The 108,091-nt window shown below is 48.6% G+C and carries 86 protein-coding genes and 4 pseudogenes; 41 read left to right on the top strand and 49 right to left on the bottom strand.

Annotation, left to right across the window (positions count from 1 at the left end):
- The 24 genes and pseudogenes from BZG72_RS10335 to tssB form a co-directional block, all read right to left on the bottom strand.
- Nucleotides 1-641 (bottom strand): annotated as a pseudogene (locus tag BZG72_RS10335) (sel1 repeat family protein); the annotation flags it as partial.
- Nucleotides 642-1,035: 394 nt separating this feature from the next.
- Nucleotides 1,036-2,073 carry a hypothetical protein gene (locus BZG72_RS10330; RefSeq protein ID WP_077666738.1) on the bottom strand — a complete coding sequence of 346 codons (1,038 nt, stop codon included), beginning with the start codon at nucleotides 2,071-2,073 and terminating at the stop codon, nucleotides 1,036-1,038.
- Between the two features lies 1 nt (nucleotide 2,074).
- Complete coding sequence (locus BZG72_RS10325) at nucleotides 2,075-3,985, bottom strand: hypothetical protein (RefSeq protein ID WP_077666737.1); 1,911 nt, start codon at nucleotides 3,983-3,985, stop codon at nucleotides 2,075-2,077.
- An 80-nt stretch (nucleotides 3,986-4,065) separates the two neighbouring features.
- Entirely contained in the window at nucleotides 4,066-4,308 is a 243-nt protein-coding gene (locus BZG72_RS10320; protein WP_077666736.1) for a hypothetical protein, read from the bottom strand.
- A gap of 183 nt (nucleotides 4,309-4,491) precedes the next feature.
- Nucleotides 4,492-5,616, bottom strand: a complete 1,125-nt coding sequence (locus tag BZG72_RS10315) for a hypothetical protein (protein ID WP_077666735.1) — start codon at nucleotides 5,614-5,616, stop codon at nucleotides 4,492-4,494.
- Nucleotides 5,603-9,277 (bottom strand): LysM peptidoglycan-binding domain-containing protein, encoded by a 3,675-nt coding sequence (locus BZG72_RS10310; RefSeq protein ID WP_158075467.1) that lies wholly within the window; start codon nucleotides 9,275-9,277, stop codon nucleotides 5,603-5,605. The genes BZG72_RS10315 and BZG72_RS10310 overlap by 14 nt, the downstream gene beginning before the upstream one ends.
- A 1-nt stretch (nucleotide 9,278) precedes the next feature.
- Nucleotides 9,279-9,788, bottom strand: coding sequence for a DUF4123 domain-containing protein (locus BZG72_RS10305; RefSeq protein ID WP_158010050.1), 510 nt, complete (start codon nucleotides 9,786-9,788; stop codon nucleotides 9,279-9,281).
- A gap of 4 nt (nucleotides 9,789-9,792) precedes the next feature.
- Nucleotides 9,793-11,892, bottom strand: a complete 2,100-nt coding sequence (gene tssI / locus BZG72_RS10300) for a type VI secretion system Vgr family protein (protein ID WP_077666733.1) — start codon at nucleotides 11,890-11,892, stop codon at nucleotides 9,793-9,795.
- 123 nt (nucleotides 11,893-12,015) lie between these two features.
- Complete coding sequence (locus BZG72_RS10295; RefSeq protein WP_077458860.1) at nucleotides 12,016-12,534, bottom strand: Hcp family type VI secretion system effector; 519 nt, start codon at nucleotides 12,532-12,534, stop codon at nucleotides 12,016-12,018.
- Nucleotides 12,535-12,720: 186 nt separating this feature from the next.
- Nucleotides 12,721-14,007, bottom strand: a complete 1,287-nt coding sequence (locus tag BZG72_RS10290; protein ID WP_077666732.1) for a type VI secretion system ImpA family N-terminal domain-containing protein — start codon at nucleotides 14,005-14,007, stop codon at nucleotides 12,721-12,723.
- Between the two features lie 51 nt (nucleotides 14,008-14,058).
- Entirely contained in the window at nucleotides 14,059-17,559 is a 3,501-nt protein-coding gene (tssM, locus tag BZG72_RS10285; RefSeq protein ID WP_198531497.1) for a type VI secretion system membrane subunit TssM, read from the bottom strand.
- A 61-nt stretch (nucleotides 17,560-17,620) separates the two neighbouring features.
- Nucleotides 17,621-19,036, bottom strand: coding sequence for a type VI secretion system protein TssA (tssA, locus tag BZG72_RS10280; RefSeq protein WP_077666731.1), 1,416 nt, complete (start codon nucleotides 19,034-19,036; stop codon nucleotides 17,621-17,623).
- A 2-nt stretch (nucleotides 19,037-19,038) separates the two neighbouring features.
- Nucleotides 19,039-19,713 carry a type VI secretion system-associated protein VasI gene (gene vasI, locus BZG72_RS10275; RefSeq protein WP_241832542.1) on the bottom strand — a complete coding sequence of 225 codons (675 nt, stop codon included), beginning with the start codon at nucleotides 19,711-19,713 and terminating at the stop codon, nucleotides 19,039-19,041.
- A complete protein-coding gene (locus tag BZG72_RS10270; protein WP_077666730.1) occupies nucleotides 19,710-21,281 on the bottom strand; it encodes a sigma-54 interaction domain-containing protein in 1,572 nt (523 codons plus the stop codon). The genes vasI and BZG72_RS10270 overlap by 4 nt, the downstream gene beginning before the upstream one ends.
- 2 nt (nucleotides 21,282-21,283) lie before the next feature.
- On the bottom strand, nucleotides 21,284-23,923 hold the full coding sequence (gene tssH / locus BZG72_RS10265) for a type VI secretion system ATPase TssH (protein WP_077666729.1): 2,640 nt from the start codon (nucleotides 23,921-23,923) through the stop codon (nucleotides 21,284-21,286).
- 38 nt (nucleotides 23,924-23,961) lie between these two features.
- Complete coding sequence (gene icmH, locus BZG72_RS10260; protein ID WP_077579349.1) at nucleotides 23,962-24,729, bottom strand: type IVB secretion system protein IcmH/DotU; 768 nt, start codon at nucleotides 24,727-24,729, stop codon at nucleotides 23,962-23,964.
- A gap of 2 nt (nucleotides 24,730-24,731) precedes the next feature.
- Entirely contained in the window at nucleotides 24,732-26,066 is a 1,335-nt protein-coding gene (tssK, locus tag BZG72_RS10255; RefSeq protein ID WP_077607262.1) for a type VI secretion system baseplate subunit TssK, read from the bottom strand.
- 5 nt (nucleotides 26,067-26,071) lie between these two features.
- Nucleotides 26,072-26,548: a type VI secretion system lipoprotein TssJ gene (gene tssJ, locus BZG72_RS10250; RefSeq protein WP_077666728.1), complete on the bottom strand. Its 477-nt coding sequence runs from the start codon at nucleotides 26,546-26,548 to the stop codon at nucleotides 26,072-26,074.
- A gap of 2 nt (nucleotides 26,549-26,550) precedes the next feature.
- Nucleotides 26,551-28,017: a type VI secretion system-associated FHA domain protein TagH gene (tagH, locus tag BZG72_RS10245; protein WP_077666727.1), complete on the bottom strand. Its 1,467-nt coding sequence runs from the start codon at nucleotides 28,015-28,017 to the stop codon at nucleotides 26,551-26,553.
- Nucleotides 28,018-28,019: 2 nt separating this feature from the next.
- Nucleotides 28,020-29,021, bottom strand: coding sequence for a type VI secretion system baseplate subunit TssG (gene tssG, locus BZG72_RS10240; protein WP_077579345.1), 1,002 nt, complete (start codon nucleotides 29,019-29,021; stop codon nucleotides 28,020-28,022).
- Nucleotides 28,985-30,754: a type VI secretion system baseplate subunit TssF gene (gene tssF, locus BZG72_RS10235; RefSeq protein WP_074214291.1), complete on the bottom strand. Its 1,770-nt coding sequence runs from the start codon at nucleotides 30,752-30,754 to the stop codon at nucleotides 28,985-28,987. Before tssF ends, tssG begins: the two co-directional genes overlap by 37 nt.
- A 5-nt stretch (nucleotides 30,755-30,759) precedes the next feature.
- Nucleotides 30,760-31,197, bottom strand: a complete 438-nt coding sequence (gene tssE / locus BZG72_RS10230) for a type VI secretion system baseplate subunit TssE (protein ID WP_077579343.1) — start codon at nucleotides 31,195-31,197, stop codon at nucleotides 30,760-30,762.
- Between the two features lie 2 nt (nucleotides 31,198-31,199).
- Nucleotides 31,200-32,672: a type VI secretion system contractile sheath large subunit gene (gene tssC / locus BZG72_RS10225; RefSeq protein ID WP_077457793.1), complete on the bottom strand. Its 1,473-nt coding sequence runs from the start codon at nucleotides 32,670-32,672 to the stop codon at nucleotides 31,200-31,202.
- A gap of 43 nt (nucleotides 32,673-32,715) precedes the next feature.
- Nucleotides 32,716-33,225: a type VI secretion system contractile sheath small subunit gene (gene tssB, locus BZG72_RS10220; RefSeq protein WP_077579342.1), complete on the bottom strand. Its 510-nt coding sequence runs from the start codon at nucleotides 33,223-33,225 to the stop codon at nucleotides 32,716-32,718.
- 928 nt (nucleotides 33,226-34,153) lie between these two features.
- On the opposite strand from tssB, the gene BZG72_RS10215 reads away from it, so the two are divergent.
- On the top strand, nucleotides 34,154-36,115 hold the full coding sequence (locus tag BZG72_RS10215; RefSeq protein ID WP_158075466.1) for a methyl-accepting chemotaxis protein: 1,962 nt from the start codon (nucleotides 34,154-34,156) through the stop codon (nucleotides 36,113-36,115).
- 100 nt (nucleotides 36,116-36,215) lie between these two features.
- Here the strand turns inward: BZG72_RS10215 and BZG72_RS10210 are convergent, their stop codons facing one another.
- Together BZG72_RS10210 and lamB are read right to left on the bottom strand one after the other, a co-directional pair.
- Nucleotides 36,216-37,052, bottom strand: coding sequence for a MalM family protein (locus BZG72_RS10210; RefSeq protein ID WP_077666725.1), 837 nt, complete (start codon nucleotides 37,050-37,052; stop codon nucleotides 36,216-36,218).
- Nucleotides 37,053-37,116: 64 nt separating this feature from the next.
- Nucleotides 37,117-38,292, bottom strand: coding sequence for a maltoporin LamB (gene lamB / locus BZG72_RS10205; RefSeq protein ID WP_046075897.1), 1,176 nt, complete (start codon nucleotides 38,290-38,292; stop codon nucleotides 37,117-37,119).
- 412 nt (nucleotides 38,293-38,704) lie between these two features.
- On the opposite strand from lamB, the gene BZG72_RS10200 reads away from it, so the two are divergent.
- Complete coding sequence (locus BZG72_RS10200) at nucleotides 38,705-40,669, top strand: glycogen debranching protein (protein WP_077666724.1); 1,965 nt, start codon at nucleotides 38,705-38,707, stop codon at nucleotides 40,667-40,669.
- Between the two features lie 83 nt (nucleotides 40,670-40,752).
- Here the strand turns inward: BZG72_RS10200 and malG are convergent, their stop codons facing one another.
- From malG to malE, 3 genes are all read right to left on the bottom strand, one after another.
- Nucleotides 40,753-41,643, bottom strand: a complete 891-nt coding sequence (gene malG / locus BZG72_RS10195) for a maltose ABC transporter permease MalG (RefSeq protein WP_046075898.1) — start codon at nucleotides 41,641-41,643, stop codon at nucleotides 40,753-40,755.
- Nucleotides 41,644-41,654: 11 nt separating this feature from the next.
- A complete protein-coding gene (gene malF / locus BZG72_RS10190; protein ID WP_077666723.1) occupies nucleotides 41,655-43,229 on the bottom strand; it encodes a maltose ABC transporter permease MalF in 1,575 nt (524 codons plus the stop codon).
- Nucleotides 43,230-43,292: 63 nt separating this feature from the next.
- Nucleotides 43,293-44,474 carry a maltose/maltodextrin ABC transporter substrate-binding protein MalE gene (gene malE, locus BZG72_RS10185; protein ID WP_077579336.1) on the bottom strand — a complete coding sequence of 394 codons (1,182 nt, stop codon included), beginning with the start codon at nucleotides 44,472-44,474 and terminating at the stop codon, nucleotides 43,293-43,295.
- A gap of 499 nt (nucleotides 44,475-44,973) precedes the next feature.
- Here malE and malK point away from each other — a divergent pair, with 499 nt between their 5' ends.
- Nucleotides 44,974-46,113, top strand: a complete 1,140-nt coding sequence (gene malK / locus BZG72_RS10180) for a maltose/maltodextrin ABC transporter ATP-binding protein MalK (protein ID WP_046075901.1) — start codon at nucleotides 44,974-44,976, stop codon at nucleotides 46,111-46,113.
- Nucleotides 46,114-46,243: 130 nt separating this feature from the next.
- Here malK and glgB read toward each other — a convergent pair whose 3' ends face one another.
- From glgB to BZG72_RS10165, 3 genes are all read right to left on the bottom strand, one after another.
- Nucleotides 46,244-48,169 (bottom strand): 1,4-alpha-glucan branching protein GlgB, encoded by a 1,926-nt coding sequence (gene glgB, locus BZG72_RS10175; RefSeq protein ID WP_077666722.1) that lies wholly within the window; start codon nucleotides 48,167-48,169, stop codon nucleotides 46,244-46,246.
- 84 nt (nucleotides 48,170-48,253) lie between these two features.
- Complete coding sequence (gene malQ, locus BZG72_RS10170) at nucleotides 48,254-50,440, bottom strand: 4-alpha-glucanotransferase (protein ID WP_077666721.1); 2,187 nt, start codon at nucleotides 50,438-50,440, stop codon at nucleotides 48,254-48,256.
- A gap of 115 nt (nucleotides 50,441-50,555) precedes the next feature.
- Nucleotides 50,556-53,006, bottom strand: a complete 2,451-nt coding sequence (locus tag BZG72_RS10165) for a glycogen/starch/alpha-glucan phosphorylase (RefSeq protein WP_077666720.1) — start codon at nucleotides 53,004-53,006, stop codon at nucleotides 50,556-50,558.
- A 505-nt stretch (nucleotides 53,007-53,511) separates the two neighbouring features.
- Between BZG72_RS10165 and malT the strand changes: the two genes are divergently transcribed.
- The 8 genes and pseudogenes from malT to BZG72_RS10125 all read left to right on the top strand — a co-directional run bounded on the left by malT (nucleotide 53,512) and on the right by BZG72_RS10125 (nucleotide 64,362).
- Nucleotides 53,512-56,220 (top strand): HTH-type transcriptional regulator MalT, encoded by a 2,709-nt coding sequence (gene malT / locus BZG72_RS10160; RefSeq protein WP_077666719.1) that lies wholly within the window; start codon nucleotides 53,512-53,514, stop codon nucleotides 56,218-56,220.
- 190 nt (nucleotides 56,221-56,410) lie between these two features.
- On the top strand, nucleotides 56,411-59,287 hold the full coding sequence (gene pulA, locus BZG72_RS10155) for a pullulanase-type alpha-1,6-glucosidase (protein ID WP_241832541.1): 2,877 nt from the start codon (nucleotides 56,411-56,413) through the stop codon (nucleotides 59,285-59,287).
- A 369-nt stretch (nucleotides 59,288-59,656) separates the two neighbouring features.
- A pseudogene (locus tag BZG72_RS16535) lies at nucleotides 59,657-61,297 on the top strand (PAS domain S-box protein); the annotation flags it as partial.
- Between the two features lie 168 nt (nucleotides 61,298-61,465).
- Entirely contained in the window at nucleotides 61,466-62,395 is a 930-nt protein-coding gene (locus BZG72_RS10145; RefSeq protein WP_077666740.1) for a DUF368 domain-containing protein, read from the top strand.
- Nucleotides 62,396-62,878 (top strand): hypothetical protein, encoded by a 483-nt coding sequence (locus tag BZG72_RS10140; protein ID WP_077666716.1) that lies wholly within the window; start codon nucleotides 62,396-62,398, stop codon nucleotides 62,876-62,878.
- A complete protein-coding gene (locus BZG72_RS10135; protein ID WP_077666715.1) occupies nucleotides 62,875-63,462 on the top strand; it encodes an SCO family protein in 588 nt (195 codons plus the stop codon). Before BZG72_RS10140 ends, BZG72_RS10135 begins: the two co-directional genes overlap by 4 nt.
- Nucleotides 63,463-63,464: 2 nt before the next feature.
- Complete coding sequence (locus BZG72_RS10130) at nucleotides 63,465-63,941, top strand: copper chaperone PCu(A)C (protein ID WP_052708145.1); 477 nt, start codon at nucleotides 63,465-63,467, stop codon at nucleotides 63,939-63,941.
- A gap of 175 nt (nucleotides 63,942-64,116) precedes the next feature.
- Complete coding sequence (locus BZG72_RS10125) at nucleotides 64,117-64,362, top strand: Lpp/OprI family alanine-zipper lipoprotein (RefSeq protein WP_046075907.1); 246 nt, start codon at nucleotides 64,117-64,119, stop codon at nucleotides 64,360-64,362.
- 102 nt (nucleotides 64,363-64,464) lie between these two features.
- Here the strand turns inward: BZG72_RS10125 and BZG72_RS10120 are convergent, their stop codons facing one another.
- Together BZG72_RS10120 and BZG72_RS10115 are read right to left on the bottom strand one after the other, a co-directional pair.
- The gene (locus BZG72_RS10120; RefSeq protein ID WP_077666739.1) at nucleotides 64,465-65,505 is read right to left on the bottom strand and encodes a L,D-transpeptidase family protein; all 1,041 of its coding nucleotides are present in this window, start codon (nucleotides 65,503-65,505) and stop codon (nucleotides 64,465-64,467) included.
- Between the two features lie 13 nt (nucleotides 65,506-65,518).
- A complete protein-coding gene (locus tag BZG72_RS10115; RefSeq protein WP_046075908.1) occupies nucleotides 65,519-65,947 on the bottom strand; it encodes a hypothetical protein in 429 nt (142 codons plus the stop codon).
- A 418-nt stretch (nucleotides 65,948-66,365) separates the two neighbouring features.
- Between BZG72_RS10115 and BZG72_RS10110 the strand changes: the two genes are divergently transcribed.
- Nucleotides 66,366-67,019, top strand: a complete 654-nt coding sequence (locus tag BZG72_RS10110) for a hypothetical protein (protein ID WP_046075909.1) — start codon at nucleotides 66,366-66,368, stop codon at nucleotides 67,017-67,019.
- Here BZG72_RS10110 and BZG72_RS10105 read toward each other — a convergent pair.
- Nucleotides 67,016-68,713 carry an SgrR family transcriptional regulator gene (locus BZG72_RS10105; protein WP_077666714.1) on the bottom strand — a complete coding sequence of 566 codons (1,698 nt, stop codon included), beginning with the start codon at nucleotides 68,711-68,713 and terminating at the stop codon, nucleotides 67,016-67,018. The genes BZG72_RS10110 and BZG72_RS10105 overlap by 4 nt on opposite strands.
- A 208-nt stretch (nucleotides 68,714-68,921) precedes the next feature.
- On the opposite strand from BZG72_RS10105, the gene BZG72_RS10100 reads away from it, so the two are divergent.
- Complete coding sequence (locus tag BZG72_RS10100; protein WP_077666713.1) at nucleotides 68,922-69,437, top strand: hypothetical protein; 516 nt, start codon at nucleotides 68,922-68,924, stop codon at nucleotides 69,435-69,437.
- A 559-nt stretch (nucleotides 69,438-69,996) separates the two neighbouring features.
- Here the strand turns inward: BZG72_RS10100 and BZG72_RS10095 are convergent.
- The 3 genes from BZG72_RS10095 to BZG72_RS10085 all read right to left on the bottom strand — a co-directional run bounded on the left by BZG72_RS10095 (nucleotide 69,997) and on the right by BZG72_RS10085 (nucleotide 71,819).
- On the bottom strand, nucleotides 69,997-70,812 hold the full coding sequence (locus tag BZG72_RS10095; RefSeq protein WP_077666712.1) for a hypothetical protein: 816 nt from the start codon (nucleotides 70,810-70,812) through the stop codon (nucleotides 69,997-69,999).
- 237 nt (nucleotides 70,813-71,049) lie between these two features.
- Nucleotides 71,050-71,268 carry a DUF3820 family protein gene (locus BZG72_RS10090; protein ID WP_158075465.1) on the bottom strand — a complete coding sequence of 73 codons (219 nt, stop codon included), beginning with the start codon at nucleotides 71,266-71,268 and terminating at the stop codon, nucleotides 71,050-71,052.
- An 11-nt stretch (nucleotides 71,269-71,279) separates the two neighbouring features.
- Nucleotides 71,280-71,819, bottom strand: coding sequence for an NUDIX hydrolase (locus BZG72_RS10085; protein WP_077666710.1), 540 nt, complete (start codon nucleotides 71,817-71,819; stop codon nucleotides 71,280-71,282).
- A gap of 172 nt (nucleotides 71,820-71,991) precedes the next feature.
- Here BZG72_RS10085 and BZG72_RS10080 point away from each other — a divergent pair, with 172 nt between their 5' ends.
- The 3 genes from BZG72_RS10080 (at nucleotide 71,992) to BZG72_RS10070 (ending at nucleotide 74,218) form a co-directional block, all read left to right on the top strand.
- Complete coding sequence (locus BZG72_RS10080) at nucleotides 71,992-73,143, top strand: HD-GYP domain-containing protein (protein ID WP_077666709.1); 1,152 nt, start codon at nucleotides 71,992-71,994, stop codon at nucleotides 73,141-73,143.
- Nucleotides 73,144-73,219: 76 nt separating this feature from the next.
- Complete coding sequence (locus BZG72_RS10075) at nucleotides 73,220-73,651, top strand: DUF3010 family protein (protein WP_046075914.1); 432 nt, start codon at nucleotides 73,220-73,222, stop codon at nucleotides 73,649-73,651.
- 42 nt (nucleotides 73,652-73,693) lie between these two features.
- Nucleotides 73,694-74,218, top strand: coding sequence for a methylated-DNA--[protein]-cysteine S-methyltransferase (locus BZG72_RS10070; protein ID WP_077666708.1), 525 nt, complete (start codon nucleotides 73,694-73,696; stop codon nucleotides 74,216-74,218).
- A gap of 7 nt (nucleotides 74,219-74,225) precedes the next feature.
- Here BZG72_RS10070 and BZG72_RS10065 read toward each other — a convergent pair whose 3' ends face one another.
- A complete protein-coding gene (locus BZG72_RS10065; RefSeq protein WP_077579319.1) occupies nucleotides 74,226-74,654 on the bottom strand; it encodes a GNAT family N-acetyltransferase in 429 nt (142 codons plus the stop codon).
- A gap of 102 nt (nucleotides 74,655-74,756) precedes the next feature.
- Nucleotides 74,757-75,473: a sortase-associated OmpA-like protein PdsO gene (pdsO, locus tag BZG72_RS10060; protein WP_052708148.1), complete on the bottom strand. Its 717-nt coding sequence runs from the start codon at nucleotides 75,471-75,473 to the stop codon at nucleotides 74,757-74,759.
- 201 nt (nucleotides 75,474-75,674) lie between these two features.
- On the opposite strand from pdsO, the gene pdsR reads away from it, so the two are divergent.
- The 4 genes from pdsR to BZG72_RS10040 all read left to right on the top strand — a co-directional run bounded on the left by pdsR (nucleotide 75,675) and on the right by BZG72_RS10040 (nucleotide 79,673).
- A complete protein-coding gene (pdsR, locus tag BZG72_RS10055) occupies nucleotides 75,675-76,373 on the top strand; it encodes a proteobacterial dedicated sortase system response regulator (RefSeq protein ID WP_077607234.1) in 699 nt (232 codons plus the stop codon).
- The gene (gene pdsS / locus BZG72_RS10050; RefSeq protein ID WP_077666707.1) at nucleotides 76,370-78,595 is read left to right on the top strand and encodes a proteobacterial dedicated sortase system histidine kinase; all 2,226 of its coding nucleotides are present in this window, start codon (nucleotides 76,370-76,372) and stop codon (nucleotides 78,593-78,595) included. Before pdsR ends, pdsS begins: the two co-directional genes overlap by 4 nt.
- 111 nt (nucleotides 78,596-78,706) lie before the next feature.
- Nucleotides 78,707-79,375 carry a glutathione S-transferase family protein gene (locus BZG72_RS10045; RefSeq protein WP_077666706.1) on the top strand — a complete coding sequence of 223 codons (669 nt, stop codon included), beginning with the start codon at nucleotides 78,707-78,709 and terminating at the stop codon, nucleotides 79,373-79,375.
- A gap of 91 nt (nucleotides 79,376-79,466) precedes the next feature.
- On the top strand, nucleotides 79,467-79,673 hold the full coding sequence (locus BZG72_RS10040; RefSeq protein WP_046075919.1) for a DUF1289 domain-containing protein: 207 nt from the start codon (nucleotides 79,467-79,469) through the stop codon (nucleotides 79,671-79,673).
- Here the strand turns inward: BZG72_RS10040 and BZG72_RS10035 are convergent.
- Nucleotides 79,641-79,973, bottom strand: a complete 333-nt coding sequence (locus tag BZG72_RS10035; protein ID WP_227986256.1) for an XRE family transcriptional regulator — start codon at nucleotides 79,971-79,973, stop codon at nucleotides 79,641-79,643. The genes BZG72_RS10040 and BZG72_RS10035 overlap by 33 nt on opposite strands.
- Before the next feature lie 194 nt (nucleotides 79,974-80,167).
- Between BZG72_RS10035 and BZG72_RS10030 the strand changes: the two genes are divergently transcribed.
- The 3 genes from BZG72_RS10030 to BZG72_RS10020 all read left to right on the top strand — a co-directional run bounded on the left by BZG72_RS10030 (nucleotide 80,168) and on the right by BZG72_RS10020 (nucleotide 84,581).
- Nucleotides 80,168-80,401 (top strand): DUF3283 family protein, encoded by a 234-nt coding sequence (locus BZG72_RS10030; protein WP_046075920.1) that lies wholly within the window; start codon nucleotides 80,168-80,170, stop codon nucleotides 80,399-80,401.
- Nucleotides 80,402-80,904: 503 nt separating this feature from the next.
- Entirely contained in the window at nucleotides 80,905-82,815 is a 1,911-nt protein-coding gene (locus BZG72_RS10025) for a methyl-accepting chemotaxis protein (protein ID WP_077666705.1), read from the top strand.
- 98 nt (nucleotides 82,816-82,913) lie between these two features.
- Nucleotides 82,914-84,581, top strand: coding sequence for a pyridoxal phosphate-dependent decarboxylase family protein (locus BZG72_RS10020; RefSeq protein ID WP_077666704.1), 1,668 nt, complete (start codon nucleotides 82,914-82,916; stop codon nucleotides 84,579-84,581).
- On the opposite strand, the gene BZG72_RS10015 is transcribed toward BZG72_RS10020, so the two are convergent.
- Nucleotides 84,582-86,042 carry a TrkH family potassium uptake protein gene (locus tag BZG72_RS10015; protein ID WP_077666703.1) on the bottom strand — a complete coding sequence of 487 codons (1,461 nt, stop codon included), beginning with the start codon at nucleotides 86,040-86,042 and terminating at the stop codon, nucleotides 84,582-84,584.
- A 235-nt stretch (nucleotides 86,043-86,277) separates the two neighbouring features.
- On the bottom strand, nucleotides 86,278-88,080 hold the full coding sequence (locus BZG72_RS10010) for a DEAD/DEAH box helicase (RefSeq protein ID WP_046075924.1): 1,803 nt from the start codon (nucleotides 88,078-88,080) through the stop codon (nucleotides 86,278-86,280).
- Nucleotides 88,081-88,431: 351 nt separating this feature from the next.
- Here BZG72_RS10010 and BZG72_RS10005 point away from each other — a divergent pair, with 351 nt between their 5' ends.
- From BZG72_RS10005 to BZG72_RS09995, 3 genes are all read left to right on the top strand, one after another.
- Nucleotides 88,432-90,414: an exoribonuclease II gene (locus BZG72_RS10005; RefSeq protein WP_077666702.1), complete on the top strand. Its 1,983-nt coding sequence runs from the start codon at nucleotides 88,432-88,434 to the stop codon at nucleotides 90,412-90,414.
- Nucleotides 90,415-90,630: 216 nt separating this feature from the next.
- A complete protein-coding gene (locus BZG72_RS10000) occupies nucleotides 90,631-91,860 on the top strand; it encodes a GGDEF domain-containing protein (RefSeq protein WP_077607227.1) in 1,230 nt (409 codons plus the stop codon).
- Nucleotides 91,857-92,339 (top strand): C40 family peptidase, encoded by a 483-nt coding sequence (locus BZG72_RS09995; protein ID WP_077579311.1) that lies wholly within the window; start codon nucleotides 91,857-91,859, stop codon nucleotides 92,337-92,339. Before BZG72_RS10000 ends, BZG72_RS09995 begins: the two co-directional genes overlap by 4 nt.
- Here the strand turns inward: BZG72_RS09995 and BZG72_RS09990 are convergent.
- The gene (locus BZG72_RS09990) at nucleotides 92,330-92,926 is read right to left on the bottom strand and encodes a DNA-3-methyladenine glycosylase I (RefSeq protein WP_077638887.1); all 597 of its coding nucleotides are present in this window, start codon (nucleotides 92,924-92,926) and stop codon (nucleotides 92,330-92,332) included. The genes BZG72_RS09995 and BZG72_RS09990 overlap by 10 nt on opposite strands.
- Nucleotides 92,927-93,120: 194 nt before the next feature.
- Here BZG72_RS09990 and folM point away from each other — a divergent pair, with 194 nt between their 5' ends.
- The 13 genes from folM to BZG72_RS09925 all read left to right on the top strand — a co-directional run bounded on the left by folM (nucleotide 93,121) and on the right by BZG72_RS09925 (nucleotide 102,958).
- Complete coding sequence (folM, locus tag BZG72_RS09985; RefSeq protein WP_046075929.1) at nucleotides 93,121-93,819, top strand: dihydromonapterin reductase; 699 nt, start codon at nucleotides 93,121-93,123, stop codon at nucleotides 93,817-93,819.
- A gap of 21 nt (nucleotides 93,820-93,840) precedes the next feature.
- Nucleotides 93,841-94,206, top strand: coding sequence for a dihydroneopterin triphosphate 2'-epimerase (folX, locus tag BZG72_RS09980; RefSeq protein ID WP_046075930.1), 366 nt, complete (start codon nucleotides 93,841-93,843; stop codon nucleotides 94,204-94,206).
- A 111-nt stretch (nucleotides 94,207-94,317) separates the two neighbouring features.
- A complete protein-coding gene (locus BZG72_RS09975; protein WP_046075931.1) occupies nucleotides 94,318-94,857 on the top strand; it encodes a cytochrome b in 540 nt (179 codons plus the stop codon).
- Nucleotides 94,854-95,423: a YceI family protein gene (locus BZG72_RS09970; protein WP_046075932.1), complete on the top strand. Its 570-nt coding sequence runs from the start codon at nucleotides 94,854-94,856 to the stop codon at nucleotides 95,421-95,423. Before BZG72_RS09975 ends, BZG72_RS09970 begins: the two co-directional genes overlap by 4 nt.
- A gap of 102 nt (nucleotides 95,424-95,525) precedes the next feature.
- Entirely contained in the window at nucleotides 95,526-96,233 is a 708-nt protein-coding gene (locus BZG72_RS09965; RefSeq protein ID WP_158075464.1) for an HAD family hydrolase, read from the top strand.
- A 172-nt stretch (nucleotides 96,234-96,405) separates the two neighbouring features.
- Entirely contained in the window at nucleotides 96,406-97,308 is a 903-nt protein-coding gene (locus tag BZG72_RS09960) for a metal ABC transporter substrate-binding protein (protein WP_077666700.1), read from the top strand.
- Nucleotides 97,295-98,176 carry an ATP-binding cassette domain-containing protein gene (locus BZG72_RS09955; RefSeq protein ID WP_077666699.1) on the top strand — a complete coding sequence of 294 codons (882 nt, stop codon included), beginning with the start codon at nucleotides 97,295-97,297 and terminating at the stop codon, nucleotides 98,174-98,176. Before BZG72_RS09960 ends, BZG72_RS09955 begins: the two co-directional genes overlap by 14 nt.
- The gene (locus BZG72_RS09950; protein ID WP_077480460.1) at nucleotides 98,173-99,018 is read left to right on the top strand and encodes a metal ABC transporter permease; all 846 of its coding nucleotides are present in this window, start codon (nucleotides 98,173-98,175) and stop codon (nucleotides 99,016-99,018) included. Before BZG72_RS09955 ends, BZG72_RS09950 begins: the two co-directional genes overlap by 4 nt.
- Complete coding sequence (locus BZG72_RS09945) at nucleotides 99,015-99,896, top strand: metal ABC transporter permease (protein WP_077666698.1); 882 nt, start codon at nucleotides 99,015-99,017, stop codon at nucleotides 99,894-99,896. The genes BZG72_RS09950 and BZG72_RS09945 overlap by 4 nt, the downstream gene beginning before the upstream one ends.
- Before the next feature lie 163 nt (nucleotides 99,897-100,059).
- Nucleotides 100,060-100,302, top strand: coding sequence for a type II toxin-antitoxin system ParD family antitoxin (locus BZG72_RS09940; RefSeq protein WP_077461389.1), 243 nt, complete (start codon nucleotides 100,060-100,062; stop codon nucleotides 100,300-100,302).
- On the top strand, nucleotides 100,299-100,598 hold the full coding sequence (locus BZG72_RS09935) for a type II toxin-antitoxin system RelE/ParE family toxin (RefSeq protein WP_077666697.1): 300 nt from the start codon (nucleotides 100,299-100,301) through the stop codon (nucleotides 100,596-100,598). Before BZG72_RS09940 ends, BZG72_RS09935 begins: the two co-directional genes overlap by 4 nt.
- Before the next feature lie 597 nt (nucleotides 100,599-101,195).
- On the top strand, nucleotides 101,196-101,912 hold the full coding sequence (locus BZG72_RS09930) for an SDR family NAD(P)-dependent oxidoreductase (protein WP_077666696.1): 717 nt from the start codon (nucleotides 101,196-101,198) through the stop codon (nucleotides 101,910-101,912).
- A gap of 71 nt (nucleotides 101,913-101,983) precedes the next feature.
- The gene (locus BZG72_RS09925) at nucleotides 101,984-102,958 is read left to right on the top strand and encodes a hypothetical protein (protein WP_077666695.1); all 975 of its coding nucleotides are present in this window, start codon (nucleotides 101,984-101,986) and stop codon (nucleotides 102,956-102,958) included.
- 455 nt (nucleotides 102,959-103,413) lie between these two features.
- On the opposite strand, the pseudogene BZG72_RS09920 reads toward BZG72_RS09925, so the two are convergent.
- Both BZG72_RS09920 and BZG72_RS16110 read right to left on the bottom strand, forming a co-directional pair.
- A pseudogene (locus BZG72_RS09920) lies at nucleotides 103,414-103,707 on the bottom strand (transposase); the annotation flags it as partial.
- Between the two features lie 299 nt (nucleotides 103,708-104,006).
- Nucleotides 104,007-104,129: pseudogene (locus tag BZG72_RS16110) on the bottom strand (ISAs1 family transposase); the annotation flags it as partial.
- Between the two features lie 603 nt (nucleotides 104,130-104,732).
- Between BZG72_RS16110 and BZG72_RS09915 the strand changes: the two are divergent.
- Both BZG72_RS09915 and BZG72_RS09910 read left to right on the top strand, forming a co-directional pair.
- Nucleotides 104,733-105,014: a type II toxin-antitoxin system Phd/YefM family antitoxin gene (locus tag BZG72_RS09915; RefSeq protein WP_021024253.1), complete on the top strand. Its 282-nt coding sequence runs from the start codon at nucleotides 104,733-104,735 to the stop codon at nucleotides 105,012-105,014.
- Complete coding sequence (locus BZG72_RS09910) at nucleotides 105,011-105,298, top strand: type II toxin-antitoxin system RelE/ParE family toxin (RefSeq protein ID WP_077666694.1); 288 nt, start codon at nucleotides 105,011-105,013, stop codon at nucleotides 105,296-105,298. Before BZG72_RS09915 ends, BZG72_RS09910 begins: the two co-directional genes overlap by 4 nt.
- Nucleotides 105,299-105,437: 139 nt before the next feature.
- Here the strand turns inward: BZG72_RS09910 and BZG72_RS09905 are convergent, their stop codons facing one another.
- The 3 genes from BZG72_RS09905 to BZG72_RS09895 all read right to left on the bottom strand — a co-directional run bounded on the left by BZG72_RS09905 (nucleotide 105,438) and on the right by BZG72_RS09895 (nucleotide 107,959).
- The gene (locus tag BZG72_RS09905; RefSeq protein WP_077666693.1) at nucleotides 105,438-106,337 is read right to left on the bottom strand and encodes a LysR family transcriptional regulator; all 900 of its coding nucleotides are present in this window, start codon (nucleotides 106,335-106,337) and stop codon (nucleotides 105,438-105,440) included.
- Nucleotides 106,338-106,435: 98 nt separating this feature from the next.
- Complete coding sequence (locus BZG72_RS09900; RefSeq protein WP_077666692.1) at nucleotides 106,436-107,683, bottom strand: type II toxin-antitoxin system HipA family toxin; 1,248 nt, start codon at nucleotides 107,681-107,683, stop codon at nucleotides 106,436-106,438.
- A gap of 12 nt (nucleotides 107,684-107,695) precedes the next feature.
- Entirely contained in the window at nucleotides 107,696-107,959 is a 264-nt protein-coding gene (locus BZG72_RS09895; RefSeq protein WP_051503382.1) for a helix-turn-helix domain-containing protein, read from the bottom strand.
- Nucleotides 107,960-108,091 lie beyond the last annotated feature (132 nt).

The following is a 108,091-nucleotide window of genomic DNA, read 5'->3' as shown; positions in this document are numbered from 1 at the left end:
TCTTTAATGTATTCCTCACGCTTTTCTACGGACTTATCAAGGCCTTGATCTTTTAACAAGAAGTACTGAGCATGAAGATCGCCTTCCGCAGCAAGTTTTTTAAACCCCTCAACGGCTTTTTGGTAAATTTCCTCTGTGCAGTATTTATTTTCATAAGAGGTATCTAAACCGAGATCGTTCGCTACTTTATTACCAAGACTACGCGAACTTAAGTGTGCTCGGCAACGATAGCTTCTATTAGAAAGCCAATAAGCTGCATAAGGATTTCCCTCGCTCATTAGCTTCGCTAGTCGAGACACTGCGACACTTTTTTCTGAGATATCATTCAATGTTAATCGCGAATATAGAATAGTTGCATGAGCATTCCCTTTCTTTATAAGGCGATTAAATCGATCTTCTTCTTCTTTTCTCCAAGGCGTTCCTCGTTGTAGGTCAAGCAACACATCATACATTTCATTTTCAGGACGAACTGTGCTGGATATATAAGGATCATCGGCTACTTTATCAATATTCTTTTCAATGAAGTCCTTGAATAAAGGAATATCACCTTCAGGGTTTATCGCCTTTTCTTTGCAACCGGTGAGGATACTCATCGATAAGCTTAAAAGTATAACTTGGATAATCGTTTTATGACGCATCATAAGGCAGTGTCCAGCAGATAGTGATTTTAGACCGACAGATAGCATAACGTTTTAAAGCTAAGGAGTGCTACCGCCCAGCGGGTGTTGCGTCACTCACTGGGTGGTAAATATTTAGAGTACACACTCAACACTTGGACGAAAGCTTTAAATGTTAAAACGAAATATTGGTCTTAGCCAAACAGAAGTCGTCCTCGGGCGTAAGTACTATGAACACCCTCGAACCTGACGCTATCGCAGCTGACCATTCACTTAAAAGGCCGAATAGATAATTACATAGACCTATGAAAAATTGGCTAACACAGAATATTGAACACGCTCACAGTTGACTTCCTCTCGCCAGTTTAACCATGAGCGTTGTACTTATTATCTGAATTCAGGATTATATAAGAACACTCTATATATTCTTTCTAAACCCTTTGAAGAACTCTACTGTTGTTTCATCTAAATAGAGATTTGCTTTATAACCTTTAGCTTTTTCTCTAGCCTTAACTTTTATATTTTCAATTTCCTCTTGTTTAACAAGTTCACCACTATACTTATCAAAGTATTTCAACTCATCTCTTTCTTCATTATACTCTTCATCAAAATATGTTATTAAATCGCAGTCATAATGGCTATTCATAGAGTTCGCAACCATACAGTAGAAGAATGATAGTTTTGAAGATACGCTATCTTTACCTCCTATACCACTATCTCGTATCAATGGAAGAAACAATACACTTTTAAACACAAATGCATAATAGTCACCCCTTTCTATCCCATACTCTATCCACTTTAATGCTTCACGAACACGGCCTCTTCTTTTATATATAAAAGCCGCTTGATATGCTCCATAAAGATTGCCATCCCTAGCTATTTTTTCTAAATACTTGAGGCGAGTATCTTCGTTAATATCAGACCAAAATCTGTCATCAAAGAAGAAGGTATAACCTTTATTTTTATATAACTTACTCGCTAGCTTTTCATATCGGTAATCTCTATAAAAAGGAATATACTGCCACCAGGTAGGATCATGATACAAAAGGGCATACATTGCCTTTCCATCACCTTCTTCGGCGAGTTTCTCCCAACCTTCAATTGCTTTATCTACCCATTGCTCGTCACATGGCCAACCCAAATAACCACAAAAAGAACGATCAACTTTCGGCATATGGGTACCTGCAAGTGTTGCCATYGCCCAAGGGTTACCGCCTTCAGCGGCTTTTAATAGGCTCGACCCTGCGCCTAGCGTTCCTAATGTTTTAAATTGTGTATAAGCTAACCAGTAAGAGGCTTTAGCGTTACCTTTATCAGAAAGCGCTCGGAAGATTTCATTTGCAGCTTTGTACTTGCCCTCGTTTAGAAGGGACAGTCCCTCTCGCAAATTTACTGCATGAGAAGGTAAGGTTGTAAAAATAATAACAAATAGAATATATAGTTTTATCAACTTCATCTTATCCACCAATTATCTTATTATATCCCTGCTGATTAATAGTATTCTTGCTTTTCATATCATTCATGTGGACAGATGTATACTCAACAACTTCATGATATGCAGGAAGTGTAATTGACCTTTTGTAAGGAATCCAATTCCTTGTCATATCCCCCAACCTTTTAATAATATTATCCTTTTCATTGACAAAACGAGTCTTGATCTCACCATCTGATAAAGCATCTACATTACTATAAGCTTGGCGCCAAAAAATTAATATYTTATCAATATTTTCCGCATAGCGTTGCCATTTMACCTCTTCGGGAAGCTCCATCTCAATCTCTTCYCCRAYCCTTTGCATCACGTTCTCGAACTTTTTCTTGGCATTGTCACTTAYCGGGTGGCTCTCTCCTCTTATCCACTCTAARAGCTTKGTCATCGCAGCCACTTGATCGAGGTTATCCTTCGCAGCTTCTGCATCGTTACCCCAAAATCCTAAATCATGATAATGCAATAGAACCGAAAAGAGCTTGGCGTAGGTCTCAGCCGGCATTTTCTTGATCCAGTCTCGCTGACCGGATGTCTCAACGTCACTATTAATGAAGTTCGCCACAAAGGGGGCGTTCGTCGCCTCCAACGCTCGCTGCTCCATATCGCGAATAAGATGAAAAGGAAGCAGTGCAATTTGCGTCAGGGTAAGTTGATAGGCAACGGCCACTGTCAGTAGCCTGTTAAAAGCATAAAAGGCTTCACTGCCGTCACTTTCATGGAATAGGCCAAAGCGACTGAAGCTCGGGTGCTCCATCACATCCAACAGCCGTGAGATAAATTCATCGTAAGCAAGCGGGTCTAACTCAAACGCCAGCTTGCCAGAGAAACCGGCAATAGACGCGGCGCCAAAGTCGAAACGAAAAATTAAGCGGCCATTATCTAAGGTACATTGCAAGATAAGTTTGGCTCCAACGCCTAACTGCGCGGTGAGACGAGTGGCGAGCTTAAACAACTGTTTCATGTCCGAGCTACCCACATTTTTCCATAAGYATGCAAGACTGACTTGTCCACCTACCTCTGCACCAGCAAAGGCCGACACCTCAGTCTTTGCACCCGCCTTAATATTTCGCAGTTTACTATCATCKGCGAGTTCTAGGTCTTTCTTGCTTTCCAAACGTGTTGCAATAAAGGTTTGAGATGTCCGCAGACCTGTGGCGCCTGTGGCACCATCTTGACCAAATCCAATCTCATTCGAGTATTTTATGCTTGCCGCTAACATACCGTGCACAACCGCTTCAATGTCGAAGCGAATGTCTCCTAAGCTCACTTCACGACGCTCATTGTCAACGGTGTAATAAGGAACTTTTAGATCGTACATGTTTTCAGCTGGAATGGAGAATTTTGTCGCTAATTGGCCGCTGGCGAAATCAAGCGACGCTCCCAGCTGCGTGTTCCCCACTAAGTTTAAGTTGACGCTTTCAGCTGCTGCCTGCGCTGAATATGTAAATCGCATAAATTGTGCGCCGCCGCTAACGTCCACCTTAACGGTGTTACCAAAAATCTCGGTTTGCTGGGTTCGCCACGGTAGCACATACTCATAGGCCTCATCTAAAGCGACCTCTCCCCCCACGTTGGCCAACGCAAACGTCTTTTTAATTTCCGCATCATTCCCCAAGGCGTCTCTTAACGCGTTCTTGAATCCCTCGGGCTTTATCACTCCTTGCCCTGTTGGTAGCGTGGGTTCATAAACTTGCGCACTACTTTGCTTATTTCTTGCTGGGTCATTATCTATAACCGCACACGTTGAGCGTATATACATCGCTTCGTTTGGCTTGGAAGTGAGTGCGCACTCAACAATTGTCGTATTCAACGCCATGGAGTCAGGGACAATTTGATTGTTCAAATTTTCTGGTGCCCAATCTTTGTGCTCATCCCAAAGCAATATGCGCTTTTTCTCTCGTACTTGCCCTATGAGGACCGAATCCTCCTGACCGTCTAGAATAGAGGATTGAGTTCCTCTTATCAGCTTTCACTCCAAGGTATACCCCGTTGTAGCTTTAACATCACTTCATACATCTCATCATCAGGCCTCAGTGTACTTGATATGTAAGGATCATCGACAACTTTATCAATGTTCGCCTCAATGACGTCTTTTAATAAAGGAATGTCATCTTCAGGGTTGATCGCCTTTTCTTTGCAACCGGAGAGGAAACTCATCGATATGCTTAAAAGTATAACTTGGATAATCGTTTTATAACTTATCATAGTGCTATGCCCAACAGGTAGTGATGTTTTGGCCGAGAGATAGCATAACGTTTTAAAGCTAAGAAATGCTACCGCCCAGCAAGTGTTATAACACTCACTGGGTGGTGAACATTTAGGATGTCAAATCAAAACGGCCAAGAAGTCTTGAAATTTTTAACGTACCAGTCTCAACTGAACAGAAAATCAACCTTGGCCCCAATTATCGATCCTAGTGAAGTAATCGATATAAATCATCGGTTTCATCTCAGCGATTTCTTTTTCTATATTACAAATGCTTTCATCGTAATCACTTTTATCTGGCCAGTCATCATAATAAATAAAATAACGACTATCCTTAAATATCTTTTCGTACAATAACGCATGACAATATTTTTCTTGATTATTTAGCTCATCACTTCTATCTAATGCCATTGATAAAAAGTAGTAACTGCCTCCTACTTTTTTCATTCTTTCGAATAATTCATCATTATTCTCTTCGTAGTACATTACTGTCCCCATAGCTGGGATGTAATTATTATTACTTGCAATCTTAAAAAGATCGAATGCTAATTTTTCTAGTTCTTTTGAACGAAAGATGACACCGTTATTTGTCTGCTTTTGCAATGAGTCGGTATAGTCCATCAATGGCTTATAGTAATGCGCCTCTGCAAATCGAATCACTTCTTTTATATACTCTTCACGCTTTTCTACTGATTCATCAAGACCTTGATCTTTTAACAAAAAATACTGAGCACGAAGATCGCCTTCCGCTGCGAGTTTTTTAAATCCCTCGACTGCTTTTTGGTAAATTTCCTCAGTGCAGTATTTATTTTCATAGGAGGTATCTAAGCCAAGATCTTTCGCTACTTTATTACCAAGACTACTCGAGCCTAGGTGTGCTCGACAGCGATAGCTTCTATTAGAAAGCCAATAAGCTGCATAAGGATTTCCCTCGCTCATTAGCTTCGCTAGACGAGATACTGCGACACTTTTTTCTGAGATATCATTCAATGTTAATCGCGAATATAGAATCGTTGCATGAGCATTCCCTCTTCCTATCAGGCGGTTAAACCTATCTTCTTCTTCTTTGTTCCACGGCGTTCCTCGTTGTAGGTCAAGCAACACATCATACATTTCATTTTCAGGACGAACTGTGCTGGATATATAAGGATCATCGGCTACTTTATCGATGTTCCTTTCAATAAAGCTCTTAAATAAAGGGATATCATCTTCCGGGTTGATCGCCTTTTCTTTTTCCTTACAAGCACTGATAGCTATCACTACAAATAGCAGAAAAGCTATCTTTATAATATTTTTATAAACCGACATCTTTAAGGCTCCAATCAATTATTTTTTCATTTTTTTCGGGTACTAATGCGATATGTTTGTTATCTTCATCATTTTTATAGCTAGTTAGCTCAATTTCTACACCTCGTCTACTAGCATTAGCCACCACTGAACGCGCATAGGCACGATACTCTGTATGAGTGACAGGTTCGAGTCGTTTTGTATCAACCGTGTTTGTGTAACTAGTTAGTACCATTCTGCCACAGAGAATTTTTGAAGCTTGATCGAAGTCATTTCTAACTTTTTTCAATAAATCACTCTGTTGAACTGTTCCAGCAACCAAAAGAGTTCTATGAATAAACCTTGCTATTTTATACCAGCTCTCTCTGAACCCCTCCCACTGCTGAGGTTTATCAGCTCCTGCATGAAGGTCGGCCATCTCAATCAAAGCTTCTTTCCACTGTCGCTGACTCGCACATGGCCCATGCTCATCTTGGTTTGTTGTATCGTTACTCAACCATTCCATAATATTTAAAATTGCTTGAGCTTGGCGTCTATTTAAAAACTCAGCGCTGTCTTCTACACTGGTCTCCGTTTCTCTATCTAGCAACGTATCGAGTATAGTTTCAAGTAAAGAGGTCGTTTCCGTTTGCGTTTTTAATAGCGTATTCAAAAGATTAGCTAATGTTTGAGGCGGAATACTCATAACCCAAGGTTTCGCCTTCTCTGCCTTCTTTTTTTCTGTTAACTGTTCGGCTAAGAACGGAGCATATTCTTTGCTTATGACATTCTTTTTGTACGATGCCCACAGGTTCGGTGGCATAAGTAGTACCTTAGAAAAGGATAGACCCAAACCAATAGCTATCGTCGCGATGTCGTTAAGGGTATTAAAATCATCATTTATTCCGTTTTCATCTACATCACCAAACACAGATAAGCGGCGGAAGTTACTTTGCTTAAGTACGCCAAGTAGACAGTCGATAAAGTCATCACTATTGATCGCATTTAATTCGATGCCCAAGGTGCCCTTACACCCGCCTCCAACTACTAAGCGCGCAGATGCGATGACCACTAGGACGCCGGCCTGGAAAGCAATACGGAATTCACTGTGAAAGCCTGCGCCGTACGCGGCCGAAAATTCACCCTTAATCGTACCTAAGGTTTTAGGAACTCGAGCATTAGGTGCTACCCAGAAAACGTCCGCCCCCAAGGCACCGCCTACTTCTACTCCGACAAAGGCATCTACCGTTACACCTGCCTCCGCTGCAACCTGACTATTCACTAAGTCTTGTTGCGTTGCACCAGTCATATTCTCAACTCGATGGACGTTAGGGTCGAAAAGGGTAACGGTACTACCACGTACCCCTAGCCCATTATCTATGTCACTAGGACCGACAGTAACGCTACTCCCTAACTGACACGTCGCACCAACTAACCCATAGACTGAACCGGTTATACGTGCCATTAACGCGCCAACATCGTAGCTGTACTCATCACCCTTATCATCGGTATAGAAAAGCGTCACCGCATGACCCCTAGCTGATGACGCTGATGCATTTTCACCCAAGGTATTGTTTTGCTCACCCTCTGGTAACCACAGACAAATACTCATTTGTCCTTGCAAAAGCGCCAACTTAGCCGAAATATTGCCACTCGCCCCCACTTGGCGAGGATCTTTGATTAGGTCTGAATAGCCTGATAACGGAAGGTTAAGTGCTGACTCTCCCTTTGCTGTAAAACGAAGAAATTGTGCTCCTGCATCTTCCGCATAAGCAGGCTCGTTTAAACCCTCGATATTGCCTTCTTGAGCGTGGTAACTATCTTGCCAAAACACAGTGTCGAATTGAGATTGCGTTTTTAACGGGGCTATGCACACTTGGACACTTGTTTTTCTTAACTCTTTTAATGCATCAGTGACACTATTTACACCAACGATATTCCCCCCGCCTGTCTGAGGAGATGCAAACGTAATACGATCAGTAATGAAATCAACATGGCAAGCTGCTTTGGTATAGAATGGATCTGACTTATCGTAAGGCATATACCACTCTGGTCCACGCAGGTAAAAAACTTGCCCTGTGGATAAAAAACTGCACTCAACTGGCTGAATATCGCTGAGTCCCGCATCATTGACAAAGGCACTTACACCTTTTTTATTGGGCTGGTGATCTTTTCTATCCCACACTAATACAAGCTCGGGTGCCAGATCTTTCCTTTCAGCATCGGCAAAAAAGAATCGAAGCTGGTTAGGGCCTTTTTGAGCCGTTTGTTTAGCCAAGATTTTTAAATGCTCTATTCTTTTTTGTGCTATCAACTTTATTGTTAATAGTTTATTAAAAAGCTTATCAAGCGGTGTGCCTTGGCTTTGACCCAGTATTTGATTCAAAGCATTTTGATGTTTGGTTATCGTCATGTCGATAAGGTGTATCAATGCCTTAGCTGGATAATACGACCACGCGGCTTTATTGACATCATTAACAAGGCTTTCAATGTTTAGGCTGTCATTTATTTCAGTGCTACCTGTTATCTCTTGGTATAAGCTATCAATCAGCTCAGTCTGCTCGATTGAAATTGGTTCTGGTGATGTCCGCCAGTCGTCTCCGCGGTTGCGTAATACTTGAGGTCCCGCCGCAACACCGACATCTCCCTCTAGTTGCTCCAACGTCAAACATTGCTCTTTAAAAACAATACCTTCTTGGTTGAGTAGCTTGAAACCGGGAAGAAAACCATCTTTCGCTAGCTCGTTAAGCTCACGTATCGCCGCTTGGTGTGGCCTTTTAGCCAGATCCAGACCATCGATATAGTCGTAAATAAGGTTACAAGCTCTTTTAATCCGCTCTTCTCTTCGTGATGTGAAGTATTGGTGGTCTTCGCTAAATACAAACTTAGTCCCATCATCTGAATTAATGTTGCCAGCATTTCTTTCCGCTTCCTCTTCCAGCTCGGTAATACGTTCGTCAATGGCATTCAATATAAAAGTACGGACACGCTCTTCGACCAATTTGTCAAAATTTGCGTTGCCACTTCTGTCTTGAGGTGCAAGAGATTGAAACTTACCGCCATAATACAGTGCATTTCTTTCAGCATTTTCTCGTCGAGTCTCTTGCTGAACAATATCATCAAACGCTAAGTCAAGCTCCTCAAGTGCCTGGGTTAGAAACCCCTGAGGATCCGCAGATTTATAATAGGCTTTTGTTTGTACCACTAAACGTAGTGGCAGAAGGGTGGTATAGAGTTCCTTGTCTTCCTCATCCATAAACGCTTCATGAGGGCGTGTGGCAAACTTAGACATGATGCCAAGCTGATTGATATTTGCCAATGTGGTGCTGTAGTCGCCTTCAACAACGGCGTCCTGCATTAGGACTTTTTCTTCTTCGATAAGGTCCTTGGCCTCTTGTGTCACTGCGTACCAGCATTTTTCACCCGTCTTAGGATGCGCTGGCACATATAAGATGTCGACAAAATCAGCGATTTGACACTCTTGTTCCGTAGCAGGCGCTTCTGGTGCCTTTTTAAATGATTCGCGAGAGGCCTCCGTATCGGCAGGTTCCGGCAGCTCTATCTTTAACGTATCTCCAGCATAGATAAAGTCGGGATCTTTGATTTGCGTACTGTTCAGCTTGAGAAGATCCTCTTCGGAGACGTCAAACTTTTCAGCAATAAGACTTAAGCAGTCACCTTTCGTTATTTTGTATTCTTTCATGTCACACCCACTGCTTAAAAACAGAATCTTGTTGTTCGCCCTCCACGGGCGTGAATGGATTTGGCTTGTATAGGCACACAGGCACATCGTCTGAGTTAAACCAAAACACCCCTTTGCTAGGCCCCAAGCATTGCACGATATCGTCTGTATTGGCGTGTGCTAAAACGGCATCCCAAAGTCGTTGGCTTTGAAAGCGCAAACATAAAACTTGGCCAGCAACTTCTATCTTCAACATCGCTTGTAAGTGCGCAATAAAGTCATCTGCACAGGTTTTGTCATCCACTGCAAATATTACCGAGCTGGTATCAAAATAAGACAGTGTGCGCCATGTCTCGACGTTAGCGATATCCGCTCCCATATTCACCAAATAAGGGCTTTGCTCAAGCAGATAATCAAAGGGAGTGCCTGCATATAGGGGCAGAATTTGCTGGACACTAAAGTGTTCTTGAATCAGTTGCGCGGCATCACTGATCCTTACTGCATCAACGAGAAGCCAATAATGCGTTGCCATACACTTATCCCTCTTCCTGCAAACACGGACAATCTTGACGAGGGCATGAACCATCGAATTGTCGTTGACACAATTTCAGCACAGGAAGGTTTGCCACCGATGCCACTTTTAGAGTCGCAGGCGAAAGCTGCAGGGGTAAAGGATCGGGACTCTCTGGCGACTCCACCCCAAATGGCAGGGCAGCGACTTTACCGGCATAGCCACTGCCTGCACCGGGGCTGCCGCCTGAGTTGAGGTTAATCGCAGGGCCCACAAGGTGGACACCGCCGCCATCAATGCTGACAAAACTGCCGCCGGCTTTGACGGTGATGCTACTTCCCGCCTCAATCACTGCTTTTTGACCGGCTTTGATGTGAATTTCGTTACTGGCGTCATTCACCCATACTTGGCCAGCTTTGACATGCAGTGAGCCGTCGACAATCAGGGTTTGGTCTTGTTGGGTGTACTGGCGACTCTCTCCCTCCACGGTATGATGTGCATTGCCCATCACACGATGAAATTGGTCATTGTGTACCTGATGATGGTTGTCATGACCTATCTCGGTCACCCGGTCGTTTTCTACCTCGGTATGCCAGTCTTTTTGCGCGTGTAAATACACTTGCTCACTGCCCGATTGGTCTTCGAACGTAAGCTCGTTGTAACCCTCGCCTTGGTGACTCTCGCTCCGCCAAACCGTCTTGGTTTTGTGTGCCGGTAAGGTATAAGGCGGCACATTGGTCGCATGATACGTACGGCCAGTGATAATCGGTTGGTCCGGGTCACCGTGTAGGAAGGACACAATCACTTCATGGCCAATGCGGGGAATCGCCATCATGCCGTATTGGCTGCCCGCCCAGCCTTGGGCCACCCGTATCCAGCAGCTGCTTTTGTCATCGCCGTTGGAATAACGGTCCCACGGGAAGTGGACTTTCACTCGCCCGTGTTCATCACAGAAGATTTCTTCGCCATCCGGTCCCACCACGGTGCCTATCATGGGGCCATCCACTTGAGGTTTAGGCATGGGGGTTGCACGCCACGGGGTAGTAGCAGGGATAAGCATAAACTGGTTGTTGTAGGTGGTGGCCCCTTGRCCGCCCTCTTCTTCCAGTGCTTGCGGTTGGCTACCTTGGTGATGCACCCGCACCACTTGCCACGCTTGGTTGACGTCCTCATCCAGATGGTCGCTGATGGTAAAGCGATAGCCGGCTCTTAATGCCGGTTCATTGCTTTGCCCGTTGGCATGCTCGGCCTCACGGCGTAAGTACTCGAGGCGGGTTTGGTTAAACGCCTGTCCGCTGGCATCGTCTTTAAAGCGGCCCGGGAAGTCAAAGTGCTCGTAGCTGTCGGTACGCTGGTAATCAATGCCATCGGCTTGYGCCGCTTGTTGAAAACTRTAACGSGGCTTTTTAAAGCTGTAGTCTTTTAACGCCGTGTGGCTAGGCTGCGCCGCGGTATGGCGTRTCAGSCCATAGATATACGGSGTRTCGGTGCGACCGCCACTGACAGCATTATAGGGCACAGGACTGTCAAGCTGGGGCAAGCTGTCGGGCGCATCGGTTATTATCAGGGTGTGGGTSKTAGCATCGTGCTCATGGTGATACACCAAGCCTTCTTCTGCCGCTAAGCGGTGGAAGAASGCTAGGTCGCTTTCTCGATGCTGCACACAGTATTCACGTTCGGCATAGTCACGGGTTAGCGAGAAGCTAACCTCCGTCACCCCCATTTCCGTGAGCAGGGTGTCTAGAATAGTCGGCACGGTTTGGTGCTGGAAGGTGCGACTGTTCTGGCGAAGCGACAGGCGATACAAGGCGGGCACCAAGGTTAARCGGTAGCGGGTAAAGTGATGACCAATGTCACCTTGRCTAAAGGCACTGGCRATGCCCTGYACCCGTTTGACCAGCTCGCCGTTGCGCCACAGYRTCAGCTGCACCGGCTTGTCGACCACTTGCTCTGGCGTRATGTCGGTATGGCGGCTGGCCAATGCCACCTCATACTGGAACCCATACACCGGRTTGCCATTYAGGCCRGCTTGGTGAGAGAGGCACTCGTCCCCTTGGTAGTCCACCACCACGAACGGTTGCGGRTCKAGCCCCGCCACGGTTAACGCTATTTGCAATGTCGCCATCTGTGTATCCTTCGCCCTGCTTGTTTACCCTGATACGTTCAGCCAGACCCTGCCGTCTGGCTCAACGCACCACAGCCCGCCCGTRAAGGCAGGCTGTTTGTGTCTTCATGTCGCCATGAARGATTAGGCTTCGATAGGCTTGCGCCAGTCGTCTGAGCCTGAGGTGCCTGCGTTGACGTGGTCCCAGGTCACTTTGCGGTAAGACATCGACACSGTCAGGTTCTGGGTGAAGTCTGACTTCGCCGGGTCTTGGCAATGGGGCATCTCGCAGTGAATGTCCACAATCGAGGCGCTTTCCAGCTTGGTGGTAAAGAAGTTTTCTTGTTTGCCTTCAATCGAGGTGCGGTACCACTTCAGCTCGACCGTTGACATCTTCTCACCTGACGCCAGTGCGTTATAAAGCAATGGCACCGCTTTGTTGAGCGCAACGGTAAATTGGAAAGGCTTGTGCACACGTTGGCCAGAAGGCTGACCTGACTGTGGGTCCGTCGGCACGGTCACATTGTGGTTAAACTGTTGTACCAGCATCTCGTCTTCGTGCCCTTCCACAAACGCATCACCGATAGAATCGGCGGTGCAGGCACCGGCAGTAATCAAACCCTGAGTTTCACCTTCAATCGAGATATAACATGGCGTTGGCATAATCGCTCCTTTGTATGTCATGGAAGACACATCGCCACCGTGGCGGTGTGTCTGTTCGCTATCTTATCTTGCGAAATGCATGCCAAGTTTTTTATCGCTATAAATCAGCGCCTTAGAATATGGCTGACCAATTTTTTGCACGTGCCAAGCAACTTCTTGCCAAGCCAAGCAAAAAGTTGCTTAGCATTACTGACGCCTTTGCACCGCTTTACTCTGGTTTTCTTTAATCACCTCTTGCAGCTGAGACACTTTCCAACTCAAGTGATTCAGGCGTTCAGTAAGCACCGACAGCTCTTGGTTCGCTTTGTCTATCTCACCCTGTTCAACCAAGGTTGTGACATAATCCGCGCGACCATAGATAGGAGACAGTCCGATAGCAAAACTCTCCAGTGAGCGTGTCTGCTTCTGTAATGCCCACCAGCGATTTTGCTCTGCCAGCAACGCGATATTCGCCATCTTTGTTCGAACTGCGCGAAACTTATCGATGTATTTTGCTGTACTTTCCAGCGCTTCAGCACGCTCAGCTTGGTAAGTTGCTACTAATGAGGCCGTTTTCTCGTTATCACCGTACAAGGTGGTTAACGCATTGAGGTGTTGTTTGGCAGAGGTTTTCGCCGCTTCAACCGATTGCGCCATCTCCTGCTCGACCGCGCCCGTGTATAAAGAAATAAATTGTGGCTCCCACCGCGATAGGGTTGACGGCGAATGCTGCTCGGAGAACACACTCAGCGCTTGCGTATTGTTAAGGGAAGGCTGTGGCGTCTCCACTTTATACGGGGTCTGAAAATAGGGAATATGTGGGTAGGCTAACCAGGCGGTCACCACTAGGCCGGCACCTGCAATTCCTGCCAATAAACTGCGCATTCGGCTTTTTTTAACCGTGATCGTCGGATTAAGGCTCTCGTTTTTCTGCTGTTGCTTTATCGCGCTATGAAAACGCGTTTCTATACGGTCAATATGCTCAAACAATACATAGGCCAACCCTTCATAATCGACCGTGTAACTGGGTTGCTGCTGGGCCAAAACATGGTAAAGGGCATCACAAAGCCTTTCGCAACGATACAAATCGCGTAATGCTTGTTGATCTGGCTTTATCTGATTAAGCTCGCCCAGTACGCGAGCATTTACCCACTCCAGCGCCTCTTTACGCGCCCGGGCACGTTTTTCAGAGACCGCTTCTTCGTTATTCAAACAAGCAAGGATCAGCTCCAGCCCATTTGCAAATCCTGCCAAACCGCCAACCTTTAACGCCGCGACGGCATAGTAACCACTGAGCAGTAAATCAATGCCTTGCTCACTGGCGAGTGCTTGACAGTTATCTTTTACAAATTGCCAGTCGGTCCCCCCAGATAGTGGCGAGTGGCGTTTGTTGATTTGGTCTCTAATTGCTTGATAACGCTCGTCATCACGCAATGGTTGAACATCTTGGATAACACGAAACGGCTGGTTATCAATAGAGAGAATAAAAGACATGGCTTAGCATTCCTGATAAAGCAGGGGCGAGTGCACTCGCCCCATGATCAGTTAGTAGAGGTTGCGGGAGAGCTTGAACGACTTGAACAAGCGTTGAGTAAACGGGTTAGTGGCCGCTTGGGCATTCACTCGATAGATCATCCCACCCCCGTCGACATTGAACTGATAGTCAACGGACGTAGTACTTGCAGAGACAACAGCCCCTCTATCCAGTAAGCGGAACAGCGCCCATGGTCCTCGAATGACTACACTACGCGGCGACAAGTTGGTTTTTGTCGGAACCAGCGTCAGTTTTGATGTTGCTGAGTCGCGTAATGTATTTGGCCAGATTAGCTCAATGCTGTCTCTTGGTCCGTGACTATAGGTAACATACTGCCCATCAACATTCAGGACACTTCGACGTTTGTTACTGCTCAAACGTAACGGCTCAACCGAGAAGCTCACGTCCAAAATCCCTTTACGATTAAAGAAGGCTTCACGGATTTTTTGCGCTTGGCGGATCTGAGCCAACAAATCACGACGGATCAGGGAGCCATCCACGCCTTTGTCTCCCACTGAAATGTTTTCATCAATAAACATTTTCAGTTGCGTGTTGTAGAAGTTATCAAGCGTACCACCCGGCGCGAAGAAGCGCTCAAAGTCCGTCAACGAGGCATCTTTACTCGCCTTAGGATTAAACGGATAGCGATTGGCTAACTTTTGCTGGTATGGACGATAAACATCTTGATACCAACGAACTTCCAAGTGCTTGATCGCAGCTTGTTTGACGACATGCCAGCTCTCGTCTGCCAGCTTATCCACCATGCCATCAAGTGGCTCAGGCAAGCCTGTGGCGATACGCTTAAGCGTATAAATGGGGTCTGTATTAACCAGTTTCACGCGAGCTTTGGTGGCATCGAGCGCAGCAGTGCCAACATCCGGTGCATCTTGAATCGATTTCAAGTAACTCTTCAGCTCTTGAACCGACGCGAGAACTTCACTCAAGTAAGCGGGTTTATCATTCACCGCTTTTAGCAAGCTATTTAAGTCAGCAAACGGCGCTTGAATTTGTGATGCCACCTTGTATTTGGGGTTTTCTGCAATGGCATCTTGCGCTTCTTCATCTAGTCCCAAACCAGACGCTAGCTGCGTGTTGGTCTCCAACGTGCGTAACAAACGTTGTAGCGGCCCCACGTGGCCGGTGAAGTTATCCAGTACCGACACTGCATCGTTGATATCACTGAAGAATTTGACATCAATTTCATTAAGAGCCATCCGCCAGCTGTTGGTATAGTCAGCAACATAAAGATCGCGAATTTTATTACGCAATGCCTTCTTATCGGCTTTGCTGAACTCTGCCGTCTCGGCTTCACCCAGTACCCAACTATCAATCAGAGCCAAATCAGAGACAGATTGCAGCTTGGGCACAAAGTAATCTTCGAAGCCTTTTTTAGTGAGCATTTGCGGAATGTACAGGTTGTCACTGTCCACTTCCCTTTCTTCAAACACCACATCAAATACCGGCCCAACAGCATTACGTAAGTTCATTGGCGCGCCCAATACCGTCTCGGCATCCAGCTTCAAGTTACGATACACACGCTGATCGGTCGGCATGGTGCGAAGATCTGCTTGAGCACGGGCAATGGTCATGTCGTAAGGGCGCATCACACGCTCTGCTACCTCATCACCTTGACGGCGCGCTGCGGTCAGGTCTGTGTGTCGCATGGCGTAATCCAGGTGACCCAATAAACGCTCTTGAATGACCTTTTGCCCTGCGAACTCACGCTGCCACTGCTGGCTGAAATAGTCCATTACGTAATCGTGATAGCGACCACTTTTATCAACCATCATGCGATAGACTCGCAAAGCCACCAACTGCTCTTGATCCGTCGTAGCCTGATTCAAATCAACCACGGTATCTGCCATTAATAACGGCAAGAAACGGCTCTTCAGCAAGTTGAGGTAAGTTTGCTCGACTTTAGGACCAATCACATGTCCCTGATAAAGACCAAAATCAGAAATGTATTTGGGCTTTTCACGGAAAAAGCCAAATTCTAACGTGGCTTGGCGGATCTGATTAAGCGGCTTTAATACCTCACGCTGGGATGCGCCATCGGCATTACTAGGAAACTGTGTTTTATATTGATCAACCTTGGTCAATACCGCATCAGCATGCGCGACGTTGGCCAAGTAATAACGGTGCCAGGTCCCCACCAGTAGCACAGTGGCAATCGAGCACGCCAATACCGACATCCCCATCAGGCGGCGTTTATGCTTGGCGACACGGAAGTTATCCGATGCGAGCCCCGCCTCTGGGTAGATGATGTTGCTGAACAGTTTTTGGGTAAAGTACACCGTCGAATTTTTCGACTTCTGCGCGTGATTGACCGCATGTGACAATCCATAACGACGAGAAGCGGCATCATCAAACGCGTTGGTCGGCACGCCCTGTTGATACACAGACGTAAAGTATGCGCCCCTAACTAAAGCAGAGGTCGAGAACTGATCACTGGCTAAGGCTTCATTAAAGAAGGTCGCTAGAATGTCTTTCAGCCCTGCCACTTGGCGTGAAAAGCTGTAAATTGCTTTACGATCTTCAAAATCCAGCGGGGCAGCTAATGCGTGAGGAACAATGGCATTAATCCGCTCAATGAAGGCAGAGTAGTCTTCATCAAATTCTTTAAGCCAAGAATCAAGATCATCAACCGAGTTTAGCGAAAAGGTAAAGCCAAGCACTTCGTCGCGTTGCTGCTTTGAATAGTGCTTAAAAAAGGGTTCAAACCCATAGAGCAAATCAAGCTTGGTTAGCGCAATGTAAACAGGCAAGCGCGTCGAGAGGGTCTCCATTAACTCACGCAACCGAGCGCGCAGTAAATTGGCGTATGCTTTACGTTCTGACGCTGTCGCCGTCGCGAGATGCGAAGCATCAAGAGTCAATACAATACCATTTAGCGGACGGCGACTGCGGGTCTGCTCCAACCATTTAACGAAGTGAGACCAAAGACGACGCTCCAGCTCACCATCATTGTTTTCATCTTTATTGCCTTGTGTGAGCAATTCACCATCAGGGTCGATAAGGACAGACTCATCCCCTATCCACCAATCAAAGGAAAAAGGGTTTTCGCTTTTTTTCCCGGATGCCCGCATCACAGACGAAAAGACAAAGTTTTGTCCAGAACGATTAATCAGGCTGGTCTTACCCGCATTTTCAAGCCCGAGCACCAAATACCAAGGTAACGCATAAAGGTGATTACGCTTGTTCAGGTTTTGCTTCATGTTGGCAACAACCTGGTTTAGTTCTTTCTCTTGGCGCTCTTCGTAGACTTGAATCGGATCTTCTCGAAGTCGTTCGGTGTGCGCTTGCTCCGCTTGAATACTTTGCAACTTACGCCATTGCCACACACCCCAAATTGCCAGTGCGCCTAGGGTAATAAAACCACTACATATTGCACGCGCTGTCACCGAGGCCAGTGGCTTTTGTTCACCAATGGTTAACCAAGGGCCAGCCCACCAAATGGCGACATTAACGAGTATAAAAATCGCTGCCAATAAAATAGGAAACGCTGCGACCATGCCAGGCTTGAGCTTTTTCGCTATTTTAAAAATGTTTTTCCACATGAATTTTCGCCCTTAATCACTCTGACGTTGTATTGCGTTCAAGTTGTTCAACCAAGCTGGGTTCCCAGTCGGTGACGCTCATGGTTTTGATTTCTTGGTGTAGCGTTTGATACTGCTCCTGAGCCATGCTGTTCAGTTGGTTCGCTTGCAGCAATTCCGCCGAGATCATCCGCCAATAAAAATGGTCGCGAGGCTCTCTGGCCGCTTGTAATCCATCATTGAGCATGGATAACGCCACGGCTATCCCACCTTCTTTGGCGAGCGATAGCGCTTCCTTTTTCTTTTCTTGCCAGTCACCGCCAACCGCTTTACCAGCCGCTTGACCGCCAGCTCCACTGGCAAGCCAATCTTTAACTGCATCCGATACAAACGGCTCTCCCCCTTTGAACTGTAGGTCTTTCAGTCCGGGAAGACGCTCGAGAAATTGACTGACCTCCGATTGAATCGCCTCACACCAGTTAGCGTGGCCGAGCTTCTGCGCAATGGTGTAGCTCATCAGGTGACCTTCAAACCAATAAGGTGCCATGGTGAGACTTTGTTCAACCTGACGCCACAGCGCGAGATCAGGGTGACGCATCTTATCTTGATAATCTTTGACTCGGTCTTGCTGCATACCACGGAGTTGCGTTTCTCCCCCGGTTTTATGATCGGGTAAGGCGGTAATGCTGTACCAGACCGCATAGCGTCGAAGTCGTATCGCCAAAGGCACACCGTCTTCTTGCTCAGCCAAAAATGAAGCAATTTTAAGTAACGTTTGCTTGGTTGCCTTATCACTGGAGTGATCAACATCTAAGCCAGCGCTACTGGTGGATGTGGTGGTGGCCGTGCGCGATGAGGACGTTGGTGTTTCTTTAGCTGCCTGGTTCGCGCGCTGACGCTCTTCCGCTTTGCGCAATTCGGCGCGAATACTGTTGACGACGCTGCTTACGACATCATTCGCGAGCGCTTTTCCTTCAATCGCCTTTTCCCATTCTTCCACCGCTTGGTTAAGCGCCTCTCTGTCTTGTGCATCAAACTGACCAAAGTCGGTTTTGTCTACCGCGATAGAAAAACGTTGTGCCATTTGGCTAAAGAACTTACGACGCGGTAGATTGCCGCGTTTGCCAGGGGCAGGGAAGCTGTCTTCCCAATACTGGGTCATGAAGCTGGCCATCACCTCAAACGCGAGAATAAAACGCGCTGGCGAGGCTTGGTTATGCAGGCACTGAAGCAAGTAGGTCAACAACTTAATGTCTTTACTCTTTTCCGCTAACAGTTTTACGACGCTGTGCTCTACCTCATCCCATTGCACATCGGCATGGGACAGCGAGCCAACCTTCATCATTTGATCTTCAACAAAATCAAACAATGGATCGTCCACTAACCGCTCGCCCACGGCGCTGTTCTCGGAGATTGGTTGCGAAATACAGCGTTTATAGTCTTTCAATTCCATGTTTACCAACCACAACGAGAACGAAGCGCACCCAGCGTCTCAGGTAACGGCTGGGTATCAAAAGTTAAACCATCAACGTATTGGGAGTTTGAACGAATGGTTAAGCGATCTTCTCTGGCCAATGCCTTCATTAACCGAATCGCAGGCAACCCCCGCGACGAGGAAAGCACGACCCCTAAATCACCGTTACGCCAGTATTGCGTCTGGCCATTTGGGAAAGTCAACTTCATTCGCCCATCCTCAATCGGCTCGGGAAGCATCAGTTCAACACGACTTAAATTATCGATACAGCTAAGCATTAACAGCGGCTGTTCACTGCCTCGGAAACCAGTCGAAAGATTACTTGCCCGCAATGTAATCCACGCGCTGCTGCCTCGGCCCTCGCCCTTCTCGGTCAACGACCAAGACTGGGGAGCGCTTTCTTGTGCGGCTGTCATCGCACGTCGCCATTGCAACGGCTTTTGAGATTGATTGTCTGTTGGTTCGGACGGCGCCACTTGGGTATTAAATACACGATCAAAGCATGCAAGACGATCGAGTCGTGACGTCACCGCGCGGCATTGTTTAGCTTGCTCAACTTGTTGTTGAGCAGAAATAGGGGCACCTGTCACCGTGGACGAGGCCATCACTGACACCAACATGACCCCGGCTAGTAGACAATAGTTTTGCTTATTCATGGGGCTTTTATCCCTAGTTTTCGGCACTTATAGGTTAGGGTCCGATGAGGAATACCCAAACTCTCGGCAGCTTTACTCTTATCGCCATCGAACATGGATAGCCGATCCGAAATAATACATTGTTCAAAATCCAGCAAGGCTTGTTTGAGATCAGCGATAGACGCCGCATCAATGTTTAATACGCTGCTTACATTCGACATCCCATGCTCAAACGCAGCGGACGATATACTCTCGCGTGCTGGAGGAGGGGCTCCCCCCACTCGTCCACTAAACGCCGCTCTATCGATGGGTTCACCATCCGGTGTTTGCGCACAGGCATATTCAACAAGGTGCTTTAGCTCTCTGACATTCCCAGGAAAAGAGTAATGCAGCAGCATATCAAGTGTTTGAGGCTGCAACTCTCCAATGCTCGTGCCATGTTGTTGATTAAATCGCGTAATAAAATGGTGACTCAGTTGGCGCACGTCCTCTTTACGTTTCGCCAATGCAGGCACATGAATGGGGTATTGAAGCAATCGATAGTAAAGATCTTGGCGAAATGTTCCCGCCTTAACTTTGTCGAGTAATTGCACATGCGTCGCTGAGACCAGACGAAAATCTGATTGACGTTCTTGATGCCCACCGACTGGACGAAATGCGCCCAGTTCGAGTACGCGAAGCAACTTAGCTTGTAAACTTAAAGGCATATCGCCGATTTCATCCAGAAATAGCGTGCCGCCGTTCGCTTGTGCAATTAATCCCTCTTTGTCACCCACGGCCCCAGAAAAAGCGCCTTTTTCATAACCGAACAGCTCACTCTCAAGCAGGTGCTCTGGAATGGCTGCGCAGTTTATAGGCACAAAAGGCTGATGCTGACGAGGAGACAAATCATGGACTGCTCGCGCGACTAACTCTTTACCGCTGCCCGTTTCACCTTGCACCAATACCGAAAGTTGCGATGACGCGGCATTAGCAATCTGTTCACGCAGGCGAACCATCAATCCGCTATCACCGATTAGCGTCGAGGCCAGACTGGCCGCTCGCTCTTGTTGACGCGTTTGTTTTTCGATATCCGTCAGCGATGCTTTTAAGGCGCGACGATTGCTCTCTTCTCCTTCCATGTCACTCAGCAATGACCACTGGTGTTGGAAAACATCGACTACCTGTAAAAAGGCCTCATCATGCCAAAGCGCAGACAATGCTTGGCTGTCACCAACCAAGCAAAGTAGCAGCTTTACATTTTTGTCATGGCGGATCAGCGGCCGGATGGATACCGCTTCAAAAAAGCCAAGCTCACCAATCGCCTGACGGAAAGCACGATTAGATTGCCAAAAAACAATCTCTTCCGCCTCGAGGTGCTTTGGTGCCGCATTTTGTAAAACGTGAGCAAATGGGGTATCAAAATCTGTAACAGACCAAGATTCCCCGCTGGCATGGCAGACGAGTTGTCTGCCATCGCAACTAGGAACCAGCAACATTCCCTTGCGCAGCTTGAGCTCCTTGACCAACACTTGGATAAAGCGATCCTGTAAATCAGCTGTTCGCCTTTCCCGAGCAAGGTCAGTAACATAAGCTAGCCAGTTACGCATTCTTACTCTACCTCGCCTTTAAATTCGCCCTCTTCGGCAAATAAACGCACGTGCGTGATCTCTGCTTTGTCTGCCAGCTTGTTCAATAGCTCAAGAGACACAGGCGGCAACAACTGCCCTTCGATAATCGCCTCAAGCATACGGGCGCCATTCTCACTACGCGTGGCCCGTTTTAAGATCTCTTCAATCAGGCTATCGTCAACGTCCACCGTCGCGCCATAGCGTTGCGAAAAGGTGTTTTCCAAGTGCGTGAGCTTCCCACGAACAATTTCTGCCAATACGTCTCGCTCAAGCGGCACATAAGGCACCACTTCCATCCGCGCGAGCAACGCTGGTTTGAAGAATGCAGCAAGCTCTGGATACAAAGCATCATCGATCGCATCCGGTTGATGCGCATGGTCGACGATAGTTTGATAGCCTAGGTTCGACGTTAGGAAGAACACGGTGTTTTGGCAGTCGATCATGCGGCCTTCGCCATCGGCCAGCTCACCTTTATCAAACGCTTGATAGAAGATGTTCAGCACTTCTGGGTGAGCTTTTTCCACTTCATCCAGCAAGACCACTGAATACGGCATTTTGCGAATGGCCTCTGTCAAGACACCACCTTCACCGTATCCGACATACCCTGGGGGCGAACCAATTAGTCGAGAGACGGTGTGTTTTTCTTGATACTCGGACATATTGATGGTGGTTAAGAATTGTTTACCGCCATACAGCTGTTGAGCCAATTGAACCACTGTCTCTGTCTTGCCCACACCGCTTGGGCCCACGAGTAGAAATGCGCCTTTGGGGCGTCCAGATCGTCTCAAATCAGCACGTGCGGTTAGCAAATGACGATGTACACGCTCTATCGCGATATCTTGCCCTTTAATCGCCTGACCCAGCAGCGTTGTCAGGTTTGTGATTTTGTAGAGCTCATCGCTGTTCATTTGATCGATAGGCACACCCGTCCAATCCGAGATAACTTCTGCCACCTGTTCGGCGTCGACGTGAGGGTGCATCAAGCGCTGATCATGCGGAATAGCGTTCAATGCATCGTATTTGTCTGCCAATGTCTTTGCTAACGCGTCACGGTCTTGCTCTTGTGACACTTCATCACCTTGCCCTTCATTGAGCTCAGCTGACAGTGGCGGGGTTAACAATGTCGCGCGTAGATCAATGATTTCCTCAGCCAATAAACGCTGCTCGTCCCAGCGTGCTTGCAGTGCATGCTTCTCGGCTTCGTCCGCTTGCTCTTGAGTTTCTAATTCGTCTAAGCGAACCTGATCGACAGGTTGACCAATAAATTGTGCGCGCTTCAACATCTCGATTTCTTGTTGACGCTGATGGCAAAGTGTCTCCAATAGCGCTAGACGCTTAGGAGGCGTCGTCAGATTAATCGCGATACGCGCACAAGCGGTGTCGAGCACGTCAATCGCTTTATCAGGTAGCTGACGTCCAGACAAATACCGTGCAGACAGCTCGGCAGCCGCTTTGAGCGCATCATCAGCAATCAACACACCGTGCGCTTTTTCGTACACACTGCCAAGCCCTCGCATGATATCAACGGCCTGATCAACAGATGGCTCCTCAAGCTTCACCAATTGAAAACGGCGAGTCAGCGCTGGATCTTTTTCGAAATATTTTTTGTATTCTTTCCAAGTCGTTGCGGCAATGGTACTTAACTCACCACGCGCTAAGGCTGGCTTGAGCAAGTTGGCGGCATCACTACCACCCTCTTGGTTGCCGGATCCAATAAGTGTATGCGCTTCATCGATAAACAAAATGATAGGGTTGGGAGCACTTTTTATCCCATCAATAACGCCCTTCAAGCGCTTCTCAAATTCGCCCTTAACCGATGCACCGGCTTGCAGCAAACCTAAATCCAGACAGAAAAGCTCAACGTTTTGCAAACGGTCAGGCACATTGCCAGCGGCAATACGAAGAGCCAGTCCTTCAACCATTGCGCTTTTACCTACCCCGGCGTCACCAACCACGATCGGGTTGTTTTTACGGCGGCGACAAAGAATATCAACCATCAGGTTGAGCTCTTCTTCTCGACAAAGCACAGGATCAAGTTCGCCATTTTTAGCTTGCGCGGTAATATTTGAGCAATACTTGTAAAGCGGTGACTCGCTTCCTTCCATCGATGGCGCTTTTGATCCTTTTTTATTGCCACTTTCCACAGCGGTTTCAGCAGAATCCGCGACAATGGCGTCAAAGTGCGTTTTTAGGCTCTCACGATTAATGCTCGCTAATAACTTGGATGCCGAACGCGACAAATAGCGATCGACACGATTCAACACCGCAAAAAAGACGCTTCCCGACCGCAATTCTGATTGGTTTAGTTCTGTGGTTGATAGCAACCACGCTTCTTGAAGGACTTCAACCAATAGCGGCGAAAACGCAGGGTAAGTGTCAAGTGTGGTATCACGCTCATAATTACCCGCCAGCGCTTGCTTTAACTGGTCAGTATCAATATTGGCTTGCTTGGCAATAAGTCGAACGTCAGACAGGGGGTTGTCGAGCAATACTTCAATAAAATGCTCAACCAACACTTCAGGATGATGACGCTCAATACACAGAGAAGCCGCTTGTTCTAGCGCCAGCTTACTTTGCTCATTCAGCTTCGAGATAAGCGTAGATAATTCAATTCGAATCACGGGGACACCTAGTTCTAATCAATGTAATATTATTTGGCTTACAACAACTGATTCAGTTGGTTGAGCACGTTTTCAGATTTCTCGTGGAGAAAGTATGAGTAACCAGCAAAAATACCGGCCCAAAGGACGATAAATCCCACAAATACAGACCAAAGCGGCATTTGTCGGCTCAGCGTATAACGAGTGCTCACAACATGATCACTCGCCTCACCTAATTGCTTCGGCTGCCTTTCATCACCTAGCAATTGATCGTGCAGTCTTTTAATCACTTTCTCGCGTTGAGCACTTCCACCGTCAATGACGCGGTACTTACCCTCAAAGCCCAAACACAAGCAGTGATAAATAAAAACCAACAGTGGTCGGTACCTATCTGGTTCACTTTCCAAGCGACCTAAAATGGTAAATACTTTCTCACCCCCCCATGTTTCATTGTGAAAACGTGAAAGCATCGAGTGTTCAGCCCAACAAGTGGAAGCACCCCATGCCGTTCCCATCACAGCTTCGTCGAGGAATGTGCACAAGATATAGCGATATGCCATCAATACGGCATGCTCATACCCTTGTTCGGAAAGCTCGATTTCAATCGCTTTTATTTCTTCAATGGTCTGGTGGTAGATTTGTTCAATATTCTCACAGCTTGAAAGTGAACGAACACGCAGAGCAAGGCCAAACAGAGGCGTTGCAGCATCCACTAGCGCATTGGGGTTATGCCCACGTAGCTGAAACCAGTAATCTTGGTCGTGATTAATTTTCTCAACGTCATCAAAAAGAAGATCGTTAAATACACTTTCGTCAGTCGCAGCCATAATCAATCTCTTATTGCCCAGAATTGAATGTCAAGGTCTTCAAACGCCGCCGCGACGTGGAATGCAAAGCCACTGGAGTTTGCCAGCATCGACCAAGCCGCACTTTCTTTATCCAACTGGTAATAGGTGTAACCCGCGTGATATGGCAGTTGGCGTGGTGCAACAGGCAGCGGGATCAGTGGGATACCAGGGAGTTGTAAAGAGATCAGCTCACGGATTTTCTCAACAGAAGACACCTTGGTTTGCTGAGTAAATAAGCGTCGTAGCTCGTCGAGTGGCATCCGCGCTTTCACCGCCACAATGAACTCCGCAGATTCCATTAGTTGCGGATCTTGAATCGGCGCAACCATAAGCCCGTAATTGCGTTTGTCCAGTTGAATGGAGACTGCACGCGGCTCCAACACCACGCTGAGACTTTGACGCAAGAAGCGAATAACCGGCCAGAACGCGTCACCCGGCATATCATGGTTATAAGCAGGCATGGCGGGCGCTAATCGGCTTTCATCGGTAAAGGTTGCCAATTCCCCACAAATTGACGATAAACACTCATACAGGCGTTCAGGGTGCAAGCTGCCTAACGATGCAAGGTGTTTCATTTGCGGATAAAGGCGGTTTAGCGAGTGCAATAACATAAAGTCTGATACATCCGCGACACCGCCTTGAGAGGGGGAGCTAATACGTTGAGCGATGTTTTTGGCGCGTTCCTGCATCAATCCGGCCATTTCGTTGATAAAGCGGTGCAGTGTTGCATTGCCCGCCACATTGAAATGACAAGGAATAAAGTCTTGATCCAGAACCACACTGCCGTCGGGACGCTTTTCAGAAATACGCGCGATAGGGATCGCCGCATAAGCGCTGCGATCTTCTTTCTCCAGCATCAACTGCAAGTGCACTGGTGACACATCTAACGTGGTCGTATCGCCCTGAATACTTTGCACATCACGCACATCAATACGACGACTTTCATAGCGACCTGAACCTTTTTCTTCTGGCCAGTTCACTTCCATTATCGATTCACTGCGCAACGGAATCGCGAGGTAAACCAGTTGGTTAGAAAGCGAGCCATCTTCGATTTCAAGTGCATCAGGCATCACATCTTCTTGTGGAATGCGAAAGGTTGTGCCGTCTGGCATCACACCCACGGCGCGTTCTATCGCAATACGACCAAACGCTAAATACTCTGGATTCAGTGATAGCTCAGAAATACCATATAAGTACTTGCTTACCGAAGTCAGTCGCTCCTCCAATAAGTACTCACTGTACCGCTGATGCTGCTGAAAATGCTGTGGCTTAATAAAGAGCCCTTCGCTCCATATCACCCGATTACGTGCAAACATTAACTTTACTCAACCTTTTCTAACTTCACGTCATAATCTTGGAATAACATGAGCAAGTGATATTCCCGGCCTTTATTCAATACCTTGACGGCTTTTTTCCATTCACCCAGGTTCGGCTCTGAAAAATGCGCCATCACACCGATATAATTGGTACCTTCATCAATCTCGAACGCGTTAACGAATTTAAACTGGCCCGGTGTGAGCACATAGTCGTAGTTATTTATAAAGTTACTACTGAGCGCATCTTCATAATCAGCGCGGAGCTGATCGAACCCAGCCGACATGAACATGGAGTCATCTTCCAATTCGAACACTTGTACCTCGATCGATGCCGGGTCCCCCGCAATATTCGGGTTTACACCTTCGTCACTGACAAGGCTAAATGTAACGGTGGTTGGCTGCTCTTCAGGTTTATATTCATCTGAAGAACTGCATGCGGTTAATAACAAGAACGCACACACAATGCTGAGCTTCTTAAACATAATTAGCCCTCCAGCTGTTTTTCACGAATACGCTTGTCGTATACTTGCTCGAAAATTTCCCAAAACAGCTTGGAGAAACCTTGCTGACGGTTAGACGTTAACTCTTTGTAGTAATTGCAATACATTTCCCACGCCCACGCAGACTCACCTTCCTCATGTGCATCGGTATTTCGTCGGCAGTGTTGAAAGCGGCGTAATAGCACGTCCGGTGAAAAAGCGTTCAAGATTTGATCTAGTGCTTCCGCAATCGCATCTTGAGTCGCTTCATTATGATCTCTGACGTTTTTCAGGCTTTCAGCAATCGCTGCCGGTGCAGACAGATGAACGAGGCTTTTATCCGCGTCATACATGGTGCGAACCGTTTCCTCGTATGAAAGCCCTAAGCGTAACGGGTTATCTTCAATCGGTTGCAAGTTGCGGTTCATGGTACCAAAACGCCCTTCTGCCGCTTGCTCGTGCAGTGCAAGTAGTCCTTTTAAGCACGCTTGCAAAGACTGCCCCATCTCCTGAGAGAGGAAGTGCATACGTTGAACGTCTTGTTCATTGGTGACACGCACTCCCAGCCCTTCCAACATGGGCCCGGTCAATAAATGCTGACCATGCCCACCTTCTTTTCGTGAAGAGGGTGCTTCACTATTCAAACTTTTCGCCACTTCTTGTTCGAGAAGTCCTAATTCTTTTTCATCCATTGGCTTCGTCTCACTGTCTGTCAATTTCGATGGAGTCTGTGGTGCCGTTTCAACTCGAGGCGCACTCTGTACTGTCTCGTCTGAGTGATAACGACTATCGCGTTGCTTTTTTTCGCCGAACCCAAAAATACGTTTTAACCTCACCGAGGCCGACATCACATCTTCGCTATCCGCTTGCGGTGTAAAAGAAGGTCGTTTTTCGACTAGGTTTTTTTTCGAGACGAGGCTATCTGTCTCTGTGTCTTGCGCTGATGGGCCATCATCCAGCAGCCAATTTGCTCCCTGAGAGGATGACTTCGCTTCTAGCTCCACGAGGGGATCAATAGGCGCAGAGGCATCCTCTAGCTCGGGTTCTACATCAACGGGTTCATTGGCGTGAGCCAGTAAATCGGTATGATTGCTGTCAAAAAGCGTATCAATATGACCCGTATCAACGTCACCCTCTTCGCCCGTCAGCACACGCACTTGGTAAGGGCCAATTTGCATTTCATCTTTGTGTGCCAATCGTGCAAGCTGCCCTTTTCCTAACGGCATCTCTGTTCCGTTAACAAACGTTTGTCCACACTCATCACGGACACAAAAAGCGCCATCAACCACCAAGATTTCACAATGCACGTCATGAACACGCGCCATTCGATCTTTCAATCGCCAGCTCGCCATTGCAGACGATCCAATGGTGCCACCCGTCTCAACAAAGCGAATCTGTGCCGACAACCCAGACTCTAGGGTTTGCGCGTTCGCGACCACGAGTGTTATGCCGTTTTGATGTTGAGAGACCATGTTTATTGCCTTACCTGAATGAGTACGCGCTTGTCTTGCAAGTCTTTCCCAAGGAAAGACGTCCATCCCAGCGCAACCTGTTTTCCTAATTGAAGCGCGGGCGTTTCTTCGTCTGTCATCGACAGCTCTATGTCGAACGCCATTTGCTCACGTAAAATGAACTCAACTAATTTGCACAGTGGCTGATACTCTTTACCCACAGGCAGAAAGTCGTTAAAGCGCTCTCGGGTCAGGTTTTTGATGCAAATAACAAACTTGCCATTGCAATCAAAGACCGACTCGCCAATCACGGTGTCCTCGCCCAAGCGCCCGTTCATGCACCCAAGAGACATTTGCTGCTCCTTGGCTATTTTCACTTTGCGAGTCACCCATTGGCGGATTTCAACCTGTTCAAGGTCAAAACAATGCGCAATGATGCCGGAAACCACAGTTGGCGAACGACTTCTCCCCGCTAGCGTGCCGGCATAGGCCAACATTTTGCACCAGTTGATTGGGGTCTCACCCCTTAACTGGGGATCTCCTAACCCAACAAGCGCGAAGAGCTGCGCAGAGAACTGATCTTCTGCACCTGGCTGAAACCTCACGTAATAACGATATTTACGCCAGATCCGGTATACCAACGCGATTAGCCGATTATTAAAAAAGTCCAAAAATGGTCTTTTAATACCGCCAGGCTCTTCATGGAGAAGCTGCTCGGTAATAAATGCCGGCAATGGTGATTGCGAACCTGCTAGCCCTAAAAAGTTCGTTAACATCACCGTGTGATCGTTAACCTGATCAAGCGATGATATATCTGACGCAGCAAATCCAAGACTGGGATTAGCGCTAAACACCAGCTGACACTCGCGCTCCCACTCTTCTTCCTCAGGGTTCAACCCTTTATGCTTTTGTAAAAGCTCAACAAGTTGGAAGAAGCTATACACTCGCGCATCTTGAACAAGATCAGCCGCACTAGGTGCCAACTCCTCTAGATGAGTGGTTGCATCCCGACTCTCGTCTGCCATGTATAGGTCTCGTTATTCGTTGTGTTGATAACGGTAAGCTCATGAAAAGAATTAATACTCGCGTATAACGAGAAAAAGTGGCTGAGCACCGTTCCAAATAAATATAAATCGCCTTCCGAGCCAAAGCCGTCTTGATTGAGATAAATCGTGGACTGCAAGCCTCGAACCGGCATGCCACGTAATAACTTATCCATGGGCTTGGATTGAATATCTTCAATCGCGTCTAGGCGTTTCTTACCCACTCGCTCTGCTTGACGATCCACCAACGCACGAAAATCATAAGCGGTTAATACACAGCTCAATGCGTCTTTTGACAGGAGCGACAAGTAATTCAACGATAAATTAGAAATCAACATCCATAGCAAGCTGCCATCCAGCACAGGCCTCAATGCTTGCGTTGGGATTGTAATGTTTTCGAACTCTGCAAATGGCGGTGAACTGTCCGTTGGATAGCAAATATCTCCGACACCTAAGTCCAATGGAAGTTGACGATTTGTGCAGGTCAGCTTAATTGACACCGCCTCATCGACATCGACGGATGCTGACTCATCCCCGCGAATAAACGAGATAAAAGAATCAAAACCATCCCCGCGAATGCTGTTTTTTACCCGTGAGCGGTAATAAAGGGTTTCTCGATTACGCACCCGCTCTACTTCATGTTGAAAGCTCTCAAACGGGGTATAAACCCGCTTTTGACCACGTACCGGTTTACCATCAATAACTTTGTCTTGCCGACCCGTGACACTATCAATACTGAACACTTCATAATGGGCTGGCTTACCGCTTGATGGAATAACTTTGTATTCAGTGCTCTTTCCGGTGAGATCGATCGGGTCTGCGTCATGATCAAACAAGTTAATGACGGGGGTGCAATATAGCTGAAAGCTCTCTGATCTCACTCTGACATCTGACGGCAACGTTTTAGACAAATGTAACTGCACCGTAAACTGGCCGTAGACATTGTTCGGTATTGCCTTATCTAAGCCGCTAATATCAAAGAAATGAAACGCTTCAGGAAATGACAAATATTCCTGTAGGACACGATAACCGTCATACACATTTTGTGGATATGGCAATAGACCATCGCCAGGATTAAATCCAACCGATGAAAACGCATCTCTTGGTAGCGAGAACTCAGTGCCATCGACGTGTACCGTGAGTTTTTCGAGATGATGACTCAGCCACAAATAGATCATTTGTGCGCTATATTTATCACCACCAATGTAAAAACGCAGCGTGTTGATGTTGGCATCTCGTACCGACATATCACCGTCTAAGGTCATTTGCAGCTGAATTGTCGTCGCTTCACGTGTGTGTTCAGCGTGAACGTTAGAACAATACAGTGGGTACAACTCAACCTCTCGGCAAGTTTGAAAGCGACACTGGGTTTCCATAACAGGCTTACTGTCAAGCTCCGTCCCCTTAGCAACAACTTGCTTTTCGCTCAAACTCCCTTCTGGCTTAAATTGCGCGATACACATACTCGGCACTGGGCGTAAATAGTTAGGCCAGAGCATATTGATAATCGAGTGAGTCAGCTCAGGAAAATCATCATCAACTTTTTCGCGCAGCTTGCCGGTTAAAAACGCAAATCCCTCCAACAAACGCTCTACATCTGGGTCTGTATGTCGACCATGTAAAAAGCGTGCGAGCTGGGGGTGCAGTTCAGTAAAGGCTTTACCTTGCTCTTTTAAAAACGCGAGCTCTTCTCGAAAATACTTGTCTTGCGTCATGCGGTTTACAACACTCGATATTGGCGGTTCTGGTCTAAAAGCAAGCTAAGTTGAACTTTCTCGTGGAGCGCTTCGCTATTCACGGTGGCAACAATGTTGAATCGCAGCATAAGTGGCGAGTGCGGATCAAAATCTGATGTCACCAAAATATTGGTTAGCCTAGGCTCATATCTTTCCAAACATCCTTTAATGGCTAACTTGACCCTCAGCGACAGATCTAAGCTTTCGAGTGTCGCGTCGTTAAAATCGATCAGCCCCAAGCCAGGCGAGCTTTGCGCACCACCAATACGCGTATTCAACACATTAGCGATATTACGTTTTATCGATCTCACTACGTCTGGACTGCTCGGCCCCTGAGTAATTGAAACAGGCTTAGCGTCGGCTTCTAGACGCTCCAAGAAGCCGACACCAAATGCACTGTCTTCTAGCGCAACGTATGACATGATTACTGATCAAGCCTACCAACAAGAGACAGCTCAAAGTTCGCACCCATATACTTAAAGTGAGGACGAACAGCTAGCGACACCTGATACCAACCAGGGTTCCCTTCCACATCGCTTACTTCAATTTTGGCAGCACGAAGTGGTCGACGGCTACGCACGTCTGCTGGTGGGTTCTCTTGGTCAGCAACATATTGCTTCAGCCAGGTGTTTAGCTCGCGCTCAAGGTCTTGGCGCTCTTTCCAAGAGCCAATTTGCTCACGTTGTAGCACCTTGATGTAGTGCGCTAGACGATTAATAATCATCATGTAAGGAAGCTGTGTACCAAGCTTGTAGTTCGTCTCTGCTTCTTTACCTTCTTTGGTATTTGGGAATACCTTAGGCTTCTGAATGGAGTTAGCAGAGAAGAACGCCGCATTGTCACTGCCTTTGCGCATTGTCAGACCAATAAAGCCTTCTTCCGCAAGTTCGAACTCTTTGCGATCGGTGATCAAGACTTCGGTTGGGATCTTGGTCTGTAGGGCACCCATTGATTCATAAACGTGAACAGGCAGATCTTCTACTGCACCGCCGCTCTGTGGACCAATGATGTTCGGACACCAGCGATACTTGGCGAAGCTATCCGTCAGGCGTGTTGCAAATGCAAACGCTGTATTACCCCAAAGATAATGCTCATGATCTTGACTGACGTTTTCGTGGTAAACGAAAGACTTGATCGGGTTCTCCGTTGGATCGTAAGGCACACGTAATAGGAAGCGTGGCGCGGCCAAGCCAAGATAACGTGCATCTTCAGACTCACGTAATGAGCGCCATTTCGTGTATTTAGGGCTCTCAAAGATAGATTTAACATCTTTGATGTTTGGAAGCTCCTCAAACGACTCAATGCCAAAGAACTCTGGCCCGACGCTTGAAATAAATGGCGCATGTGCCATGGCGCCCAGCGCACCCATATATTGCAGCAGCTTCATATCTGGGGTTGATGGCGTAAAGGCATAGTTACCAATAATGGCGCCTGTTGGCTCACCACCAAATTGACCATAACCTGACGAGTATACGTGCTTATACAGGCCTGATTGTGTTGTTTCTGGCGCGAATTCAAAGTCGTCTAGCAACTCTTCTTTGGTAACGTGCAAGATGTCAACTTTGTTGTTCTCGCGGAAGTCAGTACGGTCGACAAACAATTTAAGCCCACGCCACGCTGATTCCATTTCTTGGAAAGACGTGTCGTGCAAAATTTCGTCCATTTGAGCACTGATCTTTTTATCAAGCTCAACGAGCATCTGATCGACAAGAGACTTATTCACAGGCTCTTGTGTTTGATCATTACCCACGAGGTTTTCAATAAAGGCTGCAACGCCTTTTTTGGCGACATCATAGCCCTCTTCGCTAGGCTCAATACGCGTTTGCGCCATGATCTCGTCAAGTAAGCCACCTTCTTTTACTTCAGGAGACTCTACGACTGATTCACTTGTAGACATGTTTCTATTTCCTAAGACTTAATTAACTACTAATTTGAATCAATTACTCTTTCGGAGCATCATCATCGCCACCGACGATATTTAGCTCAGCAAGCAACTTTTCACGAGACTCCTCAGAATTAAGCAGCTCCTGCAAACGATCGCGGAAAGCAGGAATGTTGCCTAGAGGACCTTTCAATGCAACCAAAGCTTCACGAAGCTCAATCAGCTTTTTGAGCTCAGGAACTTGGTCAGCAACTGAGTCAGGTGCAAAATCACTCATGGATTTAAAAGACAGCTCGACWGGCAATTCTGCATCTTCATCGTCGACAAGTTGATTTTTTACCGTGGTGGACAGACGCAAATTGCTCTCGCGCATCACATCTTCAAAATTGTTTTTATCTACAGAAACTGTTGCACGGTCTTCAACGGGCGTCTCTTCTGTATGCCCCTTAAAATCACCAACAACCAAGGTTTTTAGCGGGAGCTCCACTTCTGCTTGCTGGTCACCCGTCGCGGGGACGTACTTGATATTAATGCGCTCTTTAGGCGCTACGCTTCCTTCTTTGGACACTTTGAACCCTCGATACCTTCACCAAAATGACAGCACAGCCAGGAGTGACCCTGTCACGCTGAACTGCGTTAACATCTTAAAAACATCAATGACTCGCTGTGCTGCTATCACTGACGGTGCGCCAGCATACATAACGAAAAATTAGACATTAATTAAAATTGCACAAATTTGGAGCAATGCCTCATTTTTATTTTTTATTGGCAAAAAGGTACGGTTTTCTGACATTTTAACAATTCCATGACATGGGTAGATGTAAATAATACGTTAGTGAGCAATAGCTCTAGAATAAGGGTAAATACCCTTGTTTATTTACGGGAATATAATTAAACAACCTCTAGTGCCATTAAGAAATATCTTATTACCTTTAGGTATTTAGCTTCACATAATGAGAATAATGGGAAGGTAGTGGGCTAGCAGATACCTAGCCATCTGACCTCCTCCATATCCGTCCACCTGGACGCTTTAGTGATGAAAATGTGAATAGCACCGTATTTGAACAAGCTTAGAGCGGAAATCGTGTGATCATCGCGACACATTAAACGCGACAACACGCGCAAGATGTGCACTCGACCCACTAACACTTATGTTGTGCGTATACCCTCTCCTCCCTTTGTTCTCCTCCTCTCTTCGCTCGTTGCTTAGGAGGATGTGCCCTTTTCTTAATTAAGTAACACTAGTGTCAATTATCGTCTCTGTCGGCGCGCTACCGGTTGTGCCATCACTCTTCGCACGACGCCATTGTCTCGCCACTCGACGAATCAGAGTATTTCTTTGTGCGGTTTTCTTTGTGCGGATAGTGATTATGAAAAAGTTGCGTACCCTTTCTATAAGTCAACGGATAAGCTTAGCTGCCTCGTCCATCGTCCTGATCGGTCTTGGAGCAGTGAGTGCTGTTTCCTTGTCAACGCTGAATAGCAGTCAGTCAGCAATGTCATCCCAGGTCACTGAAAACGTAAAGCGTGATCAAGTGATTAAGATGCAAAATCGCGCGACAGCGATTAGCGAGGAGATCCATGCGTATATTGCCTCTCCCCTCGATACGGTGCGGACTATCGCTCAGATTTATACCTCCGAAGCGGAAAAGAATAAGTCAGCACGGATCCTCGACCGAGATGATATACCTAGGATCATGTATTCGATTTTGAAACGCCAACCTGAATGGCACAACATCTACACCGAGTGGCAAAAAAACGTGTTAGGCGCCGATGCTTTTTACTACGGCGACCCAACAAGCGCTGCAGATGGGCGCTATGTGCCGTCTGTGTCGGTGGATGAGAGCGGGGAAATGCGCCTTACCGCCGCGCAAAATTTCTCTGAAACCAACCCTTGGTATCAATGCCCGGTGAGCACACAAAAAGATTGTATCACCGACCCGAGAACCGCTGAGATTAATGGCAAAACCCAAACGGTGTTTGATGTGACAACCCCCGTTTTCCGTTTCGATAAAACCGTTGCCATGGTGGGGAGTACACTGACTACAACACAAATCCAGTCCATTCTGGCTAAACGCGCTGATAGTAACGGTAAGCTGTTTGTTGTCAGTCAAAATGGCCGAATCGTTGCTAGCACCGATCAACAAGTCCAGCATGGTGCCGCGGTCTCCAAACTATCCTCTCCCGCTTATCACTCTCTTGCCAAGCTTCAAAAGCAAAGCCATAAAAGCCAATTCAAACAAACCGATTCGCACTTTTATGTGTCGCAACCGATCGAATTTGGCAATATGTCTCAGACGTGGTCAGTGATGATTGTGACCCCCAAGCAGGCCGCGATGGCACCCGTCACACAGCTGAATCAAATGATGACAGACGCCGAAAGCGATATTCAAAACACCATATATTGGGTGAGTGGCCTCGTGCTTCTGCTGGCCTTTGTGATCATTCAAATCGTTATCAAACGTCAATTAGCACCGCTGAGTAGCGTCGAGCAATCGATTCAAGCGATAGCCCAAGGTGGTGGCGATTTAACGCAGCGCTTGTCGGTTAATGGTAAGACAGAGATTGATCGTATTAAACACTCAGTCAATCACATGTTGGATGCGCTGCAATCGATGGTGGGACAAATTCAACAAGCAGGTGGACGTTTGTCCGACACATCAACGACCGCCAATAACGCCATCACCGATGCCCACCAAGCCCTGTCTGATAATACCGAGACATTACACCAAGCCGCGACGGCAATGGAGCAACTGACCGCGACCTCAAAAGATGTGGCAACCAACTCTGAAGCCTCAAAAGAGAAAAATACCGCAGTGGTTTCATCGCTGAATCAATGCATGGAGAATGTGGCTAACAATGTGGCACGTAACCAAACCGCCAACACAGATCTGCAAAAAGCCAACAGTTTTGTCAGCGAAGTCAAAGCCAGTGGTAGCGATATTGCCTCTCTGCTCGACGACATTCGCGGCATTTCAGATCAAACCAACTTGCTAGCGCTCAATGCCGCGATTGAGTCGGCACGCGCCGGTGAAGCTGGCCGAGGGTTTGCGGTTGTCGCTGACGAGGTACGTGCCTTGGCCCAGCACTCACAAAAATCTGTCGACCAAATCGTATCGACGCTGGAAACCTTCAACCAACTCCTTACCGATATTGAAGCTGTCATCCAACAAGGTGAACGTGGTGCCGCGGAGGGTTATCAAGCAAGTGTTTCCGTGCAGGAGACCTTAACCGAGATTGTTGATTTGGTGCAGCAGCTAGGCGATATCAATTACCAAACCGCAGGCGCGGCGGAAGAGCAAAGTGCCGTCTCTCAGCAGGTGGCTGAAAACATCCAGGCACTGTCACAACGCATAGAGCAAACCTTGTCACTCAGTGAGCAAGCGCAAGGCGCAAACCAAACCCTCAATCACGAGGCCAAAACGATTCGCCAACTGGTCGATACGTTTACGGTCTAGTTTCCAACTTTATTCCACACTAAAAAGGGCAACCAACGTTGCCCTTTTGAGGTTACGTCTTGTTAAAGACGCGATGTAAAACGTAGCTTAGATGGTGAGATTACTTCTTATCTAATTGTGCTTTCATCGCGTCACGAAAGACTTGATCAGCGTCAGTAATACCCAATTGCTCCGCATCACGCAGCAAGCCCATTGCTTTGTCGACATCGTTGTCTGCAATGGCGGCCCGAATAGCCTGGTGATAAAAACTAACGCTTTCTTGTTGCGGGCGTTCAGTGGCGGAGAGCGCAGGAAGTACGGAGGACTGAGCACTGGTACGTGCGGTACCTGCGCCCAATGCGGTTGCTTCAATCGAAAACGTGCCAGTCAACGCGCGCGGCACTTGAATATCACCTACCTCCGGAAAGTAATTCCCTCTCCCCTCTGCGTCCAATTTCGCTGGGTGGCTAACCGCCACCGTTTCATTAAGTTTATCTTTATCGGTAAAAATAACCAAATAGAGCGAACTGTCGCCAATTTGTGGATGGACTTTAATATTCCCTTGCAAACGGTTTCCATCGGCTAGACGGGGCTTTAGATAGACTAACCCATCATCATCAAGCTCAGCACGAATATCGCCAGACTGGTTAATGACTTTAGCACTTGGGACAAAAACACTGTCGTTGACTTCTGCCTCAATATTGATAGTTAATCCATTTTTTATCATTGGTAAGTCGAAAATGACGCCAGGGCTATCAATGCTAAAGATATCGAGGACTTGTGTTTGCGCGGTGACCGCTATTTTTATCTCTTTGTCCATTGTTATCGGCAGTTTTTTCGCTTTTTCAAGCTGCGTCACTGCCTTTCCTGTCGGTGCAACCTTATATTGGTTATCAACGAACGTCGAGCACCCACTAAGTAATAATAGCCCAGAAATAAATAACACTTTCTTATTCATATAAAACACCTAAAAAAATAGCCGACAATTGTCGGCTATGAAAAAAGACAGTTTAAAAAAAGACTTACCACCAAGCTTCCAATTGCACACCAGTTACGAACTCTGAGTCACCTTTGTCACCAAACGTATCTCCTTCTTCATCCGTAATATACGTACCGTAGAAGCGAATCTCAGGACGCGACCAGAAGCTGTCACCCATTGCCCATGCTTGAGCTAAAGTAAACTTGTGGCCTCCTTGGTCTGTTCCTTGATTTTCTCCATCAAAGAAGCCGACCTCACCGATAGTGCGCATCGTGTCGTTCCACTTATAAACAGGACGCACAACAGCGGTGAACATATCAGAGTCGCCCTCACCATCTGTTAAGTCCGAGCCATTATGATAAGAGAGCTGATGTCCGAGTTCCATCGATGACCCAACATTCATCACACCCCAGTTGATAATACGGTAGCCTTTCGCATCGTTTTTATCATCGGAGCCGCGGCTGTACCATGCACCAGAACCAAAGCCAGCAATCTGATCACCGTATCCTGCAGAACCATATTGCAAGATTGTTTGGTTGAAACCATTGTCCATATTTTGATGCACAATACCGGTAAGCATAATACCATCATCAGCCGCTTCGGTTTGGTCATCTTTTTCTGTCGCAAAGTTATAGGCCGTAGCGAGCTCTAAGCTAGCATCTTTCCACAAGCCGATATTGGCTAAGCGCGCATCAAAAATATAGCCTGAGGACTGATCATTTTCTCCATCTTGAACAAACGCTAAAGAAAGCTTTTGATCGCCCAGTGAAATATTTTCAATACCGCCACCAGTACCTGATGTATTCAAGAAATAGAAGTCAGTAATGTGGATATCTTTACGTTGATAATAGCGCTTACCCGCCCAAATAACGGCTTCAGGATCGGATGCAATCACACCTTTGGCTTGGACATTAAATTGCGCGACATTGATTTCGCTATCTTCCCAACCATTTTGGCCTTTATCGCTAGAGGCAATCATAGATTCCAGTTTCCATGATTGCTCACCCGTTTGAAGTTCTTCTGAAAAACCGAACTCGTAATAGTTGTCGTCTTCATTACCCAAACGACCAACTTTATTCTTTTCAAAAGCACTATCACCCGCACCATCACCACCGATCGCAGCACCCGCACGAGCATAACCATTAAAATCAACAGCGAACGCTGAGGTGGCAGTGACAGCAGCTGCGACAGCCGCCGCAATTAAACTTACTTTTCTCATACCTTACTCCATAATGCGCCTTTTTTACGTGTCCCTTCACACCGGCAGTGGGTAGTGGAAAAAGACAGTGTGTCCAAGGCTTAGCTTTCTTCGTTATCCTGGAAATATCCTATCCCTGAGCGGTCATTTTCGCGTCATCCGATCGAGAGGGCGAAGGGGGAGGAGGAGTAAGGAGGAGCTAAGGCGGATTATCCTAACTTGTCGACATCGATCACTGAACCAAGGCGTAATTGGTAATTGGGTTTCTTTTTTACCCCCTACAAAACGTCGAACAGATCACTATTAATAATTTTATTCATAGCGATATGAAACTTTATTACATGAGGGGCAATGATCATAAATGTGACGTCAGATTGAATTATTTATAGGTAACCGCTCTAATAGCGACTCGTCTCATTTAACGGTGTTAGTTATGTCGGTTTGTTTCCCATCTCCTTATGTATTAGGGGCGCAATTACACCCATCAGGCTGTCGGTTTACACTGTATGCGCCAGACCAGGACTGCGTACATTTACTATTGTGGCATCAAGCGCACCAACCTCAGCGGATCGCTATGCACGAATATAAGCGCGGCTACTGGACACAAGATGTTGCTGATGTCGTTGCAGGGCAAGAATACAGCTTTGAGGTCTCACATGATGGTCAAATCTGGTGTGTGGCTGACCCTTATGCTCAGGCCATTACCGGTCCTTTAACCTATCAGCCTCCCTATACATTATCGCAAAGCACACAGGTTGCGCGCTGCCAAGTCGTCGATCACGACTTATTTGATTGGCAAGGCGTGTCATCGCCCCAACGCTCAATGTGCGACACCGTTATTTTCGAAACCCATGTTAAAGGGCTAACTCAACAGCACCCAGATGTCTCGCCAACACAGCAAGGACGTTATTTAGGCTTGGTGTCACCAGCGATGTTGGCGTTCTATCAAAAACATCAGATTAATTGCCTGCAACTGCTGCCGATTACCTGTTGCTTACCGGAGCCGCACTTACTCAGCCAGCAAAAAACCAACTACTGGGGCTACAACCCATACGTTTGGATGGCACCGGATCCACGCTACGCGGAGAAAAATGCGGTTGACGAGCTGAAAACGGCAATACGCGAACTACACCGCCACGACATCGAAGTCATTTTAGACGTGGTGTTTAATCACACGGCGGAAGGCGGAGAAGGTGGGCCGATTCTTCATTATAAAGCGCTTGATCATGCCATGTACTTACATGATGGCCAACGGCTGCGCAACCATACCGGTTGTGGCAATACCATTGATATACGCCATTCTGCTGCAATGAAGCAGGTGCTCGACACCTTACGTATGTGGGTTACCGACTATCACGTGGATGGGTTTCGGTTCGATCTCGCCGCCACCTTAGGGCGAGACGGCGATACCTTTGATCCCCACAATGCCTTTTTCCATGCCATCGCCCAAGATCCGATCCTTTCTAAGGTCAAATTGATTGCGGAACCATGGGATATAGGCCCCGATGGGTATCAGCTAGGACAATTTCCGATTAACTGGGCCGAATGTAACGATAAAATCCGCGACATCACGCGCAGTTTATGGCGAGGAGAGCCAGGTATGCTACAGGATTTCGCCACGCGGTTGATGGGGTCACGCGACTTTTTCAGCGCAGCGTATTGGCCGGATCACCTGCCCATCAACTACATCACCTACCATGATGGCTTTACCCTGCAGGATGTGGTCAGTTATGCCAAGCGGCATAATCACGCCAATGGCGAGAACAACCGAGATGGCCATGGCGATAATCGCTCCGCCAACTATGGTGTTGAAGGATCCACAAACAATACTGATATTATTGAGATAAGAACTCGGCAAAAACGGAATATGATGGCGAGCACCCTCTTCTCGCTGGGGGCGCCGCACATTCTAATGGCCGATGTTTTAGGGCACTCGCAACAGGGAAACAACAATGCCTATTGCCAAGACAACCCCATCAGTTGGTTAAACTGGCAAACGCAGGATCATGTTTGGTCAAACTGGCTTGCCACCATGATTGCACGTCGCAATGCTATCGTACCGCGCTTTATCGATGCGTTGAGTGGCACACAGCGCCATTGCAATCAGATTGTGTGGCGACATCCGAATGGCGATTCTATTCACGATCATCAATGGCCAAGCCTGCAAGCACTTAGCTGTCAGATCACGCCAGGCGCACACCATTCTGACGCGGGTCAATCGCTGCTCATTGCCATTAACAGCGGCGACACCGCGCACAACCTACGGCTTCCACCAAATCATCAGTGGCGTATTGTCTGTGACAGCGCAACCAATGAAACGACTATCACCACACCCGAACCGTCCCTGATATTGGCAGGCAAGCACTTTGTAGTCTGTATTGACGGTGACTGGCTGTAGCCCAATATTACCCACATCAAAAAGGCAGCTAATGTTAGCTGCCTTTACTTTCGTGCTCTTGCTTCGCCTGAGAGCGTAACGCCTTAGCCTTTCACACCACCAGCAGTCAAACCACCCACTAACCAACGTTGGGCGAGTAAGAAAACACCTGTGATCGGTACCGCTGAAAGCACGGCTGCCGCCGCGAAGTCGCCCCACAGATAGTTCTGCGGATACAAGTACTGCTGCATGCCGACCGCCAAGGTATACGAATCAACATCCGACAACAGAATCGAAGCAACTGGCACCTCACCTACCGCCATGATAAACGACAGAATAAAGACCACAGCCAAGATAGGCACGGAGAGCGGAAGCAGCACCAGCCTAAACGCCTGCCATGGAGTGGCGCCATCCAGTGCTGCGGCTTCTTCCAATGAACCATCAATGCTCTCGAAGTAACCTTTAATGGTCCAAACGTGTAATGCAATCCCGCCCAAGTAGGCAAAGATCAAGCCACCGTGCGTGTTGAGCCCCAAAAACGGAATGTACTGCCCTAACTTATCAAACAAGGCGTAGATAGCCACCAATGCCAACACCGCTGGGAACATCTGGAAGATCATCATCGCGTTCAAGATGGTTTGCTTGCCTTTAAATCGCATACGCGCAAAGGCGTACGCCGAGGTGGTTGAGAGCACCACGATAAACAGCGAGGTGATCCCGGCCACTTTTACCGAATTCCACAGCCATAATAGAACGGGAAACGGCGGTGGCGTGACCGAGCCATCCGGATTAGTTACCGGGAAGCCCAATGCTAATTTCCAATGTTCAAGTGATGGATTTTTCGGGATCAAACTCCCGGTGGCGAAATTCCCTTCACGGAATGAAATCGCAATAATCATTAACAGCGGAAATAGGATCAGCGCCAAAAATAAGCACAAGCCAATATGGGTTGCCCAGACGCGATATTTTAAGGATTTACCTTGTACCATTGCCATATTTACGTCCCTCAGTGCTCGTTTTTCTGCGTCATGCGGAGGTTGATTAACGCCAATGCCCCGACAATCAAGAAAATCAGTGTGGCGATGGCACTTGCCAAGCCAAAGTCTTGACCACCACTGCCTTCAAAGGCGATGCGATAGGTGTAGCTGACCAGCAAGTCGGTATAACCGGCCGGCTCAGTGGTGCCGATACGGTTTGGCCCACCTTCTGTTAACAGCATAATCATCACAAAGTTATTGAAGTTAAAAGCAAAAGCGGCAATCAGCAACGGTGTTAATGGTTTAATCATCATCGGCAGCGTAATACGGGTGAAGTTCTGAATGAAATTCGCGCCGTCAATCGCTGATGCTTCGTAGAGATCATCGGGGATCGCTTTAAGCAAGCCCATACAGAGGATCATCATATAAGGGAAACCAAGCCAGGTGTTGACAGTTAGCACCATGCTCCGCGCCAAGAACGGGTCAGAGAACCAATTCGGACTGATGCCAAACAGGGCTTCCAATACCATGTTGATTTCACCAAAGCTTTGGTTAAACAAACCGCGGAAAATCAGAATCGAAATAAAGGCTGGCACCGCATAAGGCAGGATCAATAATAAACGGTAGATCGATTTGCCTTTCAGCTCTTCCCACTGCACCAAGCTCGCCAATATCAAACCGATAAAGAGGGTAAACACCACGGTGAGTACAGAAAAAACAATCGTCCAAATAAAGATGCCAATAAAGGGCTCTTTAATCCCCTCATCTGTCCAGACACGCTCAAAGTTATCGGTGCCAATTTGCACCACATAACCGGGCGACACCGTGTCGTCAACAAACTCACCCGAAGCATTAACCGGTTGGTAATACCCTACCTCATCATTGGGTTTGAGTGTCTCACCCGTCTTATTATTGATCAGCGTGCGACCATCCTCTTGCAAACTATACAAAGGCTGAATGGCGGCGAACTTGCGTAACCCACTCATACGAATGGTTTGATCATCTGACAATTGTAAATCTAGATTACCGAGCACCTCTCGATTTTGAATCACATCGCGGAGTGACGCTTTTTGTCCCTCAACACTGTCAATCGGGCTAAGTGACAAGTTTTCATCGGCCAGTGTTGCAAATTCAAATGGCTTGGTGGCAAAACGTGTGTTTTCGCCTTCCACCACAATACGAACGCCTTGATCCGTTTGATATAACGAGAAAGGATAACTGTCGCCACTTTGAAAGGTTCGCTCGAGTAATACGGACTGGGCACGCTCGAAAGAGAGTTGATTTTTGGCGCTATAGTTGGTGAATGACAGCCCAACGGTATAAACCAACGGAAAAATAATGAAGAGGATCATCCCCGCGATACCTGGATAGATATAGCGATGGGCGTATGTTTTTTTACTGCCAAAAATGTACAGCGCTAGTGCGGTTAATACCACAGTTAACAGGGCAAAGGCAGTTTCACCACGCGAATACATCAAGACGGTGGCATAGCCATTGATGATGGCCACAGTAGCCAGTAACGCCCATTTTATGAACGCTTTTGTGCTGCTGGGCAAAGAAGAGCCTGACGTTGTCATAGCTTGGGAACCTTGGACTGACTGCATAAGGAACGCTACTCACATAGTTTTTAAAAAATGCAGGGAGGCAAGCCCCCCTGCAGATAGAGCTTATTTGACCATTTGCGTTTCCGCATCGTCGAGCGCTTCCTCGACGCTTTGACGGCCATCGACCACATTGATAATGGCGTTTTTGGCAGCCGCCCAGAACCCATTCATTTGTGGAATGTTCGGCATCACCTCGCCATGTTTGGCGTTTTCCATGGTCGCAGCAATACGGCTATCTTGAGCCAGCTCTGCTTGATACGCATTCAGCGCCACCGCACCTAGGGGCTTATCCGCATTGACCGTTGAAAGGCCTTCTTTCGTCAGCAGGTAGTTTTCAAGGAACTCAACCGCCAGTGCTTTATTTGGCGATGCGGTGCTAATACCGGCACTAAGCACACCAACAAAAGGCTTGGACGCTTCACCTTGGAAGGTAGGTAAGGTGGTGACACCATAATTGATACCTGACTTTTCGATGTTGCCCCACGACCATGGGCCGTTAATGGTCATCGCTGTGTCACCTTGGTTAAAAGAAGACTCAGAGACTGAGTAGTCCATATCTGATGAAATCACGCCATCTTTGACCATCTGCTTCATGAAATGTAGCGCGTCATGCACACCTTGGTTATTGATACCCGCGTCTTTAACATCATAGCCGTTTGCCGTTTGCTTAAACGCGTAGCCGCCATCAGCCGCCATTAATGGCCATGTAAAGTAGGGTTCTTTTAAGTTCCACATGATGGCTGACTTACCCTGCTCTTTGAGCTTGGCATCCATCTCAACTACGTCTTGCCACGTTTCTGGCGGGTTTGGCACCAAATCTTTGTTGTAGATAAGGGAAAGCGATTCTACTGCCACTGGGTAGCCAACATATTTACCTTTGTATTTCACCGCATCCCAAGCAAAGTCGACCATGCCTTCTTTAAGACGGTCTGAAGGGCGAATTTCTGCCAACAGGCCTGACTCTGCGTAGCCGCCAAAACGGTCATGCGCCCAAAAAACAATATCTGGACCATCGCCCGTTGACGCCGTTTGCGGGAACTTGTCCTGCAAACCATCAGGGTGAACAACGGTCACAGGAATCCCCGTGTCTTGCTCAAAGCGGTCACCCACTTCTGCTAGGCCGTTATAGCCTTTATCACCGTTAATCCAAATCGTCAGTTGGCCTTCTTCGATATTGGCGTGTGCGCCAAATGAACCCAGTGCAATGAGGGTACCGAGAGCAACAGCGCTAAGTGATTTTTTCATCTTTCTATCCTTCTTCTACTGAGGTGTAGCACGATTCCATGGAGGATGAGCTGTATTTCACGGTCTATCATGGGTAATTCCCGCGCATTCCTCATCATCCTGGCTTCTACGCCCTACGCCTGTGCGAGCGAATTCGTGATCCATATCGCTCGTCGCTAATGATGCGGCTCACAAAAATAAACGGTACGTGATCAACTTCAACTAATTTGCTAATCATTTTGTGATGTACGCCCTCAAACTAAATTAGGGAGGAGATCATCCTCCTCCCCGCCTACTCCCCCTGCAATAATTTCACTCGGGAGGATGTACCGCTTGCGCAGATACGCGACACTGCTGTCATCAAAAAAGCATCGGGTGGAACCTATCCAATGTGCTTAATCAATGACCAAACAGCGTTCAACAAAAAAGATAACGCTCAAAAATGGCCGATATTGAATAACACAACCACCTATAATGCGTATTGAGCCGAATTAATGAAAAGCGATTGAGGGCGAGCGACATGGCAAGTGTCACGTTTAAAAACGTTTGTAAAGCGTATGACAACGATGTAATGATTTCAAAAAACGTTGACCTAGAGATTAAAGACGGCGAATTTGTTGTTTTTGTCGGTCCATCTGGTTGCGGTAAATCCACTTTATTACGCTGCGTTGCCGGATTAGAAGATATTACATCGGGCGATCTTTATATTGATGAGCAACGCGTCAATGAAATAGAGCCTTCTAAACGCGGCGTGGGAATGGTGTTTCAATCTTACGCGTTGTATCCCCACCTAAATCTTTATGACAACATGTCTTTTGGCCTAAAACTGGCCAAAACGAACAAAGCCGAAGTCGATAAGCGCGTCCATCAAGCGGCGGAGATCTTACAACTCGGCCACTTACTCGACAGACAACCCAAGTCTTTGTCCGGGGGACAACGTCAGCGTGTCGCGATTGGCCGCACTCTGGTGTCTCAACCTCGTGTCTTCCTCCTCGATGAGCCACTTTCCAACCTCGATGCAGGGTTACGCGTGCAGATGCGCGCACAAATTACCAAATTACAACGTCAGCTTGGCTGTACCATGATTTATGTGACCCACGATCAGATCGAAGCCATGACCATGGCAGATAAAATCGTGGTACTGGATGAAGGCCGTGTGGCGCAGGTTGGCAAACCGCTAGAGCTTTATCATTACCCTCAAAACCGCTTTGTCGCGTCGTTTATCGGCTCACCCAAAATGAACTTTATGAGTGTCTTTATTGAGGATGTTGAGCCAAACCGTGTCAAAGTGCAGCTCAGTGAAGGTGCCAGTTTCTGGGTACCTGTCGATGGCAAAACCGTCACGCGCGGCGATCGCATGTCTCTCGGCATTCGTCCTGAGCATTTGGTGGCCGCCAAAGACGGCGATGCGCAAATTGAAGGGGAAGCGACCATTGTCGAGAAGCTAGGCAACGAGACGCAAATTTATCTCAACCTTGAAAGTGCAGACGCAGACGTGATCTATCGCCAACTCGATACCGTTGAGATTGAACCCGGTGAGAAGTACGCCATTGGTATTCCAGCCCATCGCTGCCATTTGTTCCACAGTGACGGTCGAGCGTGTAAACGCCTGCATCGCGAAAATGGCGTCACCTTCGTTGATGAGGAAGACGCAGCCTAATATCACCTTGTAAGAGACTACGACTAGGCCGCATTCGCGGCCTTTTTTATGGTATCGATCCAGACAGAAAAAACGCCAAGAATTAACTTGGCGCAATCTTCACTTTGTCGCCCAAAGGGCGTCAGTACCGTCACCCTTGCCAGCAATAAAACACAGTGGCTAATGGGGGGAGATTCAATGTTAGCGATTGAGGCTGGTCGTGCGCCGCGCTTTTATCGGTGCTAAGCGTTGCGTAAACGGGATACCCACTGCCCCAAAACGCCTCATCATCCGAGTTTAATACCAATTGGTAGTCGCCACTCATCGGCACACCCAGCTGAAAACCATCCCGGGGGACAGGGGTGAAGTTACTCACCACCAGCATCCGCGAGCCGTCATCGCCAAGCCGCTCATGGGCTATCACGCTAATATCTGCAGCGTCTTTTAATCGCCACTCAAATCCTGCCGGATCGCAGTCAAGTCGGTACAGCGCCGGCGTTGAGACATACAGGTGGTTCAGCGCTTTCACCCATGCTTGGATACCTTGATGGCGACCGTATTGCAGCCAATGCCATTCAAGCTGGCTGTCATGGTTCCACTCTGCGGTCTGACCCATCTCCGTGCCCATAAAATTGAGTTTTTTCCCCGGCTGGCCATACATGTAGCCCAAATAGGCACGTAAGTTCGCCGTTTGCTGCCACTCATCACCGGGCATTTTACCGATCAACGAACCTTTTCCATACACCACTTCATCATGAGACAAAGGCAGTACATAGTTCTCGCCAAACGCATAAACCAATGGAAATGTTAGCGTGTCGTGGTGATAGCATCGATACACCGGCTCTTCACGGATATAACGTAAACTGTCATTCATCCAACCCATGTTCCATTTAAACCCAAAACCCAGGCCACCCGCATAAATTGGCGAAGAGACCCCGGGAAACGTGGTCGATTCTTCGGCAATCGTCATCGCATTGGGAAAATAGTGATAAACCGACTCGTTCATCCATTTTAACGTGGCAATGGCGTCGTAGTTCTCGTTGCCGCCATCTAGGTTCGGGATCCATTGATCCTGCTCACGCGAGTAATCGAGATAAAGCATCGACGCGACGGCATCGACACGCAAACCATCAATGTGAAACTGGTCAAGCCAATACAAGGCGTTATTCACCAAAAAGCGGCGCACATGCTCTTTACTCATATCGTAGAGATGACAATGCCAGTCGTTGTGCCAGCCACGTCGTGGATCGGGGTCATGATATAAGGGCGTACCATCGAAATAGGCCAAACCATGATCATCGGTAGGGAAATGTCCCGGCACCCAGTCGAGAATGACGCCAATGCCCGCTTGGTGGCAACAATCCACCAAGTACTTAAAATCATCCGGCGAACCATAGCGGCTAGTCGGCGCGAAAAGCCCCACTGGCTGATAGCCCCAAGAACCATAAAAAGGATGCTCACTGACTGGCATCAGCTCTACATGGGTATAACCCATTTCCACCAAGTAAGGGACTAAACGGTGAGCAAGCTCACGATAGCCCAGACACTGACCCGATGCATCTCGCTGCCACGAACCAAGGTGAAGCTCATAAAAAGAGAGCGCTTGCGTATGTTTTTCAGTCACGGGGCGGTCTTGCCACTGCTGATCGTGCCATTGATAAGCATGTTGATCATAGGTCAGAGAAGCAAATGACGGGTATTGTTCAGCATACGCACCATAAGGATCGGCCTTGTGCGGTAAACATTGTCCATCGGGACCCGTTAACGCATATTTGTAGCGTTGATTAAGGCCAAGATGAGCGACAAACCCCACCCAAAACCCACCTTCGATGGCAATAAGGCTTCCAGCCTCTGCCTGCCATTGGTTCCAATCACCGATCACACTCACTGATTGTGCATGAGGCGCAAAGAGCACAAACCGTACACCCTCGACCGGTTTGCCCGCGACGGGTAACGTCACCGGATGCGCGCCCATTTGCTGATGTGCAACTCTCGGGTTATATAAAGCAGCCATATCAATTGCAAAATGATCAGGCTGAATAGACTGGGGCAGTATTGAAATGGAAGAATCTGGCATCAGCGACTCCTTATATAAAAAAACGCTCCATCCTATGCGTGTTGGCTGGCACTGAGGATAGAGCGTTAGAGCATGGTATGGTGGTTACGCCGTTTGCCGACTCGCTTGCATGCGCACCCGAGATAAGTCTCTGGCAAGTTGATTCAACTCTTCACGGCTAAAGAGCGTTTCCAAACTGGCCGAAAGCTTACGCCGCCAGTTGGGGTATTCGTCTACCGTACCAGGGATATTGACGGGTTTGTCCATCTCCAACCAGTCTTCCAACTGGACACTTAATAGTGCTGACTTGCCAGCGGCAACATGCAATTGCAACGCGCGGCACAAGTGGCCATCCATCGGCACATAACGCGCATCACCCCCAACCCCATCTGGTAGCATGCCATGCCAGCGCACACTGTCTAAAATGCCCTGCTTGGCTTTCAAACGATCATCAAACAATTGTTGAAGTTGCGCTTTATCTGGGTATAGGCCGAGCTCTTGACCCAGTTTTAAATCGTCGCAATGCCAAAAGCCACGAATGGTTGGCATATCATGAGTGGAAAGCGTCGCCATCGCCTGCTCGGTATAGTGCGCCGGAGAAATAAAACCCCCGTCTTCTTCTGAGGTTTCAAAGAAGAATACCTTGTAGGAATGCACGCCCGCATCGGCAAGTAACGCACCAATTTCATCTGGTACCGTCCCCAAGTCCTCGCCAATCACACTGCATTGATGACGGTGCGACTCAAGCGCTAAAATCGCGAGCATGTCTTTAACGGGATAGTACAAGTAAGCGCCCTCGGTGGCATTTTTCCCCTTAGGGATCCACCATAAGCGCAGCAAGCCCAGTACATGATCGATACGCAACGCCCCACAATGACGCATATTGGCCCGCAACAACTCGATGTAGGCATGATAGCCAGTGTGTTTCAGTGCTTGCGGATCAAATGGCGGTAAGCCCCAGTTTTGCCCCCGAGGTCCCAACACATCCGGCGGCGCACCGATACTGGCATCCAGTACTAAGGGCGAGTTGTCCGACCAGGTTTCGCTTCCCGCGTCTGACACCCCAACAGCGAGATCACGGTACAAGCCCAGCGACATCCCCTGCTCTTCAGCAATGGCTTGTACCTCTTCCATTTGACCTTCGGCAATCCACTGTAAGTACATGTACAGTTGGATGTCGTCGCTGTGCTGCTCGATAAATGCTTGCGTCGCTGCATTTTCATAGCGACGATATTTTTCAGGGAATACGGGCCAGCCCCAAGCATGAGGGTCTTCCGCGCGTAAATGTTGATGCAAGGCATCAAAGGTGGCTTGCTGTTTTAAGCTCTCTCCGCCTTTTTCAATAAAGTCTAAAAACGCACGGCCACGTCGAGTCTGTTGCAGCAGTTCGCGTTGCTTAAACTCTTGAAACAACAAAGGCAATACGGCCATTTTTAGGGCGGCGACTTCGCTATAATCGACCCAGTGAGTGTCGCGCACTGCTTGCAGGCGACGCTGGAACTCGGCGCTGCCCACGAGTTGCTGCGCACGGGCGCTCAAACAAAACTCACGAACGTTGCTCACATCAATGTACAAAAGATTAAGCCAGCGGCGTGATGAGGGACTATAAGGGCTCGCGGCTTCTGGGTTAGCAGGGAACAACGCATGAATGGGGTTAAGGCCAACAAAGTCCGCGCCACGCGAGGCGAGCTCACTGACCAATTGTTTCAAGTCACCAAAATCACCAATCCCCCAGTTGTGAGGGGTACGCAGTGTGTAGAGCTGAATACTCGGGCCCCACATTTTTTTGTGTTGATCCAGTTCAGGTTGTTTATAGCATTGAGTAGGCGCCATGATGAGCGTCATTTGGTACGGTGATTGACGCCGTTTACGTATCACAGAAAGGCGATGATAGCCCCACGGTAGGGAGCAAGGCAGGCTAAACACTAATGGGCCGCCATTACTGCGCTCATCGCGAACGATTTGTGACTGTAAGTAACCCTCGAAGCACTCGCCCTGTTCGGTTTCCAACCGCCAACTAAAGTCACTTTCTCGCGCACTGGTCCCTAAATGAAGCGCAATTTCGACTGGCTCATTCTCCTGTACCACTTGCACGGGCGCGAGCACATCCGCTTTATGTTTCTTCGCCGCCGATGCCAATAACGCCTCGTCATTTCGTGTGTCATAGCCAAGTGACGTTAGTAAGTCATGTAAGGTACTGTCCGGCACGGCCGCTTCTGAGCCCCATGCACTGATATAGCGATCAGCGAGGTTGGCCATTTGTGCGACTGTCTTCAATGCAGATTCTTTCATCGCTTTCTCCGAGGGGTCTGCCCCCTTCTTTTATTGGGCAATATTGTTGTCATTATTGTTAGGTGGCAAGGCTCATTCCTTGCCACCGATAAGGTTGTTAACCCATTATTTGCAATTAGCGCTTAATCGCTTCTAACTGCCAAATGTTAGTAACGTAATCGCGAATTGAGCGGTCTGAGCTAAACTTACCGACCAACGCGGTATTCAAAATCGCTTTACGTGCCCATTGCGACGCGTCACGGTAATCACGGTCAATGTCATTGTGTGCGCGCACGTAATCGGCAAAGTCAGCCAAACACAGGTACGGGTCGCCGCTACCCATGACACTGTCAAAGACAGGACGCAACGCCCCAGGCTGACCTGGCGTAAACGTCTCATCCAACAGACTGTCCAAGGCGGCCTTCAATAGAGGCTGGCTATGATAGACCGCTTCAGGCTGATAGCCTTTTTTGCGCAACGCCGTGACGCCATCGACATCAAGACCAAAGATATAGATGTTGTCGTCACCCACTTCTTCACGGATTTCCACGTTCGCGCCATCCATGGTGCCAATGGTGAGCGCGCCGTTGAGTGCCATTTTCATGTTCCCCGTGCCAGACGCTTCTTTACCGGCCATAGAAATCTGCTCAGACACATCGGCAGCAGGAATAATGATTTCCGCCATACTGACACGATAATCAGGAATAAATACCACTTTGAGCTTGTCACCGACTCGTGGATCATTATTAATGGTTTCAGCCACCTTATTAATCGCATAGATGATCGATTTTGCTAATTCATAGCCAGGTGCCGCTTTCGCAGCAAAAAAGACCACACGCGGCGCCATATCGAAATTCGGCTCATTGATGAGGCGCTGGTACAGTGAAATGACGTGTAATAGATTAAGGTGCTGGCGCTTATATTCATGCAGGCGCTTAATTTGTACATCAAAAATCGCATCGGTATTTAGGGTGATATCGAGGTGCTCTTTGACCCATCCCGCCAAACGCTGCTTGTTGCGCTTTTTGACATCCATAAACGTCTTTTGAAAAGCAGTGTCGTCCGCGTATTGTGCAATCTGCTCGAGTTGCTCCAATTGCGCTGGCCACTGCTCACCGATTTTCTCACTGATCAAGTTGGACAAATCAGGATTACAGAACTTCAACCAACGACGCGGTGTGATGCCATTGGTCACATTTTGAATGCGCCCTGGGTATAGCGCGTCAAATTCTGGGAATAAATCACGCTTAACCAACTGAGAATGCAAGGCGGCAACGCCATTCACCGCATAAGAGCCAACCACACATAAATTAGCCATGCGCACCATGCGCTCACCTTTGTCGTCAATCACAGACAACACCTGCTTTTTGGCCACATCGCCGGGCCACTTCGCTTCTACCTCTTGCATGAAGCGATGGTTGATCTCAAAAATGATCTCCATATGACGCGGCAGCAAACTGGCAATCAACGCCTCACTCCAGGTTTCCAGCGCTTCGGGCAGTAAGGTGTGGTTGGTGTAAGCAAAGGTACGACTGGCGATGGACCAAGCCTCATCCCAGCCCAGACGATAATCATCCAGCAATACGCGCATCAGCTCAGGAATAGCGATGGTGGGGTGAGTATCGTTCAACTGAATGGTTTCGTAGTCTGGTAATGCGGCCAATGCATGCCCTGCCTCTAGATGACGACGGAGAATGTCTGATACAGAAGCTGCACTGTGGAAATACTGCTGCATTAAGCGCAATGTTTTACCCGCATCGTGGTTATCGTTGGGGTACAAGACTTTGGTCAAATTCCCTGCAGCGATGGCGGATTGCTGAGCCTGGGTATAGTCACCGTCATTAAAGGCATCAAGGGCAAACGGCGTTAACGCCCGTCCTTCCCACAGGCGCAATGGGTACACAGTATTGCTTTGATAACCCACAATCGGCAGATCCCAGGGCATGGCCTGAATTTTCATGCCCGGCACCCACTGACGGTACGTGTGCCCTGAGTCCTCAATCACCTCTACATGGCCATAAAAGCCAATGGTTTGCGCTAAGTCAGGACGTACCACTTCCCACGGGTAACCTTCAGGCTCACGCCACGCATCCGGTGCTTCTTGTTGTGCGCCCTCTTTGAATGACTGGCGGAACAAACCATATTCATAGTGCAAGCCATAGCCGACCGCAGGATACTGTTGGGCCGCCAATGAATCCATAAAGCAAGCGGCGAGACGCCCCAAGCCACCATTGCCCAAAGACGGATCACGCTCTTGTTCAAGTAAATCCGTTAACCCGAGGCCAAGCTCACTCACGGCATCGGCAATCGCATCGTACAAGCCCATGCTAATTAAATTGTTGCCGGTTAACCGACCAATCAAAAACTCGAGGGATAAATAGTTAACACTTTTAGCTTGTTTAATGGCTTGATCGTGTTCAGTGGCTACCAGATCACTCGTGGTATGTTCGGCTAATGCACGGCCCAGTGCGAGGTACCAGTCGCGCAGCTGAGCGGTGTCTGGTGCGTGACCTAACTGGGTTAGGTGTTGAACCATACTGATTTTAAACGCACTTTTATCAAACGCATGTTGCTGTTTTGGTGTCATGTCGTCGCTCTCGATAATGGAATGAAACCTTGATGGTTATTCATCCTGCCCAACCCGAGCACGGCAAACATCCTCCCACGTCGTTGTCATCAAAGGAGGAGACCACAGGGCGTAGAGAGCCAGGTCACATAGCAATAGTGAGCCGCCTCTCATCAAATCCATGAGCAGCCCTTTATCGAGTGACCTAAGTCACGCTATGAAACAAAAAAGGCGCTACGCCCACGGTGAAAAACATCGCTTTCCTTTTGTGATTTTTGTGCGCTAACGCAAATTAAGCCCTAATAAACCGAGATGGATGTGTATCTCAATCATTAAAAAGGCCACCAATATGACGTTTAAGTGATATAAATCACAATTAAAAGGCGTAGCTGCACTAAATTGGGGCATCCGTTAAGAGATCAGGGATAGATCATAGTTTGTGCGTTTGAAGTTACATACACTGCAATCAGGACAGAGGTGCGCACCAAAAAGGTCGCACCGCATTTGCAGTGAAGGACAGTGTCTTATGTGGATCCCATCAAAGCTGACTCGGCCTGGACGGCTTTATAACGCGATATTACGCCCGCGTGTGCTCGATATTTTACAACAAGCCCCTCACTATAAGCTGGTGCTGTTTCGCTCTCCGGCCGGATATGGCAAAACCACCATGGCTGCACAATGGCTCGCGGATCAATCCAATGTCGGCTGGTTTAGCATTGATGATAGTGACAACGACAGCTTTCGCTTCATTAACTACTTACTGCAAGCGCTGCACCACGCTACCCAAGAGGGCTGCGCCAACACGATAAAGCTGGCGGAAAAACGCCAATTCTCATCACTTCGTGCGCTCTTGTCTGATGTCTTTGCTGAACTGGCAGGGTTTCATGCCACTAGCTATTTGGTGTTGGATGACTATCAGCTCATTGATAATGAGGAGATTCATGAGGCGATGCGCTTTTTCATTAAGCACATGCCAGATAATCTCACTTTGGTGGTCACCTCACGCGCCAACCCTCCACTGGGCACCGCGAATTTACGCGTACGCGACTTGATGATTGAGATCGGCAACGAGCTTCTCGCGTTCGATAACGAAGAAACGACGCGCTTTTTTAATCAACGTGTCGACGATGGCGTGGATGAATCCACGGCGAACGCATTATGCCACTACGTTGAAGGTTGGCCGTCAGCCTTGCAGCTCATTGCGATTCAAGCGCAGCACCAAAAGCGTACCCTGATGCAAAGCGCCGCGTCTTACGCTGGTTTTAACCATGCCCACCTTTGGGACTATTTGGCCGAAGAAGTGTTTGATTTGCTTGATGCTGAAACACGTCAGTTTCTCATGAAAGTCTCCGTACTAGAGATGTTTAATGACGAGTTGGTTTTCGCACTCACTGAACGCGAAGATGCATTGAATATGCTCGAGTCACTAAATCGCTATGGCTTGTTTATTTATCCACTTGAAGGAGATAACAACTGGTTCCGATTCCACCATCTATTCGCGGAGTTTTTGGCTCATGAGCGCCAAGCACGGATCCCTCACCAACAACAGCCCTTGCATAGACAAGCCTCACTGGCATGGTTGAAGTTACAATCTCCCCATCAAGCGTTGCGTCATGCACGCTACGCCAAAGACGATGCATTGTTGGCCGATATACTCAATCAGCACGGCTGGCGTATGTTTAATCGTGGTGAATTGTCGACACTAGAAGCCGCGATTATCAAACTCAGTGACGAGCTTTTATACCAATACCCAAATTTAAGCCTGCTACGTGCTTGGTTAGCCCAAAGTCAGCACAGGTATCATGAAGTTGGCGAACTTTTAGCCAGTGCAGAAAAAGCCTATCAAACCCGACAAATCCCACTTGATATCGATTACCAAGGCAATGCCAATGCGTTGCTCGCCCAAGTGGCCATTAACGCGAATAATCCTGAGCAGGCGATGCAGCTGGCAGAAAAAGCGCTCGAGCAACTCGATAGCGCCAATTACCGCGGTCGCATTGTCGCTACCTCGGTTGTGGGAGAAGTGAATCATGTGCTCGGTGAGCTGGATCGCGCCTTATCCATGATGCAACAAACCGAGAAATTAGCGCGGCAACATCAAGTTTACCATCAAGCACTTTGGGCGATTTTACAACAAAGTGAGATCTTACTTGCGCAAGGCTATGTGCAAGCCGCGTTTGAGTTGCTCGACAGCGCCGATCAGCTCATTGAGGATCAACAACTGCATCAAGTTCCTCTCCACGAGTTTGCCTTACGTCTCCGTGCCCAAATCTTATGGTGTTGGAACCGGCTTGATGAAGCCGAAGCTTGCGCCTACAAAGGACTGCAGGTTTTAGAAAATCAGCCACCGAGCAAGCATTTGCATAGTTACTCCATGCTCGCACGCGTAGCCGTTAGCCGCGGCGAGTTAGACAAAGCGGCAAAAAGCATTGAGCATATTGAACACCTTTTGCGCGAGTCTGTTTATCACGTTGATTGGACCGCCAATGCATCATTGTCGCTGTTACTCTATTGGCAAGCCAAAAATGAACTCACCAACATGGACGAGTGGTTACACCAAGCCACTCGCCCCGCTACCGCCTGCAACCACTTTAGTCAGCTTCAGTGGAGAAACATTGCCCGTGCGCATCTGCATTTGGGTCAGTATGACCAAGCACGTCAAGCGGTTGATTTTCTGCGCCGCGAAGCAAACAAAGCCAACTTGGTGACCGATAAAAACCGCAATTTGATTGTTGAAGCCGTCCTTGCCAGCAAAGAGCAAGAGACAGAATATGCCAAAAGCCTCTTGCAAGATGCGCTGATCCTCACCAATCAAACCGGCATGATGGGTAACTTTTTGATTGAGGGCGAGGCGCTCTCCCCGCTCCTGCATGCGTTAATTGAACAACACGCACTCGGCGCCCTCGAACGCCACCGTGCGCAGCAACTCCTCAAGGAAATTGCGAGCCATCAACGCTCTCGTTCAACGCACTTTGATGAAGCCTTTGTCGAAAAGCTGGTCAACCACCCTAACGTGCCAGAGCTCGTGCGAACCAGCTCATTGACACAACGCGAGTGGCAAGTGCTCGGCTTAATTTATTCAGGCTTCAGTAACGAGCAAATCGCCCATGAGTTGGATGTCGCGGGAACAACGATCAAAACCCATATTCGTAATTTATATCAAAAGCTCAATATCGCTAACCGCAAAGAAGCGGTCGTCACCGCCGAAAACCTTTTACAACTTATCGGGAATTAGTCAACCCTGTCTACGCCCTCAGGCTTTTCTGGGGGCGTAGAGGCCTCGCGCTCTCCCCCTACCTTTCGTGATACTTTGCTGAATTTCATCATCTTTTTTGTAATGACACGCTGAATTTTAACCCGATCACGCATGGTAGATGCCCTCCTTGAGTAAGCTGCGCTCAGTATTGATAAATGAGGAAAGATCAATGAAGCGCACTCACCTTTTGCAACCACTCGGCACACCGGTCGCCGTTGCAGCTACCATAGCGTTAGCGGGTTGCAATATCGAAAACGACCCCAATTTTCCCCCTAGAGATGCGGGCACTAGCGATGCCAGTGTGCTATTTGCTGACGCCGATACCCTGCTCACTCATCAAACCAACGCCACCTCGCTCACCTTGTATTACTCCGCTGATGGCACGATGCGCTATAACCCGGACACGCAGCAAGTGGAAAACGCCACTGCGAGTGTCGAATCCACCCTTGCCACCCGCGATAATTGGCAGACATCGTTTCCCCATTTGCAAGGCGACGTTAAAGGGTTCGACTTTGACTTTGTTAGCGCCAATATTGCCCTGAAGCAGTGGCTCAAAGGACAAATTCTCGCCATCGCCAAAGACGGCGACACCGTACTAACCGCAACCGATGTGCAACCGGCGCGGGCGCTTGATGCCTTGTATGCCGAACACGCCGAAAAACTTACCTATGGTGCCATCCCTGACGCGGGACACACTGAATTTCGTCTTTGGGCTCCCACCGCACAGCAAGTCTCGCTAGTGCCCTATCAATCGGGGAGCGAACAAAACGCGCCAAAGCAGCGCCAAACACCCATTAAAATGGACTTCGACGCCAACTCAGGAAGCTGGCATGTTGCCACCACCGCGCTGAATCATGGCGACTATTACCGCTATCAACTATCGGTCTATCACCCAACCACACATCGTATCGAGCGTCTCGAAGTCACTGACCCTTACTCACATAGCTTATCGACCAACTCTAGCTATTCACAGGTGGTGGATCTAAATGCGCCCGCGCTTAAACCCAGTGGCTGGGATACGCTGAGTGCACCTTACTCGCAGCAAAACCCTGCCAACAGCGTGATTTATGAGGCGCATGTGCGTGATTTTTCCGCGCTCGATCAATCCACACCAGACAATCTGCGCGGTAAGTATCTGGCTTTTACCCAAAATAGCACCGCCCCGGTCAATCACTTAAAAGCGCTTTCTCAATCCGGCGTTACCCACTTACACCTGCTCCCCGTGTTTGATATTGCCTCCATCAACGAAGACACGGCGCAGCGTATCGATTTAACCGACCGTTTCTCCACGCTATGTGACAAAGCACCTTCGCTGAAAGAGACGCCAAGGCTGGCGAGTGAGTGCGACAACAATCAAACCATCCAAGCGGTATTAATGGATTTAGCCACCCAAGACAGCGCTGACACTCCCTATGTGCAAACGGTGATGGCAGCGATGCGTCAACACGACAGCTTTAACTGGGGTTACGATCCTTTCCATTACACCGTGCCCGAAGGCAGTTATGCGACCGAGCCTGAAGGCACCGCGCGTATCCTCGAGTTTCGTAAAATGGTCATGGCAATTAAACAGAATATCGGCATGAATGTGGTAATGGACGTGGTCTACAACCACACCCACCAAGCAGGCTTAGGGCCCTATTCTGTGCTGGATAAAGTCGTGCCTTGGTATTATCAGCGCCTTAACCCCGTCACTGGAGACGTTGAACAATCCACTTGCTGCTCAAACACCGCGCCTGAGCATCGCATGTTTGCCAAACTGATCGATGACTCGATTGCCACCTGGGTGAAAGACTACAAAATCGATGCCTTCCGTTGGGATTTGATGGGGCATCATCCGCTGGCCCAAATCGAGCACACACTTGCCGTTGCCCGCGCCATCAACCCAGATGTGTATTTCTATGGTGAAGGTTGGAACTTCGGTGAAGTCGCCAACGATCGCCAGTTTGTCCAAGCCACCCAAGCAAACCTTGCAGGCACCGGTATTGGCTCATTCTCTGACCGACTTCGGGATGCGGTTCGCGGCGGCGGTCCATTCGATGGTGGCGAGTACCTACGCAAAAACCAAGGCTTTGGTAATGGTCAATGGGTCGTCCCCAATGATTTACAACAGCAAGACAGTGGGGAAAGAGCCAGTGCCTTGCATAATGCCGATCTCGTTCGTTTGGGTATGGCGGGTAACTTAAAAGATTTTCAGTTACAGATTGCCAATGGTGATGTCGTGCGCGGTGACGAGGTCGATTACAACGGTCAACCGGCTGGCTACGCAAAAGATGCTTGGGAGGTTCAAAACTATGTCTCCAAGCATGACAACCAAACCTTGTGGGATAACCATCAATACAAATTCCCTTACGCCATGCCGCTTGCGACACGCGTCCGCGCCCAAGCCGTGTCACTCTCAACGGCACTGCTGGGACAAGGGGTGCCTTTTATTCACATGGGCAGCGAACTGCTTCGTTCAAAATCCATGCAGCGTGACTCCTACGACTCAGGCGATTGGTATAACCGCGTCGACTTTACTCAACAAACCACGCAGTGGGATCAAGGGCTGCCGCGTGAAGATAAAGACGGCTACAACTGGCCAACGATTGAAACCGTGATTGCTAACCACAACAGTGAGGCCAAACCAACACCGCAGGCAATCAGCAACATGGACAGCTACTTTAATGAGCTGGTGGCGCTGCGTGCGTCGTCAGGGCTGTTCCACTTAGGCCAAGGCAGCGTGATTAACCAACGTGTCAGCTTTCACAACACCGGCGCCTCACAGATCCCAGGGCTAATTGTGATGCAGCTTGATAACAGTGGCAGTCTGCACGACAGCTCGATTGATGCAACGCGTGACGGGATTATCGTCGCGATCAATGCCTCAGGCACGGCGGTCAATGACTTTGCCAACATCGACGCCACCGGCTATCAACTTCACAGCTTGCAAGCTAATGCGGGCAACCGCTCGATAGCGTATAACCAAAGGGCTGCTCAAGTGACCAACGGCAAACTCACCGTACCCGCTTGGTCCGTCGCCGTATTCGAGAAACCTCATCAACCTTAACTATTATATGGGGGAGTGCTGCTCCCCCGTTTCACTTGCCGCCCGGACATCTACCCGTAGCACAATCCTCATCGACCGCGTCCCCCCATTAAAAGGCCGTTAATTACACTAGTTTTATGGCCCGCGCTCGCGTTATTTATAGTGATATCAACGCTTGAATACGCTTTGACAGTATTTCCTCGTTTTTTGTGTTGCTATTGGCATAAACGCTGATCGGTTCACTCAACACCCGAGTACAGGATGTGGTACGGTATTTCTCTCTAATTGGAACTGATATCACACTAATCAATAGCCATTGATGAGTGTGAGCGGTCAACAAGGAATAAGTTAATGTTAAAAGATTTGGTCGTTGATGGGCGTTATAAAAAAACACTGGATCAGTCGATACACGCTATCGTGACCATCGACGAAAAAAATGACGTCATCTATTTCAACGATGCTGCGGAATCACTGTGGGGCTATCAGCGCAATGAAGTATTAGGTAACAACGTCAAAATGCTGGTTCCAGAAGAAATTCGGGGCAGTCATGACGGGTTCATTAATCATCACCGTATGACCCAAGAAAATCGCATCGTCGGAACCTCTCGCGATGTGCAATTAGAGCGAAAAGATGGCTCTCATGTATGGGTCAATATCTCGTTGAACCACATTAAACATGCTGGCAAATCTACTTACACCGCGTTTGTTCACGATATTTCTGCACAAAAACAAGCTCAAGAAATAGTCAACCAAACGCTCGAACAAGCATTGGATGCCGTGGTGACCATTGACGGTAATAACATTATCACCTTCGCCAACCGCTCTGCGGAGCGCTTGTGGGGATACACACGTGAAGAGATGTTAGGGAACAATGTCAAAATGCTGGTGCCAGAGCAACACCGCCATGAGCACGATGAATTGGTCAACAAAAACCGCCGGACTGGCATCAATAAAATTGTGGGTTCAACGCGGGAAGTGCCCGTTGTGCGCAAAGATGGTGAGCACCGTTGGGGCAGCTTTTCGATCTCGAAAATTGAACTCGACAACGAAATCCAATACACCGCGTTTGTCAAAGACGTCACAGAAGAAGTTGAGCGTCGGGAAGAGTTCAAAATGCTATCGATGGTGGCGGATGAGACAGATAATTCAGTCATCATTACCGATGCCGATGGCTATACTCGTTATGTTAACCAAGGGTTTGAAAAACTCACCGGGTATACCATGTCGGAAATGCGCGGCAAAAAACCAGGTACTATGCTTCAAGGGCCAGGGACTAACACCGAAACAGTCGCGAAGATTTCACAGAAACTAAAAAACCGCGAACCCTTTTACGACGAGCTCCTTAATTATAACAAGCAGGGTGATGCCTATTGGATTTCTGTTTCTATCAATCCAATTTTTGATGACAACGGGCACTTATCTAGCTTTATTTCCATTCAAGCTGATATCACCGAAGCCAAGCAACGCTCATTGGAAGCAGAAAGACGCTTCGAAGCCATCAGTGTTAGCAACGGGATTATGCAATGGCGGCTTGATGGTAAACCTGATTCGTTTAACTCGTATATGCTCGACCACTTGCGCGCAGAAACAGCATCAAACTCAGAAATTCTAAGCAACAACCTTAAGAATAAGCTCGGAGAGTCGGCATTTAGTGATATGCTATCGGGTCAACAAATAAAAGAAGTACTGCCGTTTACCGCTGCAGACGGAAGCGAACGCCGTTTCGATACTGTCGTCGCCCCCATTTTTGACTCCGAAGGAAACCCTGTTTACCTCGTCTCCTACGGCATTGATGTGACCAATAGAGCTCAAGCGGTTGATGTCACCGAGAAGGAGATGACAAAAGTCGAAGCATCTAGCAGCGAGATACAACAAATTATTGGTGTAATAAACGGCATCGCCGAACAAACAAACTTACTCGCGCTCAACGCGGCGATTGAAGCAGCTCGTGCCGGTGAGTCGGGCCGAGGTTTTGCCGTGGTCGCCGATGAGGTACGACAATTGGCACAACGCTCGGGAGAGTCTGCAGCAGAGATCCGCCGGCTAGTCGACCAAACCAACGAGCGCGTTCGCGCATTAGCCGATGCACTTCAAAATTTAAATGGCGAAGACGACTAGTCGTCCTAGCATAAGGAGGCCTATCACTCACCATTCATATCGGTATAATGCGCGTCTCAGCTTTTATCGATGAATGGCATTATGATCAAGAACCTGGTCTCAACTTACCTCAAAGGCATGGCGATGGGCGCTGCGGATGTGGTTCCTGGTGTCTCTGGCGGCACCATCGCATTTATTACTGGCATTTACACGCAGCTATTGGAGAGTATTCGGCGTATCACGCCGCGCCTTTTTGCACTGTGGCGCAAGGAAGGCTTCAAGGCGGTCTGGCAACATGTTAACGGTACCTTTCTTTGTGTACTCTTAGCTGGCATTCTGACCAGCATTGCTGGTTTGGCAAAAGGGATCAGTTGGACCCTCACCCATCATCCGATCCCGCTCTGGTCGTTTTTCTTCGGCTTGATCATCGCCTCAGCGTTGCATATTGCCAAACAGTTGCCCGCCCCCAAGGTTCGGCCTAAAACGGTTCTCGCCGTACTATTAGGGATTGGGTTTGCCTACTGGATTACCATTGCTAACCCGCTGCAGCTCACCGCGGGTCCGCTCACCGTCTTTCTCGCCGGTGCCATCGCGATTTGCGCCATGATTTTGCCGGGGATCTCTGGCAGTTTTATCCTACTATTGCTGGGAATGTACAGCCCCATTCTGGATGCGGTTCACCAAGCGCAATTCGGCTTATTAGGATTGTTCGCTGTCGGCGCAGTAACGGGCTTACTGACGTTTTCGCACCTATTGTCCTGGCTGCTGCGCCGCTATTATGCACTGACGCTCGCGTTTCTCACCGGTCTGATGTTGGGCACATTGGGCAAAATTTGGCCTTGGAAACACACACTCACATGGCGTACAAATTCATCCGGTGAACAAGTCCCCCTCGTGCAAGATAACCTTTTACCCGGCACCTACGAGGCAATCGTGGGACACTCGGCACAAGTTGGCTTGGCTATCGTTGCCATGATAGGTGGCTTTGTGCTGGTATTATTGCTGGAGCGTTTCTCGCCTGAGCAGGAATAGATGATGAATGAACCCTCCTCACGGCTCGCCGTGAGTCACCCCTTAATAATCACCGCCAGTATTGCGATGCTGGCAGTGATAGCTTTTTTTCTCCCCTCGTGGCTGTCTGGCTTTTTCTCGACCGCCTCGAGTACAACTATCGCGCCAGCCGCCTACTGCTCGCTCAATCAGCAAACGTGCCAATACGAGGGCTATCAAGCTCGCTTGGGCAATCCGGATGTTCATCCACTACACGCCAATACCCTCACTGTGACCGCCCCCCAAGCGCTTAACACGGATACATTGCTCGTTAAGCTCAAAGGCGTCGAAATGAACATGGGTGAATATCGGCTGGTGCTTAAACAAACCGATAAACTGACTTATCAAGGGCAACTGATGCTGCCCGTTTGCACCGAAGACAGCATGACCTGGGCAGGAACCATTACCCTAAATGCTGACGCAAACACGCTGTTCCCCATTAAAGTACGCATGGAGCGACTATGAGTAAGAAAGCTTGGCTTGTCGCCATTATTGCCGTTTGTTTTGGCTTAGGTGCCCGCGCGCTATTTGACAACTATCAAACGTCACAAAAACAGGCTCAGGCGGGGGCATTACAATCACAAGGGCAACCGTTTAATCTTTACAATACCGATGACCCACGTCCACGTATTGTTTATTTCGGCTATACCCATTGTCCTGACGTTTGTCCCACTTCGCTCGCCGTGTTATCTGCCGCGTTAAAATCGCTCCCTGAGTCGACACGAAACGCGGTGGCGCCAATCTTTATCACCCTCGACCCAAAGCGTGATACAAGCGAAAAAGCGGCGGAGTATGCCCATTTTTTCCATCCGGCCATCACCGGTGTCAGTGGTTCTGAGGCGCAAATTGCGCAGCTGGCAAAGCGCTACGGTGTGTTGTATCGCATCACCGAGCTGGAAGACTCCGCCATGGACTATGCCGTTGACCATAGCTCCTTTTTTTATTTTCTTTCACCGAACGGTGAACTCGTAGAGAAAGTCCCTCACACCTTAAACCCTGAAATGCTGATCGCAGCGATTGAACGGGTGACTGATCAAAATAAGGAATAACAATGACATCATTCAAATCTTTTGTTGCCGCTATCGCCTTTATGGTTGCACCATTCGTGCATGCCCATGGTGAGTTTTTTATTCATGATGCCTATGCGCGGGCCACTGCACCAGGCGCACCAAATAGCGCCGCTTTCATGGTTCTCGATAATCAAAGCAAGGTGCTAAAACGGGTAGTGAGTGCGAGCACGCCGGCAGCGAAACGGGTAGAGTTGCATGAGCATGCTATGGTGGATGGCATGATGGAAATGCGACAAATTGCGCAAATCCTGGTGCCTGAAGGCGAGCAAGTGACCCTAAAGCCAGGTGGCCTACATGTAATGTTGTTTGATCTGACTCAGCCACTCAAAGTAGGCGAGCACATTTCATTGACATTAAACACCGCGGACGGTCATTCACTCACCAAGCAGATCCCAGTGAAATCGGTCATGGCGGGCATGAAACATCACAACAAAGAGATGCACGCAAACCACGAATAAGCACAATATCGGATACCTCTTACCTCGCTAAGTGTTAACTCGGTCAAGCTCTGCTATTTAAGTAAAGGATTATCCAGCAAAAATGCGTTTAAGCGTCTAAGGTTGACAATAGTCGCGTGGATGCGTGACCCTAATGACGCGATTGCTATGACAAACAACAATAGCGAGGTTATTTATGAAAATCCGTCCAATGGCGCTAGCTGCCGTCGCATCGAGCATGTTGCTCGTCGGTTGTACCAGCAACACAGCGTTACAGCAAAGCGTTGATGATTTATCAGCGAAAGTCGATGCATTATCGAATGATGTATCTATGATGAAAAGCGACGTGAGCGATACCAAAGATACCTCTCAAATGGCATATGACGAAGCAAAACGTGCCAATAAGCGCATTGATAATATGGCGCAGTCTTACACGAAATAGCGTATCGATTAAAGCACCGATTACTCGCTGAACAAACAATGAATAACGGCGCGCGATGCGCCGTTTTTTTATGCTGTGATCTTATCCGCCTTATCCGGACTTTTACTGCTCAGATCGCGTCATTTGCTTAGCATCTACGTCCACATGCTCTAGACGCTGCCAGGCTTTCAACTGTGCTGGGGTCAGTGTAGCGATCTCTGTCGGCACGCCTTCTTGGACAGATAACGCCGCTCGGTAGCGCCGAGGTGACAGTTCCAGCCGCGCTAAAATCGCTAACACCTGAGGATCAGGCTCAACCGATAAACGCGCTTTGGTCTCTTTTTCATTTTTTGACAAAGGACGATGCGCCTCTACCATCACTCGCCCATCAGGCTCAACGCTTAGCTTCGCGGGTTGATTGATAATTCTAACCGGGGTGTGGACATCCACTTGCTCAAACAGCCATGCCACATCGTCAGGTCGAAGCCGGATACAGCCAGCACTGACTCGCAGCCCAATACCAAACGACTTGTTAGTGCCATGAATCAAATACTCACCGTTACCGAAGCCCAACCTTAGCGCATGCTCACCTAAGGGGTTGTTTGGCCCTGCTGGCACCACATCAGGCAAAATGATGCCACGCTGTTTTTTATATTCCTCACGAATGCTCTGCGGTGGCGTCCAAGTCGGATGTTCGCGCTTTTGGCTAATATAGGTGTTCATTGTGGGGGTTTCGCGACCCACTCTACCGATCCCGATGGGAAACACATGAACATCACGTTGCGCGTCCGCCTTTTCTCCCGTTACCTTAGCGTCTGGTTCAGGAAAATAATACAGGCGTAGTTCAGCAAGGTTGATCACTATCCCTGAGTGAGGTGGTGAGGGCAACAAGAGCTGGTTGGGTAAGCGCACCAGAGAGCCAGGCTCAGGCAAGTAGGGATCAATCCCTGGGTTGAGCGCTAAAAGCGCTAGAAACCCCATATCATAGTGTTTAGCAATGGCTTCTAAGTGCTCGCCCTCTTTGACGATGTGCGCCTCTGGATAGCCAACAAGTCGACTGCCGTCGGTGGGTAACGGATACGGGGTGGCAAATGCTGTCGGCACAGCTAACACCCAAAGTACCACACAGGCTAATAATCTCTGTATGGCACCTTTGCCTACCATCGGCCAAGAGAGGTTAGAAATAAACTCGTGCTCCAGCAGCGCCTTCAAACTCAATATCGCCTTTCTCCTCCCAATACCAAGTGGTGCCCGCTTCTGCAAATAGTTCCACATCACCCGTACCCACCGGAAGAGTCACACCGAGCCCGGCACGTGGTCCCCACTGATGCGTTGAATCATCTACCCACTGACCTCCGGCATAGACATACATAGGCGCATATTCCATCCGCCCGAGCCATTCACCCAAATTCCAAGTTCCATCGACGGCCACTCCCACCTTATCGATGCCAGCTTGAATTTTAAATTGGTTTTGCTTCAAGGTCACACCAGACATTGGCGAACCAAGGAAAACCCCCGCAGCAAGGCCATCAGCCGCGTAAGAAGAAACGGGAAATGAGGCAACAGCCAAACAGACTGCCGCACGAAGCCAAAGGTTAAAATTCATGGTATTCCGTTGTATTACTGTGATAAGCACATGGATTAAAGCAATTTTAGTGCCAAGGTTATAAAGCCATAAAACGGGGCTAGGTTTCCCTCTGAGCTAGGCAGGCAAGGCAAGAATACGGTGATCACTCGCGTTACGAGGTGAACGCATCACCAAGCACCCACAGAAAGAGGCAATAATCTGCCAATACGGAAAGGTACAAAGCGTACAAACCATGCCGCTTTAATCAGTCACAACATGACAACGATCGCCGCTCGCCCCGCCCATCGATGAGAAAGTGCGCACAAAGTAGCGTTTCTCCCTGATTTATTGGGCGATTTAAGTGATATACTGCATACTTTAGTCTGTGCGCCTTTATGAGTATGCGTGACAAGGCAGCATCCGCTTTCAAGACGTTTTTGGTAGGAGTAACGGGTTTTTGTTAGATGATCTGGTCTCGCTGGCACTGCGCCAGTTTCAGCAAGATTGTGTCAAATTGTGCGAGCATCACTATCCCACAGTCCACAATCGGGGAATGCGTGATCCCCACATGGGCAAAGCACTCGCACGTCGACTCATGCGGGTTCTCGAGGCGCATGATAAACCCGCAACGTTTAATTTGCTCGACGATACCCGACCACATAGCCAAACCGTCTATCAGCTACAACTTGACGGCAGCGCGATATACATACTGGCCCATCGCCTACTCAGTGGTAATAACGCCTGTCGTGATGCCTTGGTGCGTGACGTTGCTTGGCTACTGAATCATGGCATCACAAACCCTGCCGAGCCTGGGCGTGTCATTGTGGTCAGTGACCACTGGATTGACCGCACCAACGCCAGTAAGGCTGTTCCTTCTTGGTGGTTGGGACACCAACCTATCCACGCAGACGCCTATCGCGCGCAAGGAATACGCTTGACCAGCGCAACATCGAGCCTGGCTGAGACCATCGCGCCCTTGGGGTTAACCGAGGGGCGATATCGTATCTTTCACCCTTTGTTTCGCAAAAAAGATGGCTTACCCCTGCACAAATACCTTTTGCTCACCGCCACCTTTCCGCTCGGTGTTGAAGAGGATAATAGCAGTCTTTAATGTGGTTTGTGCCACACGGCTTTGAAATCAAACCATCCCACCGCATTCGATGCCACATCTTGGAGATCTGGCGTCGCCATGACACCCATCCAAATATGAAACAAGGGCACCATTTGATGCTCAACCAGGCGACGGGCTAAGTGCTCAGCACAGCTATCGTCTTGTGTCTCTCGCCAGCGCTGAGTATGACGCTCAATGGACTCGAGCATGGTATCTGTGCAGGCACTCAATACCAGATCATGCGTCCCTAGCCAGTTAAATAACCCCGCCTGCCCGCGTTCACCAAAGCTCATCGCCCCTAACCAGATGTCGATTTTGCGGCCATATTGACCACTAAAGTAGTCGGCGGATGACAATGCCAAGGTTTTCACTTGAATACCATCCTCAAGTAAGTGCGCGTGTATTGCCTTGGCGATAAGCGGGTATAAAGGATGATCGGATAAATACGCCACGGTCAGTGACGTTGGTGACGGGGCAACTGGCGACATGGACGAAAGACCATGATGCATCCAACCTGGCATCAGCCCATACGCATTGAACAATCGGTACTCACCCATTCCACAATGCGCCAAGCGTGGCAGTAATTGCAGCGATGACAGCTTTGCATGCAGGTATTCACGCCATGCGGGTTGCTTCGCTAATCCATCGCGACAATTCAACAACAGGTAACCAGCCCCCTGATCCATTTCTAACTTTTGACTCAGCGTGGTTTGATGGCTTGCTAATCTCTCCGGCGTCAGTGAGGTGCTGGGAGTGAGATAGCACATTGCGGCCTCATCAAACACCATAATCTGGATTTCATCGGTCAGGGCACGATAACCAAAATAATCATCAAATGCCTCGAGCACTAAGCGGTGTGGCTGTTTCTCTGCCACGCGATAAGGACCTGTCCCAATCGGTTGATAACCAAGGGATTGACTTGGATGGCGCTCAGCAGGACGAATGACCGCTTCTGGCAAGGTAAGCGCATGATCAAACCTTGAGTCGGGAGACGAAAGATGTACATCAATCATTCGCGGGCCCGGCGAGTCAACACGCGAAAGATGAGCAAAAAAACGCCGCGTAGAAAGCGCCGATAGGCTCGCTATCACATCCTGCTCGCGCATTGGCTGACCATCATGGAAGCGGACACCAGGACGAAGGTAAAATCGCCAATGTGTCGGCGACAACGCTTCCCAATGATGGGCTAAATCCGATGTCACAGTACGTTCATTACCACGATAACGCACCAAACCATTAAAAATTTGACCGACCAAGTGCTGCTCTGAGCGACGCAAAGGTTCGCGCGGATCCAGCGTCTCAAGCTGACGGTAATAGGGCAGGCGAACAATTTGCCGCCCGTTTTGCGTACTCGGTCCCATTTGTTTTTGAATTAAGGCGGCGAGCTTGGTGGAGTCATGATCAAGGCACGCCAAGGCTTGATCCATTTTGCCCTGCGCCAACCAATGTGCTGCCTGCTCTTCTCGCAGTGCCATTTCACTTCGTAAAAACGCTAAACGAGAGAGCTTGCCCCGCCCCACGGAAGGCTGCCACGTTAACCATCCTTGCTCTTCTAACTTACTGAGCACCATTCGCGCATTACGCCGCGTACATACCAAAATATCCGCCACAGCTTGTAACGTTGTATCGGTGTTTTCGCCATTGAAATGATGATAAAGGCGGGAGAACTGAGCACGAAGTCGCTGACCTGACATAAAAGAGGAACCCAACAATCACAAAAACCAGTGGAAGTATTTCCTATTTTACGCAGAACAAGGCATAGCGTCTGCTCATATCTTGATCACACGCACTCAGGCTGTGATCTCTGGCAGGCAATAATCACCGGCTTTCACGAGCAGACGTTTGTTATTCCGTCTGACTCAGTTATGATGCCTCTCTTTGTCGATAATGAGTAGGGTGTTTATGATCGCGTCGGCTATTATTTCCCATTTTGATATCAAACAACGCTGGATGGCTTGCCACGTAAAAAAAGCGCAATTCCCAACCAAGGAAAGCCTTGCGGGTTTTGATATCTATCATGCCACTGCTCATCCCCCACACCCTTTTGACAAACCTGACGCACCAACTCATCAGCCACTCACTCTCTATTGGGTCGACAATCACCCACTGATGATTCAGTATGCCAAGCTTCAGGCGCAACAGTGGCCAGAGTCAGATCGTGCCAATATGCTCGCTTACTTTGCCCAGCTTGCGCTTGAAGATGGTGTTGAAATCGCTGACGCCACGGTGTCGCTCTGTATCGGCACCCAAAACGGGGAAACCTGCGCCGCCGCCATGCGGGTCGATACGGTGTTAGACGGTCAAACGGTCAGTGGTATTTATGATCTGATTGCCCCCAGTGACGACGCCCGCGCACAACTTCTACGCGCAATGATGGAGGCGACCGACAACAACCGCCAATGGGTGATTGCCGGATAACCCTGACGCTCAAGCGACCTTACAACGCTCATCATTCAACGAGCGCTTAACCGTAAAGATAGTGTTGTGTTTGGGAGAAGAAAGCGGGATTTTTTGTGGGCACTTCTGAGTTTAGAACCGAGATTCCGCAGCTATTTTTAAAATTTATTTCGCCGAAGATGCCGACACGTTCATGATAATTGCAAAATCTTGCTGCCTTTGAGGCACTAGCAGAAAGGCATGTGATTTTTGATGACGAGTCACGTTTAACCTCCTGATAGTAGTGAGAGATAGTTTAATCGAGTACGACCATCAGAAACCAAGTTGGGTAGCCACCATTGAATGACCCAGTCACTCTAAACGTGACGAGAGTCACATAATTTAATAGGTAATTAGGTGCGAAATGACGGTTAGAAGTGCCATCTGTGAAGGTCCTAGACAGACGTGTGTTGTGTTCCTCATCAATATAGAAAGATATAGATTACTAATAGTATGGAAAGCTTTTATTTTTATCGGTACAGTAACTATATTAAATACCATACTTGCCATCATCGTTGGAGTGGCTTTAGCTATCGCTATTTTACTTTTTAGTAAAAAACTTTTTTCTATAGCCATTGAACGATGATGGTAATGCGGTATCTGAAAACGTAGTAAGTTTGTTTATGTCAAACGATAATGATAGCAAAGATTGTCCTGTGAGACCTCGTAATCTTTCCAACTCTTTAAAGCGGTCTTTTTGCAAGTATGCATTCATTTCATCGATTGATTCTGATTGATTTGGATTAATATCAAAATGGATATGTGCAAAAACATTGAAACTCAAAATCTGTTCGAGCACCTCATCCTCAACTCTATAAGTCCAGATCGAATCTTCTTCTCCAATAAGTTGGTAGTTGATATCTCGTTCAGGAGCGTATCGAGCTGACTCTAAGAGCAAAGTAATACACTCAAGCTTTCGTTCTAATCTATGCTTTCGAAAAATATGTTGATTTGTATTGTAGTAGTCATTCAGTTCTACCAGTTGGTTGAAGTGAGCAGACAATTCTGAGTATTTTATTTGGGGTGCTTGTTTTGGTGGTGTTCCCCCATATTTGTTATCAGGTTGCAGATATGTGTTTAGGAAAAAACTTATTGAGTCATCAGCTTCAACTAACATCTTACGGAAATTTAGTAGTTGTTCAGCCTCATACTTTATAAAACTGTCGTTGAGCCATTGTTTTTTCTGATTTTTTGCTGAAATAACAGTAAAAGCAATAGCTGCTGTTGATGTTAGCGCTGCAAAAATACTTGCTAAATCACCAACGGACATATCAGGATATCGATGTAAAGTGATCATTATTATCAAATAAGTAGTAATAACAATGCTAACAAGCAACCCTTTATTTTTTTCGAACATTCTACTCTCTATTGCTAATCTTTGGACTCTGTGAATCAATCATGGTTTTATCTACACATTACTTGCATTACAAAAAGTAAGTCAAATGGATCTTTCGTGAATTTAGTATTCAATCATCCAAACTCACACTGGGACAAGAGAAATCTAAGCAACCGAGAGAGCTTTCTTCTCGTCACCAGCGCGAGATGAGGGAAAAAACAGCCAGGCGGGTGACCTGACTGTTTGGGTCGGGGCAGGTTACATCCGCTTCAAAGGCTTAACGACACTTTCTAAGCCTTCAACTTTGAGTGCCAGGCACAGCTTCATTAGCTCTCCTAACTCGCCTTTCGGAAACTCGGCTTTGTTTTGGAACCACAACAGATATTCCTCTGGCAGATCAATCAACACGCGCCCAGCGTATTTGCCGAATGGCATGGGCATTGTGGCTAATTTCATAAGCTGTTGTTTATCCATCAATGCATCCCGTTTTAGGCTGTCGCATGTCGCTGTTCAAGACGTTGACTTGCTATCATTTCAAGCAACATGGTTTCACGTATCAACGATTGCCCGGCTTTGGCACTGTTCGCCATCACTGCTTTGTTATGCGCAATCGCATGATTAAGGCTCACCCACACGGGTCGCATACCATTATTGATTTCATAATGCTCAAAGGTCGGTGTACCGAGATCTCGATCAACGCGACAGTAGAAGCAGTATGACAACATATGCATCACATCCGCACCATCTCGGTACCAAGGGCGGTACTCTTCAAAACAGCCAAATGGGGTGATATCACGGATCTGTCGTGCGCCCGTCTCTTCTCGCAGCTCACGGATCATGGCTTGCTCTGGGGTTTCGCCCGCATCCATACCGCCACCGGGGAGCGAATAATCATCATAACGTGCGGTATACATCAGCAAAATCTCATCGCCATCTAAGGCAATCGCGCGTGCTGCGTCGCGCTTAATGACGGATTTATTTTGCAGCGGCAGCACCCGCTCATCCGTATATTTGGCTATGATTTCCATTACTACTCAGATAGTCAAAAAACAAGCGCGGGAGTATAGCACAACCAAACAAGAGAGCAGAAAGGCGCTAACAGGTGCACAAAAATGAAATATGTCTCGCACCCGATACCTTAAGCCGCCCAAAAATCATTAGTATTATTGGTGATAAACACACAAGGTAGGACTGGGTACGATGCTGCAGAAAATTAGTATCCACAAGCTGACACTCGGGATGTACGTGGAACAAATAGAAACAGCCCAGTCACCCACCCGGATGACCAAACCTGGCTATGTTCGCCGTCCCGAGACAATCCAAAAACTAAAACAATGTGGTGTTAACTATGTTTGGGTAGATGCTGATCAGATCCTAGATATCAATGAAATCCAGTACAAAGGCGCACTCTATCAAGGTAAGTATGCGTCAACCGGCGCGGATATCGACAAAGCACGCGCGCTCATCGATTCGTCGAAGCAACAACTGAGTCGCTTGTTAAATGACATCTATGCCAATAAAGCCATTGATGTCGCGCCCCTTGAGGCATTGGGCAGTGACATTGTCGACAACATTTTTGAACGTCAGCACGCCATTGCTTGGATCAGTGGCATTCGAGATAAAAGTGCTTACCTGATGGAGCATTCGCTCAACGTGGCCTTTTTGTTGGTGAGTTTTGGCAGGCATCTAGGGTTTGATCACGCGACCTTGCAAGAGCTCGCCGTCGGTGGGCTGGTGCATGATATTGGTAAAGTGCTAGTTGCCGACGAAGTGCTCAATAAACCGGGAAAACTGACCGCTGAAGAGTTCGACCACATGAAACTCCACCAAGTATTTTCTCAGCCGGTACTGGATAGTATCCCTGACTTATCACAAATTGCTCGCGATGTGAGTTTAATGCATCACGAAAAACTGGATGGCAATGGTTACCCAAACGGGCTAAAAGGCGAAGCGTTACATACCATTGGCCGCATGAGTGGCATTGTCGATATTTACGATGCACTGACCGCGGATCGTTGTTACAAACGAGCGATGTCACCGTCTGAAGCCTTTAAGATCATGATGGGACTCACGCCGTTTCATTTGGATCCCAATTTATTGCGCGCCTTTATTCAGTGTATTGGCTTTTACCCCGTTGGCTCCCTCGTTGAGTTAGCGGATGGACGCGTTGGCTTGGTATGGCAAGAAAACCTCGACGACTTGACTCGCCCTGTGGTCAAGTTGTTTTATTCAGTCCGCAGTCACCGGTTTCGTGAAGTGGAGTATATTGATCTCGCTAAGCGCCATGATTTGCGTATCGCCCGCGCCACCAGCGAGACAGCCCTTGATATCAATGTCGATGCATTTCGTTAATCCTGTGACGAGGCGAGGGCTTTTGCGTATACTGCCCTCCCTCAGTGACAATGCCTTTTAAGAAAGAGAGAGAAAAATGAGAGTTTGCGCGGTTGATTTAAAAGCTAACGAAGCGAATGTTGTGTTACTCGACAGTGACAACGATTTGTTTTCGGTACCTGAGTGTCGAGCCAAGAAAATCACGCTGCCCTCGCCAGAAGCGCAAGAGAGCATTCAACATTTCCATCGTACCATGAGCAAGCTCATCGAAGATTATCAGGTGGATAAAATCATTATTCGCGAGCGCCAAACCAAAGGGAAGTTCGCGGGTAGTAGTGCCGGCTTTAAAATGGAGGCCGCCCTACAACTGATCGAAGGCGTTGACGCCGAAGTCTTCTCCTCCAGCGTGATGAAACAAACGCTAAAACGTCATCCCATCGATGTAAACTTAAAAGAGCTAGGCTTGAAGCAATTTCAGGAAAATGCCTTTCTAACCGCGTGCGCCTATTGTAATAAAGACAAAAAATAACAGTAATAAAGACAAAAAAAACGCGTCGAACACGGAGGTACCATGAGCAAGAAAATCTACTCTTCCCCGCTAGGGCCATTAACACTGCAGGCCAATAGCCAGGGATTAACGGCTCTGTATCTCCCTAACCGCGCACCTAATCACCTTGTTCAAGACAGTTCGCAAGACAGCGTCGCCATTCTCGATCTTGCCTGCCATCAACTGGATGAGTACTTTGCGGGTACGCGACAGACATTCTCGGTGCCACTTGCACCGCAGGGAACGGCCTTTCAACAGCGCGTATGGCAGGCACTTCAATCCATTCCCTTTGGTGAAACGACCAGTTACCAAGCCATCTCTCATCTTATCGGTAACCCAAAAGCCAACCAAGCCGTGGGCAGTGCGAATGGCAAGAATCCGATTTCGATTATTGTCCCCTGTCACCGGATTATTGGCCGTCAAGGTCAGTTGGTCGGCTATGGGGGTGGTTTAACCGCCAAACGCACCTTGTTGATTTGGGAGGCCACAGGTAAGTGGCCCGATTACGTCTCCAATGCGCTGACCAGCACAGATCCAGCGCTGCCTTAGTCTCCACTCAGGCGGCAAGCGGTTTGGTCAGCCGTTCCGGGGTCAGATGAAAACCACAATGGATATAAAAGCTTTGTGCGTCGTCTTTTTGGTAGCTTGGGACCACTTCAATGTGATCACATCCTTTTGCTATCAGCGCCTGCTCGGCAGCATTAAGCAGTTGGCGTCCCAACGTCATATCGCGGAATGGCTCGTCGACAATAATGGTACTAATACGACCCACGTGGCCTGACAAACCTAATTGTGGGATCACTTGACAGACCACCACACCCGCCACCAAACCGCAAAGCTCGGCCACGCTCACTGACACCAAGTCCTGATTAAGTAGATGCTTGATGTGCCGGTGCATCTGACGTTTGTCTATCTCATCTGACTGGCAATGGGCGCAGAGTTGGCTAATGGTTTCTATATCTTTATCAGTGGCTTGTCTTATCATTGTCGCCTTCCTTGTTTGGGTTTCCCCACCCGCAGACCGCCGTTCAATCTGCCGGTGAGGTTTTATGAGTTATCACGTCGCAACACTCGCACGTATTAGTGACTAACGCTGGGCGGTTTGCGTCCCCGACATACGGCTTACTGTCACGCGGCGGTCAAAGAAAAAGCCCTCATTCCCCGCTTGGCTATCCAGTGGCTGACTGTCTCCATACGCCACCGTGTTGAGCTGACGCGGATCGACGCCCACGGACACAAGATAATCTTTTACGGCCTGCACACGACGTTCCGATAGCGCTTGGTTATAGCCTTGACGTCCTCTTGGATCGGCATAGCCTGCGAGTTGCCATTGAGCGTTTGGCATTTGTTGAATAAATCCTGCGAGCTCATCAAGCTGGATCATAAAGTGCGGCTCAATATCAGCCGAGCTCGTGCGAAATTGAATATTCATCGCCAGCGTAAGGTCTTCCACCTGATTCTGCGCACTGCGTAACCGCGCGAGTTCAAGCTGCGCTTCATTATATTTTTGGCTGATGCGACTCAATGATTGATTCTCATCCCGGATAGTTTGAATCGTTTCATCCTGCTCGGTGGCCAAATTTTCATAGCTGGCATTTTGCCCCATCACGGTACCAATAATGGCCCCTGCCACCGCGCCGACAGGACCCGCCACCACCGCTCCCGCGATAGCGCCGCTTCCCATCCCGATCAACTCGGGTTGTTTATTACGTTCAACCTCACTGGCGGCCATCCCTTGTGGCGTGGCAACGGCGAACATTGAAACGGCAAATACAGAGTGAATCAGTTGTTTTTTAATATCCATCTTATCCTCGCTTACGATGAATCGTGCTGTTTGATATGGCGTTATTACAGCAAGCACTTAAGGCATTTTGCGGGAGTAAAAATGGCAATCTGGCGATCAATAGTGGCAAAAAAATGGCAATTTACGTTTCATACGCGAAGAGGGTTTTCTCTGCACACAGTTTGGGTATAGTCATCACAACGCAAGTAAGAAGACAGAGTTATGAAACACATCGCGATAGTGGAAGATGAAGCGGCGATCCGAGAAAACTACGCCGATGTTATCCGCCGCCAAGGTTACCAAGTCCATACCTACCAAGACCGGCCCAGCGCGCAAGCGGCCTTTGAGCGGCAATTGCCCGATCTAGCAATCATTGATATTGGCTTAGGCAGTGAGATCGATGGTGGTTTTGCTCTTTGCCAATCCCTCCGCGCCGTGTCGGCGACGGTGCCAATTATATTCCTCACCGCCCGCGACAGTGATATTGATACCGTGGTTGGTTTGCGGATGGGCGCGGATGACTATCTCACTAAAGATGTTTCCCTCCCACACCTCATGGCACGTATCGCCGCATTATTCCGGCGCTCTGATCTTTTGGCACAAACCCCCTCAAAAGAAGATAAGCGTCTCCAATGTGGTCCTCTTTACCTCGATCTTGATCGTATGCAGGTCTATTGGCATGACCAACTGATTGATCTCACCGTGACCGAATTTTGGATGGTGCACGCCCTCGTCAAACGACCCGGGCATGTTAAAAGTCGTCAAGCACTCATGGATGAAGCACATGCTGTGGTGGATGACAGCACCATTACCTCACACATTAAACGAATTCGTAAAAAATTCATGGTGGTTGATGAACAGTTTGATTGCATCAGTACCGTTTATGGCATGGGCTACCGTTGGGATGAGGCACCCGAATGAACGCGAAGTTACACTTGCTTGCCCAACAATTATGGCAACACATCGCGGGTATCCGTACCAAGATTGTGGTGCTATCGAGCTTTTTGCTCCTATTGCCCTACCTGGGTTATCAATATGTGTGGGAGATGGAAAACGTCTTACGACAGGGACAAGAACAGACTTTGATGGGCACCGCGCGCGCTTTCGCCATGGGGATGAACGACAGGCCCAGCTTGTTTTCCTATCGAGACATCCCCTCTCAACTCGACCCAGGAAAAGATCTGCACGCGTTTCGCCTCAATCATCCAATCACCTTGGACGGTGACTTAGGCGACTGGCAGCGCGACCGCCACCATCAACGCCACTATCAGCGTGATGGGCTTATTTTTAACCAAGGTCCCTACCACAGCAATCAATTAGCGTTATCTGTGCTCACTGGGAGTAATGGAGATGCCGTATACTTTGGCATCACAGTGACCGATGCCAGTCCTACCCCAGCACAGCGTACCGGCGATATCACCAGCCAAGATCACATGATCTTGGCGCTCACTTCCCCCCAAGGTGCCTTTTATCGTGTTGCGCTCAGCCAAGACAGTAACAGCAATAATGCTCACATCCGTCACCTGACCAGTGGACTACCCACGTTAGCTGACCAGACCTCGACAGAAGGCCCGGCTCAGCCTCTACCTATTGCTGCAAAATGGCAACCGACAGACAAGGGTTACAGCATTGAGGTGAAACTCCCGGCAAATTGGGTCGGCCAGCAGCTGGCTCTCGCCTACTATGATCGCGGCAATGGTTTTGAGCGGCCACTCAACGCCATTATTGGCAGTGCTTCAACGCGCGCTCCCACCTCATTAGGCAGCTTTATGATGCCCTCTGCGGCTATCCAATCTTTGATTGAGCGAATGAATAACGACGCCTCGCGGGTTTGGGTAGTCGACAAACACAGTCGCGTGCTCGCCAAAGACGGCGATATTCAAACCTCCAATGGCGTTTGGCAGCCTCAGTCGCCCTCAGACCAATCAGAAGGGTTGATCCCCTGGATAACCGACACACTACTGCGCCCCTGGTATGACCGCTTGCTCGTGACGCCACCCGATCACTTTGTCGACGCCATGCAACAAGCATCCATCTACCAAGGGGTGCAAGCACAGCAAGCATTACAGGGGCGGCCTTACGCAGGCTGGCGCAGCTCAGACGACAATCAAGCAATGATTTTATCGGCCGCTTATCCCATCTGGCTTGACGACCGTGTCGCCGGTGCAGTGATCGTCGAAGAGACGACCAATGGCATTCGCAGCTTACGTAATGAAGCGTTAGAAACCCTGTTTTCAGTCATGCTGGCGGTTATATGTACCGGCGTGCTTTTACTGCTCTTGTTTGGATCGCATATCGCTAAGCGTTTACGTCGCCTCCAGCACGAGGCCGATCATGCAATCGATAGCCAAGGCCGGGTTACCGGGCATATCACCACCACACATAGCCATGATGAAATTGGTCGACTATCACGCACCATGGCCGATATGGTCAGCCGAATTGCCGGGTATAATCACTACTTGGAGGCCATGAGCTCACGGTTATCCCACGAGCTACGCACACCGATTGCCGTGGTGCGCTCCTCGCTTGAGAACATGGCCTACACCCAGGAAAACCCCGATCAACTGACCTATATTAACCGCGCGCAAGACGGTGTTCACCGCTTAGCGGGCATTTTATCGACGTTAACCGAGGCCACACGCCTAGAACAGAGCTTTGATAACGCCGATAAAGAGATGGTGGATCTCAATGCCCTACTTGAAGGCTGTACCCAAGGCTACCAATTCGCTTATCCAGATAAGACCTTTACCTTAAGCCTTCCCCACCACACGGTAAACGTGTTAGGTGTCCCTGATTATCTGGCACAATTACTCGACAAGCTTATCGCCAATGCGGTGGAGTTTGACAACGGCGCCACCCCCATCGCCTTATCGCTGTCACAAAATGCGCATCAGGTCGCGATGACCGTCAGCAATAGCGGCCCATTGCTTCCCGAGCATATGCGCGAGCAATTGTTTAACTCTATGGTCAGTGTCCGCCCTGAAGGTCACGGCGCGGATAAACCGCACCTTGGCTTAGGACTGTATATCGCACGGTTGATCGCTGACTTTCATCAAGCCGATCTTGTCGCTGACAACCGGCCACAAAAAGATGGAGTGACACTGTCACTTATTTGGCCCAATACACAGTTAATGACACACTGATTGATCTCAACCCTATTGGCCCCAATACTGACTAATAGTGCCCGACACTGATAAGGGCCCGCACTTTTCATGGGGTCACACATAGCGTGACGCCCCGAGCAAGGAGCCAATATGATTGAATTTTATTCTGCCGCGACACCCAACGGCCAAAAAGTTGCGATTGCACTAGAAGAGATGGGGCTGGATTATCAACTACACAGCGTTGATTTGATGGCAAATGAGCAAAAACAGCCTGACTTCTTAGCCATCAACCCCAACGGTCGCATTCCCGCGATTGTCGATAAAGCCAATAGCGACTTTCCGGTGTTTGAGTCCGGGGCGATTTTACTCTATCTCGCAGAAAAAACGGGGCAATTCTTACCCAGCGAGCCCAAGGCACGCTCACAAGCCGTTCAGTGGCTGATGTTTCAAATGGGGGGCGTGGGGCCAATGATGGGGCAAGCCAATGTCTTCTATCGTTATTTTCCTGAAAAAATCCCCGCCGCCATTGAGCGCTATCAAAAAGAAGGCCGCCGCCTGCTTGAAGTGGTGGATAAGCAACTGCAACAGCATCCTTACTTGGCAGGGGATAGCTATACCATTGCCGATATGGCGACCTGGCCATGGGCAAGGATTCACGAATGGAGTGGCGTTGATGTCAGCGGATTAGACGCACTCAGCGCGTGGCTCGATAAACTTGCCGCGCGCCCTGCTTGTCAAAAAGCCTTACTCACCCCCGCGCCCAACGAGGCAACGGACGACGAACGTGCCGAACAAGTACGTGGCATGGTGACGCGATAGCAAAATCGCTATACTAGATCGTAATCTTAGGTACCAGACAGGCAGCGTATCCCGCGGCCTGTCTGTCATTTATTTGTGTTGAGGAGCTCGCGTGTTAACACCTTGCATTGGTCATTGTCGACGTGAAGACGATATTTGCGTCGGCTGCAAACGTACACTTGATGAAATTGTCCGCTGGGGAAAAATGACCGACGATGAGCGCGAATCCATTATGGCGCAACTCCCCAAACGGCCCGATCCTACCTCTGCCGTTCCCTCTTATCGGTCACGAAACCCGTTCAAGCGCCGCACTGGCTGAAGGCGCAAGCGGCTTACGATACTCAATGATCACCGTGCTTCCTTCATAATGCACGGCTTCAATCGCCCCATCGACAATCACTTTACTGGTGACGAGCACGTCTTGATCAACCTGTTCACGATCGCGCAAGCTCGGTATGACCTTGTTCGGCTCCACCCCCATAGCTTGGCAAAACGCAAACACAAACCGACTATCGAGCACGGCGTCACCATGAATGCACCGAGAGAAGCTAAGGTGACTGATCTCAAGCTTTTTTGCCATTTCTATCTGGGTAATCCGAGCTTTAGCTTTATAAGACATCCATGTTTCGTACAAAGCCTGTCTGTCTTGGTCATTAAAGGTCATCACGGTTTCCACTGGCTATCATTTAAAAGCATCCAGCCTAGCAATCCTGTTACCTATAATGTCAGCACGGGGTAAACGGCGAGTAAATCTTGCTGGAATCGTGCGGCTCGGTTAGGATCCGAGAGCCCTGATCAGATAAGAGATGTGCTATGGACGTCAACTTGGCGAATCTACCTGCCGACGAGAAACAAAAAATTGAACTCGATAAACAAGCTGCCTACGCCGTATGGAAGGTAGTCAATAACCAAGCCCCACAAAGCCTTTACCAGCAAGAAGCCAGCGCCTTAGTCGACTGGCAACGCGAGGTGTATCTCGCCAGTGTAGAAAAATACCGTGCGCAACCTGACGCTTTTATCATCCCTGAGGCTCCTCCCTCCGAATAAGGTTTCACCAGCACCTCACACTGGTGCTGGAACCTGTCAGTCAGCGTACGCCACACGGTTTTTATCGCCGAGCACATCGCGCCATCCCTTCAGGCGTCTCAACGCCTTGCCACTGTTTGGTTTTATCTCACTTGCTGCGGATAAATGCTTAAAATAAGGCGCTTAGGTCAATAAACATCTTACACGCGCGTTTAAAACCCGAACGCCTGTCTTTTTTTTCTAACAATACCTTCATTAAAAGCGCGCTAAAATGTCATACATTTTTCACCCCCTCACCTAGCAAAAAATGAACACTCGCCCTATTGTTATTCTTATCAGGAAGTCTTTCTTATTTGGCAGATAGACGCCATATAAACTAATTTCTAATAAACGTTGGCTGGGTGACTCCTTAGTGGGCAACACAAAAACCCGCACAAAAAAGCGGACAGAACACGCTCATCAAGCACAGGAAGCACCCTTACTTTTTAGACAGGCAAACTCGCGCTCAGTAAGGGGTAATCGCTATGACCTTAGGGTTTAAATCTCGCATTATTTGGGGGGTAGGACTGCTCGTCACACTCTCACTCGTGATCCTCGGCTCAATTAACGCACTGTCGCTGCGTGACAGAATGGTTGAAGCCTTGGTCACCCAAACTCAAAATAAACTCGATCATCATGTCATCGAGTTAGAGCAGCTGGTGCAGTCTCAGCTCACTGCGGTAGAGCAAGGTGCCGGCCACTTCTCAACCGATCTCACCGGTCAGGAGAATGTGGCGCAAGTGCGAATGCTGGCAGATACCGCCGGTATTGCTAATGTCATCATGACCTATGAAAGCGGCGATTCGTACATGTCAAACCACAATGGCAATGGCGTGACCACCAGCGAATATAACTTCCGCAATCGAGATTGGTATCGCACGGTTAAATCCGACCAGTCCATTCACTTGACAAACATATACACGGACAAGGTCACCGGTGGAAAAGTGATCAGTGCCGTTGCGCCTGTGTTTGAAAACGGCCAGTTTATCGGGGCACTCCTCGGTGATATTCCGTTAGAAGATGTCATCACTCAAGTCAGTGACATGCGCTTTGCAGGGGGCGCGGCTACACTGGCGGATCAAAACGCGGTGTTTTTCGCGAGTGATGATCCTAATGATATCGGCAAGACCCCCTCGCAGGTAAGCGCGAACTTTGCACAGATGGAAAGCATGTTCCGCAGTAGCGAGCAAGGTCATCTTACTTTCCCCTATTTAGGTATTCAATTTGATGGCTATTTCCAACGGGTCAACTTAACCGAAGACAGGTATTGGACCCTGATGGTCTTTGTTGACCAAAAAACCGCCCTGGCCGGGGTTCGCGATGCACAAATCGATTCTGTCGGAACAGGCGTGATACTGCTCATCGTCAGTCTTGGCGCGATTTATGCGATTATTCAATTTTCATATCGCCCCTTACTCAAACTCAAAGAAGCGGTTCTGGATCTGTCACGTGGCGAAGGGGATCTTACCGCTCGTCTCGATGTGAACGGCAATGATGATTTGGCGCAAATCAGTGACGGCTTCAACCGCTTTGTCGAAAATCTACAAGGCATGATGTTGAGCGTCGCCGAGTCCAGCCAAGCCATTTCAGCCAATATTAGCCAGCTGTCACAAACCACCAGCGAAAATGAGTCCGTACTGGATGCTCACTCAGCTGAAACCGAGCAAGTGGTTACTGCCATCACTCAAATGAGCGAAAGCGCGAGAAACATTGCAGAAAATGTTTCCCAATCGAACAGTATCACTGCCTCGGCAAGTAAGGAGGCAAGTCAATCACTTAAAGTGGTCGACAATGCGGTGATCACGGTCAGTGCCTTAGTGGATGAGGTGGAAGAAATGTCGGGGCGGATCACTAGCATGAACAAAGATGCGAATCGAATTAGTGACGTGCTGACAGTGATTGGCGAAATTTCTGAACAAACTAATTTGCTGGCATTGAATGCCGCCATTGAAGCAGCACGCGCTGGCGAACAAGGACGAGGCTTTGCGGTCGTCGCCGATGAAGTGCGTGCGTTAGCCGCTCGCACACAAAGCAGCACCACGGAAATTTCCGAAATGCTTACCGCGTTACTCGATGGCACTTCGAGTGTGGTCGAGGCCATGGAGAAAACCAAAGAACAGTGTCAGACCACCGCCGACAAAACCTCGGAAGTGTCTAACAGCTTGACCATCATGAGTTCGTCTGTCACCGAAATCGACGATGTGAGCACCCAAATTGCGACAGCGACTGAACAGCAAAGCTCTGTCGCTGAAGAGCTCAGTAAAAACATGCTGTCGATTCGCGATATGGTGAATAAGCTGGTAGACAGTGGCAATCAAACCACGGCGGCCACTCAATCCCTCACACATTCAAATGAGGAGCTGGATCGCATGGTGCATAACTTTAAATTGCAGTAAATCGCCAAGGCCAGACCGCGACGCGAGTGAGTATGGCTGACGTTCACTGAATCAGGCAGCGAGACGCTGCCTGATCCCCATTGGGGAGGATTGTTTTTATGTCTTGTTCCTTACCACCACACGCCTTAACCGCGACGTTTACACAACAATACCAAACCATTCGTCAGCACTTTTTCAATCGAGACCCTGATCGTTGGCCCGTCTATCGGACGCCAGAACTGGCTCATTGGTTGGAGAACGGCATGCATCCTGCGGTGGCCGACGCTGCGCATCCATTTAGTCAACAAACGCATGTTCCCGAACAAAGTGATATTAGCGCCAAGACACTGCCTAACCTAGCACTGCAAGCCGCCACCTACTCCAAAGATTGGACATCGCCCCGTGCCGTGGAAAACGTGATCACGGCGCCGTGTGATCCCGCGATACATGGGGCATTACTGGCGACGATGGCTAATCCCAACTTGGTGTATAGCGAATACGCGGGGATGTCAGTTGAACTAGAAAAAACACTCGTACGTCAAGTCGCAAACTTGATTGGCTATGATCCTGACCAGGCAACCGGGATCTTTACCCAAGGCGGGACGTTCGGCAACTTATACGGCTATTTAATGGGGCTAAGAAAGCAGTTCCCGCTATCAGGCCAGCGGGGGTTCCAAGGACAAGACTTCCGCATGATTAACTCACTGGCTGGCCATTATTCCAATATGACCAACCTCGGCTTACTGGGCACAGATATCCCCAATCAAGTCCTGCGTATTAAAGTGGATGCCAACAACCGGCTTGACTTGGATGACTTTGCCTATTCGCTCAATCATTGTTTAGCAGAAAAGATGCCGGTGCCCACCATCTTGCTGACCTTTGGTACCACAGACACGTTCGCCATTGACGACATTGAACGCGTCTATCAAATCACAACACGCGCCTGTGAGCGTTTTAACACGTCGGTTAGGCCACACATTCACGTCGATGCGGCCGTGGGCTGGCCATTAGTGATGTTCAACGACTATGATTTTACCGCCAATCCGATAGGGATCAACGCGGCGACACGGAATAAACTGCAAGCATTAATACCCCGTATTCGCGGGCTACGCTTTGCCGACTCCATCACTATCGATTTTCAAAAGTGGGGGTTTGTACCCTATACCGCCAGCTTGGTGATGTTCAAACAGAAAACGGACATGGAACACCTAAAGCAAGATCCGCATTACTTTTCTTATTTTGAAACCAGCAAAACGCAGCAAACGCATTTGCAGTCAACAATAGAGTGCTCGCGCGGTGCAGCAGGCGCCTATGGGAGTTATTGCGCCCTCAATATGTTGGGCAAACGTGGTTATCAGACCATGATTGCGCACAGCCTGCAAAATGCCGAGTATTTAAAAGCCCACCTAGACGCCCTCCCCCATTGCAAGATCGTTGCTGGTGATAACCTGGGCCCTACGGTGGCATTTCGCCTCTATCAACCTTCCCCTACACTGGATGTAAATGTCATGTTCCAGCAAGAACAAACCTTGCATCAAGTCGGGGCGCGCATTGACAGCATTACCCAACATAGCCTGTTTCACCGTCAGCACTTTCTCGAGCGTCAAGGTAAAACGCTGCAAACCAACTGGGTCGAGTCCATTGCACACACGGAGTTCGACCCCAATGGCCAATGCCTATTTATTCCTGGTGAAAAAGCGGTATTTTTAAACCCTTACACGCGCTACACACACATTGATGAGTTTGTGGCTTCACTATGCCTCGAGCACGCAGAGCAATTGGTTTAGTTACCAACGCCAAAAGTGCGGCATAAACAATGCCAGCACGGTGAAGTACTCCAAACGACCGAGGATCATGGCAATGTTTAGGATCCAGATCCCTGTGTCTGTCACGGGCTGGAAGTTACTCCCGACTTCACCAAACCCTGGCCCAAGCACATTGATACAAGCGACTACGGCGGTAAATGCAGACCAGAAATCGAGCCCTGTCATCATCATCAATAGGGTAAACACACCTGTGGTCAGCGCTGCTAGCGACATAAACGCCATTACCGCTTGGGTCACATCGTTCGAGACCACCTTATCTTGATAACGGATGGGGATGATCGCGGAGGGGTGCACCAATTGATGCAATTGGCGACGAATGATTTTAAAGGTAACAATATCGCGAATAATTTTATTGCCGCCCGCCGTTGAGCCTGAGCACCCGCCAAGATAGGCACAAAACACCAGGAATAAGGCGGTTGCCGCTGGCCACGAGCTTAGATCCGCTGCCCCAAACCCAGTACTGGTAATGAACGAAACCACATGAAACGCTGCAAAGCTCAGTGACATCCAGAGCGATTCATAACGGGCTTCACCATAAAGGTAAAAGCCCAGTACCAGAGATAAGCAGGCCACTACAATCAAAAACACGCGTGACTCTTCATCATCGATATAAAGCTTTAAACCGCGCCAACCGATACGGAAAATGCGAAAATGTAAACCAAAGTTGATCGCCCCCAACAGCATAAAAATATTAGAAATCATTAAGATAAGATGGCTTTGAAAGTGCCACATGCTGGCATGGTGGGTGGAGAATCCCCCCGTTGAGACGGTAGAAAAGCTATGTGCGATCGCATCGTACGCGCTCATCCCGGCCATATAATAGGCCAGCGCACATGCGATGGTGATCACCACATATACCCCCCACAAATAGTGGGCTGTTTTTGAAATGCGGGGGGAGAGTTTTTCGTCTTTGATTGGTCCAGGTGTTTCCGCTTTTAATAGCCGCATGCCACCCACATTGAGCATCGGCAATACCGCAACCACGAAGATCACCACGCCAAGGCCCCCCATCCATTGTAAAAACTGGCGGTAGAGCAAGAACGAAGCAGGCATATTGTCCAGGCCACTCAAAATGGTGGCACCCGCCGTACTCAAGGCACTGATCGACTCAAAGGTGGCATCGGTAAAATTGACCCCAGTGACCAACTCGATCGGAATACCGCCAAGCAACCCCACCAGTATCCAGGTCAGCGTCGAAAATAGTAGAGCATCGCGAAAAGTGACCTGATTGAGTTTGCTTTGCCGAAAAAGCCACGAGATGACCAATGATGAAATCATCATTAGCAAGGAAGGGTAAAAGAAATCGGTTGAGACACCATCGCGGAAAATAAAAAGCGATAAAAGTCCAAAAACAAATTGGACAACACCCATCCATAAAATAGGCATGCCCAGAAGACGCAGGGTATTTTTAAAGTTAATCATGACAGAGGCAACTCATCATTAACACGCTCGTGGTTTATCGATCCATCGCCACCACGCGTAGCGACAAACAGTGGCGTGACGCTTATCACCTCACCGCTTAACTATATCGGTCTTGTTCCAGAATGTCATGGTGGATTAAAGACCTCATATCTACGTCGTTAATACCCTGCATACAAGGCATTACATCGCAGACACGTTATAAAAAAGCCGGGCATCACTGCCCGGCTTCCTACTTTTACTGTGCTTGACGACGTTCGCCGCGCGCAGGGCCACCACGACGCTCGTTGCCGCGGTCACGGTTGAAACGACGTTCGCCACGGCCACGTTCATTGCGGCCACGACCACCGCCATTGCGGTCACCACCGCGACGCTCGCGCATGATTTGACCTTCAACACGCTGTGCATTGGTCTCTTTTTGACGAATACGCAGTTTTTGCAATTGTGCAAACACGTCTTTCGGCATGGTTTTAGGCAGCTGTACAAACGTGTGTGCCGGTGCCAGTTTAATCGCGCCAATGTTTTGCTTGTTTAAGCCAAGCTCATTGGCAATTGCGCCGACGATATCTTTAACTTGTACACCTTGCTCACGACCCACGTCCAACTGATACGTATCCCAATCAGCCGGGTTAGTATCACGACGGTCAGTACCATTTTGACGATCGTCACGACGACGTTCACGGCGTTGTTTCTCACGCTCCATCGCTGCAATCATCGGGTCTGGGCCTTTGTAGAACAATGGACGCTTGCCTTGCTGGCGTTGCAGCAACATCGCCGCCAAAGTGGTTGCATCCACATCGATATCGTTTTGCAGTTGCTCAATCAGCTCAACGAAAGGTGCCATGGCATCGCCATCTTTCTTCTCAGCCAACTCGCCCGCTAGCTGAGCGACACGCGCTTCCGCCACTTTATCGCGGTTTGGAAGCTGAATTTCTTCCATTTTAGTCTGCGTGACACGCTCAACCGTGCGTAGCATGCGCATTTGGTTAGGACGCACCAACAGAATCGCTTTACCGGCACGGCCTGCACGCCCCGTACGACCAATACGGTGAATATACGATTCGGCATCAAACGGAATGTCGTAGTTAAACACGTGAGTGATACGCGGCACATCAAGGCCACGTGCCACGACGTCGGTCGCGACCAAAATATCAATCACACCACGCTTTAAGTGATCAACCGTGCGCTCACGCAGTGACTGTGGGATGTCCCCATGCAATGCCGCGGCTTTAAAACCACGCGCTGATAACCAGTCGGCAAGGCGCTCAGTATCTTGACGGGTACGCACAAACACGATTGAAGCGTCGGTATCTTGCGTTTCTAGCAGACGGCTCATGGCTTCGTCTTTTTCAACGCCTTTAACCACCCAGAACTGCTGCTCAACTTTTTCAACGGTGCGATTACTTCCCGCCACATCAACACGCGCCGGTTCACGCAAGAAGCGGTCAACAATTTGTTTAACGATAGGAGGCATGGTTGCCGAGAACAGGATACGCTGTGCACTCTCAGGCGCTTGCTCCATGATCCAGGTAACATCGTCCACAAAGCCCATTTTGAGCATTTCATCCGCTTCGTCGAGGATAAAGGTATGCACTTCGTCAAGCTTCAAGCGATCGCGGTTGATCAAATCTTTCACACGCCCTGGTGTGCCCACCACGATGTGCGCGCCGCTTTTTAGCGCTTTCATTTGGTCAACAATCGATGCACCACCATAGATCTCAAGCACTTTGAGGCCTTTGATGTTCTGTGCCAGCGTCTTCATTTCCGCCGCGACTTGGATAGCAAGCTCACGAGTCGGAGCCATAATGATAGCTTGTGGTTTACGCTGGCTTAGATCGACTTTGTTCAGTAGTGGCAGCGAAAATGCAGCGGTTTTACCTGTACCGGTTTGTGCTTTACCAAGTGCGTCACGGCCTTCAAGAAGAACAGGGATGGAAGCGGCTTGAATTGGTGTCGGTGTTTCAAAGCCCATTGAGTCAAGCGCAGACAAAAGGGTGTCGGCCAGATCTAACTGACGAAATTTGGTTACAGATTCTTGCATTGGGATCCCAATCTATAGAGTGTAGCGAAACGGGGCCCCTCAAGCGTTCTGCTCAACCATGCAACACTGTCTTTCATGCAGTGACAGTCACCAGCGCCATGGGCCTCGGTCATTAAGGATGTGCATTCTGCGCTATTTACACCAAAAAAGCCAGAAAAAGTTGAACAAGTTCACAAAATTTGCGGCGTGTGGGCAGGTTTATAGCAATTTGTTCACAGAGGCATCGAAATCCGCAGGTATTCCCCGCACTTTCCATGCATTTAAGTCAGGTCACAGGATTTTAGTGCCACGGGTTGGTTTTGAAACAGTGAATCCGTATAGTGTGGCGATCCGTTTATCGAGACCCGAGTTATGTTTCAAGACAATCCCCTGCTAGCACAGCTAAAGCAACAGATCCAAGAAACCTTGCCCAAAAAAGAAGGCCAGGTAAAAGCCACCGAAAAAGGCTTCGGCTTCCTCGAAGTTGATGACAAAACCAGCCTTTTCATTCCGCCTCCTTATATGAAGAAAGTGCTTCATGGTGATCGTGTAGAAGCCTTTGTTCGCACCGAGAAAGACCGCGAAGTGGCTGAGCCGGATACGCTGGTAGAAGCCAGCTTAGATCGCTTTATTGGCCGTGTGCAGTGGATCCGTAATCGCTTAAACGTCGTCCCCGATCACCCGCAAATGAAAGACGCTCTGCGCGCTAAAACGCAGCGTGGCTTGTCGCAAGACAACTTGAAAGAAGGTGACTGGGTCGTGGCGTCCCTCATCCGCCACCCACTGAAAGGCGATGACAACTTTATGTGCCAGGTCAGTGAAAAAATCACCGATGCGGACGATAAAATTGCCCCTTGGTGGGTCACGCTGGCCAAACACAACTTGCCCAACCAAGAGCCAGCGCCAAAAGATGCGTGGCCATTGTTGGAGCAAGGGCTAGAGCGTCGCGACCTGACTGATTTACCGTTTGTGACCATCGACAGCGAATCCACCAAAGACATGGATGATGCTCTGTATGTAAAAGCTAACCCGCGAGGTGGCTTCACCATGACAGTGGCTATCGCCGATCCAACAGCATACATCGATGCCGATGAGGCGCTTGATCAAGTCGCTCGTGACCGTGGGTTCACTATTTACTTGCCTGGGCGTAACATCCCAATGCTGCCTCGTGATCTCAGTGATGACTTATGTTCACTGCGTGCAAACGAAAAGCGCCCAGCACTATGCTGCACGTTTAATATCGATGCTGATGGCACCATTGCCGACGATGCTGAATTCTTCTCCGCTTGGATCCAATCACACGGTCAGCTTGCTTACGATAAAGTCTCTGATTACATCGAACTCGGTGAACAAGCGCAGTGGCAGCCAGAGAGCAGCGACATTGCGGATCAAATCCATCAATTACATCAATTTGCGCTAGCCCGTATTCAGTGGCGTGAGACGCATGCCGTCACCTTCCCCGACCGTCCTGACTACCGCTTTGAACTCAGCGAAGATAACGATGTGATTGCTATCCACACCGATCAGCGTCGTATCGCTAACCGTATCGTGGAAGAGTCAATGATCAGCGCCAACATCTGCGCGGGTCGAAAGCTTCGTGACGCATTCGGGTTTGGTATCTTTAACACACACGCCGGCTTTAACAGTGAAAAACTCGACGACGTGGTCGAGCTAGTAAAAGCGCATGACGGCGAGGCGGACAGCGAAAGCCTAGCCACCGTCGAAGGCTTCAGTGCGCTCCGTCGCTGGCTAAACAGCCTAGATACCACCTATCTCGATAATCGCTTACGCCGTTTCCAAGCATACAGCGAGATTGGCCATGAGCCAGCGCCACACTACGCGATGGGCCTAGATGTCTACGCCACGTGGACATCACCTATCCGTAAATACGGCGATATGATTAACCACCGTTTGCTCAAAGCGATTATTCGCGGCGAAACAGAGGCCAATGCCCCTGCCGATACCGTGGGTGAAGAGCTTGCCGGCCACCGTAAACATCACCGTATGGCTGAGCGTGATGTCGCTGACTGGCTATACACCCGCTTGCTCAAGCCAGAAGTTGAAGCGCAAACCCGCTATACCGCTGAGATTTTTGACATCAACCGGGCCGGAATGCGTGTACGCTTGCTGGAAAACGGCGCGCCTGCCTTTATTCCATCATCGCTGATCATCGATAACAAAAGCCGGATTGCCTGCGATAAAGAAACAGGCACAGTCACTATCGACGGTAACGTTGAGTTCAAGCTCGGTGATAGCCTAGAAGTGGTGATTGCCGATATTAAAGAGACAACGCGCTCGATTGTGGCCAAGCCGACCCAGGTATTTACCCTGCCTGAGGCGTCACAGAGCGAATAAACGTGTTCTCGCTCTAACCACGCACATCATGCGAAACGTCAGCAGAAAGCCAAGCCATCGCTTGGCTTTCTTTTTGCCCCCAGAATGATAATCTAATCATTAAATTAAAGAGACTCGCTAGACCATTGCTGTTATCACATTCTGAGCGTCAGGCCATCCCCTAACAAGCGATCCGTGGTAAGTTAATGGTGTTACCTCAACCCAATAAGAGGTTTCATGGGATTTTTGCGTTCATCCGTGGTCCGTATGGGGACGCCCATTGTTTTACTGCTGCTGCTTGCCGCGAGCTATCAACCCTTGATTGCTGCGCTAGCCCCCTATTACAACTTAATTTACGCAGCGCCGTATTTTCTGTTATTCACCGCACTACTTTTAAGCCACTTATTCAAAAGCGCCCGCGTCGGTATGATGGTCGTGATCTTATTGGTGGGATACACAGTGATCCTCACGCGGCTGCAATCGCCACTCAATCACGGCACAACCTACATGGAGTACTTGCTGCTCACCGTCGCCCTTCCGATTAACTTGCTGTATATGATCATCGTGCGCGATCAAAAACTCACCTCTCGGTTTGGTCTGTTCTTTTTCCTCGCGATTGGTATGGAAATTGGTTGGTGCGGCCTTTTGGTGCAGCAATTCGGTGAACTCTCCACCTATCTCCATCAGCATCCGGTATTAGTCAGAGTGACCGCCGTTAGTCCCATGCCGCTGCTGCTGATCGTGTTGCTCTCGATTTTGGTCTGTGTCAGCACCATTCGACTGTTGCGCAAAAATAGCATTGAAGATCATGCCGCCTTCGTCAGTGTATTATGCGGTGTCACGACCTTGGTGTTTTTTAATGTGCCTTTCATTTCTTCGTTGATATTTTCATTGGCCGGCGTGTTATTAATTGCCAACCAAGTCTCGCTAAGCCACCAACTGGCATTCATTGATGGGCTTACCGAAATTGCGGGGCGTCGCGCACTTGAAGACGAGCTCAAACACCTAGGCAGACAATACACGCTCGCCATGCTGGATGTGGATCACTTTAAGCAATTCAATGATAAATACGGTCACGAAACCGGCGATGATGTTCTTAAGCTCGTTGCCAAACATATGGCACATTGTGAAGGAGGCGCCAGTGCCTTTCGCTACGGCGGTGAAGAATTTACCCTGCTATTCAAAGGAAAAACCACCGAGCACTGCTTGCCGTTTCTCGACGCCCTACGTGAGGACATCGCCAACTACCCTTTGATACTGCGTGATGAATCTCGTCCTCATGATGACAAGCAAGGCCGACAAAAGCGTGGACGTGCAAGCGAACAAAAGCCCGTTAATATTACTGTCAGTATTGGCTTTGCCGATGCCTCACAAGCCGACACGCCCGATGAGGTATTGCAGTTAGCGGATAAAGCCTTGTACAAAGCCAAAGAAGCAGGGCGCAACTGCATTAAGGGCAGCGTATGAAACATGTTTTAGTGATACCTTTTTTAGCCTTAATGTTAGCAGGCTGTGTCACGCAGCGTGACGCGGCAACAACATCTGATATGCCTAGTTCGGACAGGACGATTAGCGATCAAGCGCTAGACCAAGCACTTACTCAACTTTATCGTCAGTGGCAAGGCACCCCCTATCGGTGGGGAGGCACCACGCGGCAAGGTATTGATTGTTCCGCTTACACCCAACACGTGTATCAATCGGCGCTCGCTACCCCACTACCGCGCACCACCCACGGCCAAGCAAAAACCGGCTATGCCATTGATTATCAATCCGCACGCCAAGGGGATCTGGTGTTTTTTCATATTCGCCCCGGCCTTCGCCATGTGGGCATCTTTCTGGGTGGACAGCGTTTTATGCATGCTTCCGCCTCAAAGGGCGTGACAGTGTCACGACTAGATAACCCTTATTGGCAAGCGCGCTTCTGGCAATTCCGTCGTTATTTCTGAGGCGAGGCTTTTACCGAGTCAGCCAGTTCGCAACAGGGTTGATACCGCGGACACGTGACGACATGATCATTGACCATGCCGAGCGCTTGCATCAGCGAATAACAAATCGTCTCACCCACAAATTTAAAGCCGCGCTTTTTCAAAAAACGGCTCATGGCGCGGGACTCGTCCGTCGCGGTGGCGACATCGGCATCCGATTGGTGATGGTTTACAATGGGGACACCGCCGGTAAACTGCCAAAGGGCTTTAGCCAATGAACCGTACTCCTCCACCAGCGTCACCGCCGCCTTGGCATTGGTAAATACAGAGGCCACCTTCAAACGATTACGGACAATTTCATGGTTGGCCATGATCTCAGCGATATTCGGTTCGGCCACATTCGCGAGTTGGTAAAAGTCGAAATCGAAGAAAGCCGCGCGATAAGCCGCACGCTTTTGTAAGATGAGGCGCCAACTCAACCCAGCTTGAGCGCCCTCTAAACAAATGAATTCAAAAATCAGCTGATCATCAAATGTCGGCACACCCCACTCGCTATCGTGGTATGCCCGCTCAGCTTCACTGTGTTGTGCCCATTGGCAAATGTCCATCTTTTCCCTCACCCTTGTCATACAATCGTTGCGCAGCCGTTTTGTTGCTTGTGGCACGAAATCAGCGGCTTAACCTTGCAAAAGCTATCGTTTCGCTGAATATCACGCTATCTTTGATCGCGATAAGTTCATGAAACGTAATAAAACCGTTACTCCCTGTTGTTGATGACATCCATAAACAGAAAGGAAAACGCGTGACAAAAAAGCATCTCTTGATCACTGGCGCCGGGCAGCGTATCGGCTACGCACTTGCCTGTCACTTTCTTCACCAAGGTCATCAGGTGACCCTATCTTATCGCACCGAACGGCCTCAAGTGGCTGACTTACGTGCACGCGGCGCACACTGTCTCCAAGCCGACTTTTCCTCTGATGAGGGCGTGTACGCATTTATCGAGTCGCTCGATGCGATGCATCCGACCTTCGATACCGTAATACACAACGCATCGTCGTGGGACAGTGAAACGCAAAGCCAAGATATTGCCACGTTATTCGATAATATGATGCAAATTCACGCCAAAACGCCTTACCTCATTAACATGGCCGCGTCACGCTGGATGCAGCAGGGCGATATTATTCACCTTACCGACTATGTCGCGCAAAAGGGCAGCGCTAAGCATACCGCCTACGCAACCAGCAAAGCGGCGCTAGAAAACCTGACGCTCTCCTTCGCGCAAAAGCTTGCGCCACATATTAAGGTAAACAGCATTTCACCTGCGCTAATCATGTTCAACGAAGGCGATGATGACGCCTATCGTGACAAAGCTCGCCGTAAATCGATTTTAGGCACTGTACCGGGTGAACAAGAGGTAGTGAATGCCTGCGAATTTATTCTCGCCAGTCAACATATGACCGGCCAATCTATCAAGCTGGATGGCGGACGCCATCTCATTTAATTTCGTGACCAGGGAAAGATTATGAACGACGCTGTCATTAAAGTAACCAACCTGCGCCTGCGTACTTACATTGGTTTTAATCCCGACGAGCAAGAGAAAAAACAAGATGTAGTGATCAATGTTGAGATCCACTATCCCGGCCACAAAGCCTGTGAAGAAGACAACGTAGATGATGCACTCAACTATAAAGTGATCACGAAAGCGATTATCGATTACGTCGAAAATGGCCGTTTTTTATTGCTGGAGAAGCTTGTGGCAGGCGTGCTAGACATTGCACGTGACCATCACTGGGTGCGCTATGCGCAAGTCACCATTGATAAGCCTCACGCACTTCGCTTCGCTGATTCCGTCTCTCTGAGCTTGAGCTGGACCGCCGACGAGTCCTAATCCAGTCAAGAGTTCGTTAGAATTATTCGAACATCTTGTTCAAGGGGAAACGGTTCTGAATTACCATTCACCCTATATACTGTGTTGGCATAGTGAATAGGAGCTGCAACGATGACAACGAAAACGGGCTACGATCTGATAATGCGTACGCTACACTGGCTATCAACCATTGTGATCATTGGTCTTTTCGCTGTTGGGCTTTGGATGGTCGATCTCAGTTATTACAGCAGCTGGTATCAGACGGCGCCGCATTGGCACAAATCCATTGGGTTATTGCTCGCCCTTGCCACCTTGTTTAGGCTCGTGTGGAAAGCGACACACACCATGCCTGCTGTCGAGGGCAAAGCGTGGGAGCGTAAAGCGGCAACGGCTGGGCATCATACAATCTATCTGTTGCTAATCACTTTGTTTGTCTCCGGTTATCTGATCTCAACATCAGATGGGCGAGGGATAGATGTCTTCACTTGGTTTACCGTGCCAAGCGCCGGTGAGCTTTTCCCCAACCAGTCAGATATTGCTGGGGATGTACACTACTACGTTGCCATTACCTTGATTGTATTGGCCGCTGGCCATGCAGTCATGGCACTTAAACACCACTTTATTGATAAAGACAATACGTTACGGAAGATGATCGGAGGAAACTCGAAATGAAAAAACTCATGTTAGCCATGGGAATGAGCGCCGCGACACTCTTATCTGGGCCTGCACTCGCAGACACTTATATGATTGACACCAAGGGCGCACACGCCTCGGTCAACTTCAAAGTGCCACACCTAGGTTACAGCTTTATCAAAGGTCGCTTTAATCAGTTCGACGGCCAGTTTGAATTCGACCCAGACAACATTGGCGCATCCAGTGTCTCTGTCACTATTGATACAACCAGTGTCGATTCTAACCACGCCGAGCGTGATAAGCACATTCGTAGCGGTGATTTCCTGGATGTGGGCGAATATGGCCAAGCATCCTTTGAAAGCACCAAGGTAACCGACAACGGTGACGGCTCGATGACCATCGCAGGCGATCTCACCTTGCATGGCCAAACTAAGCCAATTGAAATCGACGCAGAACTGGTTGGCCACGGTGAAGATCCATGGGGCAACTACCGCGCAGGCTTTATGGGTAACACCCGCCTGGAGCTAGAAGACTTCGGTATTCCTACCATGGGCCCTGCCACCTATGTTGATATGGAGCTTCACGTCGAAGGTATCCGTCAGTAATCGGCCTTCAGTCGATATCATGATTAAGCCTCGGATCGTCCGAGGCTTTTTTTGTCGCAAACTGAAACCCAATCGTCATAGTTGTTGTCTAGGATGGACGGCATGAAAAACAATCAGCAATTGGCTATGACTGCACCTATCAACATCGCATTTTTTGATCTCGACGAAACCCTGATCGCCACCGATACCAAACAAGCGTGGCTGGATTATTTATACCAACAAGGGCACGCGTCGAGTGATCGAGTCGCTCAAGAGCAGCAAGCCTATATCGACTTTAAAAAGGGTCGAATTAACCTTGAACAATATATGCACGTTCAGCTTACCCCACTCAAAGGCCGCTCAACCCAAACGGTCGATGGTTGGGCCACGGACTTTATCGATAGGCTCGTCGCCCCAGTGGTGGTACCGCAAGCGTTAGAACGCATTGAATGGCATCGCAACCGTGGCGACCACTGCGTGCTGGTTTCTAATACCGCCGCACACTTAGCAAGACCGATTGGCGCATTACTCAAACTCGACACTGTGATCGCAATTGAGCTCGAAACCATTAACGGTGTTTATACGGGCAGTATTTCTCATTGTGTGCGTGATTTTCGTGGTAAACATGACTATATGCAGGCATGGCTCTCTGACCGCCACGACACCGTGGGCCACACCTACGGCTACAGTGATTCGCACTGGGATGTGCCGCTTCTCGAACAAGTTGATAATGCGTTTGCAGTGAACCCCGATCCACACCTAAGTCTGCACGCACAAAAGAAAGATTGGACCATCATGGAGTGGGCGAGACACGATACCATTCGCGATTAATCTGTCATGTACCTTACGTGCAAATACACAAATGCAATCTCTCACGGGCGCTATCGGCGTCCTTTTTAACAACACTTACTTGAGAATGATTATCATAACCGTTATCTTTAACTTATGATCGGCTGGCGGCACCGCGCCGTAGTCACACGCATCGTTAAAGAGATAAAGGCTTATGAAGAAGAACATCATCATTATCGTCGCGCTCTTGCTCTCTCCACTGGCGCACGCCGACCAATTAAAACACGCGGACAAGTTAAAAGTGGTGACCAGCTTTACCATTCTCGCTGATATGGCCGCTAACGTAGCGGGCGAGCATGCCGAGGTAGTGTCGCTTACTAAACCCGGTGCTGAGATCCACAACTACCAACCCACCCCGGGGGATATTCTGCGTGCGCAAGGTGCGGATGTGGTGATGTGGAACGGATTAGGCCTAGAGCGTTGGTTCGAACGCTTTTTCCAGCACATCGATAAAGTGCCGAATGTGATCTTATCTGAGGGAGTGGAGCCGATTGTGATTGCCTCGGGCCCGTATCGCGGCAAACCCAATCCGCACGCGTGGATGTCGCCCTCTGATGCAATGCGATACGTTGATAATATCGAGCAAGCCCTGATTAAGTACGATCCTGCCAATCAAACGCACTACCAAGCCAATGCCAAAGCCTACAAGGCACAAATTCAAGCCGTGTTCGCGCGTGCGCAAGATGCCTTATCCGCTGTCCCCGAATCCCAGCGTTGGCTAGTAAGCAGCGAAGGCGCTTTCTCTTATCTGGCGCGTGATTTAAACCTCAACGAAGCCTATTTATGGCCGATCAACGCTGAGCGTCAGGGCACACCGCAACAAGTGCGTTCGCTGATTGATACCGTACGAGAGCACCAAGTGCGTGCTGTCTTCTCTGAAAGTACCGTGTCCGATGCGCCCGCTAAACAAGTCGCCGCGGAAACCGACGCGCACTATGGCGGCATTTTATATGTCGATTCGCTCAGTCAAGCTGACGGACCCGTGCCTGACTATCTATCCTTACTGACAGTTACCACAGAAACCGTCTTAGCGGGGTTGCGCCATGACGCACTATGATTTAACCGACGACACGCCCAGTGTGTTAGATGTCAACAAGGTGCGTGTCGTCTATCGAAACGGCCTGTGTGCCCTTGAGCACGCCAGTTTCTCGCTGCCAGCGCAAACCATCACTGCCTTGGTGGGTGCCAATGGCAGCGGCAAATCCACCTTGTTTAAAGCGATCATGGGGTTTGTGAATCCCGGCAGTGGCAGCATTGCGGTCAACGGTACCCCCATTAAGCAAGCGCAAAAAGCAGGCTTGGTCGCTTATGTCCCTCAATCCGAAGAGATCGATTGGTCGTTCCCGGTGTTAGTGGAAGATGTGGTAATGATGGGCCGCTACGGCAAGATGTCATTTATGCGTCGCCCCAAAGCGGAGGATCATCAGGCAGTGGATGAGGCCTTAGCCCGCGTGGGTATGACAGCCTTTCGCCAGCGGCAAATTGGTGAACTGTCCGGCGGACAGAAAAAACGCGTTTTTCTCGCCCGCGCCTTGGCTCAGCATAGCCCGCTGATTTTACTGGATGAGCCCTTTACTGGCGTAGATGTTACCAGTGAAGAGTCAATTATGCGTTTGCTGCTCGAGCTCAAAGACGAAGGCAAAACCATTTTGATTGCCACCCATAACCTCGGTACCGTACCCGACTTTTGCGATCGCACCGTGTTGGTCAATCGCGCGGTGGTGGCTGGCGGACGCACTGAGCATGTGTTTACCACCGAGAACCTCAGTGCCATTTTTGGCGGCAAACTGCGCCAGTATGTGATGCCTAGCGATCAGCTCCACCAAGACGCCGATCCGCGCGAGCTATCGGTGATTTCCGACGACGAGCGGCCCTTGGTGGTGTATGGCAAGCGCGAACAAAGCGCGCAGGAGCGGCGCGAATGAGCTTACTCGATCCCCTCGCCTATCAATACATGCAAAAAGCATTGCTGGTCACCACCTTGATTGGCGGCGTGTGCGGCTTGCTCTCCGCCTTTTTGATGCTCAAAGGCTGGTCGCTGATGGGCGATGCCCTCTCCCATGCGATTGTACCGGGCGTTGCCGGCGCTTATATGCTAGGCCTGCCCTTTTCGCTCGGCGCCTTTGTTGCTGGCGGCATGGCCGCGAGCGTGATGCTGTTTTTGCATCAACGCAGCCACATCAAACAAGATGCGATCATCGGTTTAATTTTTTCGAGCTTTTTCGCCTTCGGGCTCTTTTTAGTCTCCATTTCGCCCGTCGCGGTCGATATTCAACAAATTATGCTGGGTAATTTGCTCGCCATTGCCCCACTCGATGCGGTGCAAATGCTAGTCATTGCCTTGGTGAGCCTCACCGTACTGGCGGTGAAATGGCGTGATTTTATGCTGACCTTTTTTGATGAAAGCCACGCCCGCTGCATTGGTTTACCCGTGGTGGGGCTTAAAGTGCTGTTTTTTGCGCTGCTCAGCGCTTGCACCATGGCAGCACTTAAAAGTGTCGGTGCCTTTTTGGTGATTTGCTTGGTGATCGCTCCCGGCGCCACCGCCTATTTATTGAGTGATCGCTTCGGGCCCGTGTTGGTATTGAGTGGTGTCATCGGCACACTCACCTCACTATTTGGGGTGTACATCAGCTATTTCGCCAACCTTAACGCCGGCGCACTGATTGTGCTGGCCCAAGTGGGACTCTTCCTAGCCGCCTTTGTGTTTGGCCCTAAACACGGTTTACTCGCGCGGCGCGCCAAACGTCAGGAGGCACTGCAATGAATCCGTATCAACTGACTTTTATGCAAGATGCACTGCTGATGTCCGTCTTGGTCGCGCTGCCCTGCGCGCTGCTTTCTTGCTATTTAGTATTAAAAGGCTGGTCGTTAATTGGCGATGCGGTGGCTCACGCGGTGCTGCCGGGATTGGTGTTGGCAAACTTATTTGGCCTGCCGCTGATTGTTGGCGCCTTTGCCGCCGGCTCCGCATGCGCCACCAGTGTGCATTGGCTCAAACAAAATAGCCGTGTGAAAGAAGACACCTTGCTGGGGATTGTGTTTTCTGGCTTTTTCGCGCTGGGGCTGATTTTGCAAGGCCAGTTCCCGTCTGATTTGCACCTTGACCATATTCTATTTGGCAACCTATTGGGGATTAACCACCAACAGCTGCTCACCGCCGCCATCACCGGCTTAGTCGTGCTCGCGCTCGTGCTGCTTAAAGGGCGAGATTTAATGCTGCTATCGTTCGACCCGGCGCAAGCCAGCGTGCTCGGGCTCCCCGTACAAAAGCTTCACTGGCTTCTGCTCTCGGTGATGATTGCTACCATTGTTGCGGGGTTACACGCAGTGGGGATTATCTTAGTGGTGGCGATGTTGATTGCACCGGGCGTCACCGCCTTTATGCTCAGCAAACAATTTAGCCGCATGCTATGGATTGCCTGTGCGATCGCCTTAGTCACCGCCGTGGGCGGCGTGACTCTGTCGTTTTACCTTGACAGCGCACCCGGCCCGACCATTGTATTGCTCCTCACCGGCTGCTTTGTGGTGACCTTTGCGTGGCAGCAATATCAAATCCACCGCAACCAACAACGCCCGCAGCCGACGCAACAAGCAACAAAAGCAACGCGCCCATCCACCACCCATTCGGCGCAATCACGTTAATCGGTACCGATGGACACAACCGCATCCCAACCTGAGCAGTGCGCAAGATAGAGCTCGCGCACATTGCTCGTCGCATAGGTTTTATCGCCCATGGCCGTCATCTTGCCTTCACGCACGCCAACTACCATAATTAGGTATATATTGGTATCAACGAGTTCTAACCATGGCAAAGAATACAAGTATTACCCTAGGTGAACACTTCGATGGCTTTATCGCTAGCCAAATCGAAACAGGGCGTTACAGCTCGACAAGTGAAGTCGTTCGCGCCGCACTGCGTTTACTCGAAAACCAAGAGACAAAACTGCATACACTGCGTCAACTTCTCGTTGAGGGCGAACAGAGTGGCGATGCTGAGTACGACATCGATAACTTTATCCACGAAATCGATGCCGAAGACACACAATGAAGCCATTTACGCTGACTATCGCCGCCAAAACGGACTTAAGGAGTATCGCGTTGTTTACCCAGCGCCGTTGGGGAAAAGAGCAACGCAATCTATATATAAAACAGTTCGATGACACCTTTTGGTTATTGGCTGAAAACCCAGACATGGGGAAACCGTGTGATGACATCCGATCAGAGTATCGTAAATTTCCTCTTGGCAGCCATATTGTTTTTTACCAACCCAAGGGTAATCATCACATTAAAGTCGTTCGAATCTTGCATAAAAGCATGGATGTGAATCCAGCACTGGGTGTTTAGTCCACCGTAGTCACTTATACGGTCTCTGTCGACGGACACAGCAACACCCCATCCTCAGCAGTGCGCGAGACAGAGCCTCTTTCTAATCGCGCACCGCCCCACCAACCCGACTCGCCCCTTGTGTTCTAGCCAACTTATTGTACTCACCTCACAAAACATGGTTTATCTAACACTTTGGACAATAGCGCACGAAAACCAAAACAGCGCTTGATAGACTAATCCCAAATCTGCCCACTCTATGGCGTGTTAGATGCCGACAACTAACTGGCGGTAGCGTGGCAAAATACAGGGTGGTTAACCTGTTTATCGGCCAGATAAACGCAAAAGCGTGCGCGTTTATCCATGACAGATGCACACTATCTCTGAATGGATGAAAAAAAGAGTTTATTAGTCATGTGTTTACAGATTCACGCTTGGGGATAGTGTGAATTCCTGAGTAGAGATAGGCGGCATGCACACTTTCGCGGAAGAGCAATATCCATTAGAGGTGAGAAATTCTATTGGTAACAGCCAGTTAGGTAGAAAAGAGTGCGGATAACGGTTTTGGGAAATCGTGCATGCGCACTAATGCAATGTTAACTTTTTAGTGAGGACTCAATGAAGGCTATCATAATTGGAGCTACTTCAGGAATTGGGCGTGAGCTCGCTAAGCAAATGTCAGTTTATGGCTATGTTGTTGGAATAACAGGTCGGAGGTCTGAACTATTGGATTCGCTTGAGGAAGAGTTACCTGGAGAATGCTTCAAGACTACCATGGATCTAGCTGAAATTTCTGAAGCCGTGAAAGCATTTAAAGAATTGCTTAGAGAGATGGATGATGTCAGCGTTGTCGTAATCAACTCAGGGACTGGAAATGTCGATCCAACATTTCCTCTTTCTGGTGAGCTTGAAGCAGTGGCGGTAAATGTGGCGGGTTTTACCGCCTTGGCGAGTGTAGCATACCACTACTTCGCTAACAAAAAAGAAGGGCATATTGTGGGTACATCTTCGATTATGGCTTTGAGAGGTGGGCCGTGTCCATCTTATAATGCATCAAAAGCTTATATGTCCAATTATTTGGAAGGTGTTCTTTGTAGATCTCGTATGGAAGGTCACAATATTGTTGTTACAGATGTCAGGCCAGGGTTTGTTGACACTGCTATGGCCAAAGGCGAAGGTATTTTTTGGATGGCTCCAGTTGAAAAAGCGGCAAGACAAATATTCAAGGCAATTAAGAAAAGGAGAAGAATTGTCTATATTACGAAAAGATGGAGGCTTGTTGGATTCCTTGTATCGTGCATGCCATTTAAACTTTATCTTAAAGTCATCAGTTAACAAGCCAATGCACGCGACAGGCGCGTGATTGGAGCGTTATAAGCTTAAGTGGTTAAATAAGCAGAGGAAGTATGAATCAAGAAATGCAAGATCAACTCAACGGCGCTAGGAACCTATTCTTTGGTTTTCTAAAAGGCGTTGATAATCGATTCAATATCGAGCTTCCCGATTATATCTATCATTACACGTCGGTTGAGAGTTTTTACTCCATGGTCGAGTCCGATACAATTCGTATGTTCACTATTAGTAATTTTGAAGATCAATTAGAACGGAAAGTTAAGTTAGATATCGAAAGCAGAATTAGTGGTTGTATCACGAATAATGAGACTCTTGAAAAGCACGACTTTGCAAATGTAGTCAATTCTGCATTGTCCAATGATCACGTTTTCATCCAATCTAACACTACGACAAGTCGTAATGAGTACTTATGGGAAAATTATGGTAACGCAGGCAAAGGGATATGTCTTCGTATCTCGACAGCCAAATATATAGCCTACTTAGAAGAGACTCTTGAAGACTTTGAATTACTCCCAGATTATCTGAAGTGCTGCTACATATCATACGACGATGCTTGGTTAAATTCGTTTTTGGAGATGTTACTTCCTGCAATACAGGCAGCTAATCCTAAGTTAAATAATATGGCGACTACAATCTGGTTTTTCTTCTTGGAGTACTGGAGAAACTTTATCAAATCTCCAAAACCGTACGAAAAAGAAAAAGAGTTTCGTTTCGTAGTTTCTGACAACTTTTCGCTGTTCTTATTTTTTTGCAGTCAGTTAGCACGGTGGGGCTTGTTTAATACGAAAGACTCTGATGCATTGGCAGACGCTTTCTTTAGTGAATACAGTAAACGAAAGCAAGAATTACATAAGAAATTAGGTTTTACGCTTACAGAACATTCAAGTTATGTGACTATCCCGTTTTCAAGTGTCGTTGATTCTGTATTAATTGGACCAAACTCAACAATGACAAAGTCTGAGATATCGAAAGGTACAAACTACAAAATTAGAAAAAATCAGATCGAGCGAATGTTGGGTCGCTTATAACACATATGGGCCCTTCTCCGGTCAATAGGCAATAGCATTTTTTGGCTGCGACAGCAGCCAATGCTCTCGAACAACAAAGTCGTCTACTTCGTTCTGTCATTTCCACCATTAAGTCATTGCTTACGGCAAACACATATAGAAGATCTCTTACCGCGGTCTCACCGCTGCCTGCCAATCATGTGACAGGGCCATTAGACATTATTCGGTTAACCCAAGCAGGCGCTATTCAAAAAGAAGGCTAAACGTTTGTTTTCCAGTTATCTTCAGGCTCAGTTTGGGTGTAAGCAACTTTGTTGTTCGCTTGGATGCGCAACAATGGGGCGGCTAATCAAAGCAAAGGGGCTTGGACAACCATTGGCACAGCAGACCATTGGGGCATAATGCCCAGTGATCTCAGTCAGCGGCGTGCTCCTTCTCAGCACCAGTTAGATGTTCAGCTCACCCCATTGTGCGACTTACTCGGGTAAGAACTTGTGTTCGTCAAACACGGTTTTGTTCCTCAACATGAAGTAAACGCAACGCCCCAGGTTGTGGGCGAGTGCAGAGAGTGCTTTGGCTTTACTCATTCGCCTTTGTAATCAGTTTAGGTATTTCCTAGCCTTTTCATTGCCGCGAAGATAAAGCACCGCCGCTTCAGAGAACGCCCATTTAAGGTGTGCGTTACCGATTTTGTTGCCATTGGTCCCGTATTGTTTTCCCACAGATTCGGCTTTGCATTTAATCAGTCGCGAATAAGATGCGAACTGTTTTCTCGTTCCCACGCTCCCGCGTGGGAATGCATATCTAGTTATCATTCAGACACTGAATGTTCCATAACCTGAGTAAAATCACACCGCCTAGAGTATTGAACCGGCTTGTTCGCTAAAGATATTGACGCTGTCCGCGAATGTTAGAACAGATCAAGTGCAGTTCGGTGATCTTTTGGCGAATCCTGCCCATGATTCAAAATCCATATACATTCCCACGCAGGAGCGTGGGAACGAGTTAAAAGAAGAAGTAAAAAAATTAGTCTTAGACCGATTAGTCTTCAGGGCGAGCGCATGAGTGTTTATTTTTCAACCATCGCCGGTATACCTGCGGCTAAAACCTTTTCTAAGAAGCTGGGATTCATGAGACAGCGCTTCTGTTTGGCCACCAAGCTGATCTTGGTCGGCTCAGCCCGCACCATGTTTTCTCGTTCCCACGCTCCCGCGTGGGAATGCATATCTAGTTATCATTCAGACACTGAATGTTCCATAACCTGAGTAAAATCACGCCGCCTAGAGTATTGAACCGGCTTGTTCGCTAAAGATATTGACGCTGTCCGCGAGTGTTAGAACAGAGATCAAGTGCAGTTCGGTGATCTTTTGGCGAATCCTGCCCATAATTCAAAATCCATATACATTCCCACGCAGGAGCGTGGGAACGAGTTAATTATCGCAACATGCGCAATGATCTTATTGGCTGCTTCAATTGGTCTGGCTGTTTGGTGTGCCATCAATCGCCTCCGGGATTTTCGTGCTACCACGCAAATTGCACGTTGCCGCTACAAAAATGAGCCAGTAAGTTCCTGTGACCGTCAAGAAACCAAAGCGTTGGGAATCTTATCGTGGCGTTTGTTTTGGTAGCAGGCTGTTTTTATTTGGTATTGGTGCAGGTGGGGTAGCCATTACGATTATCGTACAAATGCGGTCATAGCCAATGCCCATTAACACAGAATCAACCCCAACTCCTTGCTCAAAACGGTTAATTGAACTATAGTTCGTACGTTACTTTGTACAACTTGAGGTTCAATATGAGTCGTATTCATTTCGATCAAGATATTCAGCCGTTATCTGAATTTCGTGCAGGTGTGGCTTCTTACATCAAACAAATCAATGAGACTCGCCGTCCATTGGTCATCACACAGCATGGCAAAGGCGTAGCTGTTGTTCTCGATGTTGCAGAGTATGAAGCAATGCAAGAGAAGATCGAGTTACTGGAAGAAATGCGTACAGCTGAAGCTCAATTAGCTTCAGGCCTTGGTGTTTCAAATGATGATGCTCGTGCTCAAGTACTGGGGCGCATTAAGAAATGAAAGTAGTTTGGTCTCCATTAGCGCTTCAGAAATTAGGCGATGCAGCGGAATTTATATCTTTGGATAATCCATCTGCGGCAGAAAACTGGGTAAACGAAGTTTTTGACAAAACTGAACTACTTGGAAGTATGCCTGAAATGGGGCGCTTTGTTCCTGAACTGCCCAATACTAACTATCGTGAAATAATTTTTGGTCACTATCGTATTATCTATAGCTTAAGCCATGAGATCCGCGTACTAACAGTTCGTAATTGTCGTCAAATGTTGTCGGAAGATGACGTGTAAAACTGTGTTATAACGAGTATGTCTTCAATCACTAAATTTTAGCGAATTTTTCATCCCACATCACGTCGTCTCTAAGCATCGAATTTAAGATCACCACCATATTGCGTACTACAAGGCATTGTAGATCAAAGCGCTGAGCCTATCGATGCACCTCTGTCGACTGACACAACTGCATCCAAGCTTCGGCGGTGCGTGAGACATAGCGCTCGCCGTGCCAGACTAAGCCGAGTTGCCATTCAATCGCCGGGCTTATCGTTTTCACTAGCAATAACTCACTGTCTTCCAAGCTGGCGCTGAGGCGCTGGCATAGAGGCGCGGGTAAAAACGCCACCCCAGCACCACTTTTCACCAAGGCGGCTAAAAAGTCCCACTGACTGCTACGCGCGGCAATAGTCGGCTGATAGCCATGCTCTTCACAGCGGGCAATAATCCGATCGCTTAGAGTAAATTCAGCGCTATACAGATAAAACGGCTCGTCTTTAACAGCCTGCCACGTCAGGCTTTTTTGCGCGCGCCACACGGCTTGGTTGGGCAGCACTGCATAAATGGGGTGAGTTTGTAAGGGTAAGCTTTGCAAGCACTCAGGCTGAGTGTCGGTGAGCATGGTGATTGCCACATCAATCTCACCATTGATCAGCGCTTGTTCGGTGCGCCGCCCGCCGTATTCGACAATACTGAGCGCCACGTTTGGGTAGCGTTGTCGGTACTCACGCAACACGTTGGCATACAGCGGCCCTATCATCGGTGGCATCCCCAACCTGAGTTGGCCGCGCGCCAGTTGGTTGAGATCGTCGAGCTCAGTATTTAGCTGCTCGAACTCAGCAATAATGCTCTGCGCGCGCTGATACACCACCTCACCAGCATCAGTTAACCAAAATCGCCTTCCCTCTCGGTGCAACAACGGCTGACCCACATCTTGCTCAAGGTTACGCACCATTTTACTGATTGTCGGTTGCGTCACATGCAACGACGCCGAGGCGGCAGTAAAGCTCTGCTTTTCCACCAAGGCAATAAAATAGCGCAACGCACGAATATCCATAAACGGCCCTTAAAAGCTAATCGTTAACCATGCCATTTTGGCATAGTTGATGGCGAAAAAAGCAGAGGAACTGGCACTTGTTACCATGCGTCACTAGGTTACACTTTCGGTAGCATGAAGCAGTCTCTCATTAAGTCTCGCTCACCGCGTTTGATACCTGCTCCTTTTGCCAAGCGCTCCCATTTAGACACGGCCTGGGCGACTTGACGATAAATTTTGTCAGCTGTTTTCACATCAAGTTGAAAGTACTCTGCCACCTCAAACGCTAGGTCAATATCTAAAGCATTATCTTTGTCGTCAATATTTAAGTGCAGACCGTGGGCATGTTGTGTTGAATTGATGTCGTAGGCGGGTGACAGTCGCCAACCTGTCATGTCAAAAATAAAGCCATGATTACGTAGGTGATCGTCACTATTGGCAACCATGATATTAAACAGCATACGTCTCCAAAGCTGTGCCAAGTCCGCCCGCGTATTAGAACCATTCTGGATAAGAAATTCCGCTAACTCTAGGTAGCTCGCTCCATCATCATTGCCATCGAAATATTCAAGCTGTGTCATTGCTGACGTAAATTGCAGTCTCCTGCCGTCATCGGTACGATCAAATCGCTTAGTCAGGAAAATATGGTGGTCTGAACCAATGGCCTGCACTTTACATTCAGCCATATTGATCCCAGAGTCCAAGGCCATTTGGTACACCAAGTATTCCCACAGGCCAATATCATAATCGTCATACCGACTTGGAAACTTTGCCAGCCATAAAGTACCATCGACATCTCTTACAGAAGCTTTCGGCCTAGCTCCGCCCAACGATGACCCTGGCGAGATAAGCATATTCAACCATTTAAGGTAGTCAGGATTATCAAAGTCGGGTTTGTCCTCGATGCCTTGCGCTGCACATTCTAGCTCCGCGAGTGAAGTCATAGCTGGAGTCGCCAGATCGTCATTGTCGTCAAGAAAATTGCCACCATGCTCGGTGCAAAATCTTAAAGCGCCCATTCTAAAAGAGTCATGAACACCGAGGAGATAATCGGTTTCGTATAATGTGCTCGCTCTACGTCCCTCAATGCGGGCTATAACAGCCTCTCGACGTTGCATCAGCAAGCGCCCCCATCGATCAGGGCAAGAATCCAAGAATATCTTGAAGTTTTTGTCGTCTTCAGCGTGCTGCTCGCCACTATATAGATGAAGGCAAGGGTCGATTTGAGAAGCATACTTAGATTTAAGCCAGGTCTTGTCATAGCAAAAGCTGAAATGCTCTTTACCACGGATTCGCGATGCTCTCAGTGTCCCAATAAACAAGGGCGGCTCAGTTTCAATCCAATCGGCGTAGACAAAGATTTCCATTCGTTTGATGCCCTATCGTCTCGTTTTCAACAACTCGATATCTTGCAGTTTCCTACCAAGTTCATCATCGAGCGCGACTTTACCTAGATCGTCTAACAAACCTAGTACGGCGAGCACATTAACATAATGGCCTAACGACACTGTCGGATCACCTTTTGTGATTTTTCGTAGCGTTGGTTTCGAGATCCCTGTGCGCTGATGCATTCTATCTTGACTGATCCCTCGACGTTTCATCGCCAATAAGATGTTTTCACCCAATTGATGCAATATTTTCATCTGCCGCGGGAACACGGTGGCACCGCGCTTGGGCGGCGATTCCTTATCACACTTCACCATAATGAAATTAAAACTAGATAAAAACTCAGTATATAAATGAAATTAAAACTAGATAAAAACTCAGTATATAAA

The organism is Salinivibrio sp. PR6 (assembly GCF_001995955.1).
In the GTDB taxonomy this organism is placed as follows: domain Bacteria; phylum Pseudomonadota; class Gammaproteobacteria; order Enterobacterales; family Vibrionaceae; genus Salinivibrio; species Salinivibrio siamensis.
Note: the sequence above shows the minus strand (reverse complement) of the source record. Positions and strands in the feature narration are given on the sequence as shown.

Coding starts and splice junctions, on each gene's coding strand:
- tssA (WP_077666731.1), bottom strand. CDS start 19,036: ATGGAATTGAAAGACTATAAACGCTGTATTTCGCAACCAATCTCCGAG.
- BZG72_RS10210 (WP_077666725.1), bottom strand. CDS start 37,052: ATGAATAAGAAAGTGTTATTTATTTCTGGGCTATTATTACTTAGTGGG.
- BZG72_RS10015 (WP_077666703.1), bottom strand. CDS start 86,042: ATGATTAACTTTAAAAATACCCTGCGTCTTCTGGGCATGCCTATTTTA.
- BZG72_RS10065 (WP_077579319.1), bottom strand. CDS start 74,654: ATGATAAGACAAGCCACTGATAAAGATATAGAAACCATTAGCCAACTC.
- BZG72_RS10270 (WP_077666730.1), bottom strand. CDS start 21,281: ATGCGTAACTGGCTAGCTTATGTTACTGACCTTGCTCGGGAAAGGCGA.
- BZG72_RS09910 (WP_077666694.1), top strand. CDS start 105,011: ATGAAAGTAGTTTGGTCTCCATTAGCGCTTCAGAAATTAGGCGATGCA.
- malG (WP_046075898.1), bottom strand. CDS start 41,643: ATGGCAATGGTACAAGGTAAATCCTTAAAATATCGCGTCTGGGCAACC.
- pdsO (WP_052708148.1), bottom strand. CDS start 75,473: ATGGATATTAAAAAACAACTGATTCACTCTGTATTTGCCGTTTCAATG.
- BZG72_RS10165 (WP_077666720.1), bottom strand. CDS start 53,006: ATGACACCAAAACAGCAACATGCGTTTGATAAAAGTGCGTTTAAAATC.
- malE (WP_077579336.1), bottom strand. CDS start 44,474: ATGAAAAAATCACTTAGCGCTGTTGCTCTCGGTACCCTCATTGCACTG.
- BZG72_RS10045 (WP_077666706.1), top strand. CDS start 78,707: ATGATTGAATTTTATTCTGCCGCGACACCCAACGGCCAAAAAGTTGCG.
- BZG72_RS10215 (WP_158075466.1), top strand. CDS start 34,154: ATGTCATCCCAGGTCACTGAAAACGTAAAGCGTGATCAAGTGATTAAG.
- pulA (WP_241832541.1), top strand. CDS start 56,411: ATGAAGCGCACTCACCTTTTGCAACCACTCGGCACACCGGTCGCCGTT.
- BZG72_RS10000 (WP_077607227.1), top strand. CDS start 90,631: ATGGGATTTTTGCGTTCATCCGTGGTCCGTATGGGGACGCCCATTGTT.
- BZG72_RS09970 (WP_046075932.1), top strand. CDS start 94,854: ATGAAAAAACTCATGTTAGCCATGGGAATGAGCGCCGCGACACTCTTA.
- BZG72_RS10145 (WP_077666740.1), top strand. CDS start 61,466: ATGATCAAGAACCTGGTCTCAACTTACCTCAAAGGCATGGCGATGGGC.
- BZG72_RS10030 (WP_046075920.1), top strand. CDS start 80,168: ATGGACGTCAACTTGGCGAATCTACCTGCCGACGAGAAACAAAAAATT.
- BZG72_RS09925 (WP_077666695.1), top strand. CDS start 101,984: ATGAATCAAGAAATGCAAGATCAACTCAACGGCGCTAGGAACCTATTC.
- BZG72_RS09955 (WP_077666699.1), top strand. CDS start 97,295: ATGACGCACTATGATTTAACCGACGACACGCCCAGTGTGTTAGATGTC.
- BZG72_RS10080 (WP_077666709.1), top strand. CDS start 71,992: ATGCTGCAGAAAATTAGTATCCACAAGCTGACACTCGGGATGTACGTG.
- BZG72_RS10120 (WP_077666739.1), bottom strand. CDS start 65,505: ATGGTAGGCAAAGGTGCCATACAGAGATTATTAGCCTGTGTGGTACTT.
- pdsR (WP_077607234.1), top strand. CDS start 75,675: ATGAAACACATCGCGATAGTGGAAGATGAAGCGGCGATCCGAGAAAAC.
- BZG72_RS09930 (WP_077666696.1), top strand. CDS start 101,196: ATGAAGGCTATCATAATTGGAGCTACTTCAGGAATTGGGCGTGAGCTC.
- BZG72_RS10290 (WP_077666732.1), bottom strand. CDS start 14,007: ATGTCTTTTATTCTCTCTATTGATAACCAGCCGTTTCGTGTTATCCAA.
- BZG72_RS10025 (WP_077666705.1), top strand. CDS start 80,905: ATGACCTTAGGGTTTAAATCTCGCATTATTTGGGGGGTAGGACTGCTC.
- tssE (WP_077579343.1), bottom strand. CDS start 31,197: ATGTCATACGTTGCGCTAGAAGACAGTGCATTTGGTGTCGGCTTCTTG.
- BZG72_RS10070 (WP_077666708.1), top strand. CDS start 73,694: ATGAGCAAGAAAATCTACTCTTCCCCGCTAGGGCCATTAACACTGCAG.
- BZG72_RS10140 (WP_077666716.1), top strand. CDS start 62,396: ATGATGAATGAACCCTCCTCACGGCTCGCCGTGAGTCACCCCTTAATA.
- BZG72_RS10035 (WP_227986256.1), bottom strand. CDS start 79,973: ATGTCTTATAAAGCTAAAGCTCGGATTACCCAGATAGAAATGGCAAAA.
- BZG72_RS10320 (WP_077666736.1), bottom strand. CDS start 4,308: ATGATAAGTTATAAAACGATTATCCAAGTTATACTTTTAAGCATATCG.
- tssJ (WP_077666728.1), bottom strand. CDS start 26,548: ATGTTTAAGAAGCTCAGCATTGTGTGTGCGTTCTTGTTATTAACCGCA.
- BZG72_RS09995 (WP_077579311.1), top strand. CDS start 91,857: ATGAAACATGTTTTAGTGATACCTTTTTTAGCCTTAATGTTAGCAGGC.
- BZG72_RS09945 (WP_077666698.1), top strand. CDS start 99,015: ATGAATCCGTATCAACTGACTTTTATGCAAGATGCACTGCTGATGTCC.
- BZG72_RS10010 (WP_046075924.1), bottom strand. CDS start 88,080: ATGCAAGAATCTGTAACCAAATTTCGTCAGTTAGATCTGGCCGACACC.
- malK (WP_046075901.1), top strand. CDS start 44,974: ATGGCAAGTGTCACGTTTAAAAACGTTTGTAAAGCGTATGACAACGAT.
- BZG72_RS10135 (WP_077666715.1), top strand. CDS start 62,875: ATGAGTAAGAAAGCTTGGCTTGTCGCCATTATTGCCGTTTGTTTTGGC.
- folX (WP_046075930.1), top strand. CDS start 93,841: ATGAACGACGCTGTCATTAAAGTAACCAACCTGCGCCTGCGTACTTAC.
- BZG72_RS10095 (WP_077666712.1), bottom strand. CDS start 70,812: ATGTTCGAAAAAAATAAAGGGTTGCTTGTTAGCATTGTTATTACTACT.
- malQ (WP_077666721.1), bottom strand. CDS start 50,440: ATGAAAGAATCTGCATTGAAGACAGTCGCACAAATGGCCAACCTCGCT.
- tssK (WP_077607262.1), bottom strand. CDS start 26,066: ATGTTTGCACGTAATCGGGTGATATGGAGCGAAGGGCTCTTTATTAAG.
- vasI (WP_241832542.1), bottom strand. CDS start 19,713: ATGAATAAGCAAAACTATTGTCTACTAGCCGGGGTCATGTTGGTGTCA.
- tssG (WP_077579345.1), bottom strand. CDS start 29,021: ATGGCAGACGAGAGTCGGGATGCAACCACTCATCTAGAGGAGTTGGCA.
- BZG72_RS09915 (WP_021024253.1), top strand. CDS start 104,733: ATGAGTCGTATTCATTTCGATCAAGATATTCAGCCGTTATCTGAATTT.
- malT (WP_077666719.1), top strand. CDS start 53,512: ATGTGGATCCCATCAAAGCTGACTCGGCCTGGACGGCTTTATAACGCG.
- BZG72_RS10130 (WP_052708145.1), top strand. CDS start 63,465: ATGACATCATTCAAATCTTTTGTTGCCGCTATCGCCTTTATGGTTGCA.
- glgB (WP_077666722.1), bottom strand. CDS start 48,169: ATGCCAGATTCTTCCATTTCAATACTGCCCCAGTCTATTCAGCCTGAT.
- icmH (WP_077579349.1), bottom strand. CDS start 24,729: ATGGCTGCGACTGACGAAAGTGTATTTAACGATCTTCTTTTTGATGAC.
- BZG72_RS09935 (WP_077666697.1), top strand. CDS start 100,299: ATGAAGCCATTTACGCTGACTATCGCCGCCAAAACGGACTTAAGGAGT.
- lamB (WP_046075897.1), bottom strand. CDS start 38,292: ATGAGAAAAGTAAGTTTAATTGCGGCGGCTGTCGCAGCTGCTGTCACT.
- BZG72_RS10305 (WP_158010050.1), bottom strand. CDS start 9,788: ATGGCAACGCATTATTGGCTTCTCGTTGATGCAGTAAGGATCAGTGAT.
- BZG72_RS09905 (WP_077666693.1), bottom strand. CDS start 106,337: ATGGATATTCGTGCGTTGCGCTATTTTATTGCCTTGGTGGAAAAGCAG.
- BZG72_RS09960 (WP_077666700.1), top strand. CDS start 96,406: ATGAAGAAGAACATCATCATTATCGTCGCGCTCTTGCTCTCTCCACTG.
- BZG72_RS10115 (WP_046075908.1), bottom strand. CDS start 65,947: ATGAATTTTAACCTTTGGCTTCGTGCGGCAGTCTGTTTGGCTGTTGCC.
- BZG72_RS09965 (WP_158075464.1), top strand. CDS start 95,526: ATGAAAAACAATCAGCAATTGGCTATGACTGCACCTATCAACATCGCA.
- pdsS (WP_077666707.1), top strand. CDS start 76,370: ATGAACGCGAAGTTACACTTGCTTGCCCAACAATTATGGCAACACATC.
- BZG72_RS09975 (WP_046075931.1), top strand. CDS start 94,318: ATGACAACGAAAACGGGCTACGATCTGATAATGCGTACGCTACACTGG.
- tssM (WP_198531497.1), bottom strand. CDS start 17,559: ATGGTCGCAGCGTTTCCTATTTTATTGGCAGCGATTTTTATACTCGTT.
- tssC (WP_077457793.1), bottom strand. CDS start 32,672: ATGTCTACAAGTGAATCAGTCGTAGAGTCTCCTGAAGTAAAAGAAGGT.
- BZG72_RS10105 (WP_077666714.1), bottom strand. CDS start 68,713: ATGTCAGGTCAGCGACTTCGTGCTCAGTTCTCCCGCCTTTATCATCAT.
- tssF (WP_074214291.1), bottom strand. CDS start 30,754: ATGACGCAAGACAAGTATTTTCGAGAAGAGCTCGCGTTTTTAAAAGAG.
- BZG72_RS09895 (WP_051503382.1), bottom strand. CDS start 107,959: ATGAAAATATTGCATCAATTGGGTGAAAACATCTTATTGGCGATGAAA.
- BZG72_RS10310 (WP_158075467.1), bottom strand. CDS start 9,277: ATGAAAGAATACAAAATAACGAAAGGTGACTGCTTAAGTCTTATTGCT.
- BZG72_RS10200 (WP_077666724.1), top strand. CDS start 38,705: ATGTCGGTTTGTTTCCCATCTCCTTATGTATTAGGGGCGCAATTACAC.
- malF (WP_077666723.1), bottom strand. CDS start 43,229: ATGCAGTCAGTCCAAGGTTCCCAAGCTATGACAACGTCAGGCTCTTCT.
- tagH (WP_077666727.1), bottom strand. CDS start 28,017: ATGGTCTCTCAACATCAAAACGGCATAACACTCGTGGTCGCGAACGCG.
- BZG72_RS09950 (WP_077480460.1), top strand. CDS start 98,173: ATGAGCTTACTCGATCCCCTCGCCTATCAATACATGCAAAAAGCATTG.
- BZG72_RS10005 (WP_077666702.1), top strand. CDS start 88,432: ATGTTTCAAGACAATCCCCTGCTAGCACAGCTAAAGCAACAGATCCAA.
- BZG72_RS10125 (WP_046075907.1), top strand. CDS start 64,117: ATGAAAATCCGTCCAATGGCGCTAGCTGCCGTCGCATCGAGCATGTTG.
- BZG72_RS10085 (WP_077666710.1), bottom strand. CDS start 71,819: ATGGAAATCATAGCCAAATATACGGATGAGCGGGTGCTGCCGCTGCAA.
- BZG72_RS10020 (WP_077666704.1), top strand. CDS start 82,914: ATGTCTTGTTCCTTACCACCACACGCCTTAACCGCGACGTTTACACAA.
- BZG72_RS09900 (WP_077666692.1), bottom strand. CDS start 107,683: ATGGAAATCTTTGTCTACGCCGATTGGATTGAAACTGAGCCGCCCTTG.
- BZG72_RS10100 (WP_077666713.1), top strand. CDS start 68,922: ATGATCGCGTCGGCTATTATTTCCCATTTTGATATCAAACAACGCTGG.
- BZG72_RS10315 (WP_077666735.1), bottom strand. CDS start 5,616: ATGTCGGTTTATAAAAATATTATAAAGATAGCTTTTCTGCTATTTGTA.
- BZG72_RS10075 (WP_046075914.1), top strand. CDS start 73,220: ATGAGAGTTTGCGCGGTTGATTTAAAAGCTAACGAAGCGAATGTTGTG.
- BZG72_RS09990 (WP_077638887.1), bottom strand. CDS start 92,926: ATGGACATTTGCCAATGGGCACAACACAGTGAAGCTGAGCGGGCATAC.
- BZG72_RS09940 (WP_077461389.1), top strand. CDS start 100,060: ATGGCAAAGAATACAAGTATTACCCTAGGTGAACACTTCGATGGCTTT.